The following is a 113873-nucleotide window of genomic DNA, read 5'->3' on the forward strand; positions in this document are numbered from 1 at the left end:
GACAACGATCAACGCCGCCTGGGACGATTTCTGGGCGGTGCGTCCACAGCCGGAGGACATCTACCACGCCCTGCGCCACTACTCGGACCGGTTCCCCGACAAGCCGCTGTACATCGTGGAGAACGGACTGCCCACGGACGGTGACCGCGTCGAGGCTGGGGCCCAGCCGCGTGCGGACGGCGTGACCCGCGCCGACAATCTGCGGGACACCATCTTCTGGGTCCAGCGCGCGAAGGCCGACGGCATGAATGTCATCGGCTACAACTACTGGTCCATCGCCGACAACTACGAGTGGGGCAGCTACCGCCCGCGCTTCGGGCTGTACACCGTCGACGCGCTGACGGATCCCGCGCTGACCCGGGTGCCCACCGACGGCGTCGCCGCGTATCGCGAGATCACCGCGCACGGCGGGGTGCCCGACGGCTACCGCCCGGTGAGCGCGCCCGTCACGTGCTCGCTGGCATCGATCCCGCGCAGTTGCGTCGAGCCCGCCGACGCAAGCGGGCCTGTTGTCCCGTTGAACTAACTGGCTATAAGTCTTGTCAAGTGCGGGCTGGCCCAGGTGGCATCGCCGTCGCGAGTGGCGGCGGTGCCAGGGCCGGTGCTGTTCGGCCGGTGTGCCGGTTCGGGGGGGTGGGTGCCCAGCGCCCACGCTGACATATGCGACCTCACCCGAGATTGGCGGGTCATCTGGCGACGTTCGGGCTGCTATGAGGGCGAGGGGCCGGGTCGGCGCTAGTCGTCGCCAGCACGGGATCCTTCTCGAGAGGGGTGTCGAGGAGTACGCGCAACGCGCCGATCCACACCAGCGCCGCCCCGAACAGGTGCAGGCTCACGAGCACCGCGGGCAGGTCGGTGAGGCTCTGCACGATGCCGATCACGCCCTGCAGGCCGAGCACTCCGAGGAAGACGAGGACCCGCAACCGCGCGGTGGTGTCCGACTTGCGCAGCGAGAGCAGCAGCGCGACGGTCAGCGCGAGCACCATCGCGACGAGGAGCCCGTGGAACCACGTGATCGCGGTCCAATTAAGGGGGATGCGGTGCACCGGATCCGGGTCGCCCGAGTGCGGGCCGCTGCCAGTGACCAGTGTGCCCACGGCGAGCGCGAGGCCCGTGGAGACCAGGACGCCGATGCCCAGCACGCGGGAGGTGGGGCCGACGGGTTCCGGCTTGCCGAAGTCGGCGACCCGCACGCGGTGCCACGTCAGCACCGTGGTGGTCAACAGCGCGGTGGCGGCGAGGAAGTGCCCGGCCACGATGTAGGGGTTCAGGCCCGTCCACACGGTGACGCCGCCGATGACGGCGTTGAGGACGACCATCCAGAACTGCGACCACGCGAGTCGGGTGATGGTGCGATCTTGGGGCTTCTGCAGCCGCGCGGCGATGATCGCCCAACCCACCGCGGCGCTGAGCGCCCAGGTCAGCATCCGGTTGCCGAACTCGATGATGCCGTGGATGCCCATCTCGGCCGTCGTGGTGATGGACTCGTCCGTGCACATCGGCCACTCCGGGCAGCCGAGGCCCGAGCCGGTCACGCGCACCACGCCGCCGCCGACTATGAGCACCACGGCCATCACCATCGCGGCGGTGGTCGCCCAGCGCAACCCCCGCCGGCTTACGGTATAGCGCTCGGCCAGCCAATCAAACGGCGTCGACATATAACAGACACACCCTCTCGCACGGAAAACCCGTCCAAGTCTAGCGAGTGCAGATAGCCGCTCAATTCTCCCGGGCGGCAAAGTGGCGCACGACGCACTCCTGCGCGACGCTCGCCACCAGCTGCCCGTCGCCGCGGATAAACCGGCCTGTCGCCAGTCCACGGGTGCCAGCCGCGACCGGCGACTCCGTGGAGTACAGCAGCCAGTCGTCGAACTGCAGCGGCCGATGCAGCCACATCGAGTGGTTGATCGTGGCCACCACGACGCGGTCGAGCCCCCAGGAGAGGCCGTGGGACGTCAGGATCGAGTCCAGCAGCGTGGTGTCGGACGTGTACGCCAGCAGTGCCGCCTGGACGTTGGGGTCCGCGGGCACGACGCCGTCGGGCCGCATCCAGACGCGGTTGTGGCCCAGCTGCTCGCCCGTCGCCTTCTGGATCCACGCCGGGTCGTTGGCATAGCGGAACTCGATGGGACGGATGGCGTCGACGAACCAGCCCAGATTCGACTCGTAGCCGGCCAGGACCTCCGTCAAGCCCGGCAGAGTCTCGGGCGCTGGCATGCTCGCCACCGCCGAGAGCTCCGGCTGGTGCTCCAAGCCAGGCTTGTCGCTGGTGTAAGAGAGCAGGATGGAGCACAGCAGCTCGCCGCCCTGGCTCACCTCGACGAGCCGGTTGGAGATCGACGCGCCGTCGCGCAGCCGGGTCACCCGGTAGTCGATGTCCGCGTCGATCTCGCCGCCCCGGATGAAGTGCCCGTTGACGGCGTGCAGGCGCAGCGGCTCCACAGGCTTTCCGCGGTCCGCGGACTTGGCGGCCGCGACAGCATCGACCGTGCGCCCGCCGGCGATGATGGCCTGGGCCATCAGCAGCCCGCCGAAGGTGCGGGCCGCGGTCTGCCGAGGCTGCGTTCCCCGGTACTCGTCTGCCCCCGTCTCCTCGAGGTCCAGGACGCCGAGGAGCATGCTGAGATCGCCGAGTACGGCGGGTGCGGCAGCCTCAGCGCGGTGCTTCCCCACTCAGCGGTCCTCGACGCCAATACGGTGCACGTGCACCAGGTTCGTCGAGCCCACCGTGTGCGGCGGGGAGCCGGCGACGATCACGACGACGTCGCCGCGCTCGTAGCGGCCGATCTCGAGGACGGCCTTGTCCACCTGGTGCATCATCTCGTCCGTCGAGGCGACCTTGTCCACCAGGAACGCCTCGGTGCCCCACGTCAGCGTCAGCTGGTTGCACACGGACTGCAGCGGGGTGAACGCCAGGATCGGCAGGCGGGTGTGCAGGCGGGAGATGCGGCGCACGGTGTCGCCAGACTGGGTGAACGCCGCGATCGCGGCGGCGTCGAGACGCTCGCCGATCTCGCGGGCGGCGTCGGTGATCACGCCGCGACGGGTGCGCGGACGGTGGGTCAGCGGCGGCACGTCGACGGAGTCCGCCTCCACCGCGTCGATGATCTTGCCCATCGCCTGCACGGCCACGACCGGGTACGCGCCGACCGAGGTCTCGCCGGAGAGCATGACGGCGTCCGCGCCGTCGAGCACGGCGTTGGCGACATCTGAGGCCTCGGCACGCGTCGGGCGGGCGTTCTCCATCATCGAGTCCAGCATCTGCGTGGCGACGATGACGGGCTTGGCGTTCTCGCGGGCGACCTGAATCGCGCGCTTCTGCACCAGCGGCACATCCTCCATCGGCAGCTCCACGCCGAGGTCGCCGCGGGCGACCATGACGGCGTCGAAGGCCAGCACGATGGCCTCAAGGTTCTCGATGGCCTCCGGCTTCTCCAGCTTCGCGATCACGGGGACCCGGCGGCCCACGCGGTCCATGACCTCGTGCACCAGCTCGATGTCCGACGGCGCCCGCACGAACGAGAGCGCGATGAAGTCCACGCCCATGTTCAGCGCGAACTCGCAGTCCGCGATGTCCTTCTCGCTCATCGCGGGGACCGAGACGTTCATGCCGGGCAGGGAGACGCCCTTGTTGTTGCTGACCGGGCCGCCCTCGACGACCCGGCACACGACGTCGTTGCCGTCGACCTCGACGACCACGAGGCCGACCTTGCCGTCGTCCACCAGGAGTCGGTCGCCGGGGACGGCGTCCTGGGCCAGGCCCTTATAGGTGGTGGAGACGCGATCGTGGGTGCCGTCGACCTCGTCGACGGTGATGCGCACAATCTCGCCGGTGGCCCACACGGTCTCGTTGTCGATGAAGCGGCCGAGGCGGATCTTCGGCCCCTGCAGGTCCGCCAGCACGCCCACCGGGCGGTCGAGTACGGCCGAGGCGGCCCGCACGCGGTCGTAGGCGACCTTGTGGTCGGCGTGATCGCCGTGGCTGAAGTTCAGCCGGGCAACATTCATGCCGGCCTGGACCAGTTCGTTGATTCGCTCGTCGGTGGCCACTGCAGGGCCAAGGGTGCAGACAATCTTCGCGCGTCGGTTCACCTGTCCCAGCCTAGTCAATCGCGGCTGTGAGAATCGCCTCGGATACCTGAGCCGCACCAGAATTCGCTAAAATTCATGCGATGTTCACTGGGTTAGGCGGGTGTCAGCGGCCAGCCAGGCAGGTTCCGGACCACTGTGAAAACGATCGCTACCACCAGGATCGAGTACCCCACCTTGGGCGCCACGCGCAGCGGCCGGCCCTGCCAGCGCGCCTTGGTCGCGATCCACAACAGCACGACCACCACGGGGATCATCGACAGGAGGAAGGCGTTACTGTGCGCGGCGCCCACGAAGTCGCCGTGCAGCAGGTCGTGCGTCATGCGCAGGCCTCCGCAGCCGGGGCAGTCCAGGCCCGTCAGCAACTTTGTAGGGCATTTGGGCATGAGAACACCCGGGTCATGGGGATTGGCGACTGCCAGATACCCAAGCCCGAGTGCGACAAGCGAGCCCGCCACCGCCCACGTCCAGACCAGCCCGACGCGGGCGGCGTGCAGGGCGTCAGGGGCGGAGCTTGCGACCGTTCGCATCCCGCACGTTCCCGGTCAGCATCATGATCGCGTCGATCAGGGCCCAGATGCCCAGCCCACCGCAGGTGAACAGCTGCGCGATCGCGATGCCCGTGTGGCCGGTGTACCAGCGGCCGGCGCCGAAACCACCAGCGAACAGCTGCAGCAGGCCCGCGACCAGCTGCTGCTTGTCCGAGAACGGCTCGCCCGTGATCGGGTCCCGGCCGTAGGGCGCCGAGGGGTCGATGTTGGGGTTGTACAGCTGCCCCGGCGCGTACTGCGGCTGGCCATACCCGGGCTGGCCATACGGCTGACCATACGGCTGCTGCGGCTGCCCATAGGCCTGCGGTCCGGGCTGCCCGTACTGCTGCTGCTGTTGCCCATACTGGGGCTGGCCGTAACCAGGCTGGCCGTAGTCGGGCTGGCCCTGGCCGTAGCCGTAGCCGTAGCCAGACTGACCGGTGGACCCAGCGGGCTGCCCGGGGGCGCTAGCCGGCCAGGGCGGCACATCGCCAGTCCCCTTGGACAAGTTCACCGGATCGATGTTGTCGGCGGCCGACTCGATGGGCGCGCCCGCAACCGGGTTCTGGATCGGCGTCTCGCCATACGTCGAGCCGGACGCGGTGGCATCCGACTCGTAGGTGGGCGCGCTCCCCCAACCCGGGCCGCTGCCCGCACCAGCCTGAGTGGTCCAGCCCGGGCCAGCCGAGTCCTTGTGGACGGGCCTGTCCCCCTCGGCGCCATCGGCGATGGGCGCGTCGTAGCTGGGCACCGCTGGCGCCGGCTGATCTGCCGGCTTCTTGGTTCCCTCGGAGTCGGTCATTACGAAGATCCTTCCAGAACTGACGGCCTCAAAACTAGAAGACGCCGATTGACCCGGTCACTTGTCTTGGGTTGATGATTCCCCGCTGTCCGCAGGCTCGCTCTCACCGGAGACCGGTGTGGCGAGTGCCGCGCGGGTCTGTCGCGACTTCAGATCGTCGGGGTCCTCGCGGCCCTTGGTCGCCAGCACGATGTAGGCCACTGCGGCGAGGAACACCACGGCGGAGGTGATCGTGTTGACCCGCAGTCCGAGGATGAGCGACGCGTGGTCGCTGCGCAGCAACTCGATCCAGAACCGGCCCAGGCAATAGCCCGCGACATACAGCGCGAACAGCCGGCCGTGCCCGAGGCGGTATCGCTTGTCCACCTGCACCAGCAGCACAACGATCAGCAGGTTCCAGATGACCTCGTATAGGAAAGTCGGCTGGACCGTCGTGAGGACGACCCCGTTGGAGACGCCCTCCATCTGATCCAGCGCGCCGGCGCCGTTGACCCGCTGGTAGATCTCCAGCCCCCACGGCATGGTCGTGGCGCTGCCGTAGAGCTCCTGGTTGAAGTAGTTGCCGAGCCGGCCGATACCCTGCGCCAGCACGATGCCCGGTGCGATGGCATCGCCGAACGCGGGCAGCGGGATCCCGCGCCGACGGCAGCCGATCCACGCGCCGACGGCACCGAGCGCCACCGCGCCCCAGATGCCGAGGCCGCCCTCCCAGATCTTGAGCGCGTTCAGCGGATCCTTGCCCGCGCCGAAGTACATGGGCCAGTCCGTGATCACGTGGTAGAGCCGACCGCCGATGAGGCCGAACGGCACCGCCCAGATGGCGAGGTCGAAGACCGTGCCCTTCTCGCCGCCGCGGGCCACCCAGCGCTTGTCGCCCCACACGATCGCGACGATGATGCCGATGATGATGAACAGGGCGTACGCGCGGATGGCCAGCGGCCCCACGAACCACACGCCCTGCGGCGGGCTGGGGATCGCGGCCAGGATCGCAGTGTTCACGCCCGGACCCCTGCCCGGACGCCGTCCGCCAGCTCGCGGGTCAGCTTCTCCACCGCGGGCAGGCCCTCGCCGACCGCGCTGACAAGCGCCGAGCCGACGATCACGGCATCGGCATAGCCGGCGATCTCCGCCGCCTGCGCGCCGCTGCGCACACCGAGACCCACGCCGACCGGAATGTCGGAGTGCGCCTTAACCCGCGCGACCAGTTCCGGCGCGGACGAGGACACGGTCGTGCGGGCGCCGGTAACGCCCATCGTGGACGCCGCGTAGACGAACCCGCTCGAGGCCTCGACCGTCATGGCCAGCCGCTCCGCAGTGGACGAGGGGGCGACCAGGAAGATGCGGTCCAGCCCGTGCTCGGTCGACGCGGCGATCCACTCGCCCGCCTCGTCCGGGATCAGGTCCGGGGTGACGACGCCGAGGCCACCGGCGCTGGCGAGGTCCCGCGCGAACGCGTCGACGCCGTAACGGTGCACCAGGTTCCAGTAGCACATGATCACGGGATTGCCGCCCGCGGCGGAGATCGCCTCGACCACGCGCATCGTGTCGCGCACCCGGAAGCCGGCCTGCAGCGCGGTGTTCGCGGCGGCCTGGATCGTCGCGCCGTCCATCACGGGGTCGGAGTACGGGATGCCGACCTCGATGATGTCGGTGCCGCCGTCGATCAGCGCCTTGAAGGCGTCGATGGAGCCGTCGACCGTCGGGTAGCCGGCCGGCAGGTAGCTGACCAGCGCCGCCCGCTCCTCGGCCGAGCAGCGCTCGAAAACCGGTGCCAGCCGGGACTTCTGGGTGCTCACTTGTCAGCTTCCTTCTCTGTGTTCTCGGCGTCCAGCAGACCGAACCAGGCGGCAGCGGTGTCCACGTCCTTGTCGCCGCGTCCGGAGATGTTCACCAGGATCGTCGCGTCGGGGCCAAGCTCTCGGCCCAGCTTCAACGCGCCGGCCACCGCGTGGGCGGACTCGATCGCCGGGATGATGCCCTCGGTCTGCGAGAGCAGCTTAAACGCGTCCATCGCCTCGGTGTCGGTGATGGGGCGGTATTCCGCGCGGCCGATGTCGTGCAGATAGGAGTGCTCGGGGCCGACGCCCGGGTAGTCCAGGCCCGCGGAGATCGAGTGCGATTCGATGGTCTGGCCGTCCTCGTCCTGCAGCAGGTAGGACATCGCGCCGTGCAGCGCGCCGGGGAAGCCGCCGGTGATCGTCGCGGCGTGCCGGCCGGTCTCGACGCCGTCGCCGCCCGCCTCCATGCCGAGCAGGCGGACCTTCTCGTCGTCGAGGAAAGCGTGGAAGATGCCGATGGCGTTGGAGCCGCCGCCGACGCAGGCCACGATGGCGGTGGGCAGCTTGCCGGTCATCTCGAGCACCTGGGCGCGGGCCTCGAGGCCGATGATGCGCTGGAAGTCCCGGACCATCGTCGGGAACGGGTGCGGACCTGCGGCGGTGCCGAAGCAGTAATACGTGTCGTCGGCGTGCGCCACCCAGTCACGCAGCGCCTCGTTGATGGCGTCCTTGAGGGTGCGCGAGCCGGTCAACGCCGGGATGACCGTCGCTCCGAGCAGACGCATCCGGGCCACGTTCAGTGCCTGGCGCTTGGTGTCGACCTCGCCCATGTAGACGACGCACTCCAGGCCGAGCAGCGCGCACGCGGTGGCCGTGGCGACGCCGTGCTGGCCGGCGCCGGTCTCCGCGATCACGCGGGTCTTGCCCATCCGCTGCGCGAGCAGCGCCTGGCCCAGCACGTTGTTGATCTTGTGCGAGCCGGTGTGGTTCAGGTCCTCACGTTTGAGCAGGATCCGCGCCCCGCCGGCGTGCTCGGAGATGCGCCGAGCGTCGTAGACCGGGGACGGGCGGCCGGTGTAATGGCGCTGCAGCCGGTCGAGTTCCCCCAAGAAGTCGGCGTCGCCGCGCGCCTTGTCGTAGGCGGCGGTGACCTCCTCGATCACGGCCATCAGGGCCTCGGGCACGTACCGGCCGCCGTAGGCGCCGAAGTGGCCGCCGTCGTCCGGTTCGTGACCGCTGCGCTCGACCAAACCGGCGCTCATCTGCGGAAGGGAGTTGAGATCCTCGTTACTAGAAGTCACCCGGCCAGTCTGCCCTAGAGCCGACCATCGTCGCAGAACGGGGTCAACCGGAAAATAGGACCGACCCCGCGTATTGCTTAGCGGCCGGGCTTGGGGCAGGACGGGTGCACGCCGGCCGCCACCAGGTCCGAGACCATGATGCGCGGATCGCCCGCGGTGACCAGGCCCTCACCGACCAGGACCGCGTCGGCCCCCGCACCGGCATAGGCCATCAGGTCAGCCGGGCCGCGCACGCCGGACTCCGCGATCTTCACGACATTGCTGGGCAGGCCGGGCGCGATGCGGGCGAAGTTGCCGCGGTCGACCTCGAGGGTCTTCAGATCGCGCGCGTTGACGCCGATCACGGTGGCGCCGGCCTGCAGCGCGCGGTCCGCCTCTTCCTCGGTGTGGACCTCGACGAGCGCAGTCATGCCGAGCGACTCGGTGCGGTCCAGCAGCGACTCGAGGGTGTTCTGCTCCAGTGCCGCGACGATCAGCAGGATGACGTCCGCGCCATGCGCCCGCGCCTCGTGGATCTGGTACGGCCCCACGATGAAGTCCTTGCGCAGCACCGGGATTGTCACGGCCTTGCGCACGGCGTCCAGGTCCGCAAGGGAGCCGTGGAAACGCCGCTCCTCGGTGAGCACGCTGATCATGTGCGCGCCGCCCGCCTGGTAGGCGGCGGCGAGAACGGCCGGATCCGCGATCTCGGCGAGCGGCCCGCGCGACGGGCTCGCACGCTTGACCTCGGCGATCACCGCGATGCCGTCGCCCAGCAGCAGGGACTTCGCGTCGAGCGGGTCAGCGACCAGCTCGGCCGCGGCCTTGACCGCTGCCAGATCCAGGACGGCTTCGCGAGCCGCAACATCGAGGCGAACCCCGTCGATGATCGAATCGAGGACACTCATCGTGGTCGCTTCCCTTCCTTGCATCACACTCGCGGTGGCGTTGGCCACCGCATATTGGGCTCAGACTAGCTATCGGATTCGTCACCGCGAGTTTCGGGGTGAGCCCACGAAACCTCGTCGTCCTCGGTAGGATCTGCGCCGGCGTCCAGCGCGTCCCAAATCTGGCGCTGCTCAAGCCCCTCGCCATCGCTGTTCGCAACCGATTCCGCGGCCGCCTCCTTGCGGGCAGCCGGGGTCTCATACGACGAGGACAGGCCCTGCCGGCCGGATCCGCCGGTGATCAGCGGGACCGACGCGATGATCGCGAGCAGGCCCGCCACGATGGTCACCAGCACGGGCATCGACAAGAGCACCGCCCCCGTGACCTCCGTGCCGGCCGAGAGCTCCGCGATACTGTGGATCTGCGCGGGATCCGGGTCCCCGAAGAGCCCCGCCACGCCCTGCGCCGCCACCCCGATCCCCGCCAGCGCCAGCAGCACGCCCACCACGCGCACCCACCAGCCGCGCACCGCGAACATCGCCGCGATCCCCGCGATAAGCAGCAGCGCGAGCGGCGTCGACGCCGGCGACCAGTCAGCCCCGTTCAGTGCAGCCTCCACCGGCGGACGAAGCCCGTCCACCGAGGTGTACTCGACCCACGTCAAGCGGCTCGACGCCCACAGCAGCGCAGCCGCCGCCACCAGCAGCATCGTGCTGACCATCAAACCCCGGCGGGACTTCATGCCGTCGGCTCCGGACCGGGCTGCGCAGACTCGGACTCGAGCCGCACCGGCACCAGCGTCTCCGCCGCCGCGATCGCCCGCAGCACGGCCGCCGCCTTATTGCGGGTCTCCAGCTCCTCGTACTCCGGGTCGGAGTCTGCGACCACGCCCGCGCCAGCCTGCACATACGCCGTGCCGTCCTTCATCAGCGCCGTGCGGATCGCGATCGCCGTGTCCGCGTCGCCCGCGAAGTCCAAGTAGCCCACGATGCCGCCGTAGATCCCGCGGCGGGTCGTCTCCAACTCCTCGATCAACGCCAATGCCCGCGGCTTCGGCGCCCCGGAGAGCGTGCCGGCCGGGAAGCAGGCTGTGACCGCGTCGAGCGCCGTCCGCCCCTCCGCCAGCTGGCCGGACACCGTCGAGACGAGGTGCATCACGTGGCTGTAGCGCTCCACATGCCGGTAGTCGCCGACCTTGACCGTGCCGGGCGTGCACACCTTGCCGAGGTCGTTGCGGCCCAGGTCCACCAGCATCAGGTGCTCGGCGTTCTCCTTCTCGTCGTTGGTGAGGTCCTTCGCCAGGAGGATGTCCTCCTCCTCCGTGGCCCCGCGCCAGCGCGTGCCCGCGATCGGGTGCGTCGTGGCGACACCGTCAGCGACCGTCACCAGCGCCTCGGGGCTCGAGCCGACGATCGAGAACGCGGCCTCCCCCGCCGGTCCCGGCACATTGACCAGGTACATGTACGGGCTGGGGTTCGACGCGCGCAGCATCCGGTAGACGTCCAGCGGCGCGGCAGTCGTATCCATCTCGAAGCGCTGCGAGAGCACCACCTGGAACGCCTCGCCGTCCTCAATGTCCGTGATCAACTTGCGCACGCCCGCGAAGAACTCCGCAGCCGTGCGTTGGCGGCGGTACACCGGCTCCGGCTTGGAGTACGACGACACCGTGGACGGCGCCGGGGCGGCCAAGGCCTGTGTCATGGCGTCGAGCCTTTTCAGGGCGTCGTCGTAGGCCTCGTCGACCCGCTCATCGGTGCCGTCCCAGTTGACGGCGTTCGCGATCAGCGTGATCGAGCCCTCGTGGTGGTCCACCGCCGCCAGGTCCGTCGCGAGCAGCATCACCATCTCCGGCAACTCGAGGTCGTCGACCGTGTCGTTCGGCAGCTGCTCGAGCCTGCGCACCAGGTCGTAGCCCAGATAGCCGACGAGTCCGCCGGTCAGCGGGGGCATCCCGTCGATGTGCTCGCTCTCCAGCAACCGCAGAGTCTCGCGCAGCGCCGCGATGGGGTCCCCGCCCGCAGGCGCGCCCGCGGGCACATTGCCCAACCAGGCGGCCTCGCCGTCCACCACCGTCAACGCCGCCGGGCTGCCCGCGCCGATGAACGACCATCGCGACCACGATCGCCCGTTCTCCGCAGACTCCAGCAGGAAGGTGCCGGGGCGGTCCTGGGCCAGCTTCTGGTACGCCGATAACGGCGTCTCCGCGTCCGCCAGCACCTTGCGGGTGACCGGGACGACGCGGTGCTCCAGGGCGAGCGCGCGGAAAAGCTCTCGAGAAGTGGTCTGGTCTTGCATGGCCCCATCTTCCCAGGCGGTTATCTTCTTGCCCCGGGCAGGTAGCGTCGGGGTATGAGAACCGGTGACCTGGCGCCCGATTTCGAGTTGCCGGACCAAGATGGCCAAGCCCGACGCCTCAGCAGGATGCTGGCCGACGGACCGGTGGTGCTGTTCTTCTATCCGGGCGCGGACACCCCCGTTTGCACCGCCGAGGCCTGCCATTTCCGCGATCTCGCGGCCGATTTCGCGGCGGCCGGCGCCCAGCGCGTCGGCATCAGCATGGACTCCGTCGCGGCCCAGGCCCGCTTCGCCGCTAAGCGGTCCTTCGACTATCCCCTGCTCTCCGACGCGGACGGCGCCGTGGCTGCGCAGTTTGGCGTCAAGCGTGGACTGCTCGGCAAGATCGCGCCCGTCAAGCGCACCACATTCGTCATCGACACGGACCGCGTGGTCATGGACGTGATCAGCAGCGAGCTGCGCGCCCACGAGCACGCCGATCGGGCGCTGAAGGCACTGAGCCGGCGTTGAGCGATCTTCAGCTGTACCTGTCCACCAAGGCGGGCAGCGACCTGACCATCGACGGCTTGGAGCTGCAGGTCTGGTCGTTGACCAAGAGCGTCATCACCGCAGCCGAGGCCCAGCAGGTCGCCGCGAGCGAGTCCGAAGAAGAGTCCATCGTGGTCACCACTCTTTACCTCGAGCCGGAAGGCATCGTCCGCATCAGCCGGTTCGCCCACGAGCATTGTGTCCTCGTCGACTTCGAGGTCTTCGGCCCCGACTGGGAGGCCACCATCGCCGCGATGCGCGGCATTCAGGACAGCTGGGAGGACGAGGACGTCCATCTCATCGTCGGCGAGGCATACCCCGACACCAAGGTGCTGGTCACCTCGAACAGCTTGATCGCCAGCGGGCGCCTCTACGCGCCATATCTGCCGGAGCCGCCTCGTCCGGTGCCGGTACTCGCGAAGCTCTCGCGCCGGGACCACCCAAACCAGATGGAGCTCCCCCTGTTCGTTTAGCGGTAGGCGGTTGGCGCTCTAGGCCAGCGGGACGCCGCCGACGCCCCAGGACTCGCGGGGCACCTCGGTGATCGTCACCCACACCGAGGACGCCGCCTTGCCCGTAGCCTCCGCGTAGGCCTTGGTGACGGCCGCGATGGTCGCCGCCTTCTGCTCGTCTGTGATTCCCGGGGTCTGGCTAATCTGGATTAGTGGCATCTGCTGATTGTGCGCGAAGCCCTCCGCCGTGTGCCGGCGGGAGTGGCAGGATGGCAACCGAAGCCCCCACTGGGGTTTCCCCTCCGCTCGGATGGAGTGTCATGGCCGCCTTGCAGACAGTCGCAGTCCTCGAAGGGCTTCCTGCCATCCGCGGCTGGCAAGAAGCCCTGTACTGCGATCTTCACGAGCACCCCGAGCTCTCGCACCAAGAGGCTGAGACCTCCCGCAAGGTCGCCGAGAGGCTGCGCCATTCCGGATTCGAGGTGCACGATGGCATCGGGGGAACCGGCGTGGTCGGGGTGCTGCGCAACGGCTCCGGCCCCACAGTGTTGCTACGCGCGGACATGGATGCGCTGCCCGTGCGGGAATCAACCGGGCTCTCCTATTCGAGTGCGGTCCAGGCGATCGACGCCGACGGCGCCGAGGTTCCCGTGATGCACGCGTGCGGCCACGATGTGCACGTCGCGGCACTGCTCGGCGCGGCTGACCTGCTCGCTGCCGGGGCCGGGCACTGGCAAGGCACGTTGGTCGCTCTATTCCAGCCTGCTGAGGAGACCGCCGACGGGGCACGATCCATGGTTGACGACGGTCTCCAAGATCTGCTCCCGCCGGTCGACGTCGCGCTGGCCCAGCATGTGCTGGCGATGCCGGCGGGCCACATCGGCACCCGGTCCGGACCGGTGCTGTCCGCTGCCGACAGTGTGCGGGTGATCGTGTACGGCCGCGGCGCGCACGGGTCGATGCCGCAGGCGAGTGTGGACCCCGTGGTGCTCGCCGCGATGATTGTCATCCGGCTGCAGGCCATCGTCTCCCGGGAGGTGGCGCCCGGCGAGTCCGCGGTCCTCACCGTCGGCAGTATCGCCGCCGGGTCGAAGAGCAATGTGATCCCCGACCGCGCTGTGCTGCAAATGAACCTGCGCACCTACAGCGAGCAAACCCGTGCCACCATGATCAGCGCGATCCGTCGGATAGTGGCGGCTGAATGCCAGGCCTCCGGCTCGCCACGCGATCCCGAATTCGAGTTCTTCGACCGATTCCCGCTTACCGACAACGACGACGCCACCACCACCCGCGTCCACGAGGCCTTCACCACGCATTTCGGCGACCGCTGCCAGGAACTGCCACAACAATCCGCCAGCGAGGACTTCAGCGATATTCCCGCGGCGCTCGGTGTGCCGTACACCTACTGGGGTCTGGGCGGTGTCGATCCCGCGACTTATCAGGATGCTGTCGCGCGTGGCCGGGTCGACCAGGACATCCCGGTGAACCACTCCCCCAATTTCGCCCCGGTGTTGCAGCCGACGCTCGACGCCGGCACCGAGGCACTCGTCGTGGCCGCCCTCGCCTGGCTCGCCTGACAGCCCCGACGCAGGTGGGTTATCCACATCTGGTCCGCAATCCACAGCCCAGGCCCCCAGGCCCATTTCTGGCCCGAGAACGAGGCGGCGGGATGACATCCTCGCCTCATGGATGAGAACAACCCGCCATTCCTGGGCACCGATGCGATCGCCCGCGGGCTGGTGACCCGTCGACAACTACGGGCCGACTATCAGCAGGTCCTGCCCAACGTCTATTCGTCCTGCTCACTGCCGTTGGACCCCGTGCACCGGGCCCAGGCCGCCTGTGTGTGGGCCAGGGGTCGCGCCGTCCTCGCCGGCCGATCCGCCGCCGCGGTGTGGGGCGTGCAGGGCATCGCGGCCGATGCGCCCGCCGCCATCGCCACCCCTGAGCATCTGCGTCCGCCGGAGGGGGTCGAGGTTTACCGCGCCACGCTCGCGGACGACGAGCGCACCCGCTGGCTCTCGCTCCAGCTGACCACCCCGGCCCGGACGGCCTACGACCTGGGCAGACACCTTCCCTTCGCCGACGCGTTGGCCCACATCGAGCAGCTCTACCACCGCACCGGCCTCTCTGCCGATGACGTCTGGCGACTCGTCAACCGATATCCCCGCGCGCGCGGGATCAACAACCTGCGCAACGTGGTGTTCTTCTCCCGCCAGGGAGTCACGACACCGTTCCAGAGCCGCACCCGCGCCCAGATGATGAACGGACGATTGCCCCCGGCCGAAACCATGCTGGAGGTCCGCAACGAGCGCGGCTACCGCGTGGGGGTCGCCCACATCGGCTGGCGAAGGGAGCAGGTGGCAGTCCAGTGCTTCGACGACAGCTCCCAGCGGGAGTTCGACAACCTGAACACCCTGGTCGAGAGGGGATGGCGGGTCTTCGCTGTGAGTGCGGGGCAGCCAGTCGACCACCGCCCGAACCCATTCTTCCTCCTCAACCACCGGATCGAGAGCGCCTTGCTACTCCGCCAAAGCCAGTTGGGGTGAGACCACGGAGCAGCGGTATTGCACTGTATTTTCCCTACGTTGCGCGGGCGATAATCGCCCGTTTCTGCCCAATTCCGGTCGCTGCCAGCGCCGCGGTGCCCGCCCGCCGAGGGTACGCAGGCCCAATTTTGCGTATGCCCAGGTCGCGTTCATTCCGCAAGCACGGAGATTCTGACGACCGGGCGAATACAGTCGAGATACGGCGCGTCGCCGCTCATATTCCCCCGGTGGTCGATTTTCGTCGTCGCCGAGGACCCCTCAGCACATGCGTTTCCCCAGGTCATGCGCACCCAACACACGACAGCGTGCAATCCACCACCACGAACGGGCGATCCGCCGTCGAATTCGCAGGAACCCACGACGAGTCGACTCGATATCTGCCCGCGCAACGTAGGGCGCTGACAAGCAACCCTGCCCCGCCCGCCCAGTCTCACCGCGTGCACCGAGCCACCCGCTGACTGGCCCACCGACTCTAGTCGGCCAGTTGGATGCCAATCACTCTCCAGGAGGAGCTAACATTGACATCGTGATGACCAGTCAGGCCCCAGTCGGCCGCTCCCGGAACGGCTATCTGGTCGTGGTCTGATCCGCGCTCCTCCTCGCGTCTGAGCGAAATCAACCTCACCCGCACAGACCAGGGAGACTAATGACAGCGCGTTTCAACCACACCATCATCGCCTCAACAGATCCGACCGAGATGGCCGTCTACTATCGCGACCTGCTCGAAGCCGACGAGGCCCCATCGTGGGGTCCGTTCGTCAACATCCAGATCGCAGACGGCGTCCTGCTGCAGTTCGCCACTCCACCGACGGAGTTCTCACCGCAGCACTACGCTTACTTGCTCGACGACGCACACTTCGACCGCGCCCACGCCAAGATCACCGACAATAGCCAGGCGCATTGGGCCGATCCCCAACGTTCCCGGGCTGGCGAGATCAACTGCGGGCACGGCGGCCGTGGCGTCTATCTGCTCGACCCCTCGGGTCACTTTCTCGAGTTGATCACCCGCCCCTATCTGTGATCCCGGGGTGGCCTGGGATCACAGGCCGCCTTGTGATCCCAGGCCGCCGAGAAACGGACGCGCCTAGTCCACTGGTGGCAGCAGCACGTCCGCGTCGAAGCAGGTGTGCGCGCCGGTGTGGCAGGCCGCGCCCTCCTGGTCGACGGTCAGCAATACCGTGTCGCCATCGCAGTCCAGACGGACCGAGTGCACGTACTGCGTGTGCCCGGACGTCTCTCCCTTGACCCACCGCCCCTGACGCGAGCGTGAGAAGTACGTGGCGCGGCGGGTCACGAGGGTCTCGGCCAGCGCGGCGTCGTCCATCCAGGCGACCATCAGCACATCGCCTGTGGTCCGCTCCTGCGCGACGGCGCTGAACAGGCCCGCCTCGTTTCGCTTGAGCCGTGCCGCGATGGCGGGGTCCAAGGCTAAGGGGGCCGAGGCTGAGGCGGAATCCGTGCGGGAGTCGCTCATCGGACCGTGATCCCCTCGGCGGCCATGCTGGCCTTGACCTGCGCGATGCTGAGCTCGCCGAAGTGGAAGACGCTCGCGGCAAGGACCGCGTCGGCCCCGGCCTTGATCGCGGGGGCGAAGTCCTCGGCCTTTCCGGCCCCGCCACTGGCGATGATGGGGATGTTCACCGCGGCGCGCACGGCCGCGATGATCTTCAGGTCGAAGCCCTCTTTGGTGCCGTCGGCGTCCATCGAGTTGAGCAGGATCTCCCCCACTCCGAGCTCAGCGCCGCGGATGGCCCACTCGACGGCGTCGATGCCGGTGCCCTTCGTACCCCCGTGGGTGGTGACCTCCCAGCCGGACGGGGTGGGCTCTGTCCCCTCGGGGACGGTCCGCGCGTCGACGGACAGGACGATGCACTGGGAGCCGAAGCGCTGGCTGAGCTCGGAGAGCAACTCCGGCCGGGCAATAGCGGAGGTGTTGACGCTGACCTTGTCAGCCCCGGCGCGCAGGAGCTGGTCGACATCCTCGACGGAGCGGACGCCGCCGCCGACGGTGAGCGGGATGAAGATCTGCTCCGCGGTGCGGCGCACGACATCGAGCATGGTGCCGCGCCCGGACTTCGACGCGCTGACATCGAGGAACGTCAGCTCGTCGGCGCCCTGCTTGTTATAGGCGGCGGCTAGCTCGACGGGATCGCCGGCGTCCCGCAAGTTCGCGAACTTGACGCCCTTGACCACTCGGCCATCGTCCACGTCCAGGCAGGGAATCACACGTACCGCAAGCGTCATGTCAGCTCCGTTTCAGGTTCTTCTGCTATTTCCGGAAGGTAGTCCTCGGGATCGCCCAGGTCGAGGAACACCTCAAGCATCTCCTCGTGCACGCCAGGAGCGCCGACGACCACCGACGGCGAGCGGATGTCCCACTCGTTTCCAGCGAGGTCGGAGACGACGCCGCCAGCAGCCCGCACGAGCGCGACCCCGGCCGCGTTGTCCCAGGGGTGATCCCCGAAGCCGACGGCCGCACCGAGAATTCCGGCGGCCGTGAAGGCCAGGTCGGCCCCGGTGCTGCCGTGCATCCGCAGGCGGCTGACCCGGCTGCTGAGCTGCCCCAGGGCCTCGATTCGATATCTGCCGGGATAACGGCCGCGGCCCTCGAGGTTGAGCGCGCCGAGTCCGATCACGGAGTCGGACAGGGGCGCGCGGGACAGCGGCGGCAGCGGCTCGCCGTTGGCGAAGACCGGGCCGTCGATCGCGGCGGCGAACCGCTGGCCGACCAGCGGCAGCCAGGTCATCCCCAGGATGGGGACGCCGTCGTGGATCAGGGACAGCAGGACCCCGGCGATGGGCAGGCCAGAGGAGTAGTTGAAGGTGCCGTCCACCGGATCGAGCACCCAGACGGTGCCCGAGTCCAGCATCGGCCCACCGAACTCCTCGCCGTGCACCGGTATCCCTGTCCGCTCCAATAAGCCTCGGCCCAGACGGCGCTCGATCTCCAGATCGACCGCCGTCGCGAAGTCCTGCGGCCCCTTCATCACGTGGCCTGGCGCGCCGACGTTGTCACGGAAGTACGCGCTGACACCGTCGAGCAGCCCGGTCGCGATCGACAGCAGCCGCTGCGGGTCCTCCGGCAGGCCCGAGGGGATGTGCGCGCGCTGGTCTCGGGCCACGACGATGTGCGGAACTAGTTGGAAACCGCGGCGAGAGCCTCGGGCAGGGTGAAGCGTCCGGCGTACAGGGCCTTGCCGACGATCGAGCCCTCGACGCCGATAGGCGTGAGCTTGGCGATGTCGATGAGGTCCTGCAGCGTGGACACACCGCCGGAGGCGATGACGGGGGCCTTGGTGACGGCGCAGACCTGCTCGAGCAACCCGAGGTTGGGGCCCTGCAGAGTGCCGTCCTGCTTGACGTCGGTGACGACGTAGCGAGAACAGCCCTCGCGGTCGAGGCGATCGAGCACCTCCCAGAGGTCACCGCCGTCGCTGACCCAGCCGCGGCCGCGCAGGCGATAGTCGCCGTCGATCATCTTGACGTCCAGGCCCACCGCGATACGGTCGCCATACTTGGCGATGGCGCGGGCGCACCAGTCTGGGTCCTCGATGGCGGCGGTGCCGAGGTTGACTCGCGCGCAGCCGGTGGCCAGCGCGGCGACGAGGGAATCCTCATCGCGGATGCCGCCGGACAGCTCGACCTTCACGTCCAGCTCGCCGACGACCTGCTTGAGGAGCTCCCGGTTCTCCCCACGCCCGAACGCGGCGTCGAGGTCGACCAGATGCACCCACTCGGCACCGTCGGTTTGCCACTGGAGGGCGGCATCTCGAGGAGAGCCGTAGCTGGTCTCGCTACCGGCCTCTCCCTGGACAAGGCGGACGGCTTGACCGTCGGCGACATCTACTGCTGGCAGCAAAACAAGGCTCACGTGCGCCAACACTAGTGGCTGGCTACTCGCGCTCGGACTGCGGGTCGGAAAGGTAGCGCTTGGTCAGCCACTTCGACACGAAGGCCATGGCGCCGATGGCTAGCGCGACGCCCACGAGCACGATCCCCAGCGCCACCCAGCCGTCGGGCTTGACCAGCACTATCACGAGCGCGGCCAGCGCCAGCATCGACGCGAATGCGGCCGCCGCGCTGAGGGCCAGGCGCACGAAGTACCCCACGAATCCCCGGTCGACGGGCCGCCGAGTCACAGGCTCGAAACCCAATTCTCCAGCAGCTGCGCGCCAGCGTCGCCGGATTTCTCGGGGTGGAACTGCGTCGCGGTCAGGGGGCCATTCTCAATGGCGGAGATGAACCGTCCGCCATGGTCGGTCCAGGTCAGCTCCGGGGCCTTGAGCACATCGGACTCCCCCAGTTCCCAGCGTTGCACCGCGTAGGAGTGGACGAAGTAGAAGCGGGTGTCCGCGTCCAGGCCGGCGAACAGTCTGGTGTCCGCCGGCGCCTCGACGGTGTTCCACCCCATGTGCGGGAGGATCTTCGCCTGCAAACGCTCGACGGTGCCGGGCCATTCGCCGCAGCCCTCGGTCTCCACACCGAACTCGACGCCACGGTCGAACAGGACCTGCATGCCGACGCAGATGCCGAACACCGGACGCCCGCCCGCGAGCCGCTTGCCGATGATCCGCTCGCCGCGGATGCCGCGCAGGCCGGCCATGCAAGCCTCGTACGCGCCCACGCCGGGGACCAACAGCCCGTCCGCGGACAGTGCCACCGCGGGGTCGGCGGTGACGGTGACCGCAGCCCCGACGCGCTCGACTGCGCGCTGCGCCGAATGCAGGTTGCCGGATCCATAGTCCAGGATCGCGACTGTCTTTCGGCTCATCTTCGCCCTTCTAGGTGTGTGGCTGTCTAGACCAGTTGCAGGATGCCGCCGACGGCGGCCAGCAGCCCGAGCGCGCCGAGGATGCCGGAGACGAGCTTATTGGACTTGTATGTGGTGAACGCGCCGCCGAGGAGGAAGCCGCCGACGATGAACAGCCCATAGATCCAGAACTCGTCCATTATAGTGCGCCCTTCGTTGACGGGATGCCGCTGACACGGGGGTCGGGCTCGACGGCCTCGCGCAGCGCGCGGGCGACGGCCTTGTACTCGGCCTCGGTGATGTGGTGCGGGTCTCGACCGTGGATGGTGCGCACGTGCAGCGCGATGCGGGCGTTGAAGGCCAGCGTCTCGAAGACGTGCTTGTTGATCACGGTGTAGTACGGCACGCCGGGGTAGCCGCCGATCACCGAGTGCAGCATGTGGTCCGGCTCGCCGGTGTGCACGCAGTACGGGCGCCCGGAGACGTCGACGGCGGCGTGCACCAGGGTCTCGTCCATGGGGATGAACGAGTCGCCGAAGCGGCGGATGCCCCGCTTGTCCCCCAGCGCCTGGCCGAACGCCTGGCCCAGCACAATGGCGGTGTCCTCGACGGTGTGGTGCGCGTCGATCTCGACATCGCCCTTGGCGTGGACGGTCAGGTCGAAGCTGCCGTGCACGCCGAAGGCGGTCAGCATGTGGTCGAAGAACGGCACGCCCGTGGCGATGTCCACGATGCCGGTCCCGTCGAGGTTCACCTCGACGACAATGCTCGACTCGCTGGTGACGCGCTCGATCCGCGCGATGCGCTGGGTCATGACTGCTCTCCTGTGTGATCTAGCTCGGTCGCGGCGATCTCGTCGCTGGCCGCGATGAACGCGTCGTTCTCGGCGGCGAGGCCGATGGTGGCGCGCAGGTGGCCGTCGATCCCGACGTCCCGGATCAGCACCCCGCGGTCGAGGTAAGCCTGCCAGGCGCGGGGCGCGTCGACGAACCCGCCGAACAGCACGAAATTAGCATCCGACGGGATCACGTGGAAGCCGCTGTCGGCCAAGGCCTTCGACACTCGCACCCGCTCGGCTGCGAGTGCGTGGACGCTGGCGAGGGTCTCGTCCGCGTGGCGCAGTGCGGCGCACGCGGCGGCCTGCGTGATGACGGAGAGGTGGTACGGCAGACGCACCAGCAGCAAGGCCTCGATGAACGCCGGGGCCGCGGCGAGGTAGCCGAGCCGCCCGCCCGCGAACGCGAACGCCTTGCTCATGGTGCGGGTGACGACGATCTTGGCCGGGTACTCGTCGATCAGCGTGACCGCGCTGGGCGCCTCGGAGAACTCGGCGTACGCCTCGTCGACGATGACGATGCCCGGGGCGGCGTCGAGGATCCGGCGCAGCTCGGCGATTCGGACGCTGTGCCCGGTGGGGTTATTCGGGCTGGTCACGAAAACCACGTCGGGGCGGTGCTCCCGAACGGCCGCCACAGCGGCGTCGGCATCCAGCGCGAAATCGGCGCCCCGGAGGACCGGCAACCACCGCGTGTCGGTGCCGTCGGTGATGATCGGGTGCATCGAGTAGGAGGGCACGAAGCCCATCGCGCTGCGCCCCGGCCCGGCGAACGCCTGCAGCAGCTGCTGCAGGATCTCGTTGGAGCCGTTGGCCGCCCACACGTTCTCGGTCGTCACGGCGACACCGGTCTGCCCGGTCAGGTACGCGGCGAGGTCCGTGCGCAGGGCGATGGCGTCGCGGTCCGGGTAGCGGTGCAGCTCGCGGGCCGCCGCGCGGACGGACTCGGCGACGTCGTCGATGAGCGCCTGCGTCGGCGGGTGCGGGTTCTCATTGGTGTTCAGCTGGACGGGCACCTGCAATTGCGGTGCCCCATAGGCCGATTGGCCGCGCAGGTTCTCGCGGATGGGCAGCTGCGCCAGCGTGGTGGCGGCGCCGGGAACTGGTCCCTGGGCTTTGTCGGTCACTGTGGGTCCTTCAGTCCTAGTTGGGGAGCAGCGGCTCGAAGCGCAGGCGCACGGCCTCCCCATGGGCGGGCAGATCCTCCGCGTTGGCGAGGGCGATGACCTGCCCGTGCACCTCGCGCAGCGCCTGCTCGGAGTAGTCGACCACATGGACCCCGCGCAGGAAGGTCTGCACGCTCAGCCCGGAGGAGAAGCGCGACGCCCCCGCGGTGGGCAGCACGTGGTTCGAGCCGGCGCAGTAGTCGCCCAGGCTCACCGGGGCCCATGCGCCGACGAAGATCGCGCCGGCCGAGGTCACCTGCGCGGCAACGTTGTTCGCGTCGGCCGTCTGGATCTCGAGGTGCTCGGCGCCGTAGGCGTTGACGACCTGTAGGCCCTGCGCGAGATCGTCGACCAGGACGATCCCCGACTGCTGCCCGGACAGCGCCTCCTGCACGCGCTCCTGGTGCTTGGTCACGGCGAGCTGCACGTTGACGGCCTCGTCTACGGCGTCCGCGAGGGCCGCGCTGTCGGTGACGAGGACACTGGCCGCCATGACGTCATGCTCGGCCTGGCTAATCATGTCCGCCGCCAGGTGCACGGGGTCGGCGGTATCGTCCGCGAGGATCGCGATCTCGGTGGGCCCGGCCTCGGCGTCGATGCCGACGAGGCCGCGGCACAGGCGCTTCGCGGCGGTGACGTAGATGTTGCCGGGGCCGGTGATCATGTCGACGGGCGTGAGTCCAACACCCCGGCCGTCGACATCCGTGGTGTCCGTGCCGCCATAGGTCAGCAGCGCGACGGCCTGCGCGCCGCCGACGGCCCACACCTCCTCGACGCCCAGCAATTCGGCGGCCGCGAGGATCGTCGGGTGGGGCAGGCCGCCGAAATCCGCCTGCGGGGGCGAGCACACCACGAGCGAGCCGACGCCGGCCGCCTGCGCGGGCACCACGTTCATCACCACGGACGAGGGGTAGACGGCGTTGCCGCCGGGGACATACAGCCCGACGCGGTCCACCGGAATCCAGCGCTCGGTGACGACGCCGCCGGGAACCACCTCGGTGACGGAGTCCGTGCGCCGCTGCGCCGCATGCACGATGCGGGTGCGCTCGATCGCCGTCTCGAGGGCCTCGCGAACCTTGGGGTCCAGCTCGGCGAGAGCCTTCGTCAGCTCCGCGCGTGGCACGCGGATGCTGGCAGGCCGGACGCCGTCGAACTTCTCGCTCAGCTCGAGCGCCGCCTCGACCCCGCGGGTGCGAATCGCGTCGACCACCGGCTGGACCTGATGGGTGACCGCGTCCACATCGACTCCGCCACGCGGCAAGGCTCCGCGCAGCTGGGCGCGGCTCGGCGCGGCGCCTCGCAGGTCAATGCGGGCAAGCTGGACGCGGGCAGACATGGGAGTCCTCTCGGCTGAAACTGTCTCTGAGCTGGGGCGTGCCCAAAAACGGCGGCCCCAACCTCGATTATCCAGCATATGCCCAGGTTGACCACAATCGTGATCGGCCCCCTCCCCCACATTCCGCCTGCGGCCGGGGCTAGACGCCCGGAGGATAGCGCCCGTCCAGCACCTCGCGTAGACCCATCCCAGCTCGCAAATTGTGATGCTTGACACCACCTTCGTACTCCTACAGAGTGCAGATTGTTCGTTCACTTTCAAGCGGGGCCATGCGGGGGCACAGATGAATATCAGTATTTCGAACCGAGCGCGTCGGATCTTCGCCGTCGCGGCGGCGGCCACGATCGCGGTGCCCATCGCCGGCCTGGCCGGGGCCGCGCCCGCGGCTGCGCCCGGCCCGGTCCACGAGTCGACGGCCATCGCCGACCATGCCGCCGGGCGGGCGGACTGCGGCACCGGCTCGCTACCGGAGACCGGATTGCAGGGCGATGTCTCCGCCGCAGACCGCGACAGCGGACGCAGCACCGAGGGCTACCGGTGCAACACCACCCTCGCTGGCGCGTTCCCCGGCCTCGGCGCCGGCATCGTCTCCGCCAGCTTTGCGAACTGCGCCTACCTGGGCACACTGTTCCCCGGCAACCTCCTGGGCCCGACGCCCGGCGTGCAGGTCCTCGACGTGTCCGACCCCGCGAACCCGGTCCACACCACGACCCTCGCCGAGCCCGCCATGGTGGCCGGCACCTGGGAGAGCCTGAAAGTGAACGAGGAGCGGAAGCTGCTCGTCGGCACCGGAGTCCCGCTGCTCACCGGCTTCGGTCTGCTATCGGTCTACGACATCTCCGATTGCGCGCACCCGCGACTGCTCAACTCCGGGACAGGCACCGATCTGCAGATGCTCCTGCCCATCACCGCCCACGAGGGCGGCTTCTCCCCCGACGGCAACACCTACTGGGCCTCTGGAACGGCCCCCGGCATCGTCAGCGCCGTGGACCTCGCGGATCCGGCGAATCCGCGCGTGCTCTGGCAAGGGTTGATCGGGTTGTCCAGCCACGGGTTCGGCATGAGCCCCGACGGCAACCGGATGTACCTGTCCAACACTCTCGGCGGGATCACGGTCCTCGACACCAGCGCCGTCCAGAGCCGCCAGCCCAATCCGCAGGTGCCGCAGCTCGCTCAGCTCTCCTGGATCGACGGCGCGGCCACCCAGCACAGCGTCCCCGTCACGTATGACGGCCATCCCTACCTGTTCACGGTCGACGAGGGCGGGTCCGGCGGCGTGAAGCTGATCGATATCGCGGATGAGACCGCACCGCGCATCGTCAACTCGATCAAGCTCGAGGTCAACCTGCCGGAGAACCTGGACGCCGGGCTCGCCTCGTCCATGGGCGGTTCCGTCTTCGCCTACGAGTCCCACTACTGCACCGCCGACCGGCCCCGGGATCCGACCGCGCTGGCCTGCGGATGGATCTCCTCAGGAATCCGCGTCTTCGATGTCCGGGACCCGTTCAATGTCCGCGAGATCGCTTATTACAACCCGCCGGCGATGACCGGCCAGAACCTCGGCCGCATGAACTCCCCGCACGCCTGGGCCTCCGCGATCGGCGTGCCGCTGCTCAGCGCGCCCGCTATCGCCAGCGCCATCGCCAACGGACAGTTCGACAGCGAGGAGGCGATCTCCGCGCGCAGCGGCATGGTGGTCGGCGGCGACCTGTCCACCGACTGGTGCTTCTCGCCGCCGGCGTGGAAGGGCTCCCAGCTGTGGGTCACCTGCTCTGACAACGGTTTCATGGCCATCGAGCTCGACCCGAGCGTGTACACCCCGCCGGCCGATCAGCAGTCCACGGTCGGCTCGTGACGCGGTTGGCCGGCCTCAACTCCCCCTGGGCTCGCACCGCTGCCGTCGTCGCCGCAGTGCTGGTGCTGCTGGTCGTCGGCGCGGCGCTTCGGCCGGTCATCTTCGGAGACACCGCCTCCGGGGCGAGAGTCCACCCCATGTCGGATAACGCCACCGGGCGCGCGGCCACAGGACTCGGCCCGACCGAGATCGCCTTCGCCCAGGACATGGCCGTCCACCACCAACAGGCCCTGACCATGGTGCAACTGCTCGATCCCCAGGCCTCCCCCGAGGTGGCGGGACTCGCCCGGCAGATCGGCGACAGCCAGCGGATCGAGATCGGCATGCTGCTCGGCTGGCTCCGGCTCAGCGGCGCCACCGTCACCAATCCGGCGCCGATGGCGTGGATGCGCGACGGCGGCCACGGCGGGGATGGCGGGGATGGCCATGGCGATCCCGCGGCGCCTGGCCTGATGCCCGGCATGGCGAACTCCGCGGAGCTCGACGCGCTGGCCGCCGCCCGCGGACCCGATTCCGAGGTCCTCTTCCTCCAATTGATGCACCGCCACCATGTGGCCGGGGTGCAGATGGCGCAGGCCGCGGACCAGCGCCTCGAGGCCGGAACCGTGAAGCAGGCGGCCCGGGAGATGATCCAAGAGCAGAGCCGGGAGACCGGGGTGCTGACACTGCTGCTCGACCAACGCGGTGTACCGCCGCTGCCCCTGAATCCGTCGTAGCGCTACGCTGACTCCCATGTCCGAGTATTCGACCGCCCAGCCGCAGCAGCGGTGTTGTCGTGGCGGCGTCGGGCAGTTCGGCCGTGACTGTTGTCGCCGCCACTGTTGTCGCTGATCTACGCGACCATTCCCCGCTCCATCTCCAGGGGCAGCGCTCTCATCAATTCAGCCCGTGTCCAAGGGCTGGCTCCGCGTTCGCCCGCTCCCGGCCGGGACGACGTCGTCCTCGGCTCCCTATCTCAGCCCCACCCTCTGCTGGCATCCCGGCCAGGGCCAACTCCGCAATCCGCAAAGGACCCATCATGACCGCCACTCTCACCGGCCTCGCCGCCGTCACCGCTGCCAACCGCGCGGGCGTCGCTAAGGACCCCCAGAACGCCCAGGTCGTCTTCCGCGCCGAGGCCACCGCGCACGACGCCGTCGCGAGCACCATCACGGCCGGCCAGTACAGCCTCGAGGTGGACGAGCCGCCGGCGCTGGGCGGCGAGAACAAGGCCCCGAACCCCGTCGAGTACTACCTGGCCTCGCTGCTGTCCTGCCATGTGGTCACCTACCGCGTGTGGGCCGCCGAGCTCGGCATCGCGCTCGACGATGTGACCGCGAAGGCCGAGGGCGACCTCGACGTGCGCGGCTTCTTCGGCTTCGACGAGTCCGTGCGCCCGGGCTTCCAGGAGGTGCGCGTCGTGGTGACGCTGACCGGCCCGGAGCCCCGCGAGCGCTATGAGGAGCTGCACGCCAAGGTCGAGAACCACTGCCCCGTGCTGGATCTCACGCGCAACCCGACGCCGGTCAAGACTGTGCTCGCCTGACCGCGCCGACCCGATCGCTCGCCGGCTACGCGCGTCCACGCAGATTCTCCGGCCTCGGAACCTGCGTGGACGCTCGTAGCTTGGCCGACGCGTCCTGTCGAGTCCACTAACCGCTCTCTATCCACCGATCGCTCTTGAGCACGATGCCGCGTCGATTCCGCCGGATCATCGCGTCGGTAGCCCTCGGCTCTGCCGAGAGAGCCGGTCTCTGCCTCCGGACCTCCGTGTACCAGAGGAGATGATCAGAAATTTTCTCGCGTTCGATCGCCGCTCGCACCACCTCGGAGTGAGTACCACCCGGAGTCATCCTTCCTGCCTCGGCGAGCGCGGTAGCCCGATCCATCGACTGTGGGTGGCAGAAGACGACGGGCATCTTGTTCGAGCACTGGTCCCAACATGCGCCACCGATGTGGATATCTCCGGCGAAGAGCATCGGGCCGGACCCCATGACGGGCTTGAGCCAGCGGGGCTCGAACTCCACTAGGGGCCGCCCCTGCTCCAACAGCTGCATCGGAGTGGGGCCGTACTCCGTCCATCGCATTCGCTGCCGCCGAAACAGCGTCGTGGACTTGCGTGGAACTCGGGTGTAGGTGCCCAACCGGTATTGGTAACGCTGCCAGGGGTACAGCGCGAGGATCCGCTTGCAGCAGGCGATCTCCTCCGCCGTCCCCGCGAATCGGAGACCTTTCATCCGCGCTCCTCGGCATGCTCGTCTAGTAGGGGTAGTCGGCTATCCACGGTCGCCCTATTCTCTCCCCGTTGATCAACTCTCGATCGAGTTGACGGTCTTCGCGGTCGACAACCACCCCATGCCGCGCGCTGAAACCAGCCCGACGCGCCACCACGGCATCCGTGAATTGCGCACCCGCTACGCGCGTATCCCTGGCCGCTTTCACGGCCTTCCGAAATGGGCCCCATGGCGTGTGGGTGAACACGGTGCGACGATCACCCACTATCCGATACGCCCCAAATAGCGCCGGATCACCGGCAAATTCCACGGTTCCCGCGAACTTGCTCATGCGGTGCAATCCCAGCGGGCTGCGGTTACGCGCCACCATCTCCCCCAACGCCTGTCCCGTCTTCAGGTCGATCAGCTGAAAGGAGTTAAAGGTCTGTTTCCACCCGTCGCCACTTGAGAAGAACGTCGTCCAAAGGCTCCCGGACCATCGCCAGCGGCCGAACTTGTAGCCGTACGTGGTCCAGGAGTAGCCGTCGACGATCGATGCGACGGCCCGCCGGTCAGCCGGCAGCCTGAACATGGCCCGAAACAGCATCCTCACCAGCACAGCGCATCACTCCGCGCCGCCACAAAACGGAGTGATCGGGCCACTCCCATCACCACGCCCCGGAATCTCGCCCCATGCTCCACCGCGGAGGAGGACAACTCCACCACTGCGAACGTCGCGCCATCAGCCGAAGGGACCACCCCGCGGAGCTGGCAATAGGAGCCGCCGTCGGCCAGGTTGACGTAGTAGGCGATCGGCCGCCCGTCGACCACCTCAGTGGTCACCCCATCCGACACCTGGCCGGAGTCATTGGGAATCCGCCGGAGGAATTCGTCCAGGGCTAGATGGGGATTCCGCGCTGGACCGAATTCCTGGACATTCACGGTGAGCCAGGAGCTCACCTGCTCATCAGCATCCGACAGCCAATGCCGTCCGATGCCGCAGTATCTGACTCCCCCGCCCCGCATCTCCTGAAGCGAGGCCCGAAGCGCACCCACCACGGCATCCAGATTTTTCACGGCCTCCGCTGGTGTGAGGGGCGAGAGGACCTCTACAGCGCGATCCAGCTGCGCCTCGATATCAATGAGCGGAAGCGCATGGTAGCCCGGCGGCACCACGACCTCGAGGTCAACGGCGGCATTCACCTTTCGTACTCCCCTGCCGCAACGTGCGTAGAGACGAGTGCTGCCGCCCTGTCGCTCAAGTACATCGCATCCTCTGGTGTGACGACATCCGCCGCGTGCCTGCCGATCGCGCCCATGTTCTGCAACGGCGTCTTCAGCACCTGGGACGCGTCGGCCACCCGCTCAGAAATCACTCCGGGCGTGTTCACCACTCGGCTGACCTCGCTCAGACGAGCCGCCGTCCCCATCGATTCCCCAGCTGCGGCGGCCCCCGCGGCCACCTCATCGGCCATCCTGAGCCCCTTGGCCAGTCCGACTCCCGGCAACACGCCAAGCGCGTCGACCCCCAATGTCTTCGCTGCCTGCAACCCTCCGGTCAAGTCCCCCTGCATCAGCTTGCCCAGGCTCGCCTGCACCTCCGGATCTGACAAGTCCATCGCAAGAACCCCGGCGCCGGTCACCACCGAGATCCCCAAAGCGAGGACGTCGATCGGCGGCGGTGTGATCAAGGCCAGCACCCCGCTGGCCGCGGAGACGGTGGACAGCACCTGGTAGATCTCGTCCTTGTTCTCCGCGTACCAGTCCTTGATGGCGTCGACGGCGTCACCCAGCCGGTCGAGGATGCCCTGGTCCGGCTCGCTTGGGGCGTAGCGCGACGCGATCCCCGTCAGCTCCTCCGCCACCCTCGCGGCCTTCGCCTCGCAGACCACTTGCAGCTCACGTGCTTGGCGGAGCACCGACTCCAGCGTGGCCGAGCACTCGTCCACCGCCGTCTGCACCTGCCGGACCGCACCCTTCGCGGCGTCGAGCCGCCGCTGCGCCGCCTGCAACTCCTCGCCGGGATCGAACAGCATTCCGGCGAGCGCGAGGTCCGGATTCGCCTGCGCCCTGGTCAGCTCGGCCTCAGCTCTGGCGAGCGCCTCGCGCGCCACCCCGGCCTCCGCGTCCAACCGGCGGGCGTCCTCGGTCATCGCGACGAGAGCCTCGTGCCAGCCCCGGAACAGGGTCAGCGCCTCGTCGAGCGAGTTGCTGGCCATGCGCAGGTCCGTGCTGAGGGTCTGGTCCAGATGCGCACGGAAGGCGTCGCCGGCCTCCCCGCGCCACGCCTCATCGTGTGCGTCGCCGAGCCTGCCGAGCAGCGCGTTCGCCTCGCCCACCACCGTGGCCGCCGACGCGATCGACGCGCTGGTCGCCTCGACATCCGCGGGCAACCCCTCGACGGGATTGAAGCCGAGGTTCGGATACGGGTTCGGCGCCATCACCGACCACCCTCGCCAAGGCCGGTATCCGCGGCAGTGTCAGCGGGCACGTACTCCCCCAGCGCATTGAGCCCGTCCCGGAGCTCGTCCTCGATCTCGCGGTAGACCCGCACACAGCCCTCGAGGCCCTGAGCCGTGAGCGCGGCGCTCTCCGCTATCCGGCCGGTGCCGAACTGCCACGCCTTCTGGAACTCGTCGGCCGCCTTGCCGAGCACGGCCGGCCCAAGCTGCCGGCCCGCATCGCCAGTGAGCGCGCGCTGCGACTGTCTCAGCACGTCCTCGGAGGCGCGCAACTGCGTGACCGCGCCCTCGAGAACCGCCAGGTCAGCCTGAAAAAACCCACCCATGTCCCCCCACAATCTCTTGATCTCCCCCCGGCCGGTCCGCGTCCCACCGCAGATCCAGCCCCTCGCAAGCCACTATGAAATCACATATCGAGGCCCAGATCTAGGACTTCCACCGAATGTGTCAACGCGCCCACGGCCAGGTAGTCGACGCCGGTGCCCGCGTAGTCGGCGGCGTCGGCCAGGGACAGCCCGCCGGAGGACTCCAGTCGCGTGCCGGGCGAGACCTTATCGCGCCGCTGCACCGCGATCTGTGTCTGCCACACCGGGAAGTTGTCCAGTAGCACCAGCTCAGCCCGCTCGGCCAGGACCGCGTCGAGCTGCTCGAGGCTATCCACCTCGACCTCGCACTCCACCCCCGGGTACTGATCGCGCACGGCCTGCAGAGCGGCGACGACGGAGCCCGCGGCCACCACGTGGTTGTCCTTGATCAGCGCCTGATCGCCCAGGCCCATCCGATGGTTCACGCCGCCGCCGGCCCGCACCGCGTACTTCTGCAGCCCACGCAGCCCGGGCAGGGTCTTGCGGCTGTCCCGGATCTCGCACTTGGTGCCATCGACCGCGTCGACCCACTCCGCGGTGGCGGTGGCGATGCCGGAGAGGTGGCACACGAGGTTGAGCATCGTGCGCTCCGCGGTGAGCATGCCCCGGGTGGGGGCCTGCAGGCGCAAGACGACGTCGCCCGGCGCGACGACGGTCCCGTCCGCGGCCCGTTCGAGCACCTCGTAGTTCCCGGCGCCGATGACCTCGTCAAGCACCAGCAGCCCCACGTCCAGGCCTGCGACGACACCGTGTTCGCGGCTGACCATCGCCGCCTCGCCCCGCGCGTCGGCGGGGACCGTGGCCGCGGAGGTGATGTCTGCGCCGTAGCGCAGGTCCTCGTCCAGTGCCAAGCGAATCAGCGTAAGGGTCTCGGCGCGGTCGATCGACGGGTCCAGTGCCATCAGCGGGCTCCTACGGGTTCTAGTTCGGGGGTTCGCAGTCGCCCGTCCGGGCCCAGGCTCAGCTCGATGCTGTCTGCCCAGCGCGGGTCCGAGTCGGGGTGGTCAAGGCGGGTGTGGCAGCCGCGGCTCTCGGTCCGCAGAGCGGCGGCAATCAACACCGCGGACGCGGCCAGCGTGAGCGCCGCGTCCTCGTAGGCGGCCCCGGCGGATGGTGTGACCGACGCGCTCTCGCTCCCGAGAGCCGCTGCGGCGCTGGCTAATCCGGCACCGTCGCGCACCACGGACGCGTGTGCCGTCATGAGGGCTTGCAGCAGCGTGCGAGGCACAGTCTGCGCCTGCCGCAGCTCAACCTCGGTGGCCTCGACGTTCAGCCGCGCCCGCTCGACGGCGACCTGGCCGGCTCGGTCGCCCACGACCAGTCCCTCGAGGAGGCTGTTCGACGCGAGCCTGTTCGCGCCGTGCAGCCCGGTGCGCGCCACCTCGCCCGCGGCCAGCAGGCCCGGCACGATCGTGCGCCCGTGCACGTCGGTCACGACGCCACCGCACGCGTAGTGCGCCGCGGGCGCGACCGGGATCAGGTCGGCCGACGGGTCGAGGCCGACCGCCGCGCAGGACGCGGTGATCGTCGGGAACCGCGCCGAGAAGCCGGGCAGCGCACGGGCGTCGAGATAGACGTGGTCCGCACCGGACTCGCGCAGCCGGGAGGCGATGGCCCGAGAGACGACGTCCCGCGGCGCGAGGTCCCCCATCGGGTGCACACCTGCGGTGACGGACCTGCCGTCGGCGTCGACGAGGATAGCGCCCTCGCCCCGCACGGCCTCGCTGATCAGCGGCCGGCGGCCGAGGCCGCCCGCGGCGAACAGCACCGTCGGATGGAACTGGACGAACTCCATGTCCGCGACGGTCGCGCCGGCGTCGAGGGCCAACGCGATGCCGTCGGCCGTCGCACCCTCGGGATTGGTGCTGCAGGTGTAGAGCTGGCCGAGCCCGCCCGTCGCGATCAGCACCGACGGCGCATGCACCACACCGAGGCCCTCCGCGGTGCGCGCGAGCACGCCGGTCACCCCCGACGCGTCGGTCAGCACCCGCAGCACTGCGGCGTCGAAGATCACCGGGACGCCGGCCGAGCCGAGCGCGCGCTGGACCTCCGCGCCCGTCGCGTCGCCGCCGGCGTGGATGATGCGGCGCTCGGAGTGGCCGCCCTCGCGGGTGCTGTCCAGGGCGCCGTCGGGGCCGCGGTCGAACTCGGCGCCGAGTTCGGTGAGCATGAACAGCGCGCGCTCGCCGTCGGCGACGATCGAGCGCACCGCGGGCTCCTCGCACAGGCCCACGCCAGCCGCACAGGTGTCGGCGATGTGGGAGTTCACGGAGTCATGCCCGAGTCCAGCCCGCACTACGGCGATACCGCCCTGCGCATACTGCGTGGCCGTGTCCGCCGGGCCGCCCTTGCTCAAGGTCAGGACGGCGAGCCCGGCCTTGGCGGCGACGCGCGCCGCCGTTAGTCCGGCCACCCCACCACCGACGACCACGAGGTCCGCGTGTGACTCCCAGTCGATGTGCGGTGTGGGTCCGCTCACTCGCCGCCGCCGGATGTCCCGAACTGGATCATCCGCTCGACGGAGCCGCGAGCAGCCTCGATGATCTCCGGGCGCACGTCGACCTCGTCGGTGCCCTCCACCAGCGCGCGCAGCAGCGCCGCGGGGGTGATCATCTTCATGTAGGGGCACGACGCGCGACTGTTCACGGGCTGGAAGTCGACGTCCGGCGCGGCCTTGCGCAGCTGGTAGAGCATGCCGATCTCGGTGGCGACCAGGACCTTCTTGGCGTCCGTCTTGGTGGCCTGCTCGAGCATGCCGCCAGTGGAGAGGATCTGCACGCGGTCGGCCGGCACGATGCCCTCGCCGGCCAGATAGAGCGCGGAGGTGGCGCAGCCGCACTCGGGGTGCACGAACAGCTCGGCGTCGGGGTTCGCGTCGACCTGCTCGGTGAGGTCCTGGCCGTTGATGCCAGCGTGCACGTGGCACTCGCCCGCCCAGATCTGCATGTTGGTGCGGCCGGTGACGCGCTTGACGTGGGCGCCGAGGAACTGGTCCGGCAGGAACAGCACCTCGCGGTCCGGGTCGATGGAGTTGACGACGTCGACGGCGTTGGACGAGGTGCAGCAGATGTCGGTGAGCGCCTTCACCTCGGCGGTGGTGTTGACGTAGGAGACGACGGCCGCGTCGGGGAACTCGGCCTTCCACGCGCGCAGGTCGTCGGCGGTGATCGAGTCGGCGAGAGAGCAGCCGGCGCGCGCGTCGGGGATGAGCACCGTCTTCTCGGGGCTGAGGATCTTCGCGGACTCCGCCATGAAGTGGACGCCGCAGAAGATGATCGTCTGCTCGCCGGCCTCAGCGGCCGCGCGGGCCAGCGCGAGGGAGTCGCCGACATGGTCCGCGATGTCCTGGATGGCCGGCAGCTGGTAATTGTGGGCCAGGATCACCGCGTTGCGGGCCTTCGCCAGTCTCTTGACCTCGGCCGCCCACTCCGGGGTCGCCTCGACACCCTGCCAGCCGCCAGGGCCGTCGAAGATGTTGGTGGCCAACTCTGATGCGAACTCGGACGTCGTCGTCGTGGTCGCCATGGCAGTTCTCCTCACCGAAGATGCCCGGGGGGCATCGGATGTGCGCCCGCGGTCGGTGAACCGGCGGACACGTTGGCTGTGGGTGGCGGCCCGGTGTCGATTGGACCAGCCAGGGTTTCCGACTTAGGATCGAAAACGTGCCCCATGATAACACCACCCTCCACGAGGTACTCGTGGCGGTATTCCAAATCCGTGACGGACAACTATCCGTATTGCTATGGCAGCGGGCGATGGATCCCCAGCACGGGACCTGGTCCCTGCCTGGCGGACTGCTGGGCCCGGACGAGGATCTGCCCACGTCGGCGACCCGCCAGCTGGCGGAGAAGGTCGATGTGCGCGAGCTCGCCCACCTGGAGCAGCTCTCGGTGTTCAGCGATCCGCACCGCATCCCGGGGCCGCGCACCATCGCGTCGACCTTTCTCGGGCTGGTCCCCTCCCCCTCGGACCCGCAGTTGCCGCAGGACACCGCCTGGCACGCGGTCGCGGAGTTGCCGGAGATGAGCTTCGACCACGGCGTGGTGGTGCGGCACGCGCGCAAGCGGCTGGCCGCGAAGCTGTCCTACACCAACATCGCGTTCGCGCTGGCCCCCGCGGAGTTCACGATGTCCACGCTGCGGGAGATCTGCGGAGAGGCGCTTGGACACCCCGTCGACGCGACGAACCTGCAGCGGATCCTGCTCCGGCGCAAGGTCATCCAGGCCACCGGCGACACCGCGCCCTCGGGCCGCTCCGGCGGCCGGCCCGCCGCGCTGTTCCGGTTCACCGAATTCCGGCTGCGCGTCACCGACGAGTTCGCGGTGCTGCGCCCCCCGACCTAGACCCTGGCCTAGGTGCGGGATCCCGCACCGGCTGCCGCCGCTCCGCGACCTTGCCCGCTGGCACGCCCAGATCGCTCTCCGCGGTGAGTCCCGCGGCGAACAGATAAACGAGGCCGGCGGCGAGCGCCTGCCCCATCAGCGCCACCCACAGGGAGATCGTGGGCGGCCGAACTACCACCTGCCCGACCAGGTCGGCGAGGCCCCCGCCGCCGGGCCAATCCCACCGGGCGCTGGCGACCCAGCCGCCGACCAGTGCGGCCAGCCAGGCGCCGACCAGCCCACCGGCCATCACAGCCAGCCCCATCGCCGGGCCGCGGGCGGAGCGCCAGGCCCACGCCGCGGCACCGCACAGCACCCCCGCGAGGGCGCTGACGAGCACGAATATCGCGATGGCGACGAACACGTTGTTGCTGTCCAGATCCATCGACAGCAGGCGCGAGCCCTCGTCCACATACAGTCGCTGGCCGGGCGCGATCAGCGCCCACACCACCCCGCCGAGGACTCCGACGAGGATCGAGGCCCCCACAACGGCAACGACGGCCCGCGCATGATCGCGCCTGGTCACCGCTGCGATGGGAAGTGCGCGGTCTTGCGGCCGACCGTGGTGAGCAGCGAGATAACCAGGGCGCCCAGGAACGCGTTGACGAGCCCAGTGATCAGCGCGCCCTGCCAACTCCCGCTGTTGAGGAAGGGCAGCACCACCGCGGCGAACACGCACAGCCCGACGATCCACTGGAAGAACGTCATCGGTGACGGCGTCAGAGTGAGAAACACCCACAGCAGACCGCCCGCGACCAGCGCGCCGACGCCGCCGATCAGCGCCGTCATCCACACGTCCTGTGGCGCGCCGCCCCAGATTGTGCCGAACTGGTTGTCCGTGTTGTTGGTGTAGAGCGCCTTGATGATGGCGGCGACGACGAAGCCGCCGACCGCCGCCACCAACGCCGTCGCCAGGACGCCGGCGATGAACTGCTGGTTGTTGACCACCACGGTGTTCTGCGGCGGCGCCTGCCGCGGGGCCTGCGGGCGCGGAGCCTGCTGACCCGGCGCCTGGGGCTGTTGCCACTGGTCCTGACTGTAGGCCTGGGTGTGCCGATCCCCGTCATCGGGATACCTGTTGCTCATGGCCGCCAGCCTAACGCAGGTTGACGGGCCGATTCGGGATCTGCGGATCAGTTGGGCGAATCGGAATCCCTTAGCGGCGTTCGAGATCCACCGCGTCCACGACCCCGTGGCGGGAGCAGCGGGCCCACCAGCTGTTGGGCTCGACCTGCACCACCATGCGCCGCCCGCACACTCCGCAGTAGCGGGGCGGCTCGAGGCCCAGTTGCGCCGCGGTCGGCATCGCGGAGCCGTCCGCGTCGGCGAGCGGGAGGCCGGTGTAGAGGTTGAACTCCAGCAGCTCCTCGTCCAGGGGGCCGCCTGCGTCAGAGAGTCGCATTGAGCGCCTTGATCGGCATCTGCAGCTCCACGAGCAGGTCGAGGTCGGTCTCGACGGGCCGGCCCAGCGTCGTCAGGTAGTTGCCCACGATGACAGCGTTGATGCCACCGAGGATGCCCTTCTTCGCGCCAAGGTCGCCGAGCGTGATCTCGCTGCCGCCGGCGAAGCGGAGCATCGTGCGCGGCAGCGCCAGGCGGAAGGCCGCGACGGCGCGCAGCGCCTCGGTGGCCGGCAGCACCTCAAGATCGCCGAACGGCGTGCCCGGCCGCGGGTTGAGGAAGTTCAGCGGCACCTCGTGCGGGTTCAGCTCCGCGAGATTCGCGGCGAACTCCGCCCGCTGCTCGAGGCTCTCCCCCATGCCGAGGATGCCGCCGGAGCAGACCTCCATACCGGCGGCCCGCACCATCTCGAGAGTGGAGCGCCGCTCCTCCCAGGTGTGGGTGGTGACGACGTTCGGGAAGTGCGAGCGCGCGGTCTCGAGGTTGTGGTTGTAGCGGTGCACGCCCATCGCGGCGAGCTGGTCGACCTGCTCCTGGGTGAGCATGCCGAGCGAGCAGGCGATCTGGATGTCGACCTCGCTTCGGATGGCCTCGATGCCAGCGGCGACCTGGGCGAGCAACCGCGCGTCGGGCCCGCGGACGGCAGCGACGATGCAGAACTCCGTGGCACCGCTCTTGGCCGTCTGCTTCGCGGCCTCGACGAGGTTCGGAATGTCGAGCCACGCGGAGCGTACTGGCGACGTGAACAGTCCGGATTGCGAGCAGAAGTGGCAGTCCTCCGGGCAGCCCCCCGTCTTGAGGCTGATGATGCCCTCGACCTCCACGTCGGGGCCGTTCCACTTCATCCGCACCTCGTGGGCCAGCGCCAGGAGCTCGTCTAGCCGGTCGTCGCCGAGCTGCAGCACCTGCAGGGTCTGGGCCTGGTCCAGCGCGACGCCGCCGTCGAGCACCTGCTCGCGTGCGAGGTCGAGAATATCGGTCACTGTGGTCTCCTGAATGGCTGGCTGAGGACACTCTTGAACGTCGTTCAAGTTGAACAGTGTTCAGGCTAGAGAGGTGGTGCGATACTGTCAAAGCCACCCCCCAGAGAAATCCGAAGGAGTCCAGCAATGCAGCTCCGCCGCGCAGATGTACTGGCTGGCGCCCTGAACATCCTCGGCGAGTACGGCCTGGCCGACCTCACGATGCGCCGCCTCGCCACCTCCCTCGGCGTGCAACCGGGAGCCCTGTACTGGCACTTCCCCAATAAGCAGACGCTGCTCGGCGCGATGGTGGACACGATCCTCGACGGCGTCGAGGCCCCCGCTGAGGCCCTGGCCTGGGACCTTGCCTTCGACGAGCTGGCGCATCGGCTGCGCGCCGCGCTGCTGACCCACCGCGACGGCGCAGAGCTGGTCAGCGCCGCCTTCGCGTCGCGGTTGACCACCAGCACAGTCCGCGAGTCCCTGGTGCGCACCGGCATCGGCGCCGGGCTGTCCGGCCCGCATGCGGAGCTCGCGGCCTACGCCCTGCTGTACTACGTGCTGGGGCACACCGTCGACGAGCAGTCCCGCGCGCAGATGGAGGAGGCGGGCGCCCTAACCCGCGCCCCCATCTCGCCTGACGCTGAGGCCGCACCCCCCACCGACACCGGCGCCGACGCGGACCTGCTCGACGGCGACCCCTCTGTGCGCTTCGACTTCGGCCTCGACCTGTTCATCGACGGCATCTGGGCCCGGCTGCAGGCCACGGCCACCCACGTCTGACCGCGGCTAGTTGCCGCAAGCCGATCGGGATACGTGCCGAATTCGCTCGCAGCCCGATAATTGTCCGATCTGGGCGATACACTTCTGCCGTCCACTTTTCGGGGCGTGCCGGCCCTTCGCGCCCTGGGCTGTCCCGCCTTCTCAAGGAGAAGGAACAATCCATGTCCGACATGATTAGCGCCCGCGGCCTGATCAAGCGCTATAAGAGCGTCACCGCGCTCGGCGGAATCGACCTAAGCGTCCCCGAGGGCACCGTCTTGGGCCTGCTCGGCCCGAACGGGGCTGGCAAGACCACTGCAGTCCGGATCATCTCCACCCTGCTGATCCCCGATGAGGGCACCGTCGAGATCGCCGGGGTAGATGTCCTTGCAGAGCCGGACAAGGCACGCTCCCGGCTCGGGCTCTCCGGGCAGAACGCCGCCGTCGACGAGTACTTGACCGGCTTCGAGAATCTGGACATGGTCGGCCGGCTGTACGGGTTCAACCGCGCCCGATCCCGTGCCCGCGCCACCGAGCTGCTCGAGATGTTCTCCCTGTCCGACGCGGGCAACCGCCCGTCGAAGACCTATTCCGGCGGCATGCGCCGCCGCCTCGACCTCGCCGCCGCACTCGTCGCCGCCCCGCCGGTGCTCATCCTCGACGAGCCGACGACGGGCCTGGACCCGCGCAGCCGCAACGAGATGTGGGCCGTCATCCGGGACCTCGTCCGCGACGGCTCCACCGTCCTACTCACCACGCAGTACCTGGAGGAGGCGGACCGCCTGGCCGACGACATCGTCGTGATCGACCAGGGCACGTCCATCGCCCACGGCACCGCCGACCAGCTCAAGGACCAGTTCGGCGCGGACCGCATCGAACTGGTGGTGGCGGACCCGGCCCACCTCGGCGCGGCCCGCCGCGTGCTGGAGACCGTCTCCGGGGGCACCGCGCAGGTCGACGAGGACTCTCGGGAATTGTCCGTGCCCGCCGTCGAGGGCGCGGCCTCGCTGATGGACGCGCTGCGCCAGCTCGACGCCGAGAAGATCGCGGTCTCCGATATCGGGCTGCGTCGGCCCACCCTCGACGATGTTTTCCTGACCCTGACCGGGCATGCCACGGAAAAGGCCGAAGATGCCGACAACGCCAACGGCCCTGCCGGCACGACGGAAGCGAAGGCCCCCCGATGATGACCCTGACCCGCACCTTCTCCGACAGCGCGGTGATCGCCAAACGCAATCTGATCAAGATCAAGCGCGTGCCCGAGGTGCTCGTGTTCATCATGATCTCCCCGATCATGTTCGTGCTGCTGTTCGCGTTCGTCTTCGGCGGCGCGATCGACCCCGGCGCCGGCGTCAACTACCGCGAGTTCCTCATCGGCGGCATCTTCGTCCAGACGGTCGTCTTCGGCGCGACCTTCACGGGGGCGGGCCTGGCCGAGGACATGCAGAAGGGCATCATCGACAGGTTCCGCTCACTGCCGATGTCGCGCTCCGCCGTGCTCATCGGGCGCACGGTCTCCGACATCGTCTACAACGTGCTCTCCATCATCATCATGGCGCTGACCGGCCTGCTCGTCGGCTGGCGCATCCGCAGCTCCGTGCTGGACGCCATCGCCGGGTTCGCCCTCCTACTGCTGTTCGCGTACGCGTTCAGCTGGATCATGGCGTGGGTGGGGCTGATCGTGCCCAGCGTCGACGTGATCAACAACGCGTCGTTCATCGTGATCATGCCGCTGACGTTTATCTCCAACGCGTTCGTGCCCGTGGAGTCCTTCCCCGCCGGGCTCAAGACATTCGTGGAGTGGAACCCGGTGTCCGCGGCCACGCAGGCCGTGCGTGAGCTGTTCGGCAACACCAACCCGGCGGCCGCCGTGCCCGACGTGTGGTCGCTGCAGAACCCCATCGCCTACACGCTGATCTGGGTGGTCATCATCCTGGCGATCTTCATGCCGCTGTCGATCCGCCAGTACAAGCGCACCAACCGCTAACTCACCAAACAGTCATGATTGCCAGCTATCAGATCCTCGCCGCGCCGGTCGATGTCGAGGTCACGATCCGCAAGTCGCGGTTCCTGACCCGGCTGCGGCGGGTCGAGGACGAGGCGGCGGCGCGAGCGGTGATTGAGCAGACGCGGCGGGAGCATCGCACCGCGAACCACAACTGCACGGCGTTCGCGCTGGGCCCGGGCGCCCAGATCGCCCGCTCGAGCGACGATGGCGAGCCGTCCGGGACCGCTGGGCTGCCGATGCTGGAGGTGCTCACTTCCCGCCCCGTCAGCGATGTTGTCGCCGTCGTCACGAGATATTTCGGCGGAGTCAAGCTCGGCACGGGCGGCTTGGTCCGGGCGTACTCCGACGCGGTGGCCGGAGCCCTCGACGAGGCTGGAACCCGCACCCGGCAGCTATCCGTGCGCGCGGCGGTGGCGATCGAGCCGATGTCCGCGGGCAAGCTCGAGAACGAGCTGCGCGCAGCCGGCGTCGTCGTCGCCGGCGTCGTCGTCGCCGGCGTCGCCTACGCCGCAGATTCAGCAACCGCCGACGCCACGATCGAGGTGGCGGTGCCGGTGGCGGCGTGGCCCCGCTTTCTCGACCAGATCGCGGGCCTGACCGCAGGCAGCGCCGAGGTCGTCGAGCTAGGGCAGGTGTGGGTCGACGGATAGGTGGTTCAGATTGCCTGGGAAGTTAGAGCCCAGTGATCCAGCCCGGTGCGGCCGCAGCGAACTCCGACCGGCTTAGCCCCCCCGCGCCCGCCGGCAGCCTGCCCAGCACTGGGGCGATCCGCGCCAGGTCGCCGAGATTGCACCGGGCCGCCAGCCCCGGGCGCTCGGGCCAGGTGCCGATGACGATCCCCGCGCAGCGCACCCCCGCGGCCTCGATGGCGGCGACCGTCAACTCCGTGTGGTTGAGCGTGCCCAGCCCGGCGGCTGCGACCACGAGCATCGGCGCATCCAGCTCCCGGGCCAGGTCAAGGAGCGTGAATCCGCCCTCGCCTAACCGCACCAGCACTCCCCCGGCGCCCTCCACCAGGGTCAGCTCGTGCGCGGCGTCGAGCGCGCGGATCGCCGCCGCCACCGGGCCGAGTTCGAGGAGCGGCAGCCCGGCCCGACCCGCCGCGGTGTCGGGGGCCAGCGGATCGGGATAGCGGGCCAGCTCGAGGGCCACGGCGGGTTCCGCAAGCCGCTCGATCACCGCCAGGTCCCCCGGCTCGCCGGGCAACAGCCCCGTCTGGGCGGGCTTGCACACGGCGACCGGGCCCGGTCGGCAGGCCAGCGCCGCGGTGGCGATCGTCTTGCCGACGTCGGTGGAGGTGCCAGTGATCAGCACGATGCTCACGCGGGCACCCCACCCACCACCACGTCGCCCAATACCCCGGTCAGCACCGTCTCGATATGTGCCAGCTCGGCCGCGCCGAGGTTCGCGCGGGCAGTCAGGCGCAGCCGCGAGGTGCCCGCGGGGACCGAGGGCGGCCGGAAGCAGCCGACGTGCACGCCCAACTCCCGGCAGCGGGTGGCCGCGTCGAAGGCCCGCTGCGGCTCGCCGAGGATCACAGACACGACGGCCGAGGACGGCTCCGGCACGCCGGCGATGGCGGCGAGGTCCGCGGCGCGCTCGAGGACCGCGTCGGCCCGCTGCGGCTCGCGGCGCAGGACGTCGAGGGCGGCTCGGGCGGCGCCCACCGCGGCGGGGGCTAGCCCGGTGTCGAAGATAAAGGTGCGCGCCGAGTCGATCAGGTGCGCGCGCACCCGCTCCGGCGCGAGCACCACGCCGCCCTGGCTGGCGAGGGCCTTGGACAGGGTCGCGGTGATCACCACATCCGGCTGGCCGGCGAGCCCGACCTCGTGGACCAGGCCGCGTCCGCCGAGTCCGCGCACCCCGATACCGTGCGCCTCGTCGACCACCAGCACCGCGCCGTGCTCGCGGCACACCTGGTGCAGCGCGCGCAGCGGCGCGAGGTCGCCGTCGGCGCTGAACACGGAATCCGTCACGACGATTGCCCGCCGCTCGGTCCGCCCGGCAAGCGCCTCGCCGATGAACTCGACATCTGCGTGGGGAGCGACCACCACCCGTGCCCGGGCGAGGCGGCAGGCGTCGACGAGCGAGGCGTGGCTGCCCGCGTCGGAGACGATCAGGGTGTCCGCGCCGGCGAGGGCCGTCACGACGCCGAGGTTGGCCGTGTAGCCGGAGGAGAACACCAGCCCGGACTCCGCGCCGGTGAATTCCCCAAGCTCGCGCTCGAGCAGCTCATGCTCTGCGGTGGTGCCCGTGACCAGCCTCGACCCGGTGGCGCCGGCACCCCATCGTCGCAGCGCCGCCACGGCGCCGTCGAGCACGTCGGGGTGCCGGACTAATCCGAGGTAGTCGTTGGACGCGAGGTCGATCAGCTGGTCGGCGGCTGCGCGCGGTCGCAACTCACGGTGCAGTCCGGCGGCACGGCGATCCGTCGCGAGGTCGTCTAGCCAGTCCAATGCGGTATTCACCCCTGGGACGATACCCCGACTTGAACGTCGTTCAAGTCGGGGTATGCGTCACGCCTGGCTGGCCGCGGCCGCCACCATCCCCGCCGTGATCGCCGCGATGTCCGCCGCCGTGCAGATGTACGGGGGCATCGCGTAGACCAATTGACGGAAGGGCCGCAGCCACACCCCGGCGCCGACGGCCGCGTCGGTGGCCGTGGCCATGTCCACGGGCCGGTCCAGCTCGATGACCCCGATGCCGCCGAGCACCCGCACGTCGACGACGTTCGCAAGCTCCCGCGCCGGCGCCAATCCCCGCTCCAGTCCGGCCGTCAGCGCGGCGATCTCCCCGCGCCAATCCCGGGCCAACAACAGCTCGAGCGACGCCACCCCCACCGCGCAGGCCAGAGGGTTCGCCATGAAGGTGGGTCCGTGCATCAATCCGCCCGCCTCCCCCGCGCTGATGGCCTCGGCGATCTCGCCGGTGCACAGCGTCGCGGCCAGGGTCAGGTAGCCGCCGGTCAGCGCCTTGCCCACGCACATGATGTCGGGGCTCAGCCCGGCGTGGTCGGCGGCGAACAGCTCGCCAGTGCGGCCGAAGCCGGTGGCGATCTCGTCGAAGATCAGCAGCACGCCGTGCTGATCGCACATCCGGCGCAGGGCCGTGAGATAGCGCGCGTCGTGGAAGCGCATGCCGCCCGCGCCCTGCACCAGCGGCTCCACGATGATGGCGGCGAGCTCATCGGCGTGCGCGGTCACCAGCGCCTCGAGCTCGGCCACATATGCCTCGTCGTACTCGCTGGGCGGAATCGGGGCGAACAGCTGCTTGGCCAGCACGTCGGTCCACAGCGCGTGCATGCCGCCGTCGGGGTCGCACACGCTCATCGGCGCGAACGTGTCCCCGTGGTAGCCGCCGCGCCAGGTCAGCAGGCGGCTCTTGCCGGGCCGGCCCGCCGAGCGCCAGTACTGCAGCGCCGTCTTGATCGCGACCTCCACCGCCACCGAGCCGGAGTCCGCGAAGAACACCTTGTCCAGCCCGGCCGGCGCGATCTCGACAAGTAGTTGGGCCAGCCGGGCCGCCGGCTCGTGGGTGAGCCCGCCGAACATCACGTGGCTCATCTTGGCGAGCTGCGCGGTGGCCGCCGCGTCGAGGACGGGGTGGCCGTAGCCGTGGATGGCGGCCCACCAGGACCCCATGCCGTCGACCAGCTCGCGCCCGTCTGCCAGCCGCAGCCGCGTGCCGGACGCGCTCTCGACCACCAGTGGCGCCGTCGTCGCGGGGAACGCGCCGTAGGGGTGCCAGATGTGCTCGGCATCGATCTCGGAGATTTCTGCTGCCGTCATTTTCACACGGCCGACCCTAGCGCCACTGGACATCTTCTCGGCAGAGCCCATCCCTCGGCTGGCTCTCAGTGAGTGAGACCATCCACGGCACTCGCGGCGGGAAGGTGGCGAACTGGTCCAGATACCCCTGCCCCTCGAAGGAGCCCCCATGTCAGACACCGCCGCCCTCGTGCGCGAACTCGCCGACCGCGTGACGCTGCTGGAGGACAAGCTCGCCATCCTCGAGCTCATGACGTCCTACGGCCCCGCCATCGACAGCGGCAGCGCCGACGCCGTCGCGAAGGTGTGGACCGAGGACGGGGTCTACGACGTCGACGTCGCCGTGTTCAGCGGGCACGCGGAGATCATCAAGATGGTGCACTCCGACGCCCACCAGGGCTACATCCGCGGCGGCTGTGGGCACATCCTCGAGCCCGGCTACGTGAAGATCGACGGCGACACCGCCGTGGCCACCTGCAAATCCCAGCTGATCCTCAAGAACCCCGAGGCCGACGGTTACACCGTTCTGCGCGTGACCGCGAACCGCTGGGAGATGCGCAAGATCAATGGCGAGTGGAAGTGCGAGCGCCGCATCAGCCGCGTGCTCGACGGCCGCCCTGAGGCCGTCGCCCTGCTCGCCGCAGGCTCCTAAACCCCTCCCTTCGACACTGTTGAGGACAACGTGACAAATTCTGACTCCGCGCTCTTCCGGCCGCTGCAGGTGCGCTCGCTCGAGCTGAAGAACCGCCTGGTCATGTCCCCCATGACCCGCTCCCACTCGACCGGCGGCGTGCCCGGGCAGGACGTCGCGGACTACTACCGCCGGCGCGCCGAGGGCGGCACCGGCCTGATCGTCACCGAGGGCGTGACGATCGACCACCCCATGTCCGTGGACAACGACAACGTGCCCACGATGTACGGCGAGGCAGCCCTCGCGGGCTGGCGCAAGGTCGTCGACGACGTGCACGCGGCCGGCGGCAAGATCGTGCCGCAGCTCTGGCACGTCGGCCCGCTGTGGGGCGCGATGAAGCGCGTCGACCCGGCGCTCAAGCCCATGCGCCCCTCGGGCCGCTGGGGCACCCCCGGCGTCACGTCCTACCCGGACAAGCTCGTCGCACGCCAGCTGCCCGACACCGAGCCGATGACCGAGCAGGACATCCAGGACGTCATCGCCGCATTCGCCCGCTCCGCCAAGGCCGCGAAGGAGGTCGGCTTCGACGGCATCGCGCTGCACGGCGGCCACGGCTACCTGCTGGACTCGTTCATGTGGGCCGACACCAACCGCCGCGACGACGCGTGGGGCGGCACCATCGAGAAGCGCGCCGCGTTCCCGGCCGCCGTCGTGCGCGCGATCCGCGAGGCCATCGGCGACGAGCTGCCGATCATCTACCGTTTCTCCCAGCACAAGCAGCAGGACTTCACCGCGAAGATCGCGGAGACCCCCGAGGACCTCGGCATTCTGCTGAACGCGCTGGTCGACGCCGGCGTGGACGTGCTCGACGCCAGCATCCGCCGCTTCGACCTCCCTGCCTTCGAGGGCAGCGACCTCTCGCTCGCCGGCTGGGCGAAAGAGCTCACCGGTGCCGTGTCGATGGCCGTCGGCAGCTTCGGCCTCGGGAAGTCGCTGCGCGATAGCCGCGCCGAGGGCGGCTCCCCTGTCGTCGACAACCGCGACGAGTTGGAGCGACGCCTGGGCTCCGACGAGTTCGACCTGATCGCCGTCGGCCGCCTGCACCTGGCAGATCCGGCCCTGGCGGAAACCCTGCGCCTCGGCGGCGACCTGCCCGCGTTCGACCGTGCGGCGCACGAGGGTTCGTTGACCTAGGACACCGCCCGACGGCGCTCCCCCTGCCCTAGATCCCCGGGAGCGGGAGCGCCGTCGGCGTCGGGCACTGCGGCTGGTGTGTGCTCGCGTACCCGGGGCTAAGCGCTGAGAGCGCGAGGAAGGCGACGCCCGGGTCCGACGGCAGCCCGCCATGGTCGACGGAGTCCCGCGGACACACGCTCTGCAGCCACACATTGTCGACGATCGCGCCCGGACCGGCCGTCAGGAACGTGGCCTCCGGAGGGGTCGAGACAAGGTCCCAGCTGTCCGCGATCACCGTGTAGTGCACGCCCGGCATGGTGTCGCCGCCGGCGTTGAGCCTGGTGATGAACGCGCTGCCGACGAGCTGCTGGACCCCGGCCTGAGAGACCACCGGCGTCGTCAGAGCCTCCGCGTCCGGGTTCCCCGCGATGAGCAGGCCCAGCCCGGACAGCGTCGTGCCGTGGTTGGTCGCCCCGGCGGTGACCAGGGTGCGCACCTTGTTGCGCCCCGGGTCCGCAGCGTCCGCGCCCCCGTCAAAGCGCAGGTACTGCCGGCTCATCGGGCCACCCTGCGAGTGCGCCACCAGATCCACCTGAGCGGCCCCGGTCGCGTCGAGAACCCGGTCCACGAACGCCGCCAGCTCCCCGGCCGACTTGGCGATGTCACCGGTCCCGAAGTAGCCCCTCTGCTCCCCCGCCAGGCTCGACGGATCCGCGCCGTAGTTCAGCGCGAACACGCAGAACCCGTTCGCCTTCAGCTGCGGCGACAGCGCGTTCCAGTTGTCCCGGTTGCCATAGGTGCCGTGCACCAGGACCACCGCGCGTGGATGCTCGGCCGTCGGCTCGCAGTCCCAGTCGTCTGCCCCGGGGGGCGGCACGCTGCCGTCGGTGACCAAACCCTGCGCGGGAGGATCCGCCGCAGGCTGCCCGGACGCGGGAATAGCTTGGCCGAGGACCAAAAATCCGGCGGCCACCAGAACGCCCACCCCGCGGATCTGCCACCTGGCCATGAATTCACGGTAGTCCCATCCGCCCGGTGGCGGAACCCCCACCGCCGCCGTTACCCGCCATGCGGGATGTCCGATGCGCGCTGGCAGGATCGTTGGGTAGCTTTCAATGTGAGCTAAACAACTGACCACTTTGAAAGGCACTCACGTGACCACACAGCAGCAGCGTTTCGCCGGCAAGGTCGTGTTCATCACCGGGGCCGCCCGCGGCCAGGGCCGGGCAGAGGCACTGAAGTTCGCGAGCGAGGGCGCGAACATCATTGCGATCGACGCCTGCGCGGAGTTCACCTCCACCTCCTACCCGGGTGCCACCGACTCGGACCTCGCCGAGACGGTCCGCCTGGTCGAGGCCACCGGGCAGAAGATCGCCGCCACCAAGGTCGATGTCCGTGACTTCGACGGCCTCTCCGCCGCGCTCAATGACGGCATCGCGCTGTTCGGCCGCCTGGACGTCGTCGTCGCGAACGCCGGCATCTGCTCCGGCAAGATGTCCTGGGAGATCACCGCCGAGCAGTGGCAGGAGACCATCGACGTCAACCTGACCGGCACGTTCAACACGGCCAAGGCCGCGATCCCGTTCCTGATCGAGCAGGGCGAGGGCGGCTCGCTGGTGTTCACCAGCTCCGTGTCCGGCCTCAAGGGCACGCCCTTCACCGCCCACTACGTCGCCTCCAAGCACGGCGTGACCGGGCTGGCCAAGACGATGGCGAACGAGCTCGGCGAGCACAAGATCCGCGTCAACACCGTGCACCCCGCGGGCGTCGAGACCGGCATGAATCTGGGCGCCGACATGCCGCAGCTGTTCGCCGCGCACGCCAACACCATGGGCGCGATCTTCCAGAACTCGCTGCCCTACGCCATCTCGCAGCCGGAGGACATCGCGGACGTCGTCCTGTGGGTCTCCTCCGACGAGGCGAAGTACATCACCGGCGCGCAGATCCCCGTCGACTTCGGCAACTGCAACCGGTAGTGCTGAGCGGCTGAAACTCGTCGACGGACCTGGTCGACGCCACCCGCGACGGGCTCGGCCCCGGCCCGCACACAGGGCCGGGGCCGAGCCATCCTCGTTCAGCTCACCGTGATCTCCTGCTCCATCCCGAGCATGTAATGCGGTTGCCCCGTCGCCGGGTCCACCACGAAGCACACCAGCAGATATGAGCCGGGCTGCAGGGTCAGCGTCGTGTCCTGCGACATCCCGTCGGCCAGGGCCGCGACCCCGCCCATCGTCACATACGGCGGCTGTCCCGCGGGCTCGCTGGCCAGCGCCGCCTTGACGTCGTCGAGCGTCTTTCCCGGCGCCGCCCCGAGGACGGTCAGCTCATGCGGCTCGGGTCCGTCGTTGGTGACGGTCATCGGCTTGTTCCAGTCGATCGCCGCCGGCTCCGAGAACCGGAAGTCGGAGAGCTCCACCGTGTTGCTCGAGGTGGGCATTGCCGCGCTGTTGGCCTGGGTGGACGTGGTGAAGCTGCCCATCATGCCCAGCGCGTAGTGCGGTTTCCCGCCCGGCCCGGGGATCTGGCAGATCACCATGTAGGTGGATGACGGCTCTAGGTTGGCGATGACGCTGGACGTGCCGCCCGGCCCCACCGCGTTCGGCCCGCCCGCGAAGGTCGCCAGCGGCATCACGGCGCCGATGCCCTCGGGGCCCAGGATCGCCGCCGTGAACTGCTCGGATGTCACCCCGTCGTTTAGCCGCAGCAACTGCGCCTGGTGCGGCATCATCGTGTCGGCGTTCTTGAGTTCGACGGTCACCACACCGGCCTCCGCCTCGGCGCCCGAGAGGCTGTAGCTCATCTTGCCGTCCGGTGTCGTCTGATCGGCGGTGATCGTGAAGGTCGGCAGGCTTGCTGTCTCGGCGCTGCCGGACGTGGCCGCGCTGCCGGAGGTGGTGGTGCCCGACGCAGCCGCGGCGGTAGTCGTCGCCGTCGAATCTGTCGAGCTGCCACACGCGCTCACAGCGCCACCGCACACCAACGCGATCGCGCTGACCGCCACGATCGATTTGGCTAGGACTGGAATTCTCATCTGAAACTCCATTGGAGACAGGCTGTCCGGCGGCAGCGGCCGGGCTCCCTCGAACATTCTCTGGTGTCAGGTGCCGCCCCGTGCGCTGCTGCCTCGGGGCGGGCCAACTCGATATCGCCTCAATCCGCCGCCCACGGAGCGGGCGGCCCATGATGTCACAGTAGACCGGCCAATCGCTGATAGATATGAAAAATAGTCGAACTCGCATAGCACGGCCCGCTGCGCCCGCGCTGCCTCGTGGGCCTGGCCTACGGGGCCGGCCGGCGCGGCGACGCCCATCACTGATTTCGGGGATGATTCCTGAGCAAAACAAGGACCACTCCGGTCGTGATCAGCATCAGTGCGGCGGTGGCGCCCGCCGCAAAGTGCATACCGTTCACGAAGGCGGCCTGCGCGGATACGAACATGGCATCGCCGGCAGGGCTGGCCAGGTCATGGGCCACGTGCACGGCGCCGCCGAGGGTCGCCTGCGCCGCGTCGGCGTCGGCGCCGCTGAGCCCGCCCACGTCGATCCCGCCCCGGTAGAAGGCCATGACCACGCTGCCCAGCACGGCGACACCGGATGCGATGCCCAACTCATAGGACGTCTCGGACATGCCAGAGGCCGCGCCAGCGCGCTCGGGCTCGACGACGTCGACCACCAGTGCGGAGGTCAGTGTCAGGCCCAGCCCGGAGCCGAGGCCGATAATGCCGAAGCCGATAGCGAAGATCAGCGCATCGCCCTCCACCCGGAGGGCCAACAGGATCAGCGCGCCGATAGCGGCGAAGAGCATCGAGCCCGCCAAGGCCCAGCGGTTGCCCCACTTGCGCGCGACCCAGCCGGCCGCCAACGCCGTGAGCATGCTCGCAGCGGTGCCCGGCACCGCGATGAGCCCGGCCTGCAGCGGCGAGTAGCCGAGCACCATCTGCAGGTACTGGGTGCCGAAGAATAGGACGCCAGCCAGGCCAAACACGCACAGGAGGTTGATGAGGATCGCCGTCGTGAAGATCGGCTTGCTGAACAGGGTGACGTCGATCAGCGGGTCCTTAATCCGGCGCTGGCGGCGGAAGAACAGCCAGCCGGCCACCACCCCGAGCGCCACGATCGGCACCAGCGACCACGTCGGCCCGTTGATCGCCCCCTCCTTGAGCGCGTATACGAGCGGCACCATCATCACGATCGACAAGGCCGCGCCGATGGCATCGAGCCGGCCCGGGTTCGGATCCCGCGACTCAGGGATCAAGAACGGGGCGAGGATCAGCATGACGATCAGCACCGGCACGTTGATCAGGAACACCGAGCCCCACCAGAAGTGCTCCAGCAGCCAGCCGCCGACCAACGGCCCGCCCGCCGCGCCGCCGCCCCACATCGCACCCCAGACGCCGATCGCGGTGGCCCGCTGTCGCGAGTCGTGGAACATGGAGCGGATCAGGCCCAGGGTCGAGGGCATCAGCGTGGCGCCGAAGACCCCGAGCAGGACCCGTGCCGCGATGAGCATCTCCGGGGTGGTCGAGAACGCCGCGAAGATCGATGCGAGGCCGAAGCCAGCCGCGCCGATCATGAGCAGTTTGCGCCGCCCGACCCGGTCGCTGAGCACACCCATCGTCACCAGCAGCGCCGCCAAGACGAAGGAGTAGATGTCGATGATCCAGAGCAATTGCGTGCTGCTGGGCTCCAGGTCCTTCGACATCGAGGGCACCGCGAGGTCCAGGACCGTGCCGTCGATGGCGATCAGGAGCACCGCGCCGCATAGGACGGTCAGGCCCAGCCAATCCCGTCCTGTCGCCCGCCTGGAGTCGACCTGCTGTGCTTGCGCGGACACCCTGGAACTCCCCACTGATAAACCGTCTAGACGGTACAGACTTTAACAGCCGACCGTCTGGACGGTATAGTGCCGTGGCATGACTCACTCCGAGCCGACTCCCGCGCCTGCCCGCTCGACCAGGGACCGCATCCTCGACGCGCTGGAGCAACTGCTACTCGACGCCGGGCCACTGCACACCACTCTCGACGCCGTGGCCGCGGCCGCAGGCGTCTCGAAGGGCGGCCTGCTGTACCACTTCCCCAGCAAAGATGCGCTGCTCGCAGCGATGGTCCGAAGGCTGGGCGAGCGTTCCGACGCGCAGCTCGCCGCGGCGGTCGCCGGCGGCAGTTCCATCAGCGAGTTCTACCTGCAGTTGATCGACACCGACGAGTTCGAGGACCACCCGCTCTATCAGTCGGCAATCGCGTCGCTGCGCAGCGTCGACGGGCAGGACACCGAGATCCAGCGAGCCGTCACCGAGGTCATGCGCGGCTGGGACGACGGGCTCCGCAAGGAGCTCGCCGACCCGGTGCAGGCGGAGATCGTCCGGCTGGCCGGCGACGGGCTGTTCCTCGCCAGCTTGCTAGGACTCCCCCAGCCCGATCCCGAACTGCACCGCCGGGTGGTCGCCCGGCTCCTCGGCCACGACTAACCCCCCGCCGAACGGCGTCAGGTCAGATAGCGGTATGCGGGCGAGCCCGGCACTAGTCGCTCGACATGCATGCGGGAGTCCGTCATCCGCTCGATCAGCGGGGCCAGGCAGTCCGCGCGGCCCAACTCGATGCCGACCAGCGCCTCTCCGGTGTCCCGGTTGTTGCGCTTGACGTACTCGAAGAGCGTGATGTCGTCGTCCGGGCCGAGGACCTCGTCGAGGAATCTGCGCAGCGCGCCCGGCTCCTGCGGGAAGCCGACCAGGAAGTAGTGCTTGAGGCCCAGGTGCACCAGCGAGCGCTCGAGGACCTCGCCGTAGCGGGAGACGTCGTTGTTGCCGCCGGAGATCACGCAGACCACCGTCGAGCCTGGCTCGAACTCCAGGCCGCTCAGCGCGGTCACCGACAACGCGCCGGCGGGCTCCGCGATGATGCCCTCGTTCTGATATAGGTCCAGCATCGCGGTGCAGACCGCGCCCTCGTCGACCTGCAGCATCGTGATGCCGCCCGCGCCGGGCTGCTTGATCGGCACGGTGATCAGCGGCAGCGAGGAATGCGTCACGCATTCGGCCCCCGCCGCCATCAGGATCTCCAGCGGCAGCTCGCCCACGCGCCCGACGGCCGCGCCGTCCACGAATGGGTCGACCTCATCGAGGGTCACCGCGCGGCCGGCGGCCAGCGCCTCGGTCATCGACGGCGCGCCAGTGGGCTCCACACCCACGACGGTGACGTCGGGAGTGCGCTCGTGCAGGTATGAGACCAGCCCCGCGATCAGCCCGCCACCGCCGACCGGCACCACGACGGTGTCCGGCGCCGTGCCGAGCTGCCCCAGGATCTCGGCGGCGACGGTGCCCTGACCTGCGACGGTGCGGATGTCATCGAACGGCGGGACCATCGTCGCGCCCGTGTTCTCGGTGTCCTCTTTGGCCGCCGCGGCCGCGGCGTCGTAGCTACCGCCCCCGACCACCAACTCTACGAAGCCGCCGCCGTGCACCATGATCCGGTCGCGCTTCTGCTTCGGTGTCTTCGCCGGCACGTAGATGCGGCCCTTGATGCCGAGAGTGCGGCAGGCGAACGCGACGCCCTGGGCATGATTGCCGGCGCTGGCCGCGACGACGCCCGCGGCGCGCTCGGACTCATTGAGCTGCAGCATCAGGTTGTAGGCGCCGCGCAGCTTATAGGAGCGGACGACCTGTAGGTCCTCCCGCTTGAGGTAGACGTTCGCGCCGGTGGCGGCGGAGAGCCGGTCGCAGCGCTCCAGCGGCGTAGCGGCGATGACCCCCGAAATTCGCACCGCAGCCGCGTCGATATCGGCGGCGCTGACCGCTCGTCGCTGGGCTGGGTGCGTGTTGGTCATGTTTTCGCTCGTCACAAGTGCCCATTCTGTCACTGGTCGCTGTCCGCTACCGTCTCGCCCCTGTTCGCGGACGAATTGCCGATTCGCCCGCTAGCCGCCGAGGCAGCTCGGGCCGAGCAGTGCCTTCAGGTCCCCCATCAGGGCGGACGTGGGGTCCACCTTGAGTCGGTCGTCGAGCTTGAGCGTGGTGATCTTGTCCCCGCTGAGCAGCCGCACGTGCACGTCCGATTTGCCGGGGTGCCGGGCGAGGATCTGCTTGAGCGCCCCCACCTTGTCGGGGGTGCACATGCGGGTCTGCAGGCTGACCGCGACCGGCCGTGAGTCGGCGGCCGAGGACACATCCGGCACCGCGAGGTCGTTGACGATGATCGACAGCCGCTCGTCACGCGCCTTGATCCGCCCGCTGACCAGCACAATCGCATCGTCTGCGACGTCCATGCCCAGCACCGAGTAGGTCTGCGGGAAGAACATCACCTCGACGCCGCCGTTGAGGTCCTCCAGCCGCGCCGACGCCCACGACAGGCCCTGCTTGTTCACCCGCCGCTCGACCGAGGACAGGATGCCGCCGACCGTGACCTGCTGGCCGTCCTTGACGCGGCCCTCGAGGATCGCGGGAATCGACGCGTCCGACATCTTGGCCAGCAGGTGCTCGACGCCGTTGAGGGGGTGGCCGGTGACGTAGAGGCCCAGCATCTCGCGCTCGAGCGCCAGCTTGTGCTTGGTCTCCCACTCCTCGTCTGGGATCGCGACGTTGAACACGGACGCGTTCTCGTCGTCGTCCCCACCGCCGCCGAACAGGTCGAACTGGCCGATGGCCTCGGCCTTCTTCGTGCTCATGACCGCGTCGACGGCGTCGGCATGCACCAGCAGCAGGCCCTTGCGGGGGTGGTCGAGGGAGTCGAAACCGCCGGCCTTGATCAGCGACTCGATCGGCTTCTTGCCGCATGCGACCGCGTCGACCTTGCCGAGGTAGTCGGAGAAGCTGGCGAACGCGCCCTTCTCCCTGCGCGCCGTGACAATCGAGTTCACGACGTTGGCGCCCACGTTGCGGATACCACCGAGGCCGAAGCGGATGTCCGTGCCCACCGACGTGAAGTTCATGGACGACTCGTTGACGTCCGGCGCGAGCACCGTGATGCCGAGGTGGCGGCAGTCCGCGAGGTAGATCGCGGCCTTGTCCTTGTCATCGCCCACGGAGGTGAGCAGGCCCGCCATGTACTCGGCCTGGTAGTTCGCCTTCATGTACGCCGTCCAGTAGGACACGAGCCCATAGGCGGCGGCGTGCGATTTGTTGAACGCGTAGCCGGCGAACGGCAAGACCGTGTCCCACAGCGCGGTGATCGCGGGCTGGGAGAAGCCGTTGTCCAGCATGCCCTGCTGGAAGCCGCCGTAGGCCTCGTCCAGGATCTCCTTCTTCTTCTTGCCCATGGCGCGGCGCAGCAGGTCGGCCTGGCCCAGCGAGTAGCCGGCGACCTTCTGCGCGATCTGCATGATCTGCTCCTGATACACGATCAGGCCGAAGGTCTCGGAGAGGATCTCCGCCAGTGGCTCCTCGAGCTCCGGGTGGATTGGCGAGACCTGCTGCAGCCCGTTCTTGCGCTTGGCGTAGTCGGTGTGCGCGTTCACGCCCATCGGGCCGGGGCGGTAGAGCGCGAGCACTGCGACGATGTCCTCGAAGCGGGTGGGCTTCATGAGCTTGAGCAGCTCGCGCATCGCGACGCCGTCGAGCTGGAACACGCCCAGCGTCTCACCGCGCGCCAGGAGCTCGTAGCTCTTCGGGTCGTCGAGGGGCAGCGTGTCCAGGTTGAGGTCGATCCCCCGGTTCGCCTTGAGGTTGTCAATGGCGTCGCCCAGGACCGTGAGGTTGCGCAGCCCCAAAAAGTCCATCTTCAGCAGGCCGATGTCCTCGCAGGACGGATAGTCCCAGCCGGTGATCAGCGCACCGTCCTGAGGCCGCTTCCACAGCGGGATCGCGTCCGTCAGCGGCTCGGAGGACATGATCACCGCGCAGGCGTGCACGCCGGCGTTGCGGATCAGGCCCTCGAGGCCCAGCGCCGTCTGGTAGATCGTCTTGACATCCGGGTCCGTGTCGATCAACGCCCGGACCTCGGAGGCCTCCTTATAGCGCTCATCGCTCGGGTCGGTGATGCCGGCGACGGAGATGTCCTTCGCCATGACCGCCGGCGGCAGCGCCTTCGTGATGCGGTCCGCCATCGCGAAGCCCGGCTGGCCGAAGTGCACCCGTGCCGAGTCCTTGAACGCGGCCTTCGTCTTGATGGTGCCGAACGTGATCACCTGCGCCACGCGGTCCTCACCCCAGCGTTCGGAGGCGTAGCGAATCATCTCGCCGCGGCGGCGGTCATCGAAGTCGATATCGATATCGGGCATCGACACGCGCTCAGGGTTGAGGAACCGCTCGAACAGCAGCCCATACGGGATCGGGTCGATGTTGGTGATGCCCAGCGCGTACGCGACGAGCGAGCCGGCGGCCGAGCCGCGGCCCGGGCCGACGCGGATGCCGACCTCGAGGGCGTGCCGGATCAGGTCGCCAACGACGAGGAAGTAGGCCGGGAAGCCCATCTGGGCGATGACACCGAGCTCGAACAGCACGCGCTCGGTGTAGGCCGGCGGCACCGCGCCTGGGAAGCGCCGCTCAAGTCCTTGGAGCACCTCGGCCTTGAGCCAGCTGTTCTGGTCGTGGCCCTCGGGGACGGGGAAGACCGGCATCCGGTCGCGGGGCTCCCACACCTCGGCATAGGACTCGACCCGCTCGGCGATCAGCAGCGTGTTGTCGCAGGCGCCGGGCACCTCGTCGTCGAACAGCGCGCGCATCTCCGCGGCGGACTTGAGGTAGTAGCCGTCGCCGTCGAACTTGAAGCGCGTCGGGTCGTTGAGGGTCTTGCCGGTCTGCAGGCACAGCAGCGCCTCGTGGGTCTGCGCGAACTCCTTGGAGACGTAGTGGCAGTCGTTGGTGGCCACCGGCGGGATCTCGAGGGTCTTGCTGATCTCCATGAGCCCGCTGCGCACGCGTCGCTCGATCGACAGTCCGTGGTCCATGACCTCAAGGAAGTAGTTCTCCGGGCCAAAGATCTCCTGCCACTTCGCGGCCGACTCCAGCGCCTCGCGGTCCTGGCCGAGGCGCAGCCGCGTCTGGACCTCGCCGGACGGGCAGCCGGTGGTGGCGATGATGCCCTCGGCGTGCTCGGCGATCAGCTCCGAGTCCATGCGCGGCCACTTGCCGAGCTGGCCCTCGATCGAGGCCAGCGAGGACAGCTTGAACAGGTTCCGCAGCCCCGTCGCGTTCTGGGCGACCATCGTGATGTGCGTGTACGCGCCGCTACCGGACACGTCGTCGGACTTCTGGTCACGGGTACCCCACAGGACCCGCTTGGTGTTCAAGCGCGACTCCGGCGCGACGTACGCCTCGATGCCGATGATCGGCTTGACGTCGTAGCCCGTGGACTTCTTGAGCTTCTTCGTCGCGTTGTAGAACTCACTGGCGCCGAACATGTTGCCGTGGTCCGTCATGCCCACCGCGGTCATTCCGAGCCGTTTGGCCTCGTCGAACAACGGACCGGTCTTCGCGGCGCCGTCGAGCATCGAATACTCGGTGTGGTTATGCAGGTGCACAAACGAGCCAGTCACGTAACACGCACTCTTTCTCTCGACCCAGACACAGCCATCCAACGATCGCGGTGCGCTCCGAGTCTAGGCGGCCACACCGACAACCTCACCTCGGCTCGGAACTGGACGCGCGGCGGCGCGCGAACCCGAGCTGGTGTATGTCAGCCGCCCGCCCCGGGCAGGAGTGCGCGCAGGCCGAACCGCCCGAACACCGCGTCCGCGGGCAGCGCCTCCACAGCGCGGACGCCCGGCCGCTCGGCGATCTCCCGCAGCTCGCCGGACGCCCCGCGCACCAGCACCCCCACCACGCACGCGCAGCCGGCCCGCAGGTCCGCCGCCGCGGTGGCCCGCACGCCCTCGAGCACCGCCGCGGACATGTCGGCCTCGAGCTGCGCCGCAGCAAGGGCCTGCGCGCCGGAAAGCAGCCCCGCGGGGTCGTCCGATGCGCCGGTGGAGACTGTGATCAGGGGGCTCTGCGCGCCGGCCGCCAGCGACCAGAACTGCACCTGCGAGACGCGGGCCTGGCCCACCGCCGCAGCCGCTGCCGCCGCGGTCGAGCCGTCGTCGAAGGAGACGAGCGCCCAGCGCGACGCCGCCCCGTCGACCGCCAGGCTCTCCGCCGCCCGCGCCAGGTACTGCGCCGCGGGCTCGCCGGGGTCGGGCCCCAGCGCGTCGGTCCCCACCTGCTGGGGCGCGACGGGGTTGGCCGCGCCCAGTGCGAAGGCGAGGCCCAGCACCGCGGCCAACCCAGCCAGGCCCCAGAGCCATGACCGCTCGCGCATCTACGCGTCTCGGAGGACGTCCAGCGCGTGCTGCAGGTCGTCCGGATAGTCGCTGGTGAACTCGACGATAGCGCCGTTGGCGGGGTGCGCGAACGACAGCGAGCGCGCGTGCAGCCACTGCCGCTCTAGCCCCAGTCGTTTGGCGATCACCGGGTCCGCCCCATAGGTGAGGTCACCGCAGCAGGGGTGCTTCAGCGCGGAGAAGTGCACCCGGATCTGGTGGGTGCGGCCGGTCTCCAGGTGCACGTCGAGCAGGCTCGCGGAGCGGAACGCCTCGACGGTGTCGTAGTGGGTGATGCTGTGCTTGCCGTCCGCCATGACCGCGAACTTCCAGTCGTTGCCGCGCGCCCGCGCAATCGGCGCGTCGATGGTGCCGCTACTCGGATCGGGATGGCCCTGCACCAGCGCGTGATAGCGCTTGTCAATGGTCCGCTGCTTGAATCCGCGCTTGAGCAGGGTGTATGCCATCTCCGATGTCGCAACCACCATCACGCCGGAGGTGCCGACGTCGAGCCGGTGCACAATCCCCTGGCGCTCGTGCGCGCCCGAGGTGGAGATCCGGAAGCCGGCCGCGGCCAGGCCCCCGATGACGGTGGGTCCGGTCCAGCCGACGCTTGAGTGCGCGGCCACGCCGACCGGCTTGTCCACGACCACGATGTGCTCGTCGGCATAGATGATCTTCATGTTGTCGACGGCCTCGGCGACGATCGTCGGCGCCCGCTTGGGCTCGGGCAGGGTGACCTCGAGCCAGGCGCCGGCCCGCAGCCGCTCCGATTTTCCGGCCGGGGCGTTGTCCATGATGACCAGCCCGTCCTCCGCCATCGTCGCCGCGACGGTCCGGGAGAGCCCCAGCATCCGCGAGAGCCCCGCATCCACCCGCATGCCATCGAGCCCGTCGGGCACGGGCAGGGTCCTGGTATCAGACATTCTCATCACCGGTTCCGCTGTCGTTGGTCTGGTCGTCGGCCTTATCGTCGGCAGCCTGCACCGGGTCTTGCGCGGGCGGCTGCGGAGACATCGGCTCCACGCCGAACAGCGTCAGCGCCACCAGCAGGATCGCGCCGACGGTGATTCCCGAGTCCGCCACGTTAAACACCGGGAAGGAGCCGACGGCGAAGAAGTCGACGACATGCCCCTGCAGCGGCCCGGGCGCACGGAAAAAGCGGTCGACGAGGTTGCCCAGCGCGCCACCGAGCACCAGGCCCAGGCCCAGCGCCCACCATGCGGAGGTGAGCCGGCTGCCATAGCGGATGATCCCGATCACGACGCACACTGCGACGATCGTGAGGATCCAGGTCAGCCCCGTGGCCATCGAGAACGCGGCGCCGGCGTTGCGCACGAGGAGCAGCCGGACATGGTCGCCGATCAGGTACACCGGCACGCCCGGGGTCAGCTGGGCCACCACGATGACCTTGCTGACCAGGTCCGCGATCACCACCACGGCTGCGATCAGCCATAGCATCTTGGCGCGCGTCAGCCCGCCCGGCCGCCGTGCCCCGTCCCCGTCCTTGGCCTTGGCCTTGCTCGCGCTCACTTCGCTCCCGTCTGGGTAATTCACTGCCCCATCATCTACTACCGCGCCCACCGCTGTGACCAGCGGTGCCCGCAACCGACGCCTGCCCGGCACCGCTACTCTCGCGCGGGGCCGGGCAGGCGGGTCGATCGAGTGCGGCTATCCGGTCACGCAGGCGGGGCTGGCGATGTCGAGCAGCGTCGCGAGGTTGCAGATGCTGCTCTTCGCGAGCTTCCACTCACCCTGATCGACGACGACGTCCACGGCGCTCGGCGTCAGCTGGCCGTTGAAGTTCATGGTGAACGGCACCGACATCTGCTCGGCGCTGATCGGCGTGAGCGGCCCGACGACCGTGATGTCGCTGACCAGGCCGTCGGCCTCAGCCTGGGCGACCTTGTCCGAGAGCTGCTGCAGCAGAGTCGGATCCGCCTCGAGGCCCTGCACCAGCGCGATCTTCTCCGCCTCCGGCACGGCGGGGTCCAGCGCCATCCGGAACTTCGTGTTCAGCTCGTCCACGGTGGGCATGGCCGGCACGCCGTCGGTGGGCGCGGCGGTCGCCGAGCTGGTGGAGGTGGTGGTCTTCGCCGTCGTCTCGGTGCTGCCACCGTCGCCGCTGGAGCCGCAGGCGGTCAGCGAGAGCGCAGCCGCGAGTGCGACTGCGGCGATCACGGGCTTAGAGAAGTTCATATTCAGGTCCTCATCTTTGTGCGGCCGGAGCCTGGCCCCCACCGGTCTCAATGTCATCTATCCCGGACACGCATCCGAGACAACGCCTCCACTATGCCAAATTCTCGGCAAAGTGCTCGACGGGGGAATCTGGCGGGTCCGCGCTCCACCCCTGCCAATCCAGGCTGTCGCTCGGGTCTCCGGCGGTCAGAGACGGGTCCGCGACCGCGAAGGTCTGGACCCGTCCTGGCCCTGAGGTGCGGGTCTCGAATCGCACCGTGACCACGCCTTGCCCGCTGCCCTGGACCCACCCGTGACCGTAGTCCGGGTGGCGGACATCCGCGCCGGCGTCGAACGTCAACTCCGGCTCTGGCGGCGGGGCCGGCTCCGCCCCCATATCGTCCTGTGAGCTCGCCCACCCGCCCGCGCCATCCTGCTCCACGGGGACGGCAAGGTCCAGATCGGGGAAGAGCACCGTCTGCTGCTGCGAGGACAATCCCGCGAAGCCCACGCCGACGAGCCGGATCGCCCCGATCTCCGCGGGGTCGACCGCCACCCGCTGCGCCGCCGCGAGCAGGACGGAGAGCGAGGTGGTGGCATAGGCGAGCGTGGTCGAACGGGTCACCGCGGACATGTCCGCCTTGCGGAACTTCGCGATCACGGTCCGCGCCCCCCGGCCATCGCGCAGGAGCCGGCGGTGCGCGGCCTCCCCCGTCGCGGCCAGGGCCACCTTGATCTCGCGCTTGGTGAGCAGGTCCTTGGCGAAGGTGGTCTCGGCGCTCACGGATTTCGCCTCGCCGCGCTCGGCCACCACGCGGTCGTCAATGCCGCGGGCCAGCGCGTGCAGGGCCGGGCCGGTGGTGGCGCCCAGCAGTGAGATGATCTCCGCGCGGTCCAGCCCGGCGAGATCGCCGATGGTCTCCACTCCCACCTTCTGCAGCCGCTCGTTGGCGACGGGCCCGATGCCCCAGAGGCTGCGCACCGGCAGCGCCTCCAGCACCTCCTGCTGCTCGGCACGGGCAATCACCCGCTGCCCGCGCGGCTTCGCCAGGTCCGACGCGATCTTGGCGATCTGTTTCCCCGAGCCGGCGCCGACGGAGGCGACGAGGCCCGTCTCCTGGAGCACCCGCTCGCGGAGCCGGGCGCAGAATTCGCCCACCTGCGCGGCGGTGGCCCCGATCAGCTCCTCAGGCTCCCCGAACGCCTCGTCCATCGACAGCTGTTCGATCACCGGGATCACCGCCCGAACGGTCTGGAACACCCGAGCGCTGGCCAGGCCGTAGACCACGCCGCGGGGGCGCACCACCACGGCCCGCGCGCCGACCAGGCGGCGAGCCTGGTGCATCGGCATCGCCGAGTGGGCACCGTAGGCGCGGGCCTCGTAGCTGGCCCCGGCCACCACCCCGCGCTGGCCCGCGCCGCCGACGAGCACCGGCCGCCCGCGCAGGGTGGGCCGGGTCAACTGCTCGACGGAGGCGAAGAACGAGTCCATGTCCAGATGCAGCACCCAGCGCTGGGTGGCGCTGGGCGGGGGGCTGGCATCGGGGGTCACGCCACGATTATCGCCCGCGCCCGCTGCCGCCCGCCCGGCCGCCGTCCGAACGGGTGCGCCACCACCCCATGGTCGCCGCGACGCCGTCCTCTAGCGGCGTGGGCGCCAGCCCCAAGGCCGCCTCGCTCCAGGCACTGTTCACGGTGAACGGCCGCGTGAATTGGTAGTCCATCTCCGCGATCCCCGCCATCTCCGGCAGCGCCAGGCCCGCGCCCCGCAGCAGCCACCCGGGCAGCGGCGCCACCGTCGGCGCGCCCACGCCCGCGGCGGCCGCGTATCGGCCCGCGAGCTCGCGTTGGGTCAACGGGGCGACGGTGGGCGCGAGCAGGATCCGGTTCCACAGCTCCGGCCTACTCGCCGCCGCGATCATCGCGGCCGCCAGGTCCGGCACATAGGTGAACGAGTGCGGCTGGGCTGCGCTGCCGAGCACGCGCAGGGTCTTGCCCCCTGTGACCGCCGCCAGCATCCGGTCTCCGGCATGGGCCTTGCGTGCGTGGGGGCCGTAGAAGTCGGACGCCGCGACGATCGCCACCGGCTGCGCGTCGGCGAGCCGCGCCTCGATGAGCGCGGCGCGGATGTGGCCCTTCGCGGTGGCTGGCCGGCGCGGGCTGCCCTCCGTGATCGGCCCCGTTGGCGGCGCATAGCTATAGAGGCTCTCCGGGTACACGATCAGCGCTCCGGTCCGCGCCGCCTCCGCCCGCACGTTGCGATCCGTCGCCGGGAGGACCCGCTGCCACTCCTTATCCGTGTACTTGCCCGCGTGCAGGCAGTCGTACACCGCAGTGGCCCCGTCAAACAGCCCGCGCAGTGATTCCGGATCGAGGGCGTCGGCGCGAACCGCCTCGACCCCACCGCCGCCGCCAGCTCCCGACCGGGTCACGGTCCGCACCCGGCCGCCGCGTGCCGCCAACAGCGCCGCGACCGTCGCGCCGACGGGCCCCTGCCCGATCACCATATTCAGTTCATTCATGACAACTCATCACCTTTGCGAGCAGTGCTCTCTAATTGCGAACACCAGACTACTCCGCTCGCCGGAGGATGCAAGAGCACTGCTCTCTAAAGACATCGGGGGGCGCTTTCGTTGACAGCGCTCTGACCCCGGGGGCATGCTTCGCCCATGCCCCAGCCGCCCCACACCGATAGCCCCGCCCGCCGCGCCACCCCGCGCGAGCGGGCCCGGGTGCAAACCATGGCCGACATCGTCCGCATCGGGCGCATGGAGTTAGCCCAGCATGGGGCGGCGGCGCTGTCGCTGCGCGCGGTGGCCCGGGAGCTGGGCGTGGTCTCCTCCGCGCTGTATCGCTATATCCCCAGCCGCGACGCGCTGCTGACGCTGCTGATCGAGGACGCGTACGCGGAGATGGGCGCGGCCGTCGCCGAGGCCGAGGCCGCCGCAGCGCGCACGGACTACCGGGGCCGATTCGGGGCGACTGCCCGAGGGGTGCGGGACTGGGCGTTGCGGGAACCCGCGCGCTACGGGCTGCTCTATGGGAGCCCGGTGCCGGGATATGCGGCCCCCGCCGAGCGCACCACGGAGCCGGGCACCAGGGTCATCCGCCAACTGGTCGCGATTGTGACCGAGGCCGAGGCCGCCGGCGCCGTCACCACGCCGGCGGCGCCCGGGCCGCTCTCCCCCGCGCTGCGGGCCGACGCCGCGGCGATCCGCGCCGAGCTGGATGTGGCGGTCTCCGACGAGCTATTGACGCGAGCCGTGCTGGCATGGGTGGCGCTATTCGGCGCGGTGAGCTTCGAGGTGTTCGGCCAGTACGGCGAAGAGACTTTCGCCGCACCGGCCGAGCTCTTCGAGCATCAGGTGTCGATGCTCGCCTCGCTTATCGGACTCTAGATCAGTCCCCTGTCACTCACGCTTTGGCAAGTGTGGCCGTGACCCCGTCGCCGAGATCGATCACGGCGGCACCGGTGGCCAGCGCGCCGATGGTCAGCTCCACGGCCAGCACCTCGCCCGCGATCAGGTCGGCGTGCGTGCGCGCCCAACCCTCGAGTTCGGCCGGCACCTGCAGGCGCAGTCGGATGCGGTCGGAGATGTCCAGGCCGGCGTTGCGCCGCGCGTCCTGCAACTCGCGGACGCGGTCCTTCGCCCAGCCCTCGGCCTCCAACTCCTCGGTCACCGCGGTGTCGAGGACCACCAGGCCCGCGCCGCCGGGCAGCGCCGCCGTCGAATCGGGCTCCGCCGCAACGAGCTTCGAGGTGTACTCGCCTTCCTGCAGCTCGATGCCGGCAGCAACGATGGTGCCGTCGGCCTGCTCGGACCAGTCCCCGCTCTTGACGGCTTTGATGACCGTCTGCACGCTCTTGCCCAGGCGCGGTCCCGCCGCTCGCGCGTTGACGGCCAGCTCGAATTTTCCGTGCGTGTCGACATCCTCGCTCAGCTCCACGGCCTTGACGTTGACCTCGTCCGCGATCAGGTCCAGGAACGGGCGCAGCGACTCGCTGCCCGCCGCCGCGACGGTGACCTTTGGCAGCGGCAGGCGCACCCGCAGCTTGTTCGCCTTGCGCAGTCCCAGCACCGACGAGCAGACGGTGCGCACGTCGTCCATCGCTGTGACCAGCTCCGGGTCCGACGGCAGCAGGTCGGCGCTCGGCCAATCCGTCAGGTGCACGGAGCGCTCGCCGGTCAGGCCGCGCCAGATGACCTCGGTTGCCAGCGGCAGCAGCGGCGCGGCGAGGCGCGAGACAACCTCGAGGACCGTGTGCAGAGTGTCGAACGCGTCCGGCTCCGCGACGCTGCCCGCCCAGAAACGCGGGCGCGAGCGCCGCACGTACCAGTTGGTGAGAGCGTCGCAGAACTGCCGCAGCAGATCGCAGGCGTGGGCGACGTCGCACACGTCGAGCGCCTCGGTCATCTCATCGCGGCACTGCGCGAGCTTCGCGAGGATGTAGCGGTCCAGGACGTTCGTCGAGTCCGTGCGCCACGTCGCGGGCGCCTCGGCGTACAGCTGTAGGAAGCTCCACGAGTTCCACAGCGGCAGCAGCGCCTGGCGCACGCCCTCGCGGATACCCTGCTCGGTGACGACGAGGTTGCCACCGCGCAAGATCGGCGAGGACATCAGGAACCAGCGCATCGCGTCGGAGCCGTCGCGGTCGAACACCTCCTGCACGTCCGGGTAGTTGCCCTTGGACTTGCTCATCTTCAGCCCGTCCTCGCCCAGCACGATGCCGTGCGAGACACAGGTGCGGAACGCTGGGCGGTCGAACAGCGCGGTGCCGAGCACGTGCAGCGTGTAGAACCAGCCGCGGGTCTGGCCGATGTACTCGACGATGAAGTCGCCCGGGTAGTGGCTGTCGAACCAGTCCTTGTTCTCAAACGGGTAGTGCACCTGCGCGTAGGGCATGGAGCCGGAGTCGAACCACACGTCGAACACATCGGAGATGCGCGTCATCGTCGACTTGCCGGTGGGGTCGTCCGGGTTGGGCCGCGTCAGCTCGTCGATGTACGGGCGGTGCAGGTCCGTCGGCCGCACGCCGAAGTCCTCGGCCAACTGGTCGAGGCTGCCGTAGACGTCGATGCGCGGGTACTCGGGATTGTCTGAGACCCACACGGGGATCGGCGTGCCCCAGTAGCGATTTCGCGAGATCGACCAGTCGCGCGCACCCTTGAGCCAGTTGCCGAACTGCCCGTGCTTGATGTGCCCGGGGTACCAGGTGATGTCCTCGTTGAGCTCGACCATCCGGTCGCGGAATTCGGTCACCTTGATGAACCACGACGAGACGGCGCGGTAGATCAGCGGGTTCCCGCAGCGCCAGCAGTGGGGGTACGAGTGCTCGTAGCTTTCATGGCGCACCAGCCAGGCGCCATTTGCGGCGGCAGATCCGGTGCCCGCCTTGAGGTCTCGGATGATGGCCGCATTCGCATCGAAGACGAGTTCGCCGGCGTAGTCCGGGACCTGCGCGTCGAAGCGCCCGCCCGCGTCCACCGGGGTGACGGGGACGATGCCCACCGCGTCGGTGACCATCTTGTCGTCCTCGCCGTAGGCCGGGGCGATGTGCACGATGCCCGTGCCGTCCTCGACCGTGACGTAGTCCGCCGCCAGCACGGTGAAGGCGAGTTCCGAAGGCTTGTCGCCGTGCGAGTCCCGCTCCTGGAAGTACGGGAATGGGGGCAGGTAGCGCAGGCCGAGCAGCTCGACGCCGGTGTAGCTGCCGAGGACCTCGGGCTCCTCGCCGAACTCCTTCGCGAACTTGCCCACGAGCGCACGAGCCATGAGCACCCGCTTGCCCTCCCCTTCCGCGGGCGCCGTGGCGATGTGCACGTACTCCACCTCCGGGTGCACGGCCACCGCCAGGTTCGACGGCAGGGTCCAAGGGGTGGTGGTCCAGATCAGCAGGTGCGCGCCGTCGAGCGCCGAGAGCGCCCCGTCGTTGCCCGCGACCTGGTAGCCGACAGTCACGGCCGGGTCCTGGCGGGACTTGTAGACGTCGTCGTCCATGCGCAGCTCATGGTTGGACAGCGGGGTCTCATCACGCCAGCAGTACGGCAGCACGCGATAGCCCTCGTAGGCGAGGCCCTTGTCGTAGAGCTCCTTGAACGCCCAGATGACGGACTCCATGAACGTCACGTCCAGGGTCTTATAGTCGTTCTCGAAGTCCACCCAGCGCGCCTGGCGGGTGACGTAGCGCTCCCAGTCGTCCGTGTACTCGAGCACCGAGGTGCGGCACGCCTCATTGAACGCGGCCAGGCCCATCTCGTCGATCTGCGACTTGTCGGTGATGCCCAGCTGGCGCTCGGCCTCGAGCTCGGCGGGCAGTCCGTGGGTGTCCCAGCCGAATCGGCGCTCGACCTTCTTGCCGCGCATGGTCTGATAGCGCGGCACGATGTCCTTGACGTAGCCGGTCAGCAGATGGCCGTAGTGCGGCAGCCCGTTGGCGAACGGGGGCCCGTCGTAGAAGACGAACTCCTCCGCGTCCGCGCGGTTGTCGATGCTGGCCTTGAAGGTGTCGTCCGCGGCCCAGTACTTGAGCACCCGCTCCTCGAGCGCCGGGAACTTGGGGGTCCCGCCGGTGCCGTCGGTGAGGTCGACCTTCGGGTAGACGTGGTGGCGGCGGCCGGAAGGATCGTGGCTGGTCGACGACTCATGGCCGCCCTCTGCGATGGTCAACTCGTACTCCTCGTGCCCAAAAGTGGTGCAGCCATGAGGCTGCTTGACTCGGCACGGGGACGATCGAGCACGCTCAGCGTGATCCACCGCGGTACCACCCCGCTTACCTGAACGAGGCCGGGGGGCTCTGCTCAAGTCTCTCTTGCGAAGGCTGTGACGGGCCTGCCCGTTCGGTTCTACTAAGCCCAGATCGCGCAGTGCCATGGCACTGCGCGATCCGTGGACCGTTCTTCCGAAGACTCCCCGGTGATGGCCGGATCCTCATCGGTGCCGATACTACTCGGCGTCTAGCTCTTGTCCTGCTCCGTAGTGTCCGCCTCGGTCTTGTCCGCGGCTTCGAAGGTCTCGAAATCCTCCACCGCCCCAGTCTCAACCGCCTCAGTCTCAACCGCTGCCGTCTCGCCCTCAGCAGGCTCGACCTCAACTGGCTCGGACTCCACGGTCTCGACCGCCGGGGCGCGCACGCCTGGCGCAGGCTCGGCGGCGGAGACCGCTGCCGACCTACCTCCCTTGCGCAATCCCAGCACATCCGCGAGGAGCAAGCCGAAACCGATCAGGCAGATCACGATGCACGCCCACGCGAAGGCGACGGAGCTCGTGATCAACGCGACAACCAGGAGGGCAAAGCCCACCAGGGTCACTACCAAAGCGGCTACCAGCATTCGAGCTCCTCGTTGATAGACAAAATCTGGGGAAAGCTACGGGCGCTCGCCTACTTGCGGTTGCCGGTGCCCTTGGCGTCGGCACCCGAGTTATCCACCGGCGCTGCAGAACCGCGCTGGTTGAGCTCCTCGAGCTGCCCCTCCAGGTAGGTCTTCAGGCGGGTGCGGTACTCGCGCTCGTACGTCCGCAGGCTCTCGATCTTCGCCTCGAGGTCGCCGCGCTGCTCATTGATGGTGCCCATGACCTCAGCGTGCTTCTTCTCCGCGTCGGCCTGCAGTGCGGCAGCCTTGTCCTCCGCCTGCTTAAGCTGGCTCTCGGAGCGGTTGCGGGCGTCGGCCAGCAGCGCCTCGGCCTTCTGGCGCGCCTCCGAGAGCATCGTGTCGGACTTGCCGCGGGCCTCGGAGACCATCTGCTCGGAGCTGGCGCGGGCGTCCGCGATGGTGCGCTGCGACTCCGTCTTCGCGTCCACGGTGAGGCGGTCGGCAGTCTCCTGCGCGAGGCCCAGCAGCTTGGCGGCCTGGAGATGACCGGACTCGTCCGCCACGGCCACGGCCGGAGCCGGTGTGGGGGCGGGTGCGGGCGTCTCGACGACCTTGACGGGCTCGGGCTTGACGAAGGCGGGAGCCGCAGCGGGTGCGGCGGTGACGCCGGCCTGCTTGGCCTGCCCCAGTTCGGCCTCCAGCTCGGACACCCGTAGGGCGAGGTCTGAGTTCTCCTCGACAAGACGGGTCAGCTCAAGCTCAACAAGGTCGAGGAACTGATCGACCTCGTCCTCGTTGTAACCACGCTTCCCAATGGGAGGCTTGCTGAACGCGACGTTGTGCACATCAGCGGGAGTCAGCGGCATGGAGTATTCCCCTATCGCATTCATGGACGGTTGCTGCTATTTCAACCTAAGACAGTTCACTTCAGACTATCTTGGCACATCTGCTTACCGTCCCGCATCACTAGGACGCAAAACTGGTGACAACCTCGATCAAGACGAAAATGATCAACATCAGGAGCATGATCGACAGATCCAGCCTCACCTGGCCCAAACGCACCGGTGGGATGAGCCGCCGGAGCAGCTTGACCGGCGGGTCGGTGATGCTGAACAGCAACTCGAGGACTACAACGAGAAGGCCCTTGGGTTGCCAGTCACGTGCGAACGATCTGATGAACTCGACAATAATTCGACCGATCAGGCAGATCCAAAAGAGGTACAGCAGAACCAAGACCGCACCGAGCACAGGCGTACCTCTCATTGAAGAATGACGAACACCGGCCACCCTAGTCGGGTCGCCGGTGTTCGACGAAAGCTGCGGCTACTTGGAGTAGAAGCCGGTCTCCGCGATCCGTCGGCGATCCTCGGCCGAGACGTCGACATCCGCTGGTGAGAGAAGGAAAACCTTCGTCGCGACCTTGTCGAACGAGCCGCGGAGCGCGAATGCGAGGCCTGCGGCGAAGTCTACGAGGCGCTTCGCGTCAGCGTTGCTCATCTCCACGAGGTCCATGATCACGGGGACGCCGTCACGGAACTGCTCGCCGATGGTGCGGGCCTCGCTGTAGTCCCGCGGACGTAGCGTCGTGATCTTCGACATACCACCGGCCTCATCGAATAGCGAGCCCCCGTGCCGGGGGTTCAGCCGGGACTCGGCGCGGGCCTCCATGCGCGGGTCGACGGCGAGCGAGCCGCGGGTGGACGTCATCGGGCTGACGCGCCCGCCCCGGGCGGGAGACGCGTCCATGTGGCTCTCCGCGGCGTACCGCGGCCCCGCATAACGCTCGTCCTCGTACTCGTCGTGGGCCGAAGCGCGGTAGGTGCCGGCGCGGTAGCCGTTGTCATAGTTCTCACCCTTGCCCCGCACGGGGTCGGCGTCGTCCAAGTAGTCGTCTTCGAAGTCATCGAGTGGGACCATCCCGAAATACGCCTTGAACTTCTGCAGGCTGCTCATCGATCGACCTTCCTTGGCGGGGTGGGTTCTGTGGAAATCTCTGTCGGCAGTCGGGAGGGGTCCCGCTGACGGCTCACTGCGACGTTATCGGCCGCGGGCCGAGGATCGCGGTTCCGACACGCACACAGGTGGATCCGTGCGCGATGGCGGCCTCTAAATCCGCCGACATTCCGGCGGAGATGCCGGTCGCGCCCGGGTGCTGGGATTGCATTCGGCTGGCGATCTCCGCCAGCCGGGCGAATGCCGCTGTGGGCTCCACCCCGATCGGCGGGACGGCCATCAGCCCGGCGAGCCGCAGGCCTGTCGTGCCGGCCGTCAGGTCGGCCAACTCGTCCAACTGGTCCGCAGCCACACCGCCGCGCGCGGGATCGCCGTCCAGGCTCACCTGCAGGTAGGCGTCGAGGGGTGCCGAGCGCGCGCCCTCGTCCGCTGCCGAGACCGCGGCGGCGCCCAACGCGGTCGCCAGGCGGGCACTGTCGACCGAGTGCGCGGAGTGGGCCCACCGGGCGATGGCCCGAGCCTTGTTGCGTTGGATGCTGCCCAGCATGTGCCAGCGCGGCGCGAGGTCCGAGGTGTCGAGAAGGCCCGCGCAGTCGACCACCTTGGCGGTGGCCTCCTGCTCCCGGCTCTCCCCTAGGTCCTCGCTGCCCAGCCGGGCGAGTTCCGCGGCGTCCGCGGCCGGAAAGAACTTGGTGACGGTGATGAGGGTGACATCCGCAGCTCGACGGCCGGCGGCCGTGCAGGCGGCGTCGACGCGGGCGCGCACCGCCGACAGACCCGCCGCCAACTCGTCGGAGCGGGGCGTGCTCACGCTTGTCCTTCCGCGGAGTCGGACTCTGCCAACTCGGTCCAGATCGCACCCGCGATGCGGCCCGTGGGTGCGCCGCGGCGATGGCTGAAGAGCTCTTTGTCCTCGATGGTGCAGCGCGGGTCCACCGCGATGGCACCGACGCCATAGTCCTCAAGCTGGCGTCGCACCCCCGCCGCAATATCTAGAGCTGGTGTGCGAGAGCGGGTTTGGCTGGCACTGCCGGGCAGGTGCTTCGCCACGTCGGCCCGCATGTGCGCGGGCACCTCATAGCACTTGCCGCAGGCCGAGGGTCCGAGCAGCGCGCCAATGCGCGACGGCTCCGCCCCCAGCGCCACCATGGCGTCGAGCGCCTTCCGCACGATGCCGACCCGCGCCCCGATGCGTCCCGCATGCACCGCCGCGATGACCCCGGACTCGTCGTCCGAGAGCAGCAGCGGCACACAATCCGCGGTGAGCACCACAAGCGCCAGGCCCACCTGGTTGGTCACCAGTGCGTCCGTGACCTCCACGGGCTCGGACACGGGACCGTCGACGACGGTCACGTTCCACGAGTGCACCTGCTCCATCCACACAAGCCGCTCTGGAGCCAGGCCCACAGACGCGGCCAGGCGGCTGCGGTTGGCCGCGACGGCCTCGGGCGCGTCCCCGACGTGGTCGCCGAGGTTGAAGGAGTCGTATGGCGCAGCGGACACCCCGCCGGACCGGGTGGTGAACACCCGGCGGACCCGACGGGGTGCGCCTGCCTGAGAGTCTTCGGTCACCGGCGCATGAACGGCGGCACGTCGACGTCGTCGTCGAGATCCTCCGAGACCTGGACACGTCGGCTGCTGGACGGGGTTTCGGACGGTCCGCCCATGACCGGCGCCGCCTCTTCTGCACGGGTCTGGCCGATCTGTCCGGCGCGGGCCGAGCCGATGGTCCCGCGCGATGCGGAGCCGGGATCGGTCTGCTTGTGCTTGGGGCTGCCACCGTCGAAGCCCGCGGCGATCACGGTCACGCGGACCTCGTCGCCGAGCGAGTCGTCGATCACGGTGCCGAAGATGATGTTCGCGTCGATGTGCGCGGACTCCTGCACCAGCGAGGCCGCCTCGTTGATCTCGAACAGGCCCAGGTCGCTGCCGCCGGCGATCGACAGCAGCACGCCGTGCGCGCCGTCCATCGACGCCTCGAGCAGCGGCGAGTTGATCGCGGACTCGGCGGCCTTGATCGCGCGGCCCTCGCCGCGGGAGGAGCCGATGCCCATCAGGGCGCTACCGGCGCCGGACATGACGGACTTGACGTCCGCGAAGTCCACGTTGATCAGGCCCGGGGTGGTGATCAGGTCGGTGATGCCCTGGACGCCGTTGAGCAGGACCTCGTCCGCGGAGCGGAACGCGTCCATCAGGCTGACCTGTGCGTCGCCGAGCTGGAGCAGCCGGTCGTTCGGAATGACGATCAGCGTGTCGCAGGCCTCGCGGAGCGCGGCGATGCCGGCCTCCGCCTGGCCCCCGCGGCGCTTGCCCTCGAACGAGAACGGGCGGGTGACGACGCCGATGGTAAGCGCGCCGAGCTTCCGGGCGATGCTGGCCACGACGGGCGCGCCGCCGGTGCCGGTGCCGCCACCCTCGCCCGCGGTCACGAAGACCATGTCCGCGCCCTTGAGCAGCTCCTCGATCTCGTCCTTCGCGTCGTCGGCGGCCTTGCGGCCCACCTCGGGGTCGGCGCCGGCGCCAAGGCCCCGGGTCGAGTCTCGGCCGACGTCGAGCTTGACGTCGGCATCGCTCATCAGGAGCGCCTGGGCGTCGGTGTTGATCGCGATGAACTCGACCCCTTTGAGGCCCTGTTCGATCATTCGGTTCACGGCGTTCACACCACCGCCGCCGATTCCGACGACCTTGATTACGGCAAGGTAGTTGTGCGGGGGCGTCATTGGCTCTCGCCTTCCATGTTGGTCGGAGCAGTGGCTAGTTCGTGGTGCCCGGCGTGCCACTAACCCTCGACCTCAACCAAAGGGTTAGAGTTATGTCAACTACCGAACTAAGGGCTGACGGTATTGAAGCCGTCGACATTAGGCCAGCAGGCGCGCCGTACGTGATGGTTTTTTGGGTTTACTTGGCCGTCGGCAGGCTCGGGCTGGAGATATCGAAGACCTGGCCCGGCTGGCTGAGCACCGCCAACGCAACCGCGCCCTTGAGAGGCGTGTCGGCGGCGTTGCCCCAGCGTACCCGCCTACCGTCGTAGAGCGTCAATTCGAAATCGTCCTTGGAATTGATCGCCAACTCCGAGACCTGGTCCCACAACGGCCGCGGCAGCTCCCCCAGCAGTTGCAGTCCCTCCCGCAGCAGCTCGGGATTCTCCAGCGCCTGCGGGGTGGAGATCCTCGGCAGCCCCATCGGCGGGGGCTCCACCGCGTAGTCGACACCGAACTCATCGAGCATGTGCGGGCCGTCTTCGCCGTCGTAATATGCCCACGGCATGCGCTCCACGATCTCCACCGCGAGCGTTGACGGGTACTCCCGCTTGACCCGCACCTGCGCGACCCGCGCGATCCCCGCCACCCGACGCGCCGCGGCCTCGGTGTCCACCCGCAGGAGCGGAGTGCCCTCCACTCCCCCGAGCGCCGTCAGCACCTCCGTCCGCGGCAGCTGTTCCAGGCCCTGCACGTCGATCACGCGCACCGACAACACCGGGCTCAGCCATGCGGCCAGCGCCAGCCCAAGGACCAGCAGCGCGGTCCCCACAGCGAGCCAGGCTCGATGCGAGATCGCGGACAGCCGTCTAATGCGCATCGCCGCTAATCCCGAGTACCCAGGTTCGGGTCGCCCAGCCTTGGATCACGCAGCGCCGCAAGGATCTCCGGGCCCAGCATCGTGACATCGCCGGCCCCCATGGTCAGCACGAGGTCGCCCGGCCGCACCAGGCCGGCGATCTGCGCGGCAACCGCGGACAGGTCCGGCTGGTAGTAGGCGGTGGACGTGATGTTCTCTGCGATGAGCGCGCCGCTGACACCGGGCACCGGGTCCTCGCGGGCCCCGTACACGTCCAGGACGACCGCGATATCCGCCAGCCCCAGCGCCACCGCGAACTCGTCCGCAAAGGCCTCCGTCCGGGAGTACAGGTGCGGCTGGAACACGACGACCACACGGCCGTTGCCCCCTGCCACCAGGCCGCGGGCCGCACCGAGCACGGCGGTGACCTCAGTGGGGTGGTGCGCGTAGTCGTCGATGACACGCACGCCGCCGACCTGCCCGCGGTCTTGGAACCGCCGGTGCACGCCATCGAAGGCCGCGAGTCCCGCCAGCACGTCGGCCACGTCGAGCCCCGCCGCACGCGCGGCGAGCAGGGCGCCGAGCGCGTTGAGCGCCATGTGCTTGCCTGGCACGCCCAGGCGCAGGGTCCGCAACGTGTCCTCGCCGTCGAGCTGGAGTTGGCCCACGCCGCCACCGTCGACCGCGTCCCAGCCCAGCAGCCGGGCGCCGATCGGGACCTCGCCCGCCGGGATCTCGCCGTCCACGCCCTCCGGGGGGCCGCCGTAGCCGAGGACGCGCACGCCCTTGGCCAGCGCCCGCGCGGCCAGCGCGGCCGAGCCCGGATCGTCCAGGCAGGCCACGAGCAGACCGCCCGGCTCGATGCGGTCCACGAAGTCGTCGAAGACCTGGGTATAGGCCTCGACCGTGCCGAAGTAGTCCAGGTGGTCCACGTCGACGTTGGTCACGATGGCGATGCTGGGCCGGTATTGCAGCAGTGAGCCGTCGCTCTCGTCGGCCTCGGCCACGAAGAGGTCCCCGCGGCCGTGGTGGGCGTTGGTGCCCGACTCGTTGAGCTCGCCGCCGACCACGAACGACGGGTCGATGCGGCAGTGCTGCAGCGCGACGACGACCATCGACGTCGTCGAGGTCTTGCCATGGGTGCCTGCCACCAGCAGCGAGCGGTACCCCTCCATCAGAGAGGCCAACACGGCTGGGCGCAGGATCACCGGAAGGCCCCGCTCGGCGGCGGCCACCAGCTCCGGATTGGTCTTGGGGATCGCGCTCAGTGTGGAGACGACCGCGGTGGGGCCATCCTCGAAGATGTCCAGCGCCGCGGCGGAGTGCCCGATGCGCACGTGCGCGCCGCGGGCCCGCAGGTCCACGACGCCGCGGCTCTCCTTGGCGTCGGACCCGGAGACCTGGCCGCCGCGATCCAGCAGAATACGGGCGATCCCGGACATGCCGGCTCCGCCGATCCCGATCATGTGGACGCGCCGCAGATGCGCCGGCAAGTCCGTCTCGGGCAGGCCAGCGCCAGCCACAGGATTAGTCATCTCTCCACTCCCGCAGTTTGAAGGACGATCTCCGCGATGCGGCGCGCGCTGTCGCGGTGCCCGGCATCGGCGGCGGCCCGCGACATCGCGGCCATCCGCTCGGCGTCGCGCAGCAGAGGCACCATGATCTCGACGACCCGCTCCGGGGTGAGGTCGGCGTCGAGGACGATCACTCCGCCGCCCGCGTCGACGAGGGGGCGCGCGTTGAGCTCCTGCTCGCCGTTGCCGTGTGGCAGCGGCACATACATGGCGGGTAGCCCCACCGCGGACACCTCCGCGACGGTCATCGCGCCGGCCCGACAAATCACAGCGTCCGCCGCGGCGTAGGCCAGATCCATCCGGCTCAGGTACGGCACCGCGACGTACGCGGGCGCGTCGGGCGCCGCGGCGGCAGCGACCTCCACAGAATTCTTGGGGCCATGCGCGTGCAACACCCCGATGCCCGCCGCAGCCAGCGCGGGGGCGGTGCCGGCGACGGCGGCGTTGAGCGATTGCGCGCCCTGCGAGCCGCCGAAGACCAGCAGCGTGGGCGCGTCCGGGTCCAGGCCGAAGTGCGCGCGGGCCTCTGCGCGCAGTGCCGCCCGGTCGAGCCGGGTGATCGAGCCCCGCAGCGGGATGCCGATGACCTCCGCGCGCGGCAGCCCGGAGCCGGGCACCGCCGCGAGGACACGGGCCGCGCCGCGGGCGCCGACCTTATTCGCGATGCCGGCGCGGGCGTTCGCCTCGTGCACGATCACCGGCACCGCGGCGCGGCGCCCCAGGATCGATTTACGGGCCGCGACGTATGCGGGCAACGCGACGTAGCCGCCGAAGCCGACCACCACGTCGGCCTGCACCTCGTCGAACACCACGCGGGTGCGCTTGACGGACCGGCGGACCCGCCCGGGCAGCCGCAGCAGGTCCATCGTGGGCCTGCGCGGCAGTGGCACCGGCGGGATCAGCTCGAGCTGGTAGCCGCGCTCGGGCACCAACGTGGTCTCGAGCCCGCGCTCCGTGCCGAGGGCCGTGACCCGGATGCCTGGCGCCATTTCACGCAGCGCGTCGGCCACCGCTAAGGCCGGCTCGATGTGGCCGGCGGTGCCGCCGCCCGCCACCACCACAGAGATGTGTGCACCTTCACCGGTCACCAACGACTTCCTCGCTCTCGATCGATGGGGCCTGGCCCCTGGTATCTACGCGACTCCGGCGAGCGCACATCGCCATGTCTACTCGCGCCCCGCCTGTTCGCGCCGGCCGCCGGATCGCGCCACGGACTGCCGAGGGGATCCTCTGCCCGCGCGCGCGGACGCTGCTCGCCACGACGATACTGCAGGTCGTCGCCTGCCCCTCGGCCCTCGGCCCGCCGCGCACCGCGCTGCTGCTGGCCTGACCGCTGTTGACCTGACCGCTGTTGTCCCGAGCGCTGCTTGCCTGCACGTTGCTGGGGGCTAGGGCGGCGATCCCCGTTGGGATTGCGGCCCTGCGCGTTCTGCGGCGCGGGCCTTCGCGCGGGTCCACGCCGGACGGGTGCCGGTTTGGTCGGGCGGCTGCCAGTCCAATATGGGCTGGTGGGCGAATATGGCACGGGCACGGGCAGCCGTAGCCAGCGCAGCGATCGACGCTCCTTGCCTGCGCGCAGGGCGGCGATGGCCTCCGGCTCGTGCCGTGCGGCGCTGGCCAGCAGGCCGAACGTGGCAAGGGTGATCGCCGTGGAGCTGCCGCCCGCCGAGATCAGCGGCAGCTGCAGCCCGGTCACCGGCAGCAGGCCCACCACATAGCCGATGTTGATGAAGGCCTGCGCGATGGTCCACACCGTGACCGAGGCCGCGAACAGCCGCAGGAACGGGTCCAGCGAGCGCATCGCGATCCGCATGCCCGCGTAGGCGAACAGCGCGAACAGGATCAGGACGCCCAGGCAGCCGATCAGCCCCAGCTCCTCGCCGATGATCGCGAAGATGAAGTCGTTGTGGGCGTTCGGCAGATAGTCCCACTTGGCGCGGCTCTGGCCGGGGCCGCGGCCAAAGAGTCCGCCGTCGGCCAGCGAGAATTTAGCCTGCAGCGCCTGGTAGCCGCCCTGCTGGGGGTCCGCGGACGGGTTCAGGAACGACGTCATCCGCTGGGCCCGGTAGTCGGAGGTCATCGCGAGGATGACGGCCGCCAGCACGCCGCTGCTGACCACGCCGACGAACCACTTCATCTTCAGCCCGGTGAACCACAGCAGGGACGCGACGATGATGCCCATGGCGATCGTCGTGCTCAGGTTCGGCTGCAGCATCACCAGGACGAAGGTGAGCAGCGACGCGCCCCCAAGCCAGAATTTCGGGTTGCCGGCCAGGCCGGGGCGGATCTGGCCCCGCACGAGGATGTGCGCGCCCCACAGCACCAGCATGAGCTTCATGATCTCCGACGGCTGCACGGTGATCGAGCCGATGCCGATCCAACGGCGCGCGCCGTCGACCTCCTCGCCGATCCCGGGGATCAGGACCAGGAACAGCAGGACCAGCGCGACGATCATTCCCAGGCTGGAGAGCCGGCGCAGCAGCCCGATGGGGATGCGCAGCGCCAGGTAGAACAGCACCGCGCCGATCCCGACAAACATCAGCTGGCTGTTGAACATCGAGTACGCGGAGCCGTCGCGGGCATAGGCCTCGACGCTCGAGGCCGACAGAACCATCGCCAGACCGGAGACGGTCAGCAGGATCGTCACCGTCACGACCAGGTGGAACGAGGTCAGCGGGCCGCGCAACCAGGTGCCGATGGCGACGCGGGGCGAACGCCGGCCGGACTGATCCGGGGTGGGCGATGCGGGTGTGGGGGGTTTCGTGGTGGCCATGGCGCTCCGCGGCTCAGGACCCGGTGCTCGGGCGCTCGGCGGTGGGAGCTAGCCCCTGGACTGCGGCAACGAAGCTGCGGCCCCGCTCGCCATAGTCGCGGTACATGTCCAGCGAGGCCGCCGCGGGCGCGAGGAGCACAGTGTCGCCCGATTCTGCGAAGGCGGTGCCGGCGCGCACGGCTGCGGACATGACCTGCTCGGTCGTGTCGACCCGCACCACCGTTGCTGAACTCACGCTCACATCCTCGCCTGCGAGGACCTCCACGATGGGGACCTCGGGCGCGTGTTGCCGCAATGCGTCCACCAGCTGGCCTCGATCCTGACCCAACAGCACCGCCGCCACCAAACGCGGCGCGATGTCGCGAACCAGGTCGTCGACTGCCGCGCCCTTGAGGAGCCCGCCCGCGATCCAGACGACCCGCTCGTGGGCGAGGACGGAGGCGCGGGTGGCGTGCGGGTTGGTCGCCTTGGAGTCATCGATGTAGGCGACGCCGGCGATCTCGTCGACCAGAGCCGCCCGATGCGGGCCCACCTGATGCGCGTCCAGGCCGGCGGCGATAGCGGCTGGCGCGACTCCGATCGCCCGGGCCAGCGCGGCGGCCGCGAGGGCGTCCATTGTGCCCGCGGGCCCGGCCGGGTGGATCTGCGAGACCTGGGCCAGGGGGATTCCAGCGGCGCTGTCCGCGCCCCCGAAGGCCCGGTCGATGATGCGGCCGTCGACAACGCCCAGCTCGTCGGGACCGGGCTCGCCGAGGCGGAACCCGATAGCCCGCGCCGCCGGGGCACCCGCCAGGAGGGAGGCCGCGATCTCGTCGTCGAGGCCCGCCACCGCGATGTCACCGGTGAGAGCCTGCGCCTTGGCCCGGGCGTATGCAGCCATGCCGCCATGCCAGTCCAGGTGGTCCTCGGCGACGTTGAGCACGACGCCCGCCCGTGGCCGCACGGATGGCGCCCAGTGCAATTGGAAGGAGGACAGCTCGATGGCCAACACGTCGGCGCGCGTGTCCGCGGTCAGCGCGTCAAGCACGGAGAGCCCGATGTTCCCGCAGGCGGCGCTCGCGATGCCGGCCGCGGCGAGGATCGAGTCCAGCATCGACGTGGTGGTGGTCTTGCCGTTGGTGCCGGTGATCGCGAGCCACGTCCGCGCGGGGCCGAACAATTCCTGCTGGTCGGCCTGCCAGGCCAGCTCGATATCGCCCCACACGGGAATTCCGAGTGCGGCGGCCGCGGTCAGCAGCGGGCTGTCCGGCCGCCAGCCGGGGCTGGTCACCACCAGCGCGACGCCGTCTAGGGCCACCTGCTCGGGGGCCACGAGCGCCATCCCCGACGCCACGAGCTCGGCGGCGTCCGGGGTCAGTGCGGCCAGCTCTGCGCCGTCCGCGAGGACCACCGTCGCGCCGAGGCCCGCCAGCAGGCGCGCGGCGGCGACTCCGGAGACCCGCGCCCCGGCGACCACGATGGTGCGGCCGGCCAGCTCGCGCAACTGCGTCATGACCCGATCGCCCCGAGGTATTCGCCGTAGAACAGGGCCAGACCGATGGCGCTCGCCATTGCGGTGAGCAGCCAGAAGCGGATGATGACCGTGGTCTCCGGCCAGCCGCCTAGCTCGAAGTGGTGGTGGAACGGCGCCATGCGGAAGGGGCGGCGTCCGCTGGTGCGGAACACCGCGATCTGGATGACGACCGACGCGGCCTCGGCGACGAACAGCGCGCCGAGCACGACCGCGAGAAGCTCCGTCTTGCTGGTGATGGACAGCCCGGCGATGAGGCCGCCGAGGGCCAGCGAGCCGGTGTCGCCCATGAAGATCTTGGCGGGCGCCGCATTCCACCACAGGAAGCCGACGCATGCCGCGCCAGCGGAGATCGCGAGGATCGCGAGGTCCAGGGGGGCATCCACTTGGTAGCAGCCGACATCGAAGTTCGTGCGCACACACGAGTTGCGGTACTGCCAGAACGTGATGACCACGTAGGCGCCCATGACCATCGCCATCGAGCCGGCGGCCAGGCCGTCGAGCCCGTCGGTGAAGTTCACGGCGTTGGACCAGGCGCTGACGAGCAGCAGGCAGAACAGCACGAACACGACGCCGCTCATGGTGATGGTGTTGATGTCGCGCACGTAGGACAGCGCGGCGGGGCCCTCGGTGTTGACGAACTTCAGCACGAGGACGCCGAAGATCACCGCGGCCAGCAGCTGCCCGATGGTCTTCGCGGTCTTGTTCAGGCCCAGGTTGCGCTGCTTGCGGATCTTGAGGAAGTCGTCGAGGAAGCCGACGACGCCCAGCACTGTCGCCAGGCCCAGGACCAGGAGCCCGGAGGCGGAGGGCGGGTCCGCGTCGAACATCATCCCGATCAGGTGTGAGCCCCAGTAGCCGGCCCAGGTGCCGGCGATGATCGCGACGCCGCCCATGGTGGGGGTGCCCCGCTTCGCCTGGTGGCTGGCCGGCCCCTCCGTGCGGATCTCCTGCCCGAAGCCCTGCTTCGAGAAAATCTTGATCAGCAGCGGCGTCAGCAGGATCGCCACGAACAGGGCGATGGCCCCGGCGAAAAGGATCTGTCTCATGCTCCGGCCTCCGGCTGGTCGGTGTTGTCAGGAGTCAGCAGCGCGTCGGCGACCCGCCACAGGCCCACCGACTGCGAGGCCTTGACCAGGACGATGTCGCCCGGCTCGAGCTCGTCCTCGAGGAGTTCCACGGCGGCCGCCACATCGGGCACCAACGCAGCCTCGTCGGCCCACGAGCCCTCCATGACGGCACCCTGGTACAGCGCGTTCATGGCGCGATTCGAACCAACGCAGATGATCTTCTCGACGTCCATGCGGACGGCGAAGCGGCCGAGCGCGTCGTGTTCGACGACGGCGTCGGGCCCCAACTCCCCCATTTCGCCGAGGATCGCCCAGGTCTTGCGCTTGCCGCGCTCGGGCATCGGCACGCCGTGCTCGGGCTCAGAGCGCGCCATGGTGACCATCGCGCGGATCGCGGCGCGCATCGAGTCGGGGTTCGCGTTATAGGAGTCGTTGATGACGGTGACCGCGTCGGCGCGGGTCCGCACGTCCATGCGCCGCCCGGACACGGCGGCGGAGGCGCTGAGGGCGGCGGCGATCTGCGCCACGTCGGCCCCGCACTCCAGCGCGACGGCGGCGGCGGACAGGGCGTTGCCGATCTGGTGCTCACCGTGCACCGAGAGCGTCACCGCGGCGCTGCCGCCATCGGCGACCTCGAGTGTGAAGCTGGCGCGAGCCTGGCTATCGAGCCGCACGCCGGTGGCGCGCACGCCGGCCTTTGTCGACTGCCCCACGAGCACGACACGCGCCGTGGTCCGCGACGCCATCGCCGAGACCAGCGGGGCGTCGGCGTTCAGGATTGCGACGCCGCCGTCGGCCGCTGCGGGCAGCGCCTCTACGAGCTCGCCCTTCGCCTGCGCGATGGCCTCCTGCGACCCGAACTCGCCGAGGTGGGCGAAGCCGACGTTGAGCACGACGCCGATGCGCGGCGGGGCGATCTGCGCGAGTGTGCGGATGTGCCCGATGCCGCGGGCGGAGAGCTCCAGCACCAGGTTTCGGGTGTCCGCGTCGGCGCGCAGGGCGGTCCACGGGTGGCCGAGCTCGTTGTTGAAGGAGCCGGGGGGCGCCACTACTGGACCCAACGGGGCCAATACCGAGGCGATCAGGTCCTTCGTCGAGGTCTTGCCGGAGGAGCCGGTGACGCCGACGACGTTGAGCCCGTGCCCGGCGACGAGCCCTGTCACACTGGCCCGCGCCAATGCGCCCAGTGCCTGCAGCACCGCGGCGCCGGAGCCGTCCGCGTCATGCTCGGACGCCCCTGAGCCCTCGACCACCAGGTCGGGGCGCGGATCGACCACGATCGCGGGCACGCCCACCGGCCGCGCGGCGAGGACAGCCACCGCACCCTGCCCGACGGCCGTCGCGGCGAACTCGTGCCCGTCCGAGTTGGCGCCGTTGAGGGCCACGAAGAGGCCGCCCGGGCCGATCTTCCGGGAGTCGAACTCGACGCCTCCGGTGACCTGGGCGTGCGCGTCCGGCACATCGACCAGCCGGCCGCCCACCGCCTCGGCGATGTCCGCCAACGTCATTGGAATCACTCGTCGTCCTCGCTCGTCGCCTTGTCCATGCCAGCCTGCTCCGGGTCTGCCAGTCTTTCGGTGGCCAGTCTCTCGATGGCCTCCGCCACCACTTCCCGGTCGTCAAACGGATGCTTCACGCCGGCCACCTCTTGGCCGAGCTCATGCCCCTTGCCGGCCACCAGCACCACGTCGCCGGCCCGGGCCCATGCCACCGCGTCGGCGATGGCGAGCGCGCGGTCGCCGAACTCGCGAACCTCCGCCCGTGCATCCTCCGACACCGAGAGCGCGCCCGCCAAAACGGCGGCCCGAATCGTGGCCGGATCCTCACTGCGGGGGTTGTCGTCGGTGACGATCAGCAGATCTGCCCCCAGGGCCCCGGCCGCGCCCATGATCGGCCGCTTGCCCGTGTCCCGGTCTCCCCCGGCGCCCACCACCACCGCGAGCCGGCCGCTGCACTGCTCGCGCAGCGTCGCGATCACGGCCTCGAGTGCCGCGGGCTTATGCGCATAGTCGACGACGGCCAAAAACGGCTGGCCCCGATGGACCCGTTGCAGTCGTCCCGGCACCGACGCGCCCGCCAGCCCCGGCGCGGCGTCCGCGGCCGACACCCCTGCGGCCGCCAGGAGCGCGAGGGCCACCAGCGCATTGGCGATATTGAAGCGGCCGGGTAGCGGCAGCTCGATGTCGACCGCCTGCCCGCTGGGGCCGCGCACGGTGAACCTCTGCTCGCCCGAGGCCGCCACGACGGCGCCGTCCGCCTGCCAGTCTGCAGTGGCCGACACTCCCACGGTGGTCGTCGGCAGCGCGGGCTGCTGTGCGGCCATCGCCGCCATCTGCCGGCCCCAGCGATCATCCACGCACACCACCGCCCGCTGTGCGCGCACGGTCGAGTCGGCGGCGAAGAGCCGGGCCTTGGCGGCAAAGTAGTCGTCGAGGTCGCGGTGGAAGTCGAGATGGTCCTGGGACAAATTCGTGAACGCGGCGGCGGCGAAATGGCAGCCATCGACTCGGCCCAGTGACAGCGCGTGGCTGGAGACCTCCATGACGACGGTGTCCACGCCGCGCTCGACCATCACAGCTAATAGCGCCTGCAACGCCGGCGCCTCCGGGGTGGTCAGAGCGCTGGGCGCGCGGGTGCCGTCGATCCGGGTCTCCACGGTGCCCACCAGCCCGGCCGTGCGTCCGGCCGCCATCAGGCCGGCCTCCACCAGGTAGGCGGTGGTGGTCTTACCGGCCGTGCCGGTGATCCCAAGCAGGGTCAACTTCGACGAGGGGTCCCCGTAGATCAGCGCGGACACGGCCCCGAGCACCTCGCGCGGCGCACGGTGGCGCAGAACGGGGATCTCGATGCCGGCGTCCGCGATCAACGCTGCGCCGGCCTCGTCCGTCAGCACCGCGACAGCGCCCTGGGCCACCGCGTCGGCCGTGAAGGACGCGCCGTGGCTGTGGCCGCCCGCGAGTGCCGCGAACAGGTCCCCCGGCGCGATGTCCTGCGCCCGCAGCGCGACGCCCGTGACAGTGGCAGGGACGTCGCCGGGCAGGGGCGCGATCCCCGCGGCGGCGCACACCGCAGACAACGGGGTGCGAGGTGGGTTCGAGGGTCGGAGCGATCCCGGCTGTGGCGTGCTCTGCATCGGGGCATCGCTCCTCTCGGTAGTTTCTTGTGGGCAGCCTTTGCCCGCCAGTGAACATTACTTGCCTGCCGAGTGGCATCCCGCCCGGCTGCGGGACCCACTACCCTCCGGTCAGTCCGCCTGGAGCACTAGTTGCGGGGCGGGCGGGGACATCGGCACGCGGTCACGCTGCAGCAACCAGGCCGCGATGTCATGGAACAGCGGGGCTGCGGACTGGCCACCAGTGCCGTCGGAGCTGCGCTGCGGCTTGTCCAGCATGATCGCGATCACATAGCGCGGATCGTCCGTCGGGGCCATTCCCGCGAAGGTGATCCAGTAGTCGGAATTCGAGTAGCACCCGCACGCCGGATCCACCTGCTGCGCGGTGCCTGTCTTGCCGGACACTTGGTAGCCCTCGACCGCCGCCTCCACACCGGTGCCCCGTTGGTTGCCGGTGTCGTCCTGGACCACCGCCCGGAACATGTCCCGCACCGTGCGCGCGGTCTCCGGGCTCACCACCTGCACCGGCTCTGGCTCGTCGGGCGCCTGTACCTCGCCATCGGGTCCGATGATCCCCTGCACGATGCGCGGCGGGATGCGCGTGCCGTCATTCGCGATGGTCTGGAACAGCCCCGCCATCTGCAGCAGCGTCATCGACAGGCCTTGGCCGATCGGGAGGTTCGCGAAGGTGCCGCCCGACCACTGGTCAAGTGCGGGCACCATGCCAGCGCTCTCCCCCGGCAGGCCCACATCCGTGCGCTGGCCCAGCCCGAACTTCGTGAGCATGTCCGAGAACCGCTCCGGCCCCACCCGCTGCGCCAGCATCAGGGTGCCCACATTCGAGGACTTCCCGAACACGCCGGTCGTCGTGTACGGCGCGACGCCGTGCACCCACGCGTCCGCGACCGTGGCGTTGTCCATCGTGATCGAGCCCGGCACCTGCAGCACCTCATCGGGGGTCGTCAACCCGTCCTCGATGGCGGCCGCCGCCGTGATGATCTTGTTCACCGAGCCCGGCTCGAACGGGGTGCTGACCGACAGGTTGCCCAGCTCTGCCTTCGCGTTCGCAGGGTCGCCCAGCCCCAGCGACGGATCCAGGGTGTTGTCGTTCGACATCGCCAGCACATGGCTCGATTTCGCGTCGAGCACCAGCGCCGAGACGTTCTCCGCCCCGGACTTGTCCTTCGCGCTCTGCACCGCCTGCTGCAGGAAGTATTGCAGGTCCGAGTCGAGGGTCAGCTGCACGTTCGAGCCATCCACCGCCGGGTGCACGTCGCGCAGGCTGCCGGGGATCTCGTCCCCCGCGGAGCCTTGGTCGTAGGTCTTCGAGCCCGCGGTGCCGGCGAGCAGCGCGTCCATCGAGGACTCCAGGCCCAGTGCCGCCTCGCCATTCGGCTTGACGGCGCCCACGATGTTGGCGGCAAGCGCGCCGCCGGGGTACTCCCGCACGTTGTCGGGGTCCGCGCCGACCAGTGAGAACTCCGAGGTGATCTCGGCGGCCTTGGCCGGGTCCACCTGACGGGCCAGATACACGAACTGAGCCGTGCCATTCATCTGCTCGAGCAGCTTCTTCTCCGGCGCGGCATCGCCCAGCAGCTCATGGATCTTCGCCGCGGCGTCCGCGATATAGGTGTCCGGATCAGGCGAGGTGGGCGAGATCTCCTGCTGCGCGGTGAGCTTGCGCCGCACCTCGACCGGCTGGAACGTCAGGGCCTTCGCGGTGAGCGTGTATGCGAGCGGCTGGCCCGCCGAGTCCAGGATCTGGCCTCGGTTCGGCGTCTCGACGGCGGTCATCGTCCGCTGGCTCGCCGATTCCGCCGTCAGCTTCGGCGCCTGGATTCCCTGAACCCACACCAGCTGGCCGATCACGATGACACACAGGCCGGCCATGACCATGCTCATCAGGTTGGAGCGCTTTCGGAAATCTACGACGATGCCCTCGCCGCGCCGCGTGCCCGGCCGCGGGTGCCGCTGGGCCGGACGGGGCTGGCCCGAGCGTGCCTGGCCAGATCGATTCTGACCGGTGCGCTGCTGGCCCGGCCTCTGCGGTCCGCCGCGGCGGGGGTCTACTGGCTTACGGGGATTCGCGCTCACTGACCGACGCCCGGGTCTGACGCCTCCACAAGGGGTAGGCCGTGGGTCGGGTTCGGCACAGGCACGGGCATCTCGCCGGCCCCATCCGTCTCCGGCGCGGGGACCGCGGGCCCCGCGACGGCTACCGGCGGCGCCACCGGCGCCGACTCGGCGGGCGAGGCGGGGGCGGGTGCCGGCACTGGCGCGACCGTAGTCGCAGACCCAGGCCGCACTGCGGTCAACGGTGCCGGGGCCGGGCCGTCGGCTGCCAACGGCGTTCCCTCGAGCCGGACGGAGCCGTCCGCGCCCACGACAAGGCGCGGCACGTTGCTGCTCTGCACCATGCCCAGTTCCGCGGCCTTGCGGGCCAGTACCGGCGCGGAGGTGCCAGCCTCGACCGCCTGCTCGAGCCCGGCCTTCTGATTGCTCAGGTCCCGGTTCTGTTGCCTCGACGCAGTGATCTCGTAGGACTGGCCGGTGGAGTTGGTGCTCAACCACAGAGTCAAGCCCATGCCGGCCGCGAGGATTCCAAGAACCAGGGCGACAAAAGGAATCCGCTTCGCGAGCATCCGGGCGTCCCCGCCATGGGATGCGGGGCCATTGGCCTCCCGCACCGAGCCGGTGCGCCGCTGCCTGCGCAGATAGGCCTTCGCCGCCGCCGCCGACCGCCCCTCAGGCGCGCCGGAACCCAGACCGCGCCCGCTATGTGGGCGCGCAGACCGTTGTCCGCGCTTGGCGGCTGAGCCCGCGCTGTCGGAGTTACGAGGCTTGCGCCCGGTAGTGGCGGTCGCGGTCATGTCATCTCCAAGCAATCCGTTGCGCGCATCGCAGTCGGACTGGCGCCGACCGCGGGTTGCTCTCAATTTCTTCTTCCGTCGCCTTCTCTGCCCCACGGGTGATCAGCCGGAATTCCGGCCCCATCCCCGGCAACTCCATCGGCAGGTCCTGCGGGCTCAACGACTTGACCCGCTCCGCCAGCGCATGCTTGACCACGCGGTCCTCCAGCGACTGATAGGACATGAAGGCCACGCGGCCCCCGATGCCCAAGGCCTCCAGCGCCGCCGGCACTGCCGCCTCGAGCGAGTCGAGCTCGCCGTTGACCTCCACCCGAAGCGCCTGGAAGGTGCGTTTGCCGGGGTGCCCACCGGTGCGTCGCGTCGCCGCCGGAATCGCCGTGTACAGGACCTCCACCAGCTCCGCCGTCGTCGTGAACGGAGTGTTGACGCGTCGCCGCACAACCTCGCCGGCGATGCGCGAGGCGAACCGCTCCTCGCCGTACACCCGCAGGATCCGCGTCAGGTCTGACTTCGAGTAGGTGTTGAGCACGTCCGCGGCGGTGGGGCCCTGCGTCGGGTCCATCCGCATGTCGAGGGGCGCATCCACCGAGTACGCGAAGCCGCGCTGAGTCTCGTCGAGCTGCAGGGATGACACGCCAAGGTCGAACAGGATCGCGTCCACTCCCCCGCGTGGGTCCACACCGGCGGACTCGAGGGCCTCGGCGATGCCGTCATAGCGCGTATGGACCAGCGTGATGCGGTCGCCGAACTGCTCGAGCCGGCTGCCCGCGATGCCGAGCGCCTGCGTGTCGCGGTCCAGGCCGATCAGCCGCAAGCCGGGGAAGGTGCGGAGGAAATGCTCCGAGTGGCCGCCCATGCCGAGGGTGCCGTCAACCATCACCGCGCCGGCCCCGTCCGGGGACTTCGCCGTGATGGAGGGGCCGAGCAGCTCCTCCGCGCGATGCAACATGACCGGGACATGGCCGAACTCACCCGATCGGGGCTTAGCGTCGCCCGCGCCGTCCACCATCATCGCTCCCAGTGTCGTTGCGTCTTGTCGGTTTGGTGGGCCTGATCGCCCGCTAGATTGCCGTGAAATCGCAGCGGCGAATGTCCAGAGGTCTCCGTCTGAACGAGCCTGGCGTTGGGGAAGTACGTCAGGATCGGGGTCAGACGGAGGCCTCGTGACATTCGCCGAGGCCGCGTGAAGCGGTTAGAAAATGCTGCCGAGCGATTCATCTCGGGCCTGCGAATAGCTCTCTTCGTTCTCCTCGATGTAGTTGTGCCACGCCTCCGCGTTCCAGATCTCTAGGAACGTCACGGAGCCGACGACCACGCACTCTCGGGATAACCCGGCATACCGGCGGTGGTCCGCGGACAGGGAGATCCGCCCCTGTCCATCGGGATGCTGCTCATCGGTTCCCGCCGCCAACGCACGAACAAATGCGCGGGCCTCGGGGTTCGTCCGAGACGTCGCAGCTGCCTTCGCGGCCAGCTCCATGAAGGCATCGCGCGGATAGACCGCGAGGCTGTGGTCCTGCCCTTTGGTGACCATCAACCCTCCCGCCAACGAGTCTCGAAACTTGGCCGGCAACGTGAGCCGGCCCTTGTCGTCGAGCTTGGGCGTGAAGGTTCCGAAGAACATCCCGCACCTCCCACCCGAACTGATCGTCTAATCGAGTTCTCGACCTCGCGACCACTGTGAAACACCTCTATGCGTTCCACTGGTCACCACGGTACCCCACTTTCCCCCACTTACAACCACAACTCTGTAGGTTGCTCACCTGAACTGGGCATCATCCCAGCTCAGACGCATAGAACTCGGTGGGGGGAAATATTGACGCACCCAACAGGACAGTCCCTCAGCCCGCTCCACGATCGTGTCCCGGACCGGTAGGGGCACTCTCATCAGGCGTTTCCGCACGCGGCGGCACGCCGTGGGTCATTGTGGGGATTACGGGGGCTGTGGGGACTATGGGGCGACAGGGGTTTCACAACAAAACGCGGGACCTCAGCTCGAGGTCCCGCGTTGTACATGAAGATGAATCTGTCAGGCGGTCTCAGCCCGCCGAGCGCTAGTCGAAGCGCTTACGGAATCGCTCTTCCATCCGCTCGGTGAAGCTGCCGTGGCGCTTCTGCTTTGCACCCCGGCCCGTCTTTGCCGCCTTGGGCTTATTTGCCCCGGTAGTCGGCTTGCCCTCACCACTGGGCGCCGCTCCGGCAGGTCCGTTCCGCCCCCACGGCGTCCCCAGCATGACCATCACGCCGCCGGCGAACATCACCACAAAGCCAATAAGGCTCACGATGGGGAACCCGCCCAGCCGTAGCGCTGGGACCGCGACGCCCGCGATCAGCAAGCCCAAACCGACAAGCAAGATCACTAGGGCTTGCAGTCGACGCCTGGCGCTAGGAGCCCACACATGACGGCCTCTTACAGCCGATGCGAATTTGGGATCCTCCGCATACAGCGCGCTCTCAATCTCATCGAGCATCCGCTGCTCGTGCTCGGAGAGTGGCACGGCACCTCCCCCGGCTCTGGGTAAAGACCATCAGCGGCCAAGCTGAACAGGTCAGCACCCAGCATTTGCGGGTGCCTGTGGTCGATAATACTGATCAGCCACGGACCGTACCACCCGCTTCTCATAGATCCGCTAAAACCGTGGCTCCACCTGCGGCTGGAGAACGGTCCCGCGCGCGGACCCGGCGCAGGTGGAGCCACCCGTCAACCCGCTTGCGCCATACCTGGCTTAGCCTCGATCACGTCCTCGACGACATCCAGAAACCGCTCGGCCTCACGCAGGAGCTGGTCCGCCTCCACTGAGGTGACCCGACCAGTCACGCCAGCCTCGATGGCGATGCGCCTGGCCGAGTGGTCGGCGAAGAACGCCGCCCACGTCGAGAGCTCCGGAGCCACGCCCATCAACAGGGCCCACGCACTGCCCGAGCCCTTCCGCCTATTCTGCTTACATGGCCTCGCCGCTAACACCGCTGCCGCACCGCGCAACGCCGCCAGATAGGCCAACCGAAATCGCTCCGCCGACTCGGCGTCTCTTACGCACGCGGCCTCAGAGAGCAGGGAGTCTGCCCGCCCAAGCAGTTCGAACGCCCGGGGCGGGGCACTCGAAGGGGTCAGCGCGCTTCTCGTCGTTGTCATGTCGCAACCTCCTAGCCGGCGATCTCCATCTGCGTTTCGCGGCGCCCCGGTGCGAGTCCCGCCTCTCGGCCCGCACCGGGCCCACCACGTCGAATCTCCTGACATCGAGCCAGTTCGCGTCGAACATCGATTCGATAGTTTTGATGCTAACGCGACCCTCTGACAATTTCACCGTTCCCATCGGAGGATCCGGCCGTGACCATCACCATCGTTAACCTGACAGCCCCGGCAATGCGCACGCGCATGTACGAGGCCCTATCGATATACGTGCAGGCCATGGGCTATCCCACCGGCGTTGAACATATGCGCGCCCCGCTGTGGAGCGAGCACATCCTGCGCGGGGGATGGCGGGCGGTCGGGGCGTTCGAGTGCCCCGCGCCGGCAGATATCGGACCCCATACTCCGCTGCTGGGCATCGCCTACGGTTACCGCGGCACGCCCGCATACTGGTGGGACATCCAGGTCCGCGAGGGCTTGACGCACAGTGGGGCCAGCCGCCGGCTGCTGGACAATTACTTCGAGCTGACCGAGCTCCACGTGCACCCCGAGCAACAAGGCCGCGGCATCGGCCGCCACCTGCTGCAGGCACTTCTCGACGGCCGCGCCGAGGATCGAGTTCTACTCTCCACCCCCGAGGTGCCAGACGAGGACAACCGGGCGTGGAGCCTCTATCGCCGTCTCGGCTTCCAGGACGTGCTGCGCCACTTCACCTTCCGAGGCGACCAGCGGCCCTTTGCCGTCCTTGGCCGCGAACTGCCGCTCCCAGTCGATCCGGCATAGCAGCTGTCACCTAGCCTGGCCCTGTGTTGGATGCGATCGTGGTCGGCAGCGGCCACAATGCCCTGGTCTCAGCGTGCTACTTGGCCGACGCCGGATGGTCCGTAGAAGTCCTCGAGCGAGATACCGTGCCCGGAGGAGCCGTCTCCACGGTGGAGCGATTCCCCGGCCACTTGATCGACCGCGGCTCCTCCGCCCACCTGATGATCCGCCACAGCGGCATCATCGAAGAGCTGGGGCTGGCGCGGTTCGGCCTGGAGTACGCGGAGTGCGATCCCTGGGCCTTCGCCCCCGCGCCGCCCGATCAACCGGACAGGCCGGGGATCGTGTTCCACTCCGACCTCGATCTGACCTGCGCGTCCATCGCGGCGGCCTGCGGGCAACGCGACGCCGACGCGTACCGGCACTTCGTCGGGATCTGGGGCCCGCTCTCGCGCCGGGTGATGAGCGCGTTCGGCGGGCCGCCGACCGGCGTTTCCCTGGGCCGCGCGTTCGCGGCGCTGGGCGTGCCGAGCCTGCTGGGCGGCGAGGGCGGGGACATCGGCGAGGTCGCGCACACCTTCCTCGCCACGGGCGATGCCCTGTTGGACGAACATTTCGACGACGAGCCCCTCAAGGCCGCCCTGGCGTGGTTCGGCGCGCAGTCCGGGCCGCCGATGTCGGAGCCGGGCACCGCTCCGATGGTCGGGTTCGCCGCGCTGATGCACTCCCTTCCCCCCGGCCGGGCGATCGGGGGTAGCGGCGCCCTCACCGCGGCCATGGTGGCGAAGTTGCGCGCCGGTGGGTCCGCGGTCTCCCTCGGCGACGGCGCCACCGCGCTCCGGCGGCGCCCCGATGGCTCGTGGTCCGTCGCCACCGAACTCGGCCGGACGCTCACCGCGCGCACTGTCGTCGCCGGCTGCCACATTCTCACCACCTTGGACCTGCTCGAGGACAGCCCGCGGAGCGCGGCCTGGCGCAGGAAGATCCGCGTCGGCCCCGGTATCGGGATGGCCGTGCGGCTGGCCACCACCGCGCTGCCCGTCTACCCGAGCGCGCCGGCCCTGACCGGAGCCGGGGTGCACGCCGGCCTACAGCTGCTGGTGAACGACAGGGCCCACCTGCGCGCCGGACACGGCGCGGCACTGGCCGGGCAGCTGCCACCGCGGCCGGCCTCGCTCGCGATGACGTTCAGCGCGGTGGACCCCAGCTTGTCCCCGCCCGGCGAGCATCAGATGACGCTGTGGTCGCAGTGGCACCCCTACCGGATCGCCGATGGCCGCACGTGGGCCGAGGTGGCGGAGTCCGAGGCCGATCGGGTGGTCGCCGAGATCGAGCGGCATGCACCTGGGTTCGAGTCCACGATCACGGCCCGGCACATCCAGTCCCCTGTCGAGCTGGAGCGGGAGTTGGGCCTGGTCGGCGGGAACATCATGCACGTGGAGATGTCCCTCGACCAGATGCTGCCGTTCCGGCCGACTCCGGAGCTCTCGGGCCATCGCATCCCCGAGCTGCCCGGGCTGTATCTGACCGGGGCGTCCACGCATCCCGGTGGCGGCGTCAGCGGCTATAGCGGCCGCACTGCGGCGCGGCTGGCGCTGGCCGACGCCCGGGGCGGCCTACTCCGACGGCTGTGGGCCCGGAGATGACACACCACGACGCGCAAATCGACGGCAATGGCCAGCATCATGGCCGGGGGCTGGCACGATAGCTGCTGTGTCCACCACCATTCCGCAGAGCAGACGTGCCCGAATCCTCGCGTTGACGGCGCTGTTCGCTGTGCTGGTACCACTGCTCAGCGGTTGCCTACGGGTCCAGATGACGATGGGCGTGTCTAAGTCCGACCTGGTCACGGGCCATCTTGTGGTGGCCACGGTGCCCAAGGACGGCATCGACAAGGGTCCACAGCTGTCCGTGCCGGACGCGTTGGCGGACAAGATGCGGGTGCAGGATTACCGCCAGGACGGCTATGTGGGCACCGAGATCTACTTCACCGACCTGACTTTCAGCGAGGTGCGCAGCCTGGGCTCGCTGGACCCCGAGCACAGCACGCTGTTCTCGCTGGCATTCGGCCGCGCGGGCGACACTGTCACGTTCAACGGCAGCGCGGATCTGACCACAGTGCCCGAGGCGGGCGATGTCGAGCTGCGGGTCAACTTCCCCATCCGCCCCGCCAGCACGGACGGGAACCGCGATAGCGAGACCGCCGTCTCCTGGCGGCTCCCGAACGGGGAGAAGAGCACGATGAGCGCGGTCGTCGCGTACCCGGACCCGAACACCCGCGGCCTCACGGCCTGGATTTCGCTGGTGTCTTTGTTGGCCCTCGCGGCCGCGGGCCTGGCGGGCTACCTGGCCTGGCGCAGCCGGGACCAGTCGCCCAAGCCGTGACCGTGCCCGCCCGCTGAGGCGCCCGCCCGCTAGGGCTGCAGCGCCACCGCTGGGGCCAGCCCCAGATTCTGCAGCACCTCGCGGGTCGCCCGGGAGAAGTTCAACGTGATGAAGTGCAGCGAGGGCGCGCCCTCGGCGATCAGCCTCTCGCCCATCTCCGTCGCGTAGGCGATGCCCTCTTCGCGGACCGCCGCGCGATCTTCCTCGGGTCCAGTGCCGGCTGCCCGGGTCAGCCGCTCCTCCAGCGCCGCCGGCAGCTTCGAGCCGGACAGCTCCATCATGCGACGCACCGACCGCAGCGAGGTGATGGGCATGATCTCGGGGATGATCGGCTTCGCGCCCTCGAAGGGGTCGCAGGCGACCACACGATCACGCAGCCGCAGATAATCCTCGACATCGAAGAACATCTGCGTGATCGAGTACTCGGCGCCCGCGCGCAGCTTCCGCACGAGGTATTTGGTGTCCGACTCAAGGCTCTCCGAGCGGTGGTGGCCCTCGGGGAATGACGCCACGCCCACATGGAAATCACCGAGGTCGCGAACCAGGGAGACGAGCTCCTCGGCGTACTCGACGCCCTCCGGGTGCTGCTCCCACTCGCCGAGCGGATCGCCGGGCGGGTCGCCACGCAGCACGAGGATGTTGCTGATGCCCTTGTCCGCGTAGGAGCCCACCATGGCGCGCAACTCGTTGATGCTGTGCCCCACAGCCGTCAGGTGCGCCACCGGCAGCAGCGTCGTCTCCTGGGCGATCTGACCGGTGATCCGCACTGTGCGGTCCCGCGTCGACCCGCCGGCGCCATAGGTGATCGACGCGAACGCCGGCCCCAGCTGCTCGAAATCGCGGGCGGTCCGCCACAGGCGCGCCTCTGCCGCCTCATCCCGCGGCGGAAAGAACTCCACCGAGAATGGGATCCGGCGATCATCCCCAGATTTGATCCGGTCGACAATCGACGGCGTCTTAGTCACTCGCGCGGGCACCGCGGCCTCCCCTTCACTTCAGCATTCACCCAGTGATCATAGTTCTGAGTCCGAGATCGCCAACATCGCCACGGACCGGGGTGACCCCAGACACAATTGGCACAGAAGTAGAGTTGTTGGAGTATCGCCACGTCCGTGACACCCATTACCCGCAGCAGCGCACCGCTGTGTTCCTTCAGGAGGCACCCCCTGTCTGCCGGACCCGACTCCCCAGTGTCCACCGACGCTGACCTGACCCCGGACGCGCAATTGCGGGCAGCAGTCGACTCGGCGCTGCGCGCATTCTTCGACGAGCGCCGTGCGGTGACCGCCAGGGTCGGTAGCGAGTTCGTGGAGATCGCGGACCAGCTCGAGCAGTTCGTGCTGCGCGGGGGCAAGCGGATTCGGCCGCTGTTCGCCTGGACCGGCTGGCTCAGCGGCGGCGGCGAGGCTCAGGGCCCGCAGGCCGACGCCATGGTCAAGTGCTGTGCCGCACTGGAGCTGGTGCAGGCCTGCGCGCTCATCCACGACGACATCATCGACTCCTCCGCGACCCGCCGCGGCTACCCCACCGTGCACGTCGCGGTCGCGGGCAGGCATCGCAACAGCGGCGCACTGGGCGATGCGGACCATTTCGGCGTCTCGGTCGCGATCCTGCTGGGCGACCTGGCGCTGGCGTGGGCCGACGACATGGTCCGCGAGTCCGGCCTGGCCGCCGACGCCATGGCCCGCATCTCCCCCATCTGGGCCGCGATGCGCACCGAGGTGCTCGGCGGCCAACTCCTCGACATCCACAGCGAGGCCCGGGGCGATGAGAGCCTCGAGTCCGCAATGCGCGTCAACCGCTATAAGACCGCCGCGTACACGGTCGAGCGCCCGCTCCAGCTCGGCGCCGCCGCTGCAGGCGCCGGGGACGCCCTGATCGAGACCTTCCGCGAGCTCGGCACGGACCTCGGCATCGCGTTCCAGCTCCGCGACGACCTGCTCGGCGTGTTCGGGGACCCAGCGGTGACCGGCAAGCCGTCCGGCGACGATCTCCGCGAGGGCAAGCGCACGGTCCTGTTGGCCGCCGCACTGGCCCGGGCCGACGCCACCGAGCCGGAGACTGCGGAGCTGTTGCGCGCGAGCATCGGGGCGGACCTCACCGACGCCCAGATCGCGGGCCTGCGCAACGTGTTCACCTCCCTGGGCGCCGTCGACGAGGTGGAGGCGCTGATCCTCACGCTGACCGACCGCGCCGAGGCCGCACTCGTCGCCAGCGACGCCAACGCCGCCGCGGCGGCCCTGCTTCGTCCGATGTTCGCCACCGCGACCGCCCGGACATCCTGATGCGGGCGGTCACTGGCGCCACCGACAAGGTGGTGATCGTCGGCGCAGGCCTGTCGGGCCTGTCCGCCGCGTTGCACCTTCTCGGCGCCGGCCGCCAGGTCACCCTCCTCGAGCGCGACCCCACCCCGGGCGGGCGCATGGGCATCCTGCCCGGGCCCGGCTATCAGATGGACTCCGGCGCCACCGTCCTCACGATGCCGGAACTGGTCTACGACGCCCTCGCCGCCGTCGGCCTCGGCCCAGAGGACACCTCTCCGCCGCTGCGGATCTCCCGCCTCGACCCGTCGTATCACGCCCGCTTCCCCGACGGCGACCACCTGAACGTGCACTCGGACCCGGACGCGATGGCCCAGGAGATCGCCCGCGTCTTCGGCCAGCGCGAGGTCGACGGCTATGTGCGGCTGCGTGCGTGGCTCGAGCGGATGTTCACCGCCGAGTTCGACCGCTTCATGGACTCCAACTTCGACTCTCCCCTGGATATGGTCGGCTCCCCCGCCGCCGTCGCCGACCTCGTGCGGGTGACCGCACTCGGGGGCTTCGGCAGGCTCGGTCCCAAGGTCGCGTCGTTCATCACCGATCCCCGCCTCCAGCGCGTGTTCACCTTCCAGGCTCTGTACGCGGGCCTCGCACCCCGCCGCGCGCTGTCCGTCTACGGCGCGATCCCCCACATGGACACCTCCCTCGGCGTGTACTTCCCCGAGGGCGGCATGGCCGCGGTGACGTTGGCACTGGCCGACGCGTTCACCAGCGCCGGCGGCGTCCTGGAGTTGGGCGCCGACGTGTCCGGGGTGGACTTCGCCGGCGACCGGGCTAGCGCCGTGCGCACCGCCGACGGCCGGGCCTTCGCGTGCGACTCCCTCATCCTCACGCCGGACCTGCCCGTCGTTGACGCGCTCCTCGCCAGGTCGAGCGCCCGCTGGCCCCGGCGCGGCACCCGCTGGTCACCGTCCGCCGTCGTGCTCCACGGCACGGTCGACCGCTCGACGTCCCAGCATTGGGGCGCCCCCCACCACCACACCATCGACTTCGGCGACGCCTGGGAGCAGACCTTCGCCGAGATCACCGCCCGGCGGGGCCGCGGCCGCCTGATGAGCGACCCATCGCTGCTCGTCACCCGGCCGGGGCTCAGCGACCCGGGGCTCAACCTGCCCGGCAACCGCGAGCTGCTCTCCGTCCTCGCGCCGTGCCCAAACCTCGATAGCGCACCCCTGGCCTGGGACAACCTCGCCGGTCCGTACTCGGCGGAGATCCTGACCACCCTGGAGGGCCGGGGCTACCACGGCATCGCGGACCACCGGTCCGGGTTCCAGGTGGACCGCGTGCTGACACCCGCGAGTTGGCGGGCGCAGGGCATGGGCGCGGGCTCGCCTTTCGCCGCGGCGCACACGTTCCCGCAGACCGGGCCGTTCCGACGCCCGAATCTGGTGCGGGGCCTGCAGAACGTGGTGCTCGCCGGTAGCAGCACCACCCCCGGCGTCGGCGTCCCGACGACCCTGATCTCCGGCCGGCTGGCCGCGCAGCGGATCGTCGGCGGACGCGCCGAATTGGCCCGCGTGTCCAACAGCAGGCGCACAGCGGCTATCCTTGGCGGTCGTTCACGTCCGCAGCACCGTGCCACACGGCCGCGTGAGTATCTGGGGGAAAATCACAATTGAGCACCACCCCCAACCCGTCCCCGCCAGCGCAACGCTCCTGGTGGGCCACCGCGCCCGCTGAGGCGTACAACTTCCTCTGGCGCGGCGAGGGCCGCATCGCGCTCCCGGGACTCATCGGAGCCCTGCTCATGGTCTTCGGCGGCTTCGGCTCCGGCGCACTGCGCCAGCGGGACCACCTGCTCGAGGCCATGTTCCTGTCCTGGTTGCGCTTCGGCCACGGCCAGATCCTCTCCGGCATCCTCGTGTGGGCCGGTGTCCTGCTGATGATCGCCGCCTGGGTGCGGCTGGGACGCGCCGCGCTGGCCGGCAAGATCACGCTCAAGCAGATGTACTGGGTGGTGCCGCTGTGGACCACCCCGCTGCTGTTCTCGGTGCCGCTATTCAGCCGCGACGCCTACTCCTACCTGGCCCAGGGCGCCCTCGTGCGCGACGGCTTCAACCCCTACGAGGTCGGCCCGGTCGTCAACCCCGGACTGCTGCTCGACAACGTCAGCACCGTCTGGACCACCACCACCACCCCGTACGGCCCCGCCCACCTGCTGCTCACGCGCGGCATCACGATGATCACGGGGGAGAACGTCGTCTCCGGCACCATGCTGCTGCGCCTGACGATGCTGCCCGGCTTGGCACTCATGGTGTGGGCGGTGCCCCGCATCGCGCGCCACCTGGGCGGCAATCCCACGATCGCGCTGTGGCTCGGTGTCCTCAATCCCCTGGTCCTGGTGCATCTGATTGGCGGTGTGCACAACGAGGTCCTCATGGTCGGCCTCATGGCGGCCGGGATCGTGCTGGTGCTCGAGCGCAAGCACCTTCCCGGGATCGCGCTGATCGCCGTCGCCGTCGCCGTGAAGGCGACGGCCGGCGCCGCGCTGCCGTTCATGGTGTGGATTTGGATGCGCCATATCCGCGACGACGCGGAGCTGCGCGGCGAGGAGCCGCCGAACTGGCTCCGGACCTTCCTGAAGACCGCGGGCGCCGGCGCCGCGACGTTCATCGCGATCTTCGCCGCGATCTCGCTCATGGCGGGCGTCGGGCTCGGCTGGTTGACTGCCCTGTCCGGCTCCAACAAGATCATCAACTGGCTCTCGCTGCCGACCGCGGTGGCCCAGCTCTACACCCTCGCCACCTCATGGTTCACGCATGTGCAGCTCGCGCCGGTCCTGCAGGTCACCCGCCTGATCTCGGCGGTCACCCTGGTCGCCATCGTCATCGCCGTCATCATCCGGTACCGCAACACCGTCCGGCAGGCGATGCTCGGCATCGTGTTCGCCATGATCGCCATCGTGTTGCTCTCCCCCGCAGCGCTGCCCTGGTATTACTCGTGGCCGCTGGCCATCGGCGCTGGATTCGCCCTGTCCACCACCACGCTCGCGGTGCTGGTGGGGCTGTGCACCTGGATGATGCTGATCTTCCAGCCGGACGGCTCCATCGGGATGTACCAGTGGTACCACGTGCTGATCGCCACCGCGTGCGCTGTCGTGGCCGCGGTCTCGCTGACGCGGGAGGACCCGCTGCGACTGCGCCGGTTCCTCGCCGCAAAACCTGCCGATACCACCGCCGACCCCACCACCGCTGGCCCAGCGCCCGCGCCCGGTCCGGAATTGGTCTCTGACGGTCCTGCTCGCGATGGCGTCTGATCCCCCACAGGTAGATCTGTCCGGGGCATACGAGTACTGCCGCAAGATCGCCGCCCACCACGGCCGCACCTACTACCTGGCGACGCGACTCCTGCCCGCCGACCGTCGGCCCGCCATCCACGCGCTCTACGCCTTCGCGCGCGCTGTGGACGACATCGTGGACCTCCCTGGCCCCGGCACCACCCCCGCGCAGACCGCCCGCCTGCTCGACGCGGTCGAGCAGGCGCTGCGCGGACAGCTCGCTGGTACCCCGTCCGCCATCGCCGCATCCCCCATCGACCCCCGGGTCCTGGCAGCGCTCGCGGACACCGCGAAGCGCCACGACATCGACCCCAACTGCTTCTGGGCGTTCCTGCACTCGATGCGCATGGATCTGCCGGGCACCCCCGAGCACATCGCGCACTACCGGACGATGTCTCAGCTGGACGAGTACATGTATGGCTCGGCCGCCGTGATCGGTCTGCAGGTGCTGCCGATCCTCGGCGCGCGGACGCCCGAGGCCGCGGTGCACGCGGAAGCGCTGGGCAAGGCGTTCCAGCTCACGAACTTCCTGCGCGATGTCGGCGAGGACCTCGACCTGGGCCGGATCTACCTGCCGCTGGACGAGCTCGCCGCGTTCGACGTCGACGAGGCGCTCCTGGCGCACGCACGCGCCACAGGACGGCCGGATCAGCGGGTCCGGCTCGCGCTGGCGCACACGATCGCCCACACCCGCAGCATCTACCGGCTGGCAGAGCCGGGGATCGCGCTGCTGGAGCGTCGGGCGCGGCCCTGCGTGCGGACCGCCGCCGCCGTGTACGGCCAGATCCTCAACGAGATCGAGGAGGCGGACTACCAAATCTTCGACCGGCGCATCACCGTGCCGAACCGCCGGCGGCTCGCGATCACCGCCCGGCAGCTCTTCGGCTGACCGACCCTAGCTAGAAGGCCAGGGCTTGGGCGCGGCGGATGACCTCACGTGCCAGATGCCCGCGCAACGCCTCAGCGGGGGTGCCCGGTAGCGAGTCGTCCTCGGTGAACAGCCACGTCAGCGTCTCCTCCCCCGAGTAGCCGCCATCGTGGAGGACCGCGAGCAGGCCGGGGACCCAGCGCAGGATCCGGTTGCGGCCGGGCTCAAAGTCGAACTCCAGGAAAATCGCCGGCACGCCGACGACGGAGTCCCGCCGCACCGCCAGCAGCAGCCGGTCCCGCAGCATCTGGTGCACGCGGGTGATGGGCACCCGGAGCGCCTTCGAGATGTCGGGAATTTGATATAGCTCGACGGACCTGTCCAGCACGTCCTCGCAGACGGGAAATGTACTCACCGCACCACGGTAACCGGCCGAGTGCCCTCACGGCGAAACCGCCCACCGGCCGGCAGTGGATATCATGGTTGATCGACCCACCCACTCAGCTATGTCAAGGAGGTACCGCGTGAGCCAGATCGGCGCCAGACTCGTCGGCACGCTGCTCGATAACCGGTACCTCGTAGGCTCCCCCATCGCGCGCGGCGGCATGTCCACCGTCTACTCCGGCACCGATGTGCGGCTCGGCCGCGACGTCGCCGTGAAGGTGATGAACACCGAGTTCGCCGCCGACCCGAAGTTCCTGTCCCGATTCGAGTTCGAGGCCAGGTCAGTGGCCAGCCTGAAGGATCCGGGCCTGGTCGCGGTCTATGACCAGGGCGTCGACGGCGACTACGCGTTCCTTGTCATGGAGCTGGTGCGCGGCGGCACCCTGCGCGAGCTGTTGCGCGAGCGCGGCCCAATGCCCCCGCACGCCGTCGTGGCCGTCGCCCGGCCGGCGCTCACCGCGCTCGCCGCCGCCCACCGCGCCGGGCTGGTACACCGCGACGTCAAGCCCGAGAACGTGTTGATCTCCGACGACGGCGAGGTCAAACTCGCCGATTTCGGGTTGGTCCGCGCCGTCGCCGGCGCGACGGTGACCTCGAGCAGCGTGATCCTCGGCACAGCCGCCTATCTTTCCCCTGAGCAGGTCAGCACCGGCCACGCTGACCCGCGCAGCGATATCTATGCCGTGGGCACCGTGGTGTTCGAGATGTTGACGGGCCGCACCCCCTTCACCGGCGACACCTCCCTTGCGATCGCCTACCGCCGGATCAACGAGGACGTGCCGCCGCCGAGCACCCTAATCGCCGGCGTGCCGCCCGAGCTCGACGCGTTTGTGCTACGCGCCACTGACCGGGATCCCAACGCCCGCTTCGTCAACGCCGCCGATATGGGCCGGTCCCTCGACCAGTTGACCGAGGCGCTGCGGCTGCCCCCGTTCCGGGTGCCCGCCCCCACCCAATCGGCCCAGCACCGCGCCGCGGAGGCCGCCACCCACCACATCGGGGTGCCCGACGGCGGCCAGACGACGATCCTGCCGCCCGCGGCCGAGCATTCCGCGTCCGAGGCCGCACCCGAGCCGGCCGACCCCAGCCACACCCGCCAGTACACGATGGTGGGACCGCCGCCCCTGGATCCCGGTGCCGCCGAACATGATGACGCGGCACAGGATTCTGGCGGCGAGCCGGACTCGGACGACCACTTGCCCGCCGCCACCCCCGAAGTCGACCGCCAACGGCGCCGGTCGCGTCGCTCCATGGCCCTGTGGCTGCTCGTCATCCTCGCCCTGGCTGCCGGCCTCGGCGTCGGGGGCTGGTGGCTGGGGTCCGGCCGCTACACCACGGTGCCCGCCACCGCCGGGATGGACCAGGCGGCCGTGCTGTCCGCGCTGTCCTCCGCGGGGCTCGACGCACAGCTCGACGGCGCCTACTCGGACACCGAGCCCGCGGACACCCTCATGGGTGTCAGCCCCGGGCCCGGCACGAAGGTGCTGCGCTCGTCATCCGTGTTGGTGGCCGTCTCCCTCGGCCGACCCACGGTGCCCGAGCTCGATGGGGACGCCTCCACCGACACCGTGTTGGCCACACTGGCCGACCGGACACTGGTGCCCTCCCTCGGCAGCGAGGAGTACAGCGGGACGGTCCCGCAGGGCTCCGTGCTGCGGATGAACCCCCGCTCCGGCACCGTCGTGCGGGTCGGCTCCACGGTGACCGTGGTCAACAGCAAGGGCAAGCCGCCCGTGCAGGTGCCAAATCTCAAGGGGAAGTCCCAGGACGACGCCACCGAGGCGCTACTCGCAGCGGGGCTGAAGGTCGACGGCGTCCGCACCGAGTTCGATGCGGACACCGACGGCGGCAAGGTCTTCGACGCCGACCCGGAGATCGGCGACATGGTGCCAGACGGATCCAAGGTGACACTGCTGGTCTCCAACGCCCTGGTGGTGCCGGACGTCGCCGGAAAGTCGCCGGCGGAGGCCCGCGACGCGCTCACCGCGGCGGGCCTGGTGCCGGTCGACGCGGGCACGGCATCCGACACCGACGCCCAGGCCGGGACTATCGGCAAGAGCGAGCCCGCTGGCGCGGGCCGCGTCGACCCCGCCAATCCGCAGGTCAAAATCTATGTCTCGGATACCGTCAAGGTCCCGAGCGTCCTCGGCCAGAGCGTGCGCAGCGCCCGTGCGGAGCTCACCGCGCTGGGCCTGGCTGTCGACGTGCAGCAGATCATCGGCAACGACGGCTCGCTGGTGATCAGCCAGCGGCCCGCCGCCGGCTCGCGGGTGGCACAGGGCAAGAAGGTCACCGTCACCGCGCTGCCCTGAGCGCCACCGGCCACGCCTCGCCCCACATGCGCTGACCGCCAAATCGCCAGCACCCCCGATCCCGTGCCCGGGGTCAGAACCGGCGCGCGCAATCGGGGGTGCTGGCACCACAACGCGAGAAGCTAGCCGCGCAGCATCTCCGCGACCAAGAACGCCAACTCGAGGGACTGCTGGGTGTTCAGGCGCGGGTCGCAGGCGGTCTCGTAGCGGCCGGCCAGGTCCGCGTCGGAGATATCCTGCGCGCCGCCGAGGCACTCGGTGACGTCCTCGCCGGTGAGCTCGATGTGGATTCCGCCCGGGTGCGTGCCGAGGCGGTTGTGGACCTCGAAGAAGCCCTGGACCTCGTCGACGATGCGGTCGAAGTGCCGGGTCTTATAGCCGGTGGACGCCTCGTGGGTGTTGCCATGCATCGGGTCGCATTGCCAGATGACCTTGTGCCCGGTGGCCTCGACGGCCTCGACGATGGGCGGCAGGACCTCGCGGACCTTGGCGTTGCCCATGCGCGCGACCAGGGTGAGCCGGCCCGGCGTGTTGTGCGGGTCGAGGCGCTTGACGTACTCGACCGCCTGCTCGGGCGTCGTGCCCGGCCCGATCTTCAGGCCGATCGGGTTCGAGAGCAGCTCGGCGAATGCGATGTGCGCGCCATCGAGGTCGCGGGTGCGCTCCCCGATCCACAGGAAGTGCGCGGACAGGTCGTACAGGCGGGGCTCGTCGCCGGAGTCGTCCAGGCGCAGCAGCGCGCGCTCGTAGTCGAGGACGAGGGCCTCGTGGCTGGCGTAGATGTCGGAGGTGAACAGCGCGGGGTCGGTGACCCGGCAGGCGTCCATGAACCGCAGGCCGCGGTCGATCTCCCCGGCGAGAGCCTCATAGCGGGCGCCGGCGGGCGAGTTCAGGACGAACTCCTGGTTCCAGTCATGCACCTTGCGCAGGTCCGCCATGCCCGAGCTCGTGACGGCGCGCACCAGGTTCATCGCGGCGGACGCGTTGGCGTAGGCGCGGACCAGTCGTGACGGGTCATGTGCGCGGGCGCGCTCGTCGGGAGCGAAGCCGTTGACCATGTCGCCGCGGTAGGACAGCAGGCCCAGCGCGTCCGTGTTGGCCGAGCGCGGCTTGGCATACTGCCCGGCCACGCGCGCGACCTTCACCACCGGCATGCTCGCGCCGTAGGTCAGGACGACGGCCATCTGCAGCAGCGTGCGCACCACGCCCTTGATGTGCGGCTCGGTGTTGTCGGCGAAGGTCTCCGCGCAGTCGCCGCCCTGGAGCAGGAAGGCCTCGCCGCGCGCGACCTCCGCGAGCTTCTCCTGCAGGGCCCGCACCTCTGCGGGCACGGTGATCGGCGGCACGGATTCGAGGACGGTGCGCATGTTCTTCGCTTGCGCCGCGTCCCAGCCGGGCTGCTGCAGCGCGGGCTTGGCCAGCGCGGCATCCAGCTGCTCGCGTAGCTGCTCAGGCAGCGGCGGCAGGTCGGGAAGGAGGTCGATGGGAACGTCAACAGTCCAGTTCACCCCTACAGCCTAGGCGGCGTGCTGAGATCTCTCACACGTTGGCCCACTAAGCGGGCAGCCGGGCCTCGATCATCCGGTACTTCGCGAGGTTGTGGCGGGCGTCGGAGAGCGCGTCGTGCGCGTCTCCCGGCAGCGGCGGCAGCTCCGGCGAGCCGACGTACTCCCACACCTGTTTGAGCTCGCGGGTGTAGCGCGGCATGTACCGCGGCAGCGCCGTCATATCGCCCCACAACTGGCACAGCACGACGTGGTCATAGGCTCCCACCCAGGCCCACAGTTCGATCTGGCCGGGCTGCGCGTAGTCGGGATCGTCCCCGTCGAGGAGAAACTCGATAAGCCCCTCGCGGATGCGGTCCCTGCTGCGCCAGGCCTTCGAGGCCGGGGAGGGGAGCTTGTCCAATACATTGGCGCGGACCCACTTACCGGCACGCGATGGATCGAACTCAGTGGAGACAGCATAGAATTCACGACCGTCGTCTGCGACGACGCCGATGGACACGAGTTCGATCGTGCGTCCATCCTCGATGAACTCGCAATCGTAGAAGTAGCGCACCGCAACATCTTAGTTCCAACCGTGCGCGCCAACGCAAAAGGGGACAGCTTCATGAAGGTGGCCACCACCACGGGCCAGACATCGGGAGCTTCGTCCGAGCCCTCGAAACCCCATCTGGGCATCCGCATCGCGATCGTGATCGCCCTCGCCTTCGGAGTTGCGGTCAACCTCGTGGGATTCCCCGGCGTACGCGATCTCGGCATCAAGTATCGGATTGATCTGGACGTCTACCGCATCGGCGCCTCGGTCTGGCGCTCCGGCGCGGATCTCTACGGACCCATGCCCCTCACCTCCGGCGGGATCGGCCTGCCGTTCACCTATCCCCCACTGTCCGCCGTGGTCTTCGCGCCGTTCACCTTCGTCTCCCTGTCTATCGCCTCGCTGCTGATCACCATCTCCAGCATCGTCATGCTCGCCGTCACGGTCGGCATCTGGCTGCGCTCGCTGCGGAGCGGCCCCGCGCCCTCCCTCGCCGCCCGGACGCCGCTGTTGTGGACCGGCGCCGCGATCCTCGCCGTCGCGCTCTGGCTGGAGCCGGTGGTCTCCTCCCTGAACTATGGCCAGGTCAACATCGTGCTGATGGCCCTCGTCGCCGCCGACTGCCTGTTGAAGAAGACCCCGTGGCCCCGCGGCATGCTCATCGGCTTGGTCACGGCGATCAAGCTCACCCCCGCGGTGTTCGTGCTGTACTTCCTGATCCGACGGGATTTCCGCGCCGCGATCGTCAGCGGCCTGTCCTTCCTCCTGTTCACCGGCATCGGCGTGGCGTTCGCCCCCAAAGACTCCCTCACCTACTGGTTCTCCACGCTGGTCAACTCGGGGCGCATTGGCAACCCGATGTACGCCGCGAACCAGTCCATCACCGGCCTGCTGGCCAGGTTCGGCATGCCGGACGATATCCGGTCGCTGGTCTGGATCGGGTTGTCCGGCCTGACCGTGATTCTGGCCGCGTTCGCGATGTGGCGGGCCCATGAGGCCAAGCAGCCAGCCCTGACGCTGGGTCTGGCCGCGCTCCTCGGCCTGCTCATCTCGCCCGTCTCCTGGTCGCACCACTGGGTGTGGGCGGTGCCGGTGCTGATCAGCCTCGCCGCCTTCGCCTACACCCACCGGCTCCGACGCTTCGGCGTGCTCGCGGGCCTCGGACTTGTGGTCTTCGCCGCCGGCGTGCACTGGCATCTCGGCTCCGGCCACAACCTCGAGATTGCCTGGCCGCTGTGGGGCCAGATCCTCGGCTCGTCCTATCTCTGGTGGGCGCTAGCGGTCATCATCACCGTCGCGGTGGCCCCGCCGCGCACGGCCTCCGCCGCCGCGGATCAGGCGGAGACGAGAAAGCCGGCCGTCGAGGACGGCCGGCAGATCATCGTCTAACGCCTTCGGCCGGCTCAGCCCGCCTGGGTGTCTGGAACCCGGTCCGAGCCGGCTTGCTCCGCGGGGCTGGCCTTCGCGGGGCCGTCCTTCAGGCTCGCCGCGTAGATGTCGACGTACTCCTGGCCGGAGAGCTTCATCAACGAGTACATGATCTCGTCCGTGATGGCGCGCTCGATAAAGCGGCTGCCGCCCAGGCCCTCATAGCGGGAGAAGTCCATGGGCTTGCCGACTCGGACCACGATCTTGGTGGGACGGTAGGACTTCGAGCCGATGGGGTTCATGATGTCGGTGCCGACCATGGCGACGGGGATGACGGGGGTCCCAGTCTCCAGCGCGATCCGGGCGATCCCCGTCTTGCCCTTGAACAACCGACCGTCCGGCGAGCGGGTGCCCTCGGGGTAGAGCCCGAGGACCTTGCCCTCCTCGAGGACTCGGCGCGCTGAGATCAACGCGCCCTCCGACGCCTTGCCGCCGCTGCGGTCGATCGGCACCTGGCCGGCCGCCGAGTAGAAGAACTTATTGAATCGCCCCTTGAGCCCGGGTGAGGTGAAGTACTCGCTCTTGGCGAGGAAGGTGATGCGGCGCGGCACCATCATTGGCAGGTAGAGCGAGTCCACCACCGCGAGGTGGTTGCTGGCCAGGATCACCGGCCCGCTGGTCGGAATGTTCTCGAGCCCCTCGACCTTGGGCCTGCCCAGCACCCACAGCACCGGGCCGACCAGGACGTACTTGAACAGCCAGTACCACATTTGAGCTCCTCGTAGCCGCTTTGAAAAATCTCCCCAACACCGCCACCGCTGTGGCCTGGCGCTCAATACTGGACTCTACCGATCCGGCCGCTCGTCGCGCGCAGAGGTTCCAGCCGGTCCCGCAACCGGCAATTCGGCTAACCCCCATTTACGCCGAGCCATCTCCGCCGCGCCGATCAGCGCGGCGTTGGCACCGAGCTCGCTGCGTCGGATGCGCGCGAGCCTGCGGTGTCCGGCCCCAGTGACCATGCCGGCGTAGGTGCGGCGCGCGTCCTCCAAGAACAATGGCGCCGATGCCGCGACCCCGCCGGCGACCACAATCAGATCGGGGTCGAACACGTCCGCCACGATAGACAGGCCGACCCCGAGCCAATGCGCGAAGTCCGCGATGGCCGCCAGGGCGATGGGGTCACCCGCGGTGGCCGCCCGCGCGACCGCGGCGCCGTCGAGCTCGCCCCCGGGTGTCAGGATCGTCGCGCGCCCCGGGTCCGCGGCGAGCATCTCGGCCGCCGTGGCCGCCAAAGCGGTGCCACTGCAATATCTCTCGAAGCAGCCCCGCTTGCCGCAGGGGCACGCCCGGCCGCCCGGCACCAGCGGGAGGTGGCCGAGCTCCGGGGCCACCCCGTTGGAGCCGCGGTAGATCTCGCCGCCGATCAGCAGGGCTGCCCCGATGCCGGTGCCGATCGCCACCACCGCGACATTCTCCCCCAGCGAGGCCGGGCCGAAGTACAGCTCGCCCCACGCCGCGGAGTTCGCGTCGTGCTCCAAGAAGACGGGGAGCCCGACGCGCGGCTCGAGCAGCTCGGGCACCCGGGCGTCGCGCCACGGCAGGTGCGGGGCGAACCGGACGCGATCCTGCTCACGGGAGACGAAGCCCGCGACGGCCAGCCCCACCGACGCGACCGGGTTGCGGCCGTGCAACTCGGAGATGGCAGCGACGAGCGCGTCCTCGAGGGCCTGCGCCTCGTGGGGGGTGTCCACGGAGACGGCGTCGACAACCCGGCCCTCCGCATCGACGACGCCCGCGCGCAGGTTGGTGCCGCCCACGTCGATCCCAATAGTCAACGGTCGGCGGCCCTTGACCAGCGGGGTCGCCGACTCCTCGCTAGCGGCGGGCCCCATTGCGGTCTGCCCCGGTCAGATTGACGGTGATGCGCTCGAAGGTGGGCCGCCGCCGGCCCGCGGGCTCGGCGGACTCCGCCGCGTCGGCCGGTCCCGATTCGGGCTGACCCGGTTCTGCGGCCTCTGCGCCGACGTCGGGATTCGTCTGTGCCGCATGGGTGGCCGCCGCGTCCGCGAGGACATCGCGGAGGATCGCCAGGAGCGCCACCCCGTGCACGCTGATCGCGGTCAAGAGCGGGTGCTGTTCGCCACGCGAGAGCGCCACCAACGCGCAGACCGGGCACCACGTGCAGTTACCGGCGGGAGCGTCCGGGGCGGCGAGCTGGCCGAGCATCGGCTCGACCGCGGCGATGACCGCGGACAGCACCGACCGCAGTTCCTCGCCCATCTGCTCTGACTGCCCGATCACTGTGGCCACACCTCCGGATTAGGAGTGAACCGTACCTGTAACAGCTCGCCGGCCATTTCTGCCCCGGCGACATCACAGCGCCGCAGCACCGAGGCCAGGCGGATTCTGCGGCGCACGCCGGCTGCCCCGAGCAGGAGATCGTCCTCCACCCGGCCCAGCGTCACCGTCGCCGGATCGACCAGCGGCAACCGGACCGAAAGCACGTAGACGGCATCCAGCCCGGCACCCGACTCGAGGTGCACCTCGCCCAGGTCTCCGCGCACCGGCGGCGGAGACCCGGGGCTGGTGGGGATCTCCAACTGCACGGAGATCTCGCCGAGCAGCTCCAGGCCGACGGGTTCCCGCGCGGCGAAGCGCACCGTCCGCAGGGGCGTGTCCCCGAGGTCCGCCGAGAGCTCCCCGAGGACCTCTTGTTGTTCCGCGAACCGCGCCCGGTACCAAGCCCGGACGGGATCGTCGGCTGTGTCGGTGTCGCTGTCGGCCGCGGCAGGCAGGACCCGGTTGACGATGAGCGCTTCGAGGGAAATCCCGAACAACGCCATCGCCGTAAGGGTGCGGCGGGCCTCGGCCAGCACCACGCGCTCCGGCGAGAGCACTAGTCGCACCCGGGTGCGAGTCCCGTCCCCCAGCAGTTCGCGCACCTTCGCCGCGGCGGAATTCATTCGCTCCAGAAGGCCCACCAGCAGCAACAGCTGCGGAGAGGACGCGCCCTGCGCCAGTCGACGATGGCGGGGCCACAGCCGCTCCAGGTAGGCCGTCAACGCCTCCGGCAGGTCAAGCAGCCGGAGGGTCTCGGCCGTCGGCGCGCAGTCGACAAAGATGGTGTCCCACTCACCGCGCGCAACCAGGGACTCGATCTCCGCGAGGCCCAGCATCTCCTGCACGCCGGGCAGCCCGGTCAGCTCGTCCGCTTCCAGGGAGCCGAACTCGGCGCCGTGCTGGTGGTTTCCGCCCAAGGAGAGCAGCGCGGCGAGCGGGCGCCAGCGATCCTCCAGGAGGGTCAGGGTGTCGAGCTGCAGGAGGTCCAGGCCTTCGGCTACCGCGGTCACGCCTAGGCCCGACTGAAGGCCGAAGGCGTCGAAGAGCGAGTGCGCCTGGTCCAGCGACACCAGTAGGACCCGCTGGCCGGCCCGGGCGGCGGCGACGGCGGAGGCCGCGGCCACTGTGGTTTTCCCCACGCCGCCCTTTCCCACCACCAAACGCAGGCGGGTTTCGGCGGCGTGCCGCAGGCTCAGCCCTCCACCCGCTTCTTGAGCTCGCCCAATGCGGTATTGATGATCACTTTCTCAGCCTTGCGCTTGAACATGCCGATCATCGGGATGTTCAGGTCCACAGAGAGTCGGTAGGTGACCTCGGTCTGGCCGCCGACCTCGCGCAGCACGTAGGAGCCCGATTGCGCGGTCTGGATCTGCCCCTCGACCAGCTCCCAGCTGACTGTCAGCCCGCTGCGCGCCCATTCGTACTGCAGGACGTAGGTGTCCTTGACCATGCCCGCGTCCATCACGAAGCGCACGCGCTCGTCGTGGCCGTCGGGCCCGGTGGCCAGCACCTCGACCGATTGCACGGCCGCGACCCACGCCGGATAGTTGCCGACGTCGGCGATAGTGGCCATCACCTCGTGTGCGGGGGCATCGATAAATATCGAGCCGCTGGTCTGCTCTGCCATGGCGCGAACGTTACCCTTCCGCCGGCGTGGAGGTCCGCGTGTGGGCGGGAGCCTCGCCGACCGCGCGGCCGCGCTCCAGGACCGCCTTGACCTCGAAGTTCATCTTCTTGCCGGCCTCGCGGCACGCGCGGTTCATTGCCAGCACCTCGGCCCCGGAGGTGCCGGCGGCCTTCGCGCCCGTGGGCTCCGCGTGCATGAAGTAGTGGAGCATCGTCCCGTCCAGGGAGGGCTCGAGCCAGATCTCCATCGTGCCGGTGAACGGGCCCGCGACGGTCCAGCGGATACCCTTCTCCACCCTGTCCTCGCGCACCGTGAGCGCCAGGTCGGGCCACCAGCGCCGCCAGCTGGCGCGGTCGGCGATCAGCGGGGCCACCATCTCTGGCGGCACCGCGATGAATCCTTGGTCCGCCACCTGAATACTCGTCACCCGTCGAGCTTCACACATCCGTCGCCGGCCCCCACCATCAGGACCCTCCAACCCGACGGCCATCGCGCCGCCACCGTCCCATTCGAACGCCCATCAGCCGACCATTGCGGGTTATGGTTAGTGCCGATTATCAACATCGCGGTCAGTTCGCTTGCCGTATCGAGGGTGCGAGGCCCCGATCCCGAGCGCACGGGCCCGCCCTTCATGGAGGTCCCAGTGCAAGAGTTCAGCGCCCCGGCAGCATTCACCGTGGCCGACGACGAGTCCGGTGTGGACGCGGTGTTCGAGTTGGAGAAGTCCGAGCCGCGCGTCACCGTGTTCGAGAAGCTGGTGGACGGCGATTGGCGGCCGGTGGCCGCCGCCGACTTCGCCAGCGAGGTCCGGACCGCGGCGAAGGGCCTTGTGGCACTGGGCATCACGCCCGGCGACCGGGTGGGCCTGATGGCCGCCACCCGCTATGAGTGGTCGGTGCTCGGCTACGCCATCTGGGCCGCTGGCGCGATCGGCGTGCCCATCTACGAGACGTCCTCCACCGGTCAGGTCGAGTGGATCCTCGAGGATTCCGGGGCCGTCGCGATGATCATCGAGGACGATCACCACGCGAAGACGATCGCGTCACTCCTCGACAAGGCTGAGAGCCTCCGCACCGTGCTCCAGATCGAGCCCGGCACGCACTCCCCCGAGGGCGTCATCGCGCAGTTGACGGCTGCCAGCGCGGAGACCTCCGACGAGGAGATCGCCGGCCGCCTCGCGGGCCTGACCGCCGACACGCCCGCCATCCTGATCTATACCTCCGGCACCACCGGACGCCCCAAGGGCTGCCAACTCTCGCACCGCAACCTCCTGATGGAGGCCCGCGGAGCCGGCGAGGCCTTCCACACCGAGCTCATCCCCGGCCGGCGGCTGCTGATGTTCCTGCCGATGGCGCACGTCCTGGCGCACGCGATCAGCCTGGCCGCCTTCCAGGCCCGGGTGTCCGTGGGGCACTTCTCCGATATCCCGAACCTGGTCCCCACCTTCGGCACGTTCAAGCCCGACTTCATCCTGTCGGTGCCGCGGGTGTTCGAGAAGGTCTACAACTCAGCCCGCCAGACCGCCCACGACGGCAGCTCCGTCAAGGGCAAGATCTTCGACTTCGCGGACCGCACCGCTGTGGCCTGGAGCGAGGCCCAGGACACGCCCCAGGGCCCCGGCACGCTGCTGAACCTCCAGCACACCCTCTGCGACAAGCTGGTCTACTCCAAGCTCAAGACCGTGCTCGGCAACAACTGCACGTTCGCGATCTCCGGCGGCGCACCCCTCGGCGCGCGGCTCGGCCACTTCTTCCGCGGCATGGGCATGACCATCTACGAGGGCTACGGCCTCACCGAGACGACGGCCGCCGTCGCGGTCAACACCCCGGACAACATCCGGGTCGGCTCTGTGGGCCAACCCATCCCCGGCAACGCGGTCCGCATCGCCGACGACGGCGAGGTGCTGGTTCGCGGCGGGGGGGTATTCGACGGCTACTGGCGCAATGACAAGGCCACCGCCGAGGCGATCGTCGACGGCTGGTTCCACACCGGCGATCTCGGCGCCCTCGATGAGCACGGCTTCCTGACGATCACAGGCCGCAAGAAGGAGCTCATCGTCACCGCCGGCGGCAAGAACGTCGCCCCGGCCGGCCTCGAGGACGATCTGCGCGCGCATCCCCTGATCAGCCAGGCCATGGTCGTGGGCGATCAGCAGCCGTTCATCGCCGCGCTGATCACCATCGACACCGACGCGTTCCCCTCCTGGAAGGCGCGCAATGGCAAGGCCGAGTCCGCCAGCGTCGGCGATCTCGCGATGGACCCCGCGCTGCTCGCCGAGATTGAGGGCGCGGTCGCGAAGGCGAACCTGATCGTCTCCCACGCCGAGGCCATCAAGAAGTTCACGATCCTGCCCGTGGACTTCACCGAAGAGTCCGGCGAGGTCACCCCGACGATGAAGCTCAAGCGCAATGTCGTCACGGAAAAGTACGCCGCAGATATCGAGTCGCTCTACGCCAAGTAGTAGGGCCCAGCAGTTAGAGCAGGCGCTGGAGACGGCCGGCCAGGTCGTCCCAGCGCCAGTTCGACTGGACCCACTCGCGCCCGGCCGCGCCCATCGCCGCGGCGCGTTCGGGGTCCTCGAGGACGTCCGCGACAGTGTCGGCGATCTGCGCGATAGAGCGGCCGTCCACCACGTGGCCAGTCTTCCCCTCAAGCACGGTCTCCGGGGCGCCGCCGGAATCCCCGGCGACCACCGGGATCCCGCACGCGGACGCCTCCAGGAACACGATCCCCAGGCCCTCGACGTCCAGCCCCGACCCGCGGGTGCGGCACGGCATCGCGAACACGTCCGCCATATTGTGGTGTGCGGCAAGCTCGTTCGCCGGCACAGAGCCCGTGAACAGGACGTGCTGCGCCATCCCCGTCGCGGCCGCCAGCGCATGCAGCTTCTCCGCATAGGGCCCGCCGCCGACAATCACCAGGCGCGCCCCCGGCACCCGCTGGCGGATCAGCGGCAGCGCGCGGATCAACATGTCCTGGCCCTTGCGCGGCACCAGCCGCGAGAGGCACACGATCACGGGCGCGTCTCCCAGCCCATAGCGCGCCCGCAGCTCAACCCGTGCCACCGGATCCGGGGCAAATGCCTCGGTGTCCACGCCCGGCGGCAGGTACTCCAGCGGCGCCTGCGCGCCGAAGGCCGCGGAGAACCGCCCGCGCGTGTATCTGCTGACGTAGGTGATGGCGTCGGCGCTGTCCCCGATCCGCCGCAGCGCCTGCCGCGCCCCCGGCAGCATCGACCAGCCCACCTCGTGCCCGTGGGTCGTCGCGACGATCCGCTCCGCGCCCGCCCGCCGCAGCGCCGGCCCCAGCAGAGCGAGGGGGGCGGCGGCGCCGAACCACACCGTCTCGCAGCCTCGCGACCGCATGATCTTGCGGGCCCGGCGGTACACCAGCGGGGTCGGGAGCATCAAGGTCGTGGGGTGCCGGATCACCTCGAACGGCTGCTCCGCGTCGAATCGGACATGGCTGTCCCCGCGCCAGCGTGGCGCGTAGACCACCAGCTGCTCTGGCGGCAGCTGCATCGCGAAGGTGTGCAGATAGGACTGGATCCCCCCGGCCCGCGGTGGGAAGTCATTGGTCACCAGCAACGTACGACGCATGGCCAATACCGTAAGCCGTAGCCCGGCTACGCGCCGAACTGCGCCCCCAGCCACTGCGACCAGGCGGTGGTGAACTGATTCATGTTCATGCCGGTCACCTGCATGACAGCCGCGTCGAGCGGGCCTTCGGCCAGGCCGCCGATGGCCAGCGCGCGGTGCAGCTCCTTGAGCTTGTCCTCGCCCATCGTGGCCACAACGAAGTCGGAGACTGTGCGGCCCAGCTGATAGGCCAGGTCCGCCATGGTGCCGGCGAACGCGATGTCCTCCGGCAGCGAGTCCGGGGGGCCGTTCGCCGCGACCATGGCCGCCACCTGTGGGACAGCATCGCGCAGCGGCACGCCCAGCCCCCGGTAGGCGACGTAGTCCGGCATGCCCTCCACCAGCCAGGCCGGGGCCCCGCGGCCGGTGTCGCGGCGCACGGCGAGATGCGTGAGCTCGTGCCGGAGCACGATAGTGCGTTGGAGCTCGTCGAGCCGGTCGAAGGCCGACGGGCTGAACACGATCCGCTGGCCATGGCCGTCCTGCTCGCCGTCCTTGCGCAGGGAGATCGACGCGGCGGCCACGTCGGTGCGCCCCATCTCGTTCCCCGTGAGCGCGCTGAACTCCTCATCGCTCGCGGCGATCTCCACCACCACAGAGCGGTCCCAATCGGTGCCCCAGAAGTCCGAGATGGCCGTCACCGCGTCCGGCAGCATCGCCGCGACGAGCCCCGCCGCCGACTCCGAGCCCGGGTGGAACAGCACCAGGCCCGCGTCCCCGCTGGTGCCGCTGGGCACTTTCAGGGACTCCGTGGGGCCGAACACCCATGGGCCGGCAGGCCAGGTGGCGTGGGTGCTGTCCGCGGTCTCGTTGTCGCTGACGAGGGTCCACGTGTCCCCGCGCCGGGCCATGATCACGCCGACGGGGGTGCTCACCGGCTTCTCGTCGACGCCCGCAAGCTGGAAGTTCAGATAGACCGGCGGCGCGGCCACGTCCAGCCCGCCCACCCGGTCTGCGATGCCCTGGGGGACGAACACCTCGGGATCATCGCCGATGGTGAAGTCCCAGCGCGTGAAGTCCAGTTTGCTGATGCCGCCAGCCGCCCGCATCTGGCGCTGGATGAAGTCGGGCGCCGCCGCCGGGTCGGTGAGAGCACGGAGGGCCTCCTCGTCGCCGTCGCGCAGCGCCTGTGCCCACTGGTCCAAGACCGGCTGCATCTGCGCCTTACGCTCCGCCTGATAGGGATTCGCCACATCGGTGGTGGGCTTGACTCCCCCGCTGTCGGTCGCGGCGCTCGCGCAACCGGTCAATAGCAGTGCGCCGAGCGCCACCGCCACGGCTCCGCGCCGTGTGAAGGCCGCCACGGCGGGTCTAGTACCTGCGGATGTTGTGGATGGGGAAGGCCGAGATCTCCTGGACCTTCACTGGGACGCCAAAGGTCGAGGCGTGCACCATCATTCCGTTGCCGGCATAGATGCCGACATGTGAGACGTCGCCATAGAAGGTCACCACATCGCCGGGCAGGATGTCCTTCTGCTCCACCGGTGTGCCGCCGAGCGACTGCTGAAGCGCGGTGCGGGGCGTGTTGATCCCGACCTGCTTATATGCCCACTGGACCAGGCCCGAGCAGTCGAATGAGTCCGGGCCCGTCGCGCCCCAGACGTAGGGCGTGCCGATGCGAGTGAGCGCGACCTGCAGCGCGGCGTAGCCGAGGCCGGTGCCGTCGCCGAGGCTGCCCAGGTCGAAGCCTTCGGGGAACAGCGGTCCGGCCAACGCGGCCCTGTCGGCGCCGGTCATCTCCGCGTAGATATTCCGCACGTGGTCGATCTGCTGGGTGAGGCCGTCACGCTCGCGGCTCAGAGCCCCCTGCGCCTCCTCGGCCCCGACCGTCGCGAGGGTAGCCGCGTCCATCGCCTCGGTGGCCTGCGCACGGGCTGCCGTCGCATCAGATACCGCATCGGTGAACGCGGTCATCCGCGCCTTCGTGTCGGCGTTGATCCGGCCGTAGGCGGACATCTGGTCCAAGAGCTGCTGCGGCGAGTCGCTCGTCATCACGGCGTAGAGGCCGTTGGTGCGGACGCCCTTATAGTTCGCGAGCGCCACCGCGTTCGCCGTGCTCTGGTACTGGGTGACCCGGCCCGCGGCCTCGTCCACCACCGCTTGCGCGGCGTCCCGGCGGGCGTCGGCATCCTGCTGCGCGCGGACGAGCTCATCCACCTGCTGCTGGCCGGCGAGAAACTTCTGGTTGTTCTGCTCCACCTTGCGGGAGAGGTCGATGAGCTGCGCGACGGCGTCGCCGGGATTCGCCGGCTCGGCCAGCGGAGCGTCTGGAGCTGGCGCGTCAGGCCCCGGCACGCCTGGAGCGGTCGGAGCTTCGACGGCAGGAGCAGGCTCGCCCTGCGGCGCCGGGGCGGGATCCGCGAGGGAAGGGACCACAGAGGTCAAACCGATTCCGACGGCCAGCGCCACAGCGGCGGTGGCCCCCCGAACCGTCAGCCTTGCCCGATGCGACAGCACGATGCTAGCTCTCCGTTCACTCGTCAAACTTCAGTCCACCTATGCGACACACAGATTTCCCCCGGTGCGGTCATGACCTGCATGAATACCCGCCCCCGCCACCCGTCGCATTGCGCTCGGCCGGTGGATCCTGCCCACCCGGCCGAGGCCGCCTCACGAACTTTTAGACGGCCGACTAGATCTCAATAAGGTTACGGAATGGATTCGACACTGTCCAACCCGCCGGTAACTTATCCCGAAAGTATGGTGGCCCCGGCAACCAACCGGTTGCCGGGGCCAACAAAGATGTGCAGCACTTCGCGTCGGTGGACGCGGCGTGGATCAGGCGCGGCGGATGCTCTCGATGCCGGAGCGGTCCAGCGGCGCGTACTTGACCGGCGTGCCGGACGTGGACGCGTGCAGGATCTGGTCGTTGCCCGCGTACAGGGCGACATGGCCGCCACCGTAGGAGACGATGATGTCGCCCACCTGCAGGTCGCGCTCGGCGACGGGGGTGCCGAAGCCGGCCATCTGCCCGCTCGTG

At 69.4% G+C, this 113873-nt stretch carries 113 protein-coding genes (2 of these 113 cut by a window edge); 29 read left to right on the plus strand and 84 right to left on the minus strand.

Going from position 1 to position 113873, the window contains the following annotated elements; genetic code table 11:
• Window positions 1–526, plus strand: the 3' portion of a protein-coding gene (locus TBIF_RS01205; protein WP_207164912.1) for a family 1 glycosylhydrolase. Its footprint begins 830 nt before the window's first position; 526 of the gene's 1356 nt are visible here — the last part of the coding sequence; the start codon falls outside the window, past its left edge; it ends in the stop codon at window positions 524–526.
• 160 nt (window positions 527–686) lie between these two features.
• Here the strand turns inward: TBIF_RS01205 and TBIF_RS01210 are convergent, their stop codons facing one another.
• The 11 genes from TBIF_RS01210 to TBIF_RS01260 all read right to left on the minus strand — a co-directional run bounded on the left by TBIF_RS01210 (window position 687) and on the right by TBIF_RS01260 (window position 11662).
• Window positions 687–1658 (minus strand): COX15/CtaA family protein, encoded by a 972-nt coding sequence (locus TBIF_RS01210; RefSeq protein ID WP_024793059.1) that lies wholly within the window; start codon window positions 1656–1658, stop codon window positions 687–689.
• Between the two features lie 61 nt (window positions 1659–1719).
• On the minus strand, window positions 1720–2619 hold the full coding sequence (locus TBIF_RS01215) for an acyl-CoA thioesterase (protein ID WP_038169448.1): 900 nt from the start codon (window positions 2617–2619) through the stop codon (window positions 1720–1722).
• 54 nt (window positions 2620–2673) lie between these two features.
• Entirely contained in the window at window positions 2674–4092 is a 1419-nt protein-coding gene (pyk, locus tag TBIF_RS01220; RefSeq protein WP_024793061.1) for a pyruvate kinase, read from the minus strand.
• Between the two features lie 92 nt (window positions 4093–4184).
• Entirely contained in the window at window positions 4185–4412 is a 228-nt protein-coding gene (locus TBIF_RS26660) for a DUF2752 domain-containing protein (protein WP_372435104.1), read from the minus strand.
• Window positions 4413–4590: 178 nt separating this feature from the next.
• A complete protein-coding gene (locus tag TBIF_RS22590; RefSeq protein ID WP_024793063.1) occupies window positions 4591–5421 on the minus strand; it encodes a TM2 domain-containing protein in 831 nt (276 codons plus the stop codon).
• A 57-nt stretch (window positions 5422–5478) separates the two neighbouring features.
• Window positions 5479–6420: a prolipoprotein diacylglyceryl transferase gene (gene lgt / locus TBIF_RS01235; protein WP_024793064.1), complete on the minus strand. Its 942-nt coding sequence runs from the start codon at window positions 6418–6420 to the stop codon at window positions 5479–5481.
• Window positions 6417–7217, minus strand: coding sequence for a tryptophan synthase subunit alpha (gene trpA / locus TBIF_RS01240; RefSeq protein WP_024793065.1), 801 nt, complete (start codon window positions 7215–7217; stop codon window positions 6417–6419). The genes lgt and trpA overlap by 4 nt, the downstream gene beginning before the upstream one ends.
• Complete coding sequence (trpB, locus tag TBIF_RS01245; protein ID WP_051461297.1) at window positions 7214–8461, minus strand: tryptophan synthase subunit beta; 1248 nt, start codon at window positions 8459–8461, stop codon at window positions 7214–7216. Before trpB ends, trpA begins: the two co-directional genes overlap by 4 nt.
• Before the next feature lie 116 nt (window positions 8462–8577).
• Window positions 8578–9387: an indole-3-glycerol phosphate synthase TrpC gene (gene trpC / locus TBIF_RS01250; RefSeq protein ID WP_024793067.1), complete on the minus strand. Its 810-nt coding sequence runs from the start codon at window positions 9385–9387 to the stop codon at window positions 8578–8580.
• A 65-nt stretch (window positions 9388–9452) separates the two neighbouring features.
• Entirely contained in the window at window positions 9453–10109 is a 657-nt protein-coding gene (locus tag TBIF_RS01255) for a TIGR02234 family membrane protein (RefSeq protein ID WP_084611476.1), read from the minus strand.
• Window positions 10106–11662: an anthranilate synthase component I gene (locus tag TBIF_RS01260; protein WP_084611477.1), complete on the minus strand. Its 1557-nt coding sequence runs from the start codon at window positions 11660–11662 to the stop codon at window positions 10106–10108. Before TBIF_RS01260 ends, TBIF_RS01255 begins: the two co-directional genes overlap by 4 nt.
• 54 nt (window positions 11663–11716) lie before the next feature.
• Between TBIF_RS01260 and TBIF_RS01265 the strand changes: the two genes are divergently transcribed.
• Entirely contained in the window at window positions 11717–12172 is a 456-nt protein-coding gene (locus TBIF_RS01265) for a peroxiredoxin (RefSeq protein ID WP_024793070.1), read from the plus strand.
• Window positions 12169–12663 carry a hypothetical protein gene (locus TBIF_RS01270; protein ID WP_024793071.1) on the plus strand — a complete coding sequence of 165 codons (495 nt, stop codon included), beginning with the start codon at window positions 12169–12171 and terminating at the stop codon, window positions 12661–12663. Before TBIF_RS01265 ends, TBIF_RS01270 begins: the two co-directional genes overlap by 4 nt.
• A gap of 18 nt (window positions 12664–12681) precedes the next feature.
• Here TBIF_RS01270 and TBIF_RS01275 read toward each other — a convergent pair whose 3' ends face one another.
• Entirely contained in the window at window positions 12682–12861 is a 180-nt protein-coding gene (locus TBIF_RS01275; protein ID WP_024793072.1) for a tautomerase family protein, read from the minus strand.
• A gap of 101 nt (window positions 12862–12962) precedes the next feature.
• On the opposite strand from TBIF_RS01275, the gene TBIF_RS01280 reads away from it, so the two are divergent.
• The 3 genes from TBIF_RS01280 to TBIF_RS01290 all read left to right on the plus strand — a co-directional run bounded on the left by TBIF_RS01280 (window position 12963) and on the right by TBIF_RS01290 (window position 16212).
• Window positions 12963–14219: an amidohydrolase gene (locus TBIF_RS01280; protein WP_024793073.1), complete on the plus strand. Its 1257-nt coding sequence runs from the start codon at window positions 12963–12965 to the stop codon at window positions 14217–14219.
• Window positions 14220–14327: 108 nt separating this feature from the next.
• Entirely contained in the window at window positions 14328–15191 is an 864-nt protein-coding gene (locus TBIF_RS22595) for a hypothetical protein (protein WP_024793074.1), read from the plus strand.
• A 646-nt stretch (window positions 15192–15837) separates the two neighbouring features.
• Window positions 15838–16212: a VOC family protein gene (locus TBIF_RS01290; protein ID WP_024793075.1), complete on the plus strand. Its 375-nt coding sequence runs from the start codon at window positions 15838–15840 to the stop codon at window positions 16210–16212.
• A 63-nt stretch (window positions 16213–16275) separates the two neighbouring features.
• On the opposite strand, the gene hisI is transcribed toward TBIF_RS01290, so the two are convergent.
• From hisI to hisD, 10 genes are read right to left on the minus strand one after another with little or no spacing between them, the layout of a single operon-like run.
• Window positions 16276–16665, minus strand: coding sequence for a phosphoribosyl-AMP cyclohydrolase (gene hisI / locus TBIF_RS01295; protein ID WP_051461298.1), 390 nt, complete (start codon window positions 16663–16665; stop codon window positions 16276–16278).
• Window positions 16662–17435, minus strand: a complete 774-nt coding sequence (gene hisF / locus TBIF_RS01300) for an imidazole glycerol phosphate synthase subunit HisF (protein WP_024793077.1) — start codon at window positions 17433–17435, stop codon at window positions 16662–16664. Before hisF ends, hisI begins: the two co-directional genes overlap by 4 nt.
• Window positions 17432–18313 (minus strand): inositol monophosphatase family protein, encoded by an 882-nt coding sequence (locus TBIF_RS01305; RefSeq protein WP_235174424.1) that lies wholly within the window; start codon window positions 18311–18313, stop codon window positions 17432–17434. Before TBIF_RS01305 ends, hisF begins: the two co-directional genes overlap by 4 nt.
• A 14-nt stretch (window positions 18314–18327) precedes the next feature.
• Window positions 18328–19062: a bifunctional 1-(5-phosphoribosyl)-5-((5-phosphoribosylamino)methylideneamino)imidazole-4-carboxamide isomerase/phosphoribosylanthranilate isomerase PriA gene (gene priA / locus TBIF_RS01310; protein ID WP_024793079.1), complete on the minus strand. Its 735-nt coding sequence runs from the start codon at window positions 19060–19062 to the stop codon at window positions 18328–18330.
• A 22-nt stretch (window positions 19063–19084) separates the two neighbouring features.
• On the minus strand, window positions 19085–19330 hold the full coding sequence (locus tag TBIF_RS26070; RefSeq protein ID WP_024793080.1) for a hypothetical protein: 246 nt from the start codon (window positions 19328–19330) through the stop codon (window positions 19085–19087).
• Window positions 19327–19962: an imidazole glycerol phosphate synthase subunit HisH gene (gene hisH / locus TBIF_RS01320; RefSeq protein ID WP_024793081.1), complete on the minus strand. Its 636-nt coding sequence runs from the start codon at window positions 19960–19962 to the stop codon at window positions 19327–19329. Before hisH ends, TBIF_RS26070 begins: the two co-directional genes overlap by 4 nt.
• Window positions 19963–19988: 26 nt before the next feature.
• Entirely contained in the window at window positions 19989–20141 is a 153-nt protein-coding gene (locus TBIF_RS25880) for a CG2302 family histidine operon protein (RefSeq protein WP_024793082.1), read from the minus strand.
• On the minus strand, window positions 20141–20755 hold the full coding sequence (gene hisB / locus TBIF_RS01330; RefSeq protein ID WP_024793083.1) for an imidazoleglycerol-phosphate dehydratase HisB: 615 nt from the start codon (window positions 20753–20755) through the stop codon (window positions 20141–20143). Before hisB ends, TBIF_RS25880 begins: the two co-directional genes overlap by 1 nt.
• Window positions 20752–21903 carry a histidinol-phosphate transaminase gene (locus tag TBIF_RS01335; RefSeq protein ID WP_024793084.1) on the minus strand — a complete coding sequence of 384 codons (1152 nt, stop codon included), beginning with the start codon at window positions 21901–21903 and terminating at the stop codon, window positions 20752–20754. The genes hisB and TBIF_RS01335 overlap by 4 nt, the downstream gene beginning before the upstream one ends.
• 16 nt (window positions 21904–21919) lie before the next feature.
• Complete coding sequence (gene hisD / locus TBIF_RS01340; RefSeq protein WP_024793085.1) at window positions 21920–23278, minus strand: histidinol dehydrogenase; 1359 nt, start codon at window positions 23276–23278, stop codon at window positions 21920–21922.
• 283 nt (window positions 23279–23561) lie between these two features.
• Here hisD and TBIF_RS01345 point away from each other — a divergent pair, with 283 nt between their 5' ends.
• The 3 genes from TBIF_RS01345 to TBIF_RS01355 all read left to right on the plus strand — a co-directional run bounded on the left by TBIF_RS01345 (window position 23562) and on the right by TBIF_RS01355 (window position 26658).
• Complete coding sequence (locus tag TBIF_RS01345; protein WP_024793086.1) at window positions 23562–25133, plus strand: LVIVD repeat-containing protein; 1572 nt, start codon at window positions 23562–23564, stop codon at window positions 25131–25133.
• Window positions 25130–25849 (plus strand): DUF305 domain-containing protein, encoded by a 720-nt coding sequence (locus TBIF_RS01350; protein ID WP_024793087.1) that lies wholly within the window; start codon window positions 25130–25132, stop codon window positions 25847–25849. The genes TBIF_RS01345 and TBIF_RS01350 overlap by 4 nt, the downstream gene beginning before the upstream one ends.
• A gap of 302 nt (window positions 25850–26151) precedes the next feature.
• The gene (locus TBIF_RS01355; RefSeq protein ID WP_038169362.1) at window positions 26152–26658 is read left to right on the plus strand and encodes an OsmC family protein; all 507 of its coding nucleotides are present in this window, start codon (window positions 26152–26154) and stop codon (window positions 26656–26658) included.
• 106 nt (window positions 26659–26764) lie between these two features.
• On the opposite strand, the gene TBIF_RS01360 is transcribed toward TBIF_RS01355, so the two are convergent.
• The 8 genes from TBIF_RS01360 to nadA all read right to left on the minus strand — a co-directional run bounded on the left by TBIF_RS01360 (window position 26765) and on the right by nadA (window position 33677).
• On the minus strand, window positions 26765–27349 hold the full coding sequence (locus tag TBIF_RS01360) for a hypothetical protein (protein WP_024793089.1): 585 nt from the start codon (window positions 27347–27349) through the stop codon (window positions 26765–26767).
• 22 nt (window positions 27350–27371) lie between these two features.
• The gene (locus TBIF_RS01365) at window positions 27372–27938 is read right to left on the minus strand and encodes a hypothetical protein (protein ID WP_158506301.1); all 567 of its coding nucleotides are present in this window, start codon (window positions 27936–27938) and stop codon (window positions 27372–27374) included.
• Window positions 27935–28528 (minus strand): hypothetical protein, encoded by a 594-nt coding sequence (locus tag TBIF_RS01370; RefSeq protein ID WP_024793091.1) that lies wholly within the window; start codon window positions 28526–28528, stop codon window positions 27935–27937. Before TBIF_RS01370 ends, TBIF_RS01365 begins: the two co-directional genes overlap by 4 nt.
• Window positions 28525–29766 carry a hypothetical protein gene (locus TBIF_RS22605; RefSeq protein ID WP_148302117.1) on the minus strand — a complete coding sequence of 414 codons (1242 nt, stop codon included), beginning with the start codon at window positions 29764–29766 and terminating at the stop codon, window positions 28525–28527. Before TBIF_RS22605 ends, TBIF_RS01370 begins: the two co-directional genes overlap by 4 nt.
• Window positions 29766–30113: a hypothetical protein gene (locus tag TBIF_RS01380; protein ID WP_148302118.1), complete on the minus strand. Its 348-nt coding sequence runs from the start codon at window positions 30111–30113 to the stop codon at window positions 29766–29768. The genes TBIF_RS22605 and TBIF_RS01380 overlap by 1 nt, the downstream gene beginning before the upstream one ends.
• Window positions 30114–30193: 80 nt before the next feature.
• A complete protein-coding gene (gene nadC, locus TBIF_RS01385) occupies window positions 30194–31054 on the minus strand; it encodes a carboxylating nicotinate-nucleotide diphosphorylase (protein ID WP_024793094.1) in 861 nt (286 codons plus the stop codon).
• Window positions 31054–32631, minus strand: a complete 1578-nt coding sequence (locus TBIF_RS01390) for an L-aspartate oxidase (RefSeq protein WP_024793095.1) — start codon at window positions 32629–32631, stop codon at window positions 31054–31056. Before TBIF_RS01390 ends, nadC begins: the two co-directional genes overlap by 1 nt.
• The gene (gene nadA, locus TBIF_RS01395) at window positions 32628–33677 is read right to left on the minus strand and encodes a quinolinate synthase NadA (protein ID WP_024793096.1); all 1050 of its coding nucleotides are present in this window, start codon (window positions 33675–33677) and stop codon (window positions 32628–32630) included. Before nadA ends, TBIF_RS01390 begins: the two co-directional genes overlap by 4 nt.
• A gap of 137 nt (window positions 33678–33814) precedes the next feature.
• Between nadA and TBIF_RS01400 the strand changes: the two genes are divergently transcribed.
• Window positions 33815–34495, plus strand: coding sequence for an NUDIX hydrolase (locus TBIF_RS01400; RefSeq protein ID WP_024793097.1), 681 nt, complete (start codon window positions 33815–33817; stop codon window positions 34493–34495).
• Here the strand turns inward: TBIF_RS01400 and TBIF_RS25575 are convergent.
• The 4 genes from TBIF_RS25575 to bioB all read right to left on the minus strand — a co-directional run bounded on the left by TBIF_RS25575 (window position 34458) and on the right by bioB (window position 36918).
• Complete coding sequence (locus TBIF_RS25575; RefSeq protein ID WP_158506302.1) at window positions 34458–35060, minus strand: DUF2567 domain-containing protein; 603 nt, start codon at window positions 35058–35060, stop codon at window positions 34458–34460. The genes TBIF_RS01400 and TBIF_RS25575 overlap by 38 nt on opposite strands.
• Entirely contained in the window at window positions 35057–35620 is a 564-nt protein-coding gene (locus TBIF_RS25580; protein ID WP_024793099.1) for a hypothetical protein, read from the minus strand. The genes TBIF_RS25575 and TBIF_RS25580 overlap by 4 nt, the downstream gene beginning before the upstream one ends.
• Before the next feature lie 70 nt (window positions 35621–35690).
• Window positions 35691–35936 (minus strand): biotin synthase auxiliary protein BsaP, encoded by a 246-nt coding sequence (bsaP, locus tag TBIF_RS01415; RefSeq protein ID WP_024793100.1) that lies wholly within the window; start codon window positions 35934–35936, stop codon window positions 35691–35693.
• Window positions 35923–36918 carry a biotin synthase BioB gene (gene bioB, locus TBIF_RS01420; RefSeq protein WP_024793101.1) on the minus strand — a complete coding sequence of 332 codons (996 nt, stop codon included), beginning with the start codon at window positions 36916–36918 and terminating at the stop codon, window positions 35923–35925. The genes bsaP and bioB overlap by 14 nt, the downstream gene beginning before the upstream one ends.
• Window positions 36919–37044: 126 nt before the next feature.
• Here bioB and TBIF_RS01425 point away from each other — a divergent pair, with 126 nt between their 5' ends.
• The 4 genes from TBIF_RS01425 (at window position 37045) to TBIF_RS01440 (ending at window position 40317) form a co-directional block, all read left to right on the plus strand.
• A complete protein-coding gene (locus TBIF_RS01425; protein ID WP_024793102.1) occupies window positions 37045–37680 on the plus strand; it encodes a TetR/AcrR family transcriptional regulator C-terminal domain-containing protein in 636 nt (211 codons plus the stop codon).
• Between the two features lie 161 nt (window positions 37681–37841).
• Window positions 37842–38846 carry an ATP-binding cassette domain-containing protein gene (locus tag TBIF_RS01430; protein WP_024793103.1) on the plus strand — a complete coding sequence of 335 codons (1005 nt, stop codon included), beginning with the start codon at window positions 37842–37844 and terminating at the stop codon, window positions 38844–38846.
• A complete protein-coding gene (locus TBIF_RS01435; RefSeq protein WP_024793104.1) occupies window positions 38843–39646 on the plus strand; it encodes an ABC transporter permease in 804 nt (267 codons plus the stop codon). Before TBIF_RS01430 ends, TBIF_RS01435 begins: the two co-directional genes overlap by 4 nt.
• Window positions 39647–39660: 14 nt before the next feature.
• Window positions 39661–40317, plus strand: a complete 657-nt coding sequence (locus TBIF_RS01440; protein WP_024793105.1) for an IMPACT family protein — start codon at window positions 39661–39663, stop codon at window positions 40315–40317.
• A gap of 22 nt (window positions 40318–40339) precedes the next feature.
• On the opposite strand, the gene bioD is transcribed toward TBIF_RS01440, so the two are convergent.
• The 3 genes from bioD to TBIF_RS01455 are packed head-to-tail and all read right to left on the minus strand — an operon-like array spanning window position 40340 to window position 43455.
• Window positions 40340–40990 (minus strand): dethiobiotin synthase, encoded by a 651-nt coding sequence (bioD, locus tag TBIF_RS01445; RefSeq protein ID WP_024793106.1) that lies wholly within the window; start codon window positions 40988–40990, stop codon window positions 40340–40342.
• Window positions 40987–42147, minus strand: a complete 1161-nt coding sequence (locus TBIF_RS01450; protein ID WP_024793107.1) for an 8-amino-7-oxononanoate synthase — start codon at window positions 42145–42147, stop codon at window positions 40987–40989. The genes bioD and TBIF_RS01450 overlap by 4 nt, the downstream gene beginning before the upstream one ends.
• Window positions 42148–42183: 36 nt before the next feature.
• Complete coding sequence (locus TBIF_RS01455) at window positions 42184–43455, minus strand: adenosylmethionine--8-amino-7-oxononanoate transaminase (RefSeq protein ID WP_038169365.1); 1272 nt, start codon at window positions 43453–43455, stop codon at window positions 42184–42186.
• 148 nt (window positions 43456–43603) lie between these two features.
• Here TBIF_RS01455 and TBIF_RS01460 point away from each other — a divergent pair, with 148 nt between their 5' ends.
• Window positions 43604–44086 carry a nuclear transport factor 2 family protein gene (locus TBIF_RS01460; protein ID WP_024793109.1) on the plus strand — a complete coding sequence of 161 codons (483 nt, stop codon included), beginning with the start codon at window positions 43604–43606 and terminating at the stop codon, window positions 44084–44086.
• A 30-nt stretch (window positions 44087–44116) separates the two neighbouring features.
• The gene (locus tag TBIF_RS01465; RefSeq protein WP_024793110.1) at window positions 44117–45259 is read left to right on the plus strand and encodes an oxidoreductase; all 1143 of its coding nucleotides are present in this window, start codon (window positions 44117–44119) and stop codon (window positions 45257–45259) included.
• Between the two features lie 28 nt (window positions 45260–45287).
• Here TBIF_RS01465 and TBIF_RS01470 read toward each other — a convergent pair whose 3' ends face one another.
• The gene (locus TBIF_RS01470) at window positions 45288–46250 is read right to left on the minus strand and encodes an esterase/lipase family protein (RefSeq protein WP_024793111.1); all 963 of its coding nucleotides are present in this window, start codon (window positions 46248–46250) and stop codon (window positions 45288–45290) included.
• Window positions 46251–46395: 145 nt separating this feature from the next.
• Here TBIF_RS01470 and TBIF_RS01475 point away from each other — a divergent pair, with 145 nt between their 5' ends.
• Complete coding sequence (locus TBIF_RS01475; RefSeq protein WP_024793112.1) at window positions 46396–47217, plus strand: mycofactocin-coupled SDR family oxidoreductase; 822 nt, start codon at window positions 46396–46398, stop codon at window positions 47215–47217.
• 98 nt (window positions 47218–47315) lie between these two features.
• Here TBIF_RS01475 and TBIF_RS01480 read toward each other — a convergent pair whose 3' ends face one another.
• Window positions 47316–48272, minus strand: a complete 957-nt coding sequence (locus tag TBIF_RS01480; RefSeq protein ID WP_024793113.1) for a hypothetical protein — start codon at window positions 48270–48272, stop codon at window positions 47316–47318.
• 278 nt (window positions 48273–48550) lie between these two features.
• Complete coding sequence (locus TBIF_RS01485; RefSeq protein ID WP_024793114.1) at window positions 48551–50074, minus strand: MFS transporter; 1524 nt, start codon at window positions 50072–50074, stop codon at window positions 48551–48553.
• Window positions 50075–50153: 79 nt separating this feature from the next.
• Between TBIF_RS01485 and TBIF_RS01490 the strand changes: the two genes are divergently transcribed.
• On the plus strand, window positions 50154–50708 hold the full coding sequence (locus TBIF_RS01490; RefSeq protein WP_024793115.1) for a TetR/AcrR family transcriptional regulator: 555 nt from the start codon (window positions 50154–50156) through the stop codon (window positions 50706–50708).
• 17 nt (window positions 50709–50725) lie between these two features.
• Here the strand turns inward: TBIF_RS01490 and ilvA are convergent, their stop codons facing one another.
• From ilvA to TBIF_RS01530, 8 genes are all read right to left on the minus strand, one after another.
• Complete coding sequence (gene ilvA, locus TBIF_RS01495; protein ID WP_024793116.1) at window positions 50726–52063, minus strand: threonine ammonia-lyase IlvA; 1338 nt, start codon at window positions 52061–52063, stop codon at window positions 50726–50728.
• Between the two features lie 90 nt (window positions 52064–52153).
• Window positions 52154–55708 (minus strand): DNA polymerase III subunit alpha, encoded by a 3555-nt coding sequence (dnaE, locus tag TBIF_RS01500; protein ID WP_024793117.1) that lies wholly within the window; start codon window positions 55706–55708, stop codon window positions 52154–52156.
• A 140-nt stretch (window positions 55709–55848) separates the two neighbouring features.
• Window positions 55849–56469 (minus strand): hypothetical protein, encoded by a 621-nt coding sequence (locus tag TBIF_RS01505; protein WP_024793118.1) that lies wholly within the window; start codon window positions 56467–56469, stop codon window positions 55849–55851.
• Window positions 56470–57396: an RluA family pseudouridine synthase gene (locus TBIF_RS01510; RefSeq protein WP_038169369.1), complete on the minus strand. Its 927-nt coding sequence runs from the start codon at window positions 57394–57396 to the stop codon at window positions 56470–56472. It abuts the gene before it with no gap.
• A complete protein-coding gene (lspA, locus tag TBIF_RS22615) occupies window positions 57389–58027 on the minus strand; it encodes a signal peptidase II (protein WP_084611481.1) in 639 nt (212 codons plus the stop codon). Before lspA ends, TBIF_RS01510 begins: the two co-directional genes overlap by 8 nt.
• Before the next feature lie 114 nt (window positions 58028–58141).
• Entirely contained in the window at window positions 58142–58669 is a 528-nt protein-coding gene (locus TBIF_RS01520; protein ID WP_024793121.1) for a WKL family lipoprotein, read from the minus strand.
• A 91-nt stretch (window positions 58670–58760) separates the two neighbouring features.
• Window positions 58761–60200, minus strand: a complete 1440-nt coding sequence (locus tag TBIF_RS01525; protein WP_024793122.1) for a DNA polymerase IV — start codon at window positions 60198–60200, stop codon at window positions 58761–58763.
• 7 nt (window positions 60201–60207) lie between these two features.
• Complete coding sequence (locus TBIF_RS01530) at window positions 60208–61170, minus strand: NAD-dependent epimerase/dehydratase family protein (RefSeq protein WP_024793123.1); 963 nt, start codon at window positions 61168–61170, stop codon at window positions 60208–60210.
• 147 nt (window positions 61171–61317) lie between these two features.
• Between TBIF_RS01530 and TBIF_RS01535 the strand changes: the two genes are divergently transcribed.
• On the plus strand, window positions 61318–62046 hold the full coding sequence (locus tag TBIF_RS01535; protein WP_024793124.1) for a TetR/AcrR family transcriptional regulator: 729 nt from the start codon (window positions 61318–61320) through the stop codon (window positions 62044–62046).
• 16 nt (window positions 62047–62062) lie between these two features.
• On the opposite strand, the gene ileS is transcribed toward TBIF_RS01535, so the two are convergent.
• The 22 genes from ileS to TBIF_RS01645 form a co-directional block, all read right to left on the minus strand.
• Window positions 62063–65311, minus strand: a complete 3249-nt coding sequence (gene ileS, locus TBIF_RS01540; protein WP_235174453.1) for an isoleucine--tRNA ligase — start codon at window positions 65309–65311, stop codon at window positions 62063–62065.
• Between the two features lie 293 nt (window positions 65312–65604).
• Window positions 65605–65979, minus strand: a complete 375-nt coding sequence (locus TBIF_RS26075) for a hypothetical protein (RefSeq protein ID WP_024793126.1) — start codon at window positions 65977–65979, stop codon at window positions 65605–65607.
• 50 nt (window positions 65980–66029) lie between these two features.
• Window positions 66030–66827, minus strand: coding sequence for a DivIVA-like cell division protein Wag31 (wag31, locus tag TBIF_RS22625; RefSeq protein ID WP_038169370.1), 798 nt, complete (start codon window positions 66825–66827; stop codon window positions 66030–66032).
• 100 nt (window positions 66828–66927) lie between these two features.
• A complete protein-coding gene (locus TBIF_RS01555) occupies window positions 66928–67224 on the minus strand; it encodes a YggT family protein (protein WP_038169371.1) in 297 nt (98 codons plus the stop codon).
• A gap of 60 nt (window positions 67225–67284) precedes the next feature.
• Window positions 67285–67914, minus strand: a complete 630-nt coding sequence (locus TBIF_RS01560) for a cell division protein SepF (protein WP_024793128.1) — start codon at window positions 67912–67914, stop codon at window positions 67285–67287.
• 73 nt (window positions 67915–67987) lie between these two features.
• Window positions 67988–68725, minus strand: coding sequence for a YggS family pyridoxal phosphate-dependent enzyme (locus TBIF_RS01565; protein WP_024793129.1), 738 nt, complete (start codon window positions 68723–68725; stop codon window positions 67988–67990).
• Window positions 68722–69486, minus strand: a complete 765-nt coding sequence (gene pgeF / locus TBIF_RS01570) for a peptidoglycan editing factor PgeF (protein WP_038169372.1) — start codon at window positions 69484–69486, stop codon at window positions 68722–68724. Before pgeF ends, TBIF_RS01565 begins: the two co-directional genes overlap by 4 nt.
• Window positions 69483–70634 carry a cell division protein FtsZ gene (ftsZ, locus tag TBIF_RS01575; RefSeq protein WP_024793131.1) on the minus strand — a complete coding sequence of 384 codons (1152 nt, stop codon included), beginning with the start codon at window positions 70632–70634 and terminating at the stop codon, window positions 69483–69485. The genes pgeF and ftsZ overlap by 4 nt, the downstream gene beginning before the upstream one ends.
• A 178-nt stretch (window positions 70635–70812) precedes the next feature.
• Window positions 70813–71493, minus strand: coding sequence for a cell division protein FtsQ/DivIB (locus tag TBIF_RS22630; RefSeq protein WP_038169375.1), 681 nt, complete (start codon window positions 71491–71493; stop codon window positions 70813–70815).
• A gap of 5 nt (window positions 71494–71498) precedes the next feature.
• Window positions 71499–73007 (minus strand): UDP-N-acetylmuramate--L-alanine ligase, encoded by a 1509-nt coding sequence (murC, locus tag TBIF_RS22635; protein ID WP_051461301.1) that lies wholly within the window; start codon window positions 73005–73007, stop codon window positions 71499–71501.
• On the minus strand, window positions 73004–74134 hold the full coding sequence (gene murG / locus TBIF_RS01590; protein WP_024793132.1) for an undecaprenyldiphospho-muramoylpentapeptide beta-N-acetylglucosaminyltransferase: 1131 nt from the start codon (window positions 74132–74134) through the stop codon (window positions 73004–73006). The genes murC and murG overlap by 4 nt, the downstream gene beginning before the upstream one ends.
• Window positions 74131–75819 (minus strand): putative lipid II flippase FtsW, encoded by a 1689-nt coding sequence (gene ftsW, locus TBIF_RS22640; RefSeq protein WP_024793133.1) that lies wholly within the window; start codon window positions 75817–75819, stop codon window positions 74131–74133. The genes murG and ftsW overlap by 4 nt, the downstream gene beginning before the upstream one ends.
• 13 nt (window positions 75820–75832) lie before the next feature.
• The gene (gene murD, locus TBIF_RS01600) at window positions 75833–77311 is read right to left on the minus strand and encodes a UDP-N-acetylmuramoyl-L-alanine--D-glutamate ligase (protein WP_024793134.1); all 1479 of its coding nucleotides are present in this window, start codon (window positions 77309–77311) and stop codon (window positions 75833–75835) included.
• Window positions 77308–78378 carry a phospho-N-acetylmuramoyl-pentapeptide-transferase gene (mraY, locus tag TBIF_RS01605; protein ID WP_024793135.1) on the minus strand — a complete coding sequence of 357 codons (1071 nt, stop codon included), beginning with the start codon at window positions 78376–78378 and terminating at the stop codon, window positions 77308–77310. Before mraY ends, murD begins: the two co-directional genes overlap by 4 nt.
• Window positions 78375–79916, minus strand: a complete 1542-nt coding sequence (locus TBIF_RS01610; protein ID WP_024793136.1) for a UDP-N-acetylmuramoyl-tripeptide--D-alanyl-D-alanine ligase — start codon at window positions 79914–79916, stop codon at window positions 78375–78377. The genes mraY and TBIF_RS01610 overlap by 4 nt, the downstream gene beginning before the upstream one ends.
• Window positions 79913–81532, minus strand: coding sequence for a UDP-N-acetylmuramoyl-L-alanyl-D-glutamate--2,6-diaminopimelate ligase (locus TBIF_RS01615; RefSeq protein ID WP_024793137.1), 1620 nt, complete (start codon window positions 81530–81532; stop codon window positions 79913–79915). The genes TBIF_RS01610 and TBIF_RS01615 overlap by 4 nt, the downstream gene beginning before the upstream one ends.
• Window positions 81533–81643: 111 nt before the next feature.
• Window positions 81644–83446 carry a peptidoglycan D,D-transpeptidase FtsI family protein gene (locus TBIF_RS01620; protein ID WP_372435109.1) on the minus strand — a complete coding sequence of 601 codons (1803 nt, stop codon included), beginning with the start codon at window positions 83444–83446 and terminating at the stop codon, window positions 81644–81646.
• 155 nt (window positions 83447–83601) lie between these two features.
• Complete coding sequence (gene ftsL / locus TBIF_RS24300; protein WP_051461302.1) at window positions 83602–84381, minus strand: cell division protein FtsL; 780 nt, start codon at window positions 84379–84381, stop codon at window positions 83602–83604.
• Between the two features lies 1 nt (window position 84382).
• Window positions 84383–85390 carry a 16S rRNA (cytosine(1402)-N(4))-methyltransferase RsmH gene (gene rsmH / locus TBIF_RS01630; protein WP_024793140.1) on the minus strand — a complete coding sequence of 336 codons (1008 nt, stop codon included), beginning with the start codon at window positions 85388–85390 and terminating at the stop codon, window positions 84383–84385.
• A gap of 183 nt (window positions 85391–85573) precedes the next feature.
• A complete protein-coding gene (gene mraZ, locus TBIF_RS01635; protein ID WP_024793141.1) occupies window positions 85574–86005 on the minus strand; it encodes a division/cell wall cluster transcriptional repressor MraZ in 432 nt (143 codons plus the stop codon).
• Between the two features lie 430 nt (window positions 86006–86435).
• Window positions 86436–86879, minus strand: a complete 444-nt coding sequence (locus TBIF_RS01640) for an SCO2097 family morphological protein (RefSeq protein ID WP_024793142.1) — start codon at window positions 86877–86879, stop codon at window positions 86436–86438.
• A gap of 203 nt (window positions 86880–87082) precedes the next feature.
• Entirely contained in the window at window positions 87083–87514 is a 432-nt protein-coding gene (locus tag TBIF_RS01645) for an SAV_6107 family HEPN domain-containing protein (RefSeq protein WP_024793143.1), read from the minus strand.
• A gap of 231 nt (window positions 87515–87745) precedes the next feature.
• Here TBIF_RS01645 and TBIF_RS01650 point away from each other — a divergent pair, with 231 nt between their 5' ends.
• From TBIF_RS01650 to TBIF_RS01660, 3 genes are all read left to right on the plus strand, one after another.
• Window positions 87746–88294, plus strand: coding sequence for a GNAT family N-acetyltransferase (locus TBIF_RS01650; protein ID WP_148302127.1), 549 nt, complete (start codon window positions 87746–87748; stop codon window positions 88292–88294).
• A gap of 23 nt (window positions 88295–88317) precedes the next feature.
• A complete protein-coding gene (locus TBIF_RS01655; RefSeq protein ID WP_024793145.1) occupies window positions 88318–89919 on the plus strand; it encodes a phytoene desaturase family protein in 1602 nt (533 codons plus the stop codon).
• Window positions 89920–89986: 67 nt separating this feature from the next.
• Window positions 89987–90658 carry an LppM family (lipo)protein gene (locus tag TBIF_RS01660; RefSeq protein WP_038169380.1) on the plus strand — a complete coding sequence of 224 codons (672 nt, stop codon included), beginning with the start codon at window positions 89987–89989 and terminating at the stop codon, window positions 90656–90658.
• A gap of 29 nt (window positions 90659–90687) precedes the next feature.
• Here TBIF_RS01660 and metF read toward each other — a convergent pair whose 3' ends face one another.
• Entirely contained in the window at window positions 90688–91623 is a 936-nt protein-coding gene (gene metF, locus TBIF_RS01665; protein WP_024793147.1) for a methylenetetrahydrofolate reductase [NAD(P)H], read from the minus strand.
• A 225-nt stretch (window positions 91624–91848) separates the two neighbouring features.
• Between metF and TBIF_RS01670 the strand changes: the two genes are divergently transcribed.
• From TBIF_RS01670 to TBIF_RS22650, 4 genes are read left to right on the plus strand one after another with little or no spacing between them, the layout of a single operon-like run.
• Window positions 91849–92943 (plus strand): polyprenyl synthetase family protein, encoded by a 1095-nt coding sequence (locus TBIF_RS01670; RefSeq protein ID WP_024793148.1) that lies wholly within the window; start codon window positions 91849–91851, stop codon window positions 92941–92943.
• On the plus strand, window positions 92943–94598 hold the full coding sequence (crtI, locus tag TBIF_RS01675; protein ID WP_024793149.1) for a phytoene desaturase family protein: 1656 nt from the start codon (window positions 92943–92945) through the stop codon (window positions 94596–94598). Before TBIF_RS01670 ends, crtI begins: the two co-directional genes overlap by 1 nt.
• On the plus strand, window positions 94595–96235 hold the full coding sequence (locus TBIF_RS01680) for an alpha-(1->6)-mannopyranosyltransferase A (RefSeq protein WP_024793150.1): 1641 nt from the start codon (window positions 94595–94597) through the stop codon (window positions 96233–96235). The genes crtI and TBIF_RS01680 overlap by 4 nt, the downstream gene beginning before the upstream one ends.
• Window positions 96225–97145, plus strand: coding sequence for a phytoene/squalene synthase family protein (locus TBIF_RS22650; RefSeq protein ID WP_038169384.1), 921 nt, complete (start codon window positions 96225–96227; stop codon window positions 97143–97145). Before TBIF_RS01680 ends, TBIF_RS22650 begins: the two co-directional genes overlap by 11 nt.
• A gap of 10 nt (window positions 97146–97155) precedes the next feature.
• Here TBIF_RS22650 and TBIF_RS01690 read toward each other — a convergent pair whose 3' ends face one another.
• The gene (locus TBIF_RS01690; RefSeq protein WP_024793151.1) at window positions 97156–97539 is read right to left on the minus strand and encodes an Rv2175c family DNA-binding protein; all 384 of its coding nucleotides are present in this window, start codon (window positions 97537–97539) and stop codon (window positions 97156–97158) included.
• Window positions 97540–97648: 109 nt separating this feature from the next.
• Between TBIF_RS01690 and pknB the strand changes: the two genes are divergently transcribed.
• Entirely contained in the window at window positions 97649–99880 is a 2232-nt protein-coding gene (gene pknB / locus TBIF_RS01695) for a Stk1 family PASTA domain-containing Ser/Thr kinase (RefSeq protein ID WP_024793152.1), read from the plus strand.
• Window positions 99881–100002: 122 nt separating this feature from the next.
• Here the strand turns inward: pknB and TBIF_RS01700 are convergent, their stop codons facing one another.
• Both TBIF_RS01700 and TBIF_RS01705 read right to left on the minus strand, forming a co-directional pair.
• Window positions 100003–101388 carry a class II 3-deoxy-7-phosphoheptulonate synthase gene (locus TBIF_RS01700; protein WP_024793153.1) on the minus strand — a complete coding sequence of 462 codons (1386 nt, stop codon included), beginning with the start codon at window positions 101386–101388 and terminating at the stop codon, window positions 100003–100005.
• 46 nt (window positions 101389–101434) lie between these two features.
• The gene (locus TBIF_RS01705) at window positions 101435–101941 is read right to left on the minus strand and encodes a polyadenylate-specific 3'-exoribonuclease AS (RefSeq protein WP_024793154.1); all 507 of its coding nucleotides are present in this window, start codon (window positions 101939–101941) and stop codon (window positions 101435–101437) included.
• A 51-nt stretch (window positions 101942–101992) separates the two neighbouring features.
• Between TBIF_RS01705 and TBIF_RS01710 the strand changes: the two genes are divergently transcribed.
• Entirely contained in the window at window positions 101993–103309 is a 1317-nt protein-coding gene (locus TBIF_RS01710) for a glycosyltransferase 87 family protein (RefSeq protein ID WP_024793155.1), read from the plus strand.
• A gap of 14 nt (window positions 103310–103323) precedes the next feature.
• Here TBIF_RS01710 and TBIF_RS01715 read toward each other — a convergent pair whose 3' ends face one another.
• The 6 genes from TBIF_RS01715 to TBIF_RS01740 all read right to left on the minus strand — a co-directional run bounded on the left by TBIF_RS01715 (window position 103324) and on the right by TBIF_RS01740 (window position 107682).
• Window positions 103324–104058, minus strand: a complete 735-nt coding sequence (locus tag TBIF_RS01715; protein WP_024793156.1) for a lysophospholipid acyltransferase family protein — start codon at window positions 104056–104058, stop codon at window positions 103324–103326.
• Between the two features lie 75 nt (window positions 104059–104133).
• Window positions 104134–105180, minus strand: coding sequence for an ROK family protein (locus TBIF_RS01720; RefSeq protein WP_051461304.1), 1047 nt, complete (start codon window positions 105178–105180; stop codon window positions 104134–104136).
• The gene (locus TBIF_RS24305) at window positions 105164–105589 is read right to left on the minus strand and encodes a hypothetical protein (protein WP_024793158.1); all 426 of its coding nucleotides are present in this window, start codon (window positions 105587–105589) and stop codon (window positions 105164–105166) included. The genes TBIF_RS01720 and TBIF_RS24305 overlap by 17 nt, the downstream gene beginning before the upstream one ends.
• The gene (locus tag TBIF_RS01730; protein ID WP_304941149.1) at window positions 105586–106785 is read right to left on the minus strand and encodes an ArsA family ATPase; all 1200 of its coding nucleotides are present in this window, start codon (window positions 106783–106785) and stop codon (window positions 105586–105588) included. Before TBIF_RS01730 ends, TBIF_RS24305 begins: the two co-directional genes overlap by 4 nt.
• Before the next feature lie 35 nt (window positions 106786–106820).
• Window positions 106821–107255, minus strand: a complete 435-nt coding sequence (locus tag TBIF_RS01735; protein ID WP_024793160.1) for an SRPBCC family protein — start codon at window positions 107253–107255, stop codon at window positions 106821–106823.
• A 10-nt stretch (window positions 107256–107265) separates the two neighbouring features.
• The gene (locus TBIF_RS01740; RefSeq protein ID WP_024793161.1) at window positions 107266–107682 is read right to left on the minus strand and encodes a hypothetical protein; all 417 of its coding nucleotides are present in this window, start codon (window positions 107680–107682) and stop codon (window positions 107266–107268) included.
• A gap of 216 nt (window positions 107683–107898) precedes the next feature.
• Here TBIF_RS01740 and TBIF_RS01745 point away from each other — a divergent pair, with 216 nt between their 5' ends.
• On the plus strand, window positions 107899–109716 hold the full coding sequence (locus tag TBIF_RS01745; protein ID WP_024793162.1) for an AMP-dependent synthetase/ligase: 1818 nt from the start codon (window positions 107899–107901) through the stop codon (window positions 109714–109716).
• Window positions 109717–109729: 13 nt separating this feature from the next.
• Here TBIF_RS01745 and TBIF_RS01750 read toward each other — a convergent pair whose 3' ends face one another.
• From TBIF_RS01750 to TBIF_RS01765, 4 genes are all read right to left on the minus strand, one after another.
• Window positions 109730–110854 carry a glycosyltransferase family 4 protein gene (locus TBIF_RS01750; protein ID WP_024793163.1) on the minus strand — a complete coding sequence of 375 codons (1125 nt, stop codon included), beginning with the start codon at window positions 110852–110854 and terminating at the stop codon, window positions 109730–109732.
• 26 nt (window positions 110855–110880) lie between these two features.
• On the minus strand, window positions 110881–112197 hold the full coding sequence (locus TBIF_RS01755) for a hypothetical protein (RefSeq protein ID WP_148302120.1): 1317 nt from the start codon (window positions 112195–112197) through the stop codon (window positions 110881–110883).
• Between the two features lie 7 nt (window positions 112198–112204).
• Entirely contained in the window at window positions 112205–113269 is a 1065-nt protein-coding gene (locus TBIF_RS01760) for a C40 family peptidase (protein WP_038169508.1), read from the minus strand.
• 402 nt (window positions 113270–113671) lie between these two features.
• Window positions 113672–113873, minus strand: the 3' end of a protein-coding gene (locus TBIF_RS01765; RefSeq protein WP_038169386.1) for a C40 family peptidase. The gene runs 404 nt beyond the window's last position; the window shows 202 of its 606 coding nt (coding positions 405–606); the start codon falls outside the window, past its right edge; it ends in the stop codon at window positions 113672–113674.

The sequence above is a fragment of the Tomitella biformata AHU 1821 genome (genome assembly GCF_000524475.1).
Classification (GTDB): domain Bacteria; phylum Actinomycetota; class Actinomycetes; order Mycobacteriales; family Mycobacteriaceae; genus Tomitella; species Tomitella biformata.

What these genes read in the sequence shown, in the direction of transcription:
- rsmH (WP_024793140.1), bottom strand. Translation starts at nt 85,390, where the DNA reads ATGGTGGACGGCGCGGGCGACGCTAAGCCCCGATCGGGTGAGTTCGGC.
- TBIF_RS25880 (WP_024793082.1), bottom strand. Translation starts at nt 20,141, where the DNA reads ATGGACGAGTTCTGGATCTATGGGCTGTTCATCGTCGGCGGCTTCCTC.
- hisI (WP_051461298.1), bottom strand. Translation starts at nt 16,665, where the DNA reads ATGAGCGACTCCCGCACGGATTCCGCCTCAGCCTCGGCCCCCTTAGCC.
- TBIF_RS26660 (WP_372435104.1), bottom strand. Translation starts at nt 4,412, where the DNA reads ATGACGCACGACCTGCTGCACGGCGACTTCGTGGGCGCCGCGCACAGT.
- hisD (WP_024793085.1), bottom strand. Translation starts at nt 23,278, where the DNA reads ATGTCTGCCCGCGTCCAGCTTGCCCGCATTGACCTGCGAGGCGCCGCG.
- ftsL (WP_051461302.1), bottom strand. Translation starts at nt 84,381, where the DNA reads ATGACCGCGACCGCCACTACCGGGCGCAAGCCTCGTAACTCCGACAGC.
- TBIF_RS26075 (WP_024793126.1), bottom strand. Translation starts at nt 65,979, where the DNA reads ATGCTGGTAGCCGCTTTGGTAGTGACCCTGGTGGGCTTTGCCCTCCTG.
- TBIF_RS01280 (WP_024793073.1), top strand. Translation starts at nt 12,963, where the DNA reads ATGGCCGCCTTGCAGACAGTCGCAGTCCTCGAAGGGCTTCCTGCCATC.
- TBIF_RS01615 (WP_024793137.1), bottom strand. Translation starts at nt 81,532, where the DNA reads ATGCAGAGCACGCCACAGCCGGGATCGCTCCGACCCTCGAACCCACCT.
- TBIF_RS01345 (WP_024793086.1), top strand. Translation starts at nt 23,562, where the DNA reads ATGAATATCAGTATTTCGAACCGAGCGCGTCGGATCTTCGCCGTCGCG.
- hisH (WP_024793081.1), bottom strand. Translation starts at nt 19,962, where the DNA reads ATGAGCCGAAAGACAGTCGCGATCCTGGACTATGGATCCGGCAACCTG.
- TBIF_RS01520 (WP_024793121.1), bottom strand. Translation starts at nt 58,669, where the DNA reads ATGAACTTCTCTAAGCCCGTGATCGCCGCAGTCGCACTCGCGGCTGCG.
- murC (WP_051461301.1), bottom strand. Translation starts at nt 73,007, where the DNA reads ATGACTAATCCTGTGGCTGGCGCTGGCCTGCCCGAGACGGACTTGCCG.
- bsaP (WP_024793100.1), bottom strand. Translation starts at nt 35,936, where the DNA reads ATGCGACTCTCTGACGCAGGCGGCCCCCTGGACGAGGAGCTGCTGGAG.
- TBIF_RS01455 (WP_038169365.1), bottom strand. Translation starts at nt 43,455, where the DNA reads ATGACGGCAGCAGAAATCTCCGAGATCGATGCCGAGCACATCTGGCAC.
- TBIF_RS01380 (WP_148302118.1), bottom strand. Translation starts at nt 30,113, where the DNA reads ATGGGTGGGTTTTTTCAGGCTGACCTGGCGGTTCTCGAGGGCGCGGTC.
- TBIF_RS01750 (WP_024793163.1), bottom strand. Translation starts at nt 110,854, where the DNA reads ATGCGTCGTACGTTGCTGGTGACCAATGACTTCCCACCGCGGGCCGGG.
- trpB (WP_051461297.1), bottom strand. Translation starts at nt 8,461, where the DNA reads ATGAGCGCCGGTTTGGTCGAGCGCAGCGGTCACGAACCGGACGACGGC.
- TBIF_RS01260 (WP_084611477.1), bottom strand. Translation starts at nt 11,662, where the DNA reads ATGCAAGACCAGACCACTTCTCGAGAGCTTTTCCGCGCGCTCGCCCTG.
- TBIF_RS25580 (WP_024793099.1), bottom strand. Translation starts at nt 35,620, where the DNA reads ATGAGCAACAGGTATCCCGATGACGGGGATCGGCACACCCAGGCCTAC.
- TBIF_RS01555 (WP_038169371.1), bottom strand. Translation starts at nt 67,224, where the DNA reads ATGAGAGGTACGCCTGTGCTCGGTGCGGTCTTGGTTCTGCTGTACCTC.
- TBIF_RS01710 (WP_024793155.1), top strand. Translation starts at nt 101,993, where the DNA reads ATGAAGGTGGCCACCACCACGGGCCAGACATCGGGAGCTTCGTCCGAG.
- TBIF_RS01505 (WP_024793118.1), bottom strand. Translation starts at nt 56,469, where the DNA reads ATGCGCGAGCGGTCATGGCTCTGGGGCCTGGCTGGGTTGGCCGCGGTG.
- ilvA (WP_024793116.1), bottom strand. Translation starts at nt 52,063, where the DNA reads ATGACCAACACGCACCCAGCCCAGCGACGAGCGGTCAGCGCCGCCGAT.
- TBIF_RS01460 (WP_024793109.1), top strand. Translation starts at nt 43,604, where the DNA reads ATGTCAGACACCGCCGCCCTCGTGCGCGAACTCGCCGACCGCGTGACG.
- TBIF_RS01560 (WP_024793128.1), bottom strand. Translation starts at nt 67,914, where the DNA reads ATGAGCAGCCTGCAGAAGTTCAAGGCGTATTTCGGGATGGTCCCACTC.
- ftsZ (WP_024793131.1), bottom strand. Translation starts at nt 70,634, where the DNA reads ATGACGCCCCCGCACAACTACCTTGCCGTAATCAAGGTCGTCGGAATC.
- TBIF_RS01510 (WP_038169369.1), bottom strand. Translation starts at nt 57,396, where the DNA reads ATGTCTGATACCAGGACCCTGCCCGTGCCCGACGGGCTCGATGGCATG.
- TBIF_RS01255 (WP_084611476.1), bottom strand. Translation starts at nt 10,109, where the DNA reads ATGAAGTCCCGCCGGGGTTTGATGGTCAGCACGATGCTGCTGGTGGCG.
- hisF (WP_024793077.1), bottom strand. Translation starts at nt 17,435, where the DNA reads ATGACGCTTGCGGTACGTGTGATTCCCTGCCTGGACGTGGACGATGGC.
- TBIF_RS01490 (WP_024793115.1), top strand. Translation starts at nt 50,154, where the DNA reads ATGACTCACTCCGAGCCGACTCCCGCGCCTGCCCGCTCGACCAGGGAC.
- TBIF_RS01645 (WP_024793143.1), bottom strand. Translation starts at nt 87,514, where the DNA reads ATGACAACGACGAGAAGCGCGCTGACCCCTTCGAGTGCCCCGCCCCGG.
- crtI (WP_024793149.1), top strand. Translation starts at nt 92,943, where the DNA reads ATGCGGGCGGTCACTGGCGCCACCGACAAGGTGGTGATCGTCGGCGCA.
- TBIF_RS22630 (WP_038169375.1), bottom strand. Translation starts at nt 71,493, where the DNA reads ATGCGCATTAGACGGCTGTCCGCGATCTCGCATCGAGCCTGGCTCGCT.
- TBIF_RS01430 (WP_024793103.1), top strand. Translation starts at nt 37,842, where the DNA reads ATGTCCGACATGATTAGCGCCCGCGGCCTGATCAAGCGCTATAAGAGC.
- TBIF_RS01720 (WP_051461304.1), bottom strand. Translation starts at nt 105,180, where the DNA reads ATGGGGCCCGCCGCTAGCGAGGAGTCGGCGACCCCGCTGGTCAAGGGC.
- TBIF_RS01275 (WP_024793072.1), bottom strand. Translation starts at nt 12,861, where the DNA reads ATGCCACTAATCCAGATTAGCCAGACCCCGGGAATCACAGACGAGCAG.
- TBIF_RS01735 (WP_024793160.1), bottom strand. Translation starts at nt 107,255, where the DNA reads ATGGCAGAGCAGACCAGCGGCTCGATATTTATCGATGCCCCCGCACAC.
- ftsW (WP_024793133.1), bottom strand. Translation starts at nt 75,819, where the DNA reads ATGGCCACCACGAAACCCCCCACACCCGCATCGCCCACCCCGGATCAG.
- TBIF_RS01265 (WP_024793070.1), top strand. Translation starts at nt 11,717, where the DNA reads ATGAGAACCGGTGACCTGGCGCCCGATTTCGAGTTGCCGGACCAAGAT.
- mraY (WP_024793135.1), bottom strand. Translation starts at nt 78,378, where the DNA reads ATGAGACAGATCCTTTTCGCCGGGGCCATCGCCCTGTTCGTGGCGATC.
- TBIF_RS01290 (WP_024793075.1), top strand. Translation starts at nt 15,838, where the DNA reads ATGACAGCGCGTTTCAACCACACCATCATCGCCTCAACAGATCCGACC.
- trpC (WP_024793067.1), bottom strand. Translation starts at nt 9,387, where the DNA reads ATGAGTGTCCTCGATTCGATCATCGACGGGGTTCGCCTCGATGTTGCG.
- nadA (WP_024793096.1), bottom strand. Translation starts at nt 33,677, where the DNA reads ATGGCGACCACGACGACGACGTCCGAGTTCGCATCAGAGTTGGCCACC.
- TBIF_RS01440 (WP_024793105.1), top strand. Translation starts at nt 39,661, where the DNA reads ATGATTGCCAGCTATCAGATCCTCGCCGCGCCGGTCGATGTCGAGGTC.
- nadC (WP_024793094.1), bottom strand. Translation starts at nt 31,054, where the DNA reads ATGGCACTGGACCCGTCGATCGACCGCGCCGAGACCCTTACGCTGATT.
- TBIF_RS22605 (WP_148302117.1), bottom strand. Translation starts at nt 29,766, where the DNA reads ATGGCGCCGAACCCGTATCCGAACCTCGGCTTCAATCCCGTCGAGGGG.
- TBIF_RS01480 (WP_024793113.1), bottom strand. Translation starts at nt 48,272, where the DNA reads ATGAGAATTCCAGTCCTAGCCAAATCGATCGTGGCGGTCAGCGCGATC.
- wag31 (WP_038169370.1), bottom strand. Translation starts at nt 66,827, where the DNA reads ATGCCGCTGACTCCCGCTGATGTGCACAACGTCGCGTTCAGCAAGCCT.
- TBIF_RS01530 (WP_024793123.1), bottom strand. Translation starts at nt 61,170, where the DNA reads ATGAATGAACTGAATATGGTGATCGGGCAGGGGCCCGTCGGCGCGACG.
- TBIF_RS01215 (WP_038169448.1), bottom strand. Translation starts at nt 2,619, where the DNA reads ATGCTCCTCGGCGTCCTGGACCTCGAGGAGACGGGGGCAGACGAGTAC.
- TBIF_RS01425 (WP_024793102.1), top strand. Translation starts at nt 37,045, where the DNA reads ATGCAGCTCCGCCGCGCAGATGTACTGGCTGGCGCCCTGAACATCCTC.
- TBIF_RS01355 (WP_038169362.1), top strand. Translation starts at nt 26,152, where the DNA reads ATGACCGCCACTCTCACCGGCCTCGCCGCCGTCACCGCTGCCAACCGC.
- TBIF_RS01715 (WP_024793156.1), bottom strand. Translation starts at nt 104,058, where the DNA reads ATGTGGTACTGGCTGTTCAAGTACGTCCTGGTCGGCCCGGTGCTGTGG.
- murD (WP_024793134.1), bottom strand. Translation starts at nt 77,311, where the DNA reads ATGACGCAGTTGCGCGAGCTGGCCGGCCGCACCATCGTGGTCGCCGGG.
- TBIF_RS01650 (WP_148302127.1), top strand. Translation starts at nt 87,746, where the DNA reads ATGCGCACGCGCATGTACGAGGCCCTATCGATATACGTGCAGGCCATG.
- TBIF_RS22650 (WP_038169384.1), top strand. Translation starts at nt 96,225, where the DNA reads ATGGCGTCTGATCCCCCACAGGTAGATCTGTCCGGGGCATACGAGTAC.
- TBIF_RS01470 (WP_024793111.1), bottom strand. Translation starts at nt 46,250, where the DNA reads ATGGCCAGGTGGCAGATCCGCGGGGTGGGCGTTCTGGTGGCCGCCGGA.
- TBIF_RS01210 (WP_024793059.1), bottom strand. Translation starts at nt 1,658, where the DNA reads ATGTCGACGCCGTTTGATTGGCTGGCCGAGCGCTATACCGTAAGCCGG.
- TBIF_RS01360 (WP_024793089.1), bottom strand. Translation starts at nt 27,349, where the DNA reads ATGAAAGGTCTCCGATTCGCGGGGACGGCGGAGGAGATCGCCTGCTGC.
- TBIF_RS22590 (WP_024793063.1), bottom strand. Translation starts at nt 5,421, where the DNA reads ATGACCGACTCCGAGGGAACCAAGAAGCCGGCAGATCAGCCGGCGCCA.
- TBIF_RS22595 (WP_024793074.1), top strand. Translation starts at nt 14,328, where the DNA reads ATGGATGAGAACAACCCGCCATTCCTGGGCACCGATGCGATCGCCCGC.
- mraZ (WP_024793141.1), bottom strand. Translation starts at nt 86,005, where the DNA reads ATGTTCTTCGGAACCTTCACGCCCAAGCTCGACGACAAGGGCCGGCTC.
- TBIF_RS01535 (WP_024793124.1), top strand. Translation starts at nt 61,318, where the DNA reads ATGCCCCAGCCGCCCCACACCGATAGCCCCGCCCGCCGCGCCACCCCG.
- hisB (WP_024793083.1), bottom strand. Translation starts at nt 20,755, where the DNA reads ATGACCCAGCGCATCGCGCGGATCGAGCGCGTCACCAGCGAGTCGAGC.
- TBIF_RS01435 (WP_024793104.1), top strand. Translation starts at nt 38,843, where the DNA reads ATGATGACCCTGACCCGCACCTTCTCCGACAGCGCGGTGATCGCCAAA.